At 66.8% G+C, this 113,052-nt stretch carries 101 protein-coding genes, 1 tRNA gene and 1 pseudogene (2 of these 103 only partly in view); 61 read left to right on the top strand and 42 right to left on the bottom strand.

Annotation, left to right across the window (positions count from 1 at the left end; translation table 11 throughout):
• Positions 1–390: the final stretch of a tRNA glutamyl-Q(34) synthetase GluQRS gene (gene gluQRS / locus IPF36_RS03725; RefSeq protein ID WP_135705620.1), read on the top strand. Its footprint begins 516 nt before the window's first position; only the last 390 of its 906 coding nucleotides appear in the window; its start codon lies beyond the left edge, outside the window; it ends in the stop codon at positions 388–390.
• A gap of 51 nt (positions 391–441) precedes the next feature.
• Here the strand turns inward: gluQRS and IPF36_RS03720 are convergent, their stop codons facing one another.
• Complete coding sequence (locus tag IPF36_RS03720) at positions 442–1,938, bottom strand: DEAD/DEAH box helicase (protein WP_195427340.1); 1,497 nt, start codon at positions 1,936–1,938, stop codon at positions 442–444.
• Between the two features lie 266 nt (positions 1,939–2,204).
• Between IPF36_RS03720 and IPF36_RS03715 the strand changes: the two genes are divergently transcribed.
• On the top strand, positions 2,205–2,423 hold the full coding sequence (locus tag IPF36_RS03715; protein ID WP_133093081.1) for a hypothetical protein: 219 nt from the start codon (positions 2,205–2,207) through the stop codon (positions 2,421–2,423).
• Between the two features lie 674 nt (positions 2,424–3,097).
• Here the strand turns inward: IPF36_RS03715 and IPF36_RS03710 are convergent.
• From IPF36_RS03710 to IPF36_RS03685, 6 genes are all read right to left on the bottom strand, one after another.
• Positions 3,098–3,451, bottom strand: coding sequence for a DUF1428 domain-containing protein (locus IPF36_RS03710; RefSeq protein ID WP_029045558.1), 354 nt, complete (start codon positions 3,449–3,451; stop codon positions 3,098–3,100).
• 228 nt (positions 3,452–3,679) lie between these two features.
• Positions 3,680–3,758: transfer RNA gene (locus IPF36_RS03705), tRNA-Ile, on the bottom strand.
• 10 nt (positions 3,759–3,768) lie between these two features.
• Positions 3,769–6,312: an RNA polymerase sigma factor RpoD gene (gene rpoD / locus IPF36_RS03700; RefSeq protein ID WP_133093082.1), complete on the bottom strand. Its 2,544-nt coding sequence runs from the start codon at positions 6,310–6,312 to the stop codon at positions 3,769–3,771.
• A 201-nt stretch (positions 6,313–6,513) separates the two neighbouring features.
• The gene (gene dnaG / locus IPF36_RS03695) at positions 6,514–8,334 is read right to left on the bottom strand and encodes a DNA primase (RefSeq protein ID WP_135705627.1); all 1,821 of its coding nucleotides are present in this window, start codon (positions 8,332–8,334) and stop codon (positions 6,514–6,516) included.
• Positions 8,335–8,535: 201 nt separating this feature from the next.
• Complete coding sequence (locus tag IPF36_RS03690) at positions 8,536–8,985, bottom strand: GatB/YqeY domain-containing protein (RefSeq protein WP_133093084.1); 450 nt, start codon at positions 8,983–8,985, stop codon at positions 8,536–8,538.
• Between the two features lie 256 nt (positions 8,986–9,241).
• On the bottom strand, positions 9,242–10,501 hold the full coding sequence (locus IPF36_RS03685; RefSeq protein WP_135705631.1) for an NAD(P)/FAD-dependent oxidoreductase: 1,260 nt from the start codon (positions 10,499–10,501) through the stop codon (positions 9,242–9,244).
• Positions 10,502–10,657: 156 nt separating this feature from the next.
• On the opposite strand from IPF36_RS03685, the gene tsaD reads away from it, so the two are divergent.
• Positions 10,658–11,692 carry a tRNA (adenosine(37)-N6)-threonylcarbamoyltransferase complex transferase subunit TsaD gene (tsaD, locus tag IPF36_RS03680; RefSeq protein WP_133093086.1) on the top strand — a complete coding sequence of 345 codons (1,035 nt, stop codon included), beginning with the start codon at positions 10,658–10,660 and terminating at the stop codon, positions 11,690–11,692.
• A gap of 66 nt (positions 11,693–11,758) precedes the next feature.
• Here the strand turns inward: tsaD and folE2 are convergent, their stop codons facing one another.
• From folE2 to IPF36_RS03660, 4 genes are all read right to left on the bottom strand, one after another.
• A complete protein-coding gene (folE2, locus tag IPF36_RS03675) occupies positions 11,759–12,562 on the bottom strand; it encodes a GTP cyclohydrolase FolE2 (protein ID WP_135705635.1) in 804 nt (267 codons plus the stop codon).
• A gap of 264 nt (positions 12,563–12,826) precedes the next feature.
• Positions 12,827–14,743 (bottom strand): 1-deoxy-D-xylulose-5-phosphate synthase, encoded by a 1,917-nt coding sequence (gene dxs, locus IPF36_RS03670; protein WP_133093088.1) that lies wholly within the window; start codon positions 14,741–14,743, stop codon positions 12,827–12,829.
• A 43-nt stretch (positions 14,744–14,786) separates the two neighbouring features.
• Positions 14,787–15,671 (bottom strand): polyprenyl synthetase family protein, encoded by an 885-nt coding sequence (locus tag IPF36_RS03665; RefSeq protein ID WP_135705637.1) that lies wholly within the window; start codon positions 15,669–15,671, stop codon positions 14,787–14,789.
• Positions 15,668–15,979, bottom strand: coding sequence for an exodeoxyribonuclease VII small subunit (locus IPF36_RS03660; RefSeq protein WP_133093090.1), 312 nt, complete (start codon positions 15,977–15,979; stop codon positions 15,668–15,670). The genes IPF36_RS03665 and IPF36_RS03660 overlap by 4 nt, the downstream gene beginning before the upstream one ends.
• Before the next feature lie 391 nt (positions 15,980–16,370).
• Between IPF36_RS03660 and IPF36_RS03655 the strand changes: the two genes are divergently transcribed.
• The 3 genes from IPF36_RS03655 to IPF36_RS03645 all read left to right on the top strand — a co-directional run bounded on the left by IPF36_RS03655 (position 16,371) and on the right by IPF36_RS03645 (position 19,468).
• Entirely contained in the window at positions 16,371–17,474 is a 1,104-nt protein-coding gene (locus IPF36_RS03655) for an aromatic ring-hydroxylating dioxygenase subunit alpha (RefSeq protein WP_133093091.1), read from the top strand.
• A gap of 169 nt (positions 17,475–17,643) precedes the next feature.
• Positions 17,644–18,567, top strand: coding sequence for a DMT family transporter (locus IPF36_RS03650; RefSeq protein ID WP_133093092.1), 924 nt, complete (start codon positions 17,644–17,646; stop codon positions 18,565–18,567).
• Positions 18,568–18,610: 43 nt separating this feature from the next.
• Complete coding sequence (locus IPF36_RS03645) at positions 18,611–19,468, top strand: sulfurtransferase (protein ID WP_135705641.1); 858 nt, start codon at positions 18,611–18,613, stop codon at positions 19,466–19,468.
• A gap of 13 nt (positions 19,469–19,481) precedes the next feature.
• On the opposite strand, the gene IPF36_RS03640 is transcribed toward IPF36_RS03645, so the two are convergent.
• The 4 genes from IPF36_RS03640 to polA form a co-directional block, all read right to left on the bottom strand.
• Positions 19,482–20,294, bottom strand: a complete 813-nt coding sequence (locus IPF36_RS03640; RefSeq protein ID WP_218959477.1) for a ZIP family metal transporter — start codon at positions 20,292–20,294, stop codon at positions 19,482–19,484.
• A 193-nt stretch (positions 20,295–20,487) separates the two neighbouring features.
• A complete protein-coding gene (locus IPF36_RS03635) occupies positions 20,488–21,366 on the bottom strand; it encodes a dienelactone hydrolase family protein (protein ID WP_195427339.1) in 879 nt (292 codons plus the stop codon).
• A 109-nt stretch (positions 21,367–21,475) separates the two neighbouring features.
• Positions 21,476–22,801 (bottom strand): NAD(P)/FAD-dependent oxidoreductase, encoded by a 1,326-nt coding sequence (locus IPF36_RS03630; protein WP_135705643.1) that lies wholly within the window; start codon positions 22,799–22,801, stop codon positions 21,476–21,478.
• Between the two features lie 161 nt (positions 22,802–22,962).
• Positions 22,963–25,785, bottom strand: coding sequence for a DNA polymerase I (gene polA, locus IPF36_RS03625; protein ID WP_195427338.1), 2,823 nt, complete (start codon positions 25,783–25,785; stop codon positions 22,963–22,965).
• Between the two features lie 4 nt (positions 25,786–25,789).
• On the opposite strand from polA, the gene IPF36_RS03620 reads away from it, so the two are divergent.
• The 4 genes from IPF36_RS03620 to IPF36_RS03605 all read left to right on the top strand — a co-directional run bounded on the left by IPF36_RS03620 (position 25,790) and on the right by IPF36_RS03605 (position 29,334).
• Entirely contained in the window at positions 25,790–26,737 is a 948-nt protein-coding gene (locus IPF36_RS03620) for a TIGR00730 family Rossman fold protein (protein ID WP_232353319.1), read from the top strand.
• Positions 26,738–26,981: 244 nt separating this feature from the next.
• Complete coding sequence (locus tag IPF36_RS03615) at positions 26,982–27,395, top strand: hypothetical protein (protein ID WP_133097420.1); 414 nt, start codon at positions 26,982–26,984, stop codon at positions 27,393–27,395.
• A gap of 142 nt (positions 27,396–27,537) precedes the next feature.
• Positions 27,538–28,530: a homoserine kinase gene (locus tag IPF36_RS03610; RefSeq protein ID WP_133097419.1), complete on the top strand. Its 993-nt coding sequence runs from the start codon at positions 27,538–27,540 to the stop codon at positions 28,528–28,530.
• Positions 28,531–28,536: 6 nt separating this feature from the next.
• The gene (locus IPF36_RS03605; RefSeq protein WP_133097418.1) at positions 28,537–29,334 is read left to right on the top strand and encodes a BPSS1780 family membrane protein; all 798 of its coding nucleotides are present in this window, start codon (positions 28,537–28,539) and stop codon (positions 29,332–29,334) included.
• Positions 29,335–29,448: 114 nt separating this feature from the next.
• On the opposite strand, the gene IPF36_RS03600 is transcribed toward IPF36_RS03605, so the two are convergent.
• Positions 29,449–30,207, bottom strand: coding sequence for an IclR family transcriptional regulator (locus tag IPF36_RS03600; protein ID WP_195427337.1), 759 nt, complete (start codon positions 30,205–30,207; stop codon positions 29,449–29,451).
• A 178-nt stretch (positions 30,208–30,385) separates the two neighbouring features.
• Here IPF36_RS03600 and IPF36_RS03595 point away from each other — a divergent pair, with 178 nt between their 5' ends.
• The 3 genes from IPF36_RS03595 (at position 30,386) to IPF36_RS03585 (ending at position 34,880) form a co-directional block, all read left to right on the top strand.
• On the top strand, positions 30,386–31,831 hold the full coding sequence (locus tag IPF36_RS03595) for an aldehyde dehydrogenase family protein (protein WP_195427336.1): 1,446 nt from the start codon (positions 30,386–30,388) through the stop codon (positions 31,829–31,831).
• On the top strand, positions 31,828–33,357 hold the full coding sequence (locus IPF36_RS03590) for an acyl--CoA ligase (protein ID WP_135705647.1): 1,530 nt from the start codon (positions 31,828–31,830) through the stop codon (positions 33,355–33,357). The genes IPF36_RS03595 and IPF36_RS03590 overlap by 4 nt, the downstream gene beginning before the upstream one ends.
• A 230-nt stretch (positions 33,358–33,587) precedes the next feature.
• Positions 33,588–34,880, top strand: a complete 1,293-nt coding sequence (locus IPF36_RS03585) for an MFS transporter (RefSeq protein ID WP_135705649.1) — start codon at positions 33,588–33,590, stop codon at positions 34,878–34,880.
• A 34-nt stretch (positions 34,881–34,914) separates the two neighbouring features.
• Here IPF36_RS03585 and IPF36_RS03580 read toward each other — a convergent pair whose 3' ends face one another.
• Positions 34,915–37,263: a UvrD-helicase domain-containing protein gene (locus IPF36_RS03580; protein ID WP_195427335.1), complete on the bottom strand. Its 2,349-nt coding sequence runs from the start codon at positions 37,261–37,263 to the stop codon at positions 34,915–34,917.
• A gap of 265 nt (positions 37,264–37,528) precedes the next feature.
• Here IPF36_RS03580 and IPF36_RS03575 point away from each other — a divergent pair, with 265 nt between their 5' ends.
• Entirely contained in the window at positions 37,529–40,396 is a 2,868-nt protein-coding gene (locus tag IPF36_RS03575; protein WP_133097412.1) for a valine--tRNA ligase, read from the top strand.
• A gap of 122 nt (positions 40,397–40,518) precedes the next feature.
• The gene (gene galU, locus IPF36_RS03570) at positions 40,519–41,409 is read left to right on the top strand and encodes a UTP--glucose-1-phosphate uridylyltransferase GalU (RefSeq protein ID WP_133097411.1); all 891 of its coding nucleotides are present in this window, start codon (positions 40,519–40,521) and stop codon (positions 41,407–41,409) included.
• 70 nt (positions 41,410–41,479) lie between these two features.
• Here galU and IPF36_RS03565 read toward each other — a convergent pair whose 3' ends face one another.
• From IPF36_RS03565 to IPF36_RS03540, 6 genes are all read right to left on the bottom strand, one after another.
• Positions 41,480–41,707 carry a sulfurtransferase TusA family protein gene (locus IPF36_RS03565; protein WP_029045528.1) on the bottom strand — a complete coding sequence of 76 codons (228 nt, stop codon included), beginning with the start codon at positions 41,705–41,707 and terminating at the stop codon, positions 41,480–41,482.
• A gap of 40 nt (positions 41,708–41,747) precedes the next feature.
• Positions 41,748–42,332 carry an NUDIX domain-containing protein gene (locus IPF36_RS03560; RefSeq protein WP_133097410.1) on the bottom strand — a complete coding sequence of 195 codons (585 nt, stop codon included), beginning with the start codon at positions 42,330–42,332 and terminating at the stop codon, positions 41,748–41,750.
• Between the two features lie 62 nt (positions 42,333–42,394).
• The gene (locus IPF36_RS03555; protein WP_135705651.1) at positions 42,395–43,438 is read right to left on the bottom strand and encodes a low specificity L-threonine aldolase; all 1,044 of its coding nucleotides are present in this window, start codon (positions 43,436–43,438) and stop codon (positions 42,395–42,397) included.
• Between the two features lie 22 nt (positions 43,439–43,460).
• Complete coding sequence (locus IPF36_RS03550) at positions 43,461–43,649, bottom strand: 4-oxalocrotonate tautomerase (RefSeq protein WP_029045525.1); 189 nt, start codon at positions 43,647–43,649, stop codon at positions 43,461–43,463.
• A 54-nt stretch (positions 43,650–43,703) separates the two neighbouring features.
• A complete protein-coding gene (locus tag IPF36_RS03545; RefSeq protein ID WP_135705652.1) occupies positions 43,704–44,480 on the bottom strand; it encodes a class II aldolase/adducin family protein in 777 nt (258 codons plus the stop codon).
• A gap of 125 nt (positions 44,481–44,605) precedes the next feature.
• A complete protein-coding gene (locus IPF36_RS03540) occupies positions 44,606–45,880 on the bottom strand; it encodes a YbfB/YjiJ family MFS transporter (RefSeq protein WP_135705653.1) in 1,275 nt (424 codons plus the stop codon).
• 140 nt (positions 45,881–46,020) lie between these two features.
• Here IPF36_RS03540 and IPF36_RS03535 point away from each other — a divergent pair, with 140 nt between their 5' ends.
• The 3 genes from IPF36_RS03535 to IPF36_RS03525 all read left to right on the top strand — a co-directional run bounded on the left by IPF36_RS03535 (position 46,021) and on the right by IPF36_RS03525 (position 49,257).
• Positions 46,021–46,917: a LysR substrate-binding domain-containing protein gene (locus IPF36_RS03535; RefSeq protein WP_135705654.1), complete on the top strand. Its 897-nt coding sequence runs from the start codon at positions 46,021–46,023 to the stop codon at positions 46,915–46,917.
• A gap of 109 nt (positions 46,918–47,026) precedes the next feature.
• Entirely contained in the window at positions 47,027–48,490 is a 1,464-nt protein-coding gene (locus tag IPF36_RS03530) for a nodulation protein NfeD (RefSeq protein ID WP_135705655.1), read from the top strand.
• 2 nt (positions 48,491–48,492) lie between these two features.
• The gene (locus tag IPF36_RS03525; protein WP_133097405.1) at positions 48,493–49,257 is read left to right on the top strand and encodes a slipin family protein; all 765 of its coding nucleotides are present in this window, start codon (positions 48,493–48,495) and stop codon (positions 49,255–49,257) included.
• A gap of 72 nt (positions 49,258–49,329) precedes the next feature.
• On the opposite strand, the gene alaS is transcribed toward IPF36_RS03525, so the two are convergent.
• Positions 49,330–51,954: an alanine--tRNA ligase gene (gene alaS / locus IPF36_RS03520; protein ID WP_135705657.1), complete on the bottom strand. Its 2,625-nt coding sequence runs from the start codon at positions 51,952–51,954 to the stop codon at positions 49,330–49,332.
• Between the two features lie 328 nt (positions 51,955–52,282).
• Between alaS and IPF36_RS03515 the strand changes: the two genes are divergently transcribed.
• The 3 genes from IPF36_RS03515 to IPF36_RS03505 all read left to right on the top strand — a co-directional run bounded on the left by IPF36_RS03515 (position 52,283) and on the right by IPF36_RS03505 (position 55,114).
• Positions 52,283–53,503 carry a CaiB/BaiF CoA-transferase family protein gene (locus IPF36_RS03515; protein WP_195427334.1) on the top strand — a complete coding sequence of 407 codons (1,221 nt, stop codon included), beginning with the start codon at positions 52,283–52,285 and terminating at the stop codon, positions 53,501–53,503.
• Between the two features lie 131 nt (positions 53,504–53,634).
• Positions 53,635–54,090 carry a DUF2214 family protein gene (locus IPF36_RS03510; RefSeq protein ID WP_133097402.1) on the top strand — a complete coding sequence of 152 codons (456 nt, stop codon included), beginning with the start codon at positions 53,635–53,637 and terminating at the stop codon, positions 54,088–54,090.
• Between the two features lie 28 nt (positions 54,091–54,118).
• On the top strand, positions 54,119–55,114 hold the full coding sequence (locus tag IPF36_RS03505) for a tripartite tricarboxylate transporter substrate binding protein (protein ID WP_135705660.1): 996 nt from the start codon (positions 54,119–54,121) through the stop codon (positions 55,112–55,114).
• 114 nt (positions 55,115–55,228) lie between these two features.
• Here IPF36_RS03505 and IPF36_RS03500 read toward each other — a convergent pair whose 3' ends face one another.
• A complete protein-coding gene (locus IPF36_RS03500; RefSeq protein WP_135705661.1) occupies positions 55,229–57,010 on the bottom strand; it encodes a potassium/proton antiporter in 1,782 nt (593 codons plus the stop codon).
• 363 nt (positions 57,011–57,373) lie between these two features.
• On the opposite strand from IPF36_RS03500, the gene IPF36_RS03495 reads away from it, so the two are divergent.
• The 3 genes from IPF36_RS03495 (at position 57,374) to IPF36_RS03485 (ending at position 60,001) form a co-directional block, all read left to right on the top strand.
• Positions 57,374–57,835, top strand: coding sequence for a tripartite tricarboxylate transporter TctB family protein (locus IPF36_RS03495; RefSeq protein WP_029045514.1), 462 nt, complete (start codon positions 57,374–57,376; stop codon positions 57,833–57,835).
• Positions 57,836–57,848: 13 nt separating this feature from the next.
• Complete coding sequence (locus tag IPF36_RS03490; RefSeq protein ID WP_116320835.1) at positions 57,849–59,351, top strand: tripartite tricarboxylate transporter permease; 1,503 nt, start codon at positions 57,849–57,851, stop codon at positions 59,349–59,351.
• Positions 59,352–59,527: 176 nt separating this feature from the next.
• On the top strand, positions 59,528–60,001 hold the full coding sequence (locus tag IPF36_RS03485) for an aminoacyl-tRNA deacylase (RefSeq protein ID WP_135705662.1): 474 nt from the start codon (positions 59,528–59,530) through the stop codon (positions 59,999–60,001).
• A gap of 144 nt (positions 60,002–60,145) precedes the next feature.
• On the opposite strand, the gene katG is transcribed toward IPF36_RS03485, so the two are convergent.
• The gene (gene katG / locus IPF36_RS03480; RefSeq protein WP_135705663.1) at positions 60,146–62,410 is read right to left on the bottom strand and encodes a catalase/peroxidase HPI; all 2,265 of its coding nucleotides are present in this window, start codon (positions 62,408–62,410) and stop codon (positions 60,146–60,148) included.
• Positions 62,411–62,765: 355 nt separating this feature from the next.
• Complete coding sequence (locus IPF36_RS03475) at positions 62,766–63,650, bottom strand: LysR substrate-binding domain-containing protein (protein WP_135705664.1); 885 nt, start codon at positions 63,648–63,650, stop codon at positions 62,766–62,768.
• A 167-nt stretch (positions 63,651–63,817) separates the two neighbouring features.
• Between IPF36_RS03475 and IPF36_RS03470 the strand changes: the two genes are divergently transcribed.
• The 4 genes and pseudogenes from IPF36_RS03470 (at position 63,818) to IPF36_RS03455 (ending at position 68,222) form a co-directional block, all read left to right on the top strand.
• Positions 63,818–64,795 carry a tripartite tricarboxylate transporter substrate binding protein gene (locus IPF36_RS03470; protein ID WP_195427333.1) on the top strand — a complete coding sequence of 326 codons (978 nt, stop codon included), beginning with the start codon at positions 63,818–63,820 and terminating at the stop codon, positions 64,793–64,795.
• A gap of 71 nt (positions 64,796–64,866) precedes the next feature.
• On the top strand, positions 64,867–66,492 hold the full coding sequence (gene ggt / locus IPF36_RS03465; protein ID WP_133097394.1) for a gamma-glutamyltransferase: 1,626 nt from the start codon (positions 64,867–64,869) through the stop codon (positions 66,490–66,492).
• Between the two features lie 191 nt (positions 66,493–66,683).
• Entirely contained in the window at positions 66,684–67,544 is an 861-nt protein-coding gene (locus IPF36_RS03460) for a PhzF family phenazine biosynthesis protein (RefSeq protein WP_195427332.1), read from the top strand.
• Between the two features lie 61 nt (positions 67,545–67,605).
• Positions 67,606–68,222, top strand: a pseudogene (locus IPF36_RS03455) (pyridoxamine 5'-phosphate oxidase family protein).
• On the opposite strand, the gene IPF36_RS03450 reads toward IPF36_RS03455, so the two are convergent.
• Complete coding sequence (locus IPF36_RS03450; RefSeq protein WP_135705668.1) at positions 68,219–69,655, bottom strand: CoA transferase; 1,437 nt, start codon at positions 69,653–69,655, stop codon at positions 68,219–68,221. The pseudogene IPF36_RS03455 and the gene IPF36_RS03450 sit on opposite strands and share 4 nt — an antisense overlap.
• Positions 69,656–69,914: 259 nt before the next feature.
• Between IPF36_RS03450 and IPF36_RS03445 the strand changes: the two genes are divergently transcribed.
• The 7 genes from IPF36_RS03445 (at position 69,915) to IPF36_RS03415 (ending at position 74,496) form a co-directional block, all read left to right on the top strand.
• Positions 69,915–71,672, top strand: coding sequence for a glutamine--tRNA ligase/YqeY domain fusion protein (locus tag IPF36_RS03445; RefSeq protein WP_135705670.1), 1,758 nt, complete (start codon positions 69,915–69,917; stop codon positions 71,670–71,672).
• Complete coding sequence (locus tag IPF36_RS03440; RefSeq protein ID WP_195427331.1) at positions 71,672–71,908, top strand: RNA-binding S4 domain-containing protein; 237 nt, start codon at positions 71,672–71,674, stop codon at positions 71,906–71,908. Before IPF36_RS03445 ends, IPF36_RS03440 begins: the two co-directional genes overlap by 1 nt.
• 70 nt (positions 71,909–71,978) lie before the next feature.
• The gene (locus tag IPF36_RS03435; protein ID WP_133097389.1) at positions 71,979–72,362 is read left to right on the top strand and encodes an MAPEG family protein; all 384 of its coding nucleotides are present in this window, start codon (positions 71,979–71,981) and stop codon (positions 72,360–72,362) included.
• 2 nt (positions 72,363–72,364) lie between these two features.
• Positions 72,365–72,964 (top strand): YceI family protein, encoded by a 600-nt coding sequence (locus IPF36_RS03430; RefSeq protein ID WP_195427330.1) that lies wholly within the window; start codon positions 72,365–72,367, stop codon positions 72,962–72,964.
• A 99-nt stretch (positions 72,965–73,063) separates the two neighbouring features.
• Complete coding sequence (locus tag IPF36_RS03425) at positions 73,064–73,372, top strand: hypothetical protein (RefSeq protein WP_133097388.1); 309 nt, start codon at positions 73,064–73,066, stop codon at positions 73,370–73,372.
• 154 nt (positions 73,373–73,526) lie between these two features.
• The gene (locus tag IPF36_RS03420) at positions 73,527–74,075 is read left to right on the top strand and encodes a YaeQ family protein (RefSeq protein WP_195427359.1); all 549 of its coding nucleotides are present in this window, start codon (positions 73,527–73,529) and stop codon (positions 74,073–74,075) included.
• A gap of 73 nt (positions 74,076–74,148) precedes the next feature.
• Positions 74,149–74,496: an FKBP-type peptidyl-prolyl cis-trans isomerase gene (locus tag IPF36_RS03415; RefSeq protein ID WP_018008195.1), complete on the top strand. Its 348-nt coding sequence runs from the start codon at positions 74,149–74,151 to the stop codon at positions 74,494–74,496.
• A gap of 80 nt (positions 74,497–74,576) precedes the next feature.
• On the opposite strand, the gene IPF36_RS03410 is transcribed toward IPF36_RS03415, so the two are convergent.
• Complete coding sequence (locus IPF36_RS03410; RefSeq protein WP_133097387.1) at positions 74,577–74,897, bottom strand: hypothetical protein; 321 nt, start codon at positions 74,895–74,897, stop codon at positions 74,577–74,579.
• Between the two features lie 267 nt (positions 74,898–75,164).
• On the opposite strand from IPF36_RS03410, the gene IPF36_RS03405 reads away from it, so the two are divergent.
• Both IPF36_RS03405 and IPF36_RS03400 read left to right on the top strand, forming a co-directional pair.
• On the top strand, positions 75,165–75,944 hold the full coding sequence (locus tag IPF36_RS03405; RefSeq protein WP_135705672.1) for a gamma-glutamylcyclotransferase: 780 nt from the start codon (positions 75,165–75,167) through the stop codon (positions 75,942–75,944).
• 17 nt (positions 75,945–75,961) lie between these two features.
• The gene (locus IPF36_RS03400) at positions 75,962–76,759 is read left to right on the top strand and encodes an ankyrin repeat domain-containing protein (RefSeq protein WP_135705673.1); all 798 of its coding nucleotides are present in this window, start codon (positions 75,962–75,964) and stop codon (positions 76,757–76,759) included.
• 64 nt (positions 76,760–76,823) lie between these two features.
• Here the strand turns inward: IPF36_RS03400 and IPF36_RS03395 are convergent, their stop codons facing one another.
• The gene (locus IPF36_RS03395) at positions 76,824–78,539 is read right to left on the bottom strand and encodes a long-chain fatty acid--CoA ligase (protein ID WP_135705674.1); all 1,716 of its coding nucleotides are present in this window, start codon (positions 78,537–78,539) and stop codon (positions 76,824–76,826) included.
• A gap of 199 nt (positions 78,540–78,738) precedes the next feature.
• Here IPF36_RS03395 and trxA point away from each other — a divergent pair, with 199 nt between their 5' ends.
• Complete coding sequence (gene trxA / locus IPF36_RS03390) at positions 78,739–79,584, top strand: thioredoxin (protein WP_133092392.1); 846 nt, start codon at positions 78,739–78,741, stop codon at positions 79,582–79,584.
• A 16-nt stretch (positions 79,585–79,600) separates the two neighbouring features.
• Complete coding sequence (locus IPF36_RS03385) at positions 79,601–79,978, top strand: cupin domain-containing protein (protein WP_133092393.1); 378 nt, start codon at positions 79,601–79,603, stop codon at positions 79,976–79,978.
• A 25-nt stretch (positions 79,979–80,003) separates the two neighbouring features.
• Here IPF36_RS03385 and IPF36_RS03380 read toward each other — a convergent pair whose 3' ends face one another.
• Positions 80,004–80,444, bottom strand: a complete 441-nt coding sequence (locus tag IPF36_RS03380) for a bacteriohemerythrin (protein ID WP_133092394.1) — start codon at positions 80,442–80,444, stop codon at positions 80,004–80,006.
• A gap of 136 nt (positions 80,445–80,580) precedes the next feature.
• Between IPF36_RS03380 and IPF36_RS03375 the strand changes: the two genes are divergently transcribed.
• Positions 80,581–81,159, top strand: coding sequence for an ATP-binding protein (locus tag IPF36_RS03375; RefSeq protein WP_135705675.1), 579 nt, complete (start codon positions 80,581–80,583; stop codon positions 81,157–81,159).
• 30 nt (positions 81,160–81,189) lie between these two features.
• Here the strand turns inward: IPF36_RS03375 and tcdA are convergent, their stop codons facing one another.
• Positions 81,190–82,095 carry a tRNA cyclic N6-threonylcarbamoyladenosine(37) synthase TcdA gene (gene tcdA / locus IPF36_RS03370; protein ID WP_240745892.1) on the bottom strand — a complete coding sequence of 302 codons (906 nt, stop codon included), beginning with the start codon at positions 82,093–82,095 and terminating at the stop codon, positions 81,190–81,192.
• 236 nt (positions 82,096–82,331) lie between these two features.
• Between tcdA and IPF36_RS03365 the strand changes: the two genes are divergently transcribed.
• The 5 genes from IPF36_RS03365 (at position 82,332) to IPF36_RS03345 (ending at position 89,530) form a co-directional block, all read left to right on the top strand.
• Entirely contained in the window at positions 82,332–84,689 is a 2,358-nt protein-coding gene (locus IPF36_RS03365) for an AsmA family protein (RefSeq protein ID WP_135705676.1), read from the top strand.
• Between the two features lie 337 nt (positions 84,690–85,026).
• Positions 85,027–86,217, top strand: coding sequence for an MFS transporter (locus IPF36_RS03360; RefSeq protein WP_195427329.1), 1,191 nt, complete (start codon positions 85,027–85,029; stop codon positions 86,215–86,217).
• 158 nt (positions 86,218–86,375) lie between these two features.
• Positions 86,376–87,014 (top strand): pyridoxamine 5'-phosphate oxidase, encoded by a 639-nt coding sequence (gene pdxH / locus IPF36_RS03355; RefSeq protein WP_133092398.1) that lies wholly within the window; start codon positions 86,376–86,378, stop codon positions 87,012–87,014.
• Positions 87,015–87,226: 212 nt separating this feature from the next.
• Positions 87,227–88,468 carry a cyclopropane-fatty-acyl-phospholipid synthase family protein gene (locus IPF36_RS03350; RefSeq protein ID WP_135705679.1) on the top strand — a complete coding sequence of 414 codons (1,242 nt, stop codon included), beginning with the start codon at positions 87,227–87,229 and terminating at the stop codon, positions 88,466–88,468.
• Positions 88,469–88,495: 27 nt separating this feature from the next.
• Entirely contained in the window at positions 88,496–89,530 is a 1,035-nt protein-coding gene (locus IPF36_RS03345) for a DUF72 domain-containing protein (RefSeq protein WP_135705680.1), read from the top strand.
• 7 nt (positions 89,531–89,537) lie between these two features.
• Here the strand turns inward: IPF36_RS03345 and msrA are convergent, their stop codons facing one another.
• From msrA to IPF36_RS03320, 5 genes are all read right to left on the bottom strand, one after another.
• Positions 89,538–90,080, bottom strand: coding sequence for a peptide-methionine (S)-S-oxide reductase MsrA (gene msrA, locus IPF36_RS03340; RefSeq protein WP_133092401.1), 543 nt, complete (start codon positions 90,078–90,080; stop codon positions 89,538–89,540).
• 109 nt (positions 90,081–90,189) lie between these two features.
• Positions 90,190–91,755: a class I adenylate-forming enzyme family protein gene (locus tag IPF36_RS03335; RefSeq protein ID WP_195427328.1), complete on the bottom strand. Its 1,566-nt coding sequence runs from the start codon at positions 91,753–91,755 to the stop codon at positions 90,190–90,192.
• The gene (locus tag IPF36_RS03330) at positions 91,752–93,005 is read right to left on the bottom strand and encodes an acyl-CoA dehydrogenase family protein (RefSeq protein ID WP_195427327.1); all 1,254 of its coding nucleotides are present in this window, start codon (positions 93,003–93,005) and stop codon (positions 91,752–91,754) included. Before IPF36_RS03330 ends, IPF36_RS03335 begins: the two co-directional genes overlap by 4 nt.
• Positions 93,006–93,085: 80 nt before the next feature.
• Positions 93,086–93,910 carry an alpha/beta fold hydrolase gene (locus IPF36_RS03325; RefSeq protein ID WP_195427326.1) on the bottom strand — a complete coding sequence of 275 codons (825 nt, stop codon included), beginning with the start codon at positions 93,908–93,910 and terminating at the stop codon, positions 93,086–93,088.
• Entirely contained in the window at positions 93,907–94,977 is a 1,071-nt protein-coding gene (locus tag IPF36_RS03320) for a peptidase M29 (protein WP_195427325.1), read from the bottom strand. Before IPF36_RS03320 ends, IPF36_RS03325 begins: the two co-directional genes overlap by 4 nt.
• Positions 94,978–95,131: 154 nt before the next feature.
• Between IPF36_RS03320 and IPF36_RS03315 the strand changes: the two genes are divergently transcribed.
• Positions 95,132–95,692 (top strand): flavin reductase family protein, encoded by a 561-nt coding sequence (locus IPF36_RS03315; RefSeq protein ID WP_195427358.1) that lies wholly within the window; start codon positions 95,132–95,134, stop codon positions 95,690–95,692.
• Positions 95,693–95,709: 17 nt separating this feature from the next.
• Complete coding sequence (locus tag IPF36_RS03310; RefSeq protein WP_133092407.1) at positions 95,710–96,147, top strand: MarR family winged helix-turn-helix transcriptional regulator; 438 nt, start codon at positions 95,710–95,712, stop codon at positions 96,145–96,147.
• Here IPF36_RS03310 and IPF36_RS03305 read toward each other — a convergent pair.
• A complete protein-coding gene (locus tag IPF36_RS03305; RefSeq protein ID WP_133092408.1) occupies positions 96,144–96,629 on the bottom strand; it encodes an Lrp/AsnC family transcriptional regulator in 486 nt (161 codons plus the stop codon). The two genes, IPF36_RS03310 and IPF36_RS03305, sit on opposite strands and share 4 nt — an antisense overlap.
• 147 nt (positions 96,630–96,776) lie before the next feature.
• Here IPF36_RS03305 and kynB point away from each other — a divergent pair, with 147 nt between their 5' ends.
• Genes kynB through kynA form a run of 3 tightly spaced genes read left to right on the top strand, consistent with a single transcriptional unit; the run spans position 96,777 to position 99,619 of the window.
• Positions 96,777–97,427 carry an arylformamidase gene (gene kynB, locus IPF36_RS03300; RefSeq protein WP_195427324.1) on the top strand — a complete coding sequence of 217 codons (651 nt, stop codon included), beginning with the start codon at positions 96,777–96,779 and terminating at the stop codon, positions 97,425–97,427.
• A gap of 36 nt (positions 97,428–97,463) precedes the next feature.
• Positions 97,464–98,720 carry a kynureninase gene (gene kynU / locus IPF36_RS03295; protein WP_195427323.1) on the top strand — a complete coding sequence of 419 codons (1,257 nt, stop codon included), beginning with the start codon at positions 97,464–97,466 and terminating at the stop codon, positions 98,718–98,720.
• A 14-nt stretch (positions 98,721–98,734) separates the two neighbouring features.
• Entirely contained in the window at positions 98,735–99,619 is an 885-nt protein-coding gene (kynA, locus tag IPF36_RS03290) for a tryptophan 2,3-dioxygenase (protein WP_195427322.1), read from the top strand.
• A gap of 105 nt (positions 99,620–99,724) precedes the next feature.
• On the opposite strand, the gene IPF36_RS03285 is transcribed toward kynA, so the two are convergent.
• Complete coding sequence (locus IPF36_RS03285; protein WP_195427321.1) at positions 99,725–100,534, bottom strand: IclR family transcriptional regulator; 810 nt, start codon at positions 100,532–100,534, stop codon at positions 99,725–99,727.
• A 224-nt stretch (positions 100,535–100,758) separates the two neighbouring features.
• On the opposite strand from IPF36_RS03285, the gene IPF36_RS03280 reads away from it, so the two are divergent.
• Positions 100,759–101,952: an acyl-CoA dehydrogenase gene (locus IPF36_RS03280; protein ID WP_063240480.1), complete on the top strand. Its 1,194-nt coding sequence runs from the start codon at positions 100,759–100,761 to the stop codon at positions 101,950–101,952.
• Between the two features lie 165 nt (positions 101,953–102,117).
• On the opposite strand, the gene IPF36_RS03275 is transcribed toward IPF36_RS03280, so the two are convergent.
• On the bottom strand, positions 102,118–102,759 hold the full coding sequence (locus IPF36_RS03275; protein ID WP_195427320.1) for a peroxiredoxin: 642 nt from the start codon (positions 102,757–102,759) through the stop codon (positions 102,118–102,120).
• Positions 102,760–103,010: 251 nt separating this feature from the next.
• On the opposite strand from IPF36_RS03275, the gene IPF36_RS03270 reads away from it, so the two are divergent.
• The 3 genes from IPF36_RS03270 (at position 103,011) to IPF36_RS03260 (ending at position 104,423) form a co-directional block, all read left to right on the top strand.
• Positions 103,011–103,337: a YqjD family protein gene (locus tag IPF36_RS03270; RefSeq protein ID WP_010813729.1), complete on the top strand. Its 327-nt coding sequence runs from the start codon at positions 103,011–103,013 to the stop codon at positions 103,335–103,337.
• A gap of 172 nt (positions 103,338–103,509) precedes the next feature.
• Entirely contained in the window at positions 103,510–103,890 is a 381-nt protein-coding gene (locus IPF36_RS03265) for a phage holin family protein (RefSeq protein ID WP_133092414.1), read from the top strand.
• On the top strand, positions 103,887–104,423 hold the full coding sequence (locus IPF36_RS03260) for a DUF3318 domain-containing protein (RefSeq protein ID WP_133092415.1): 537 nt from the start codon (positions 103,887–103,889) through the stop codon (positions 104,421–104,423). The genes IPF36_RS03265 and IPF36_RS03260 overlap by 4 nt, the downstream gene beginning before the upstream one ends.
• A gap of 15 nt (positions 104,424–104,438) precedes the next feature.
• On the opposite strand, the gene IPF36_RS34510 is transcribed toward IPF36_RS03260, so the two are convergent.
• Both IPF36_RS34510 and IPF36_RS35055 read right to left on the bottom strand, forming a co-directional pair.
• Positions 104,439–104,981, bottom strand: coding sequence for a GGDEF domain-containing phosphodiesterase (locus tag IPF36_RS34510; protein ID WP_255519670.1), 543 nt, complete (start codon positions 104,979–104,981; stop codon positions 104,439–104,441).
• Positions 104,981–106,075: a PAS domain-containing protein gene (locus tag IPF36_RS35055; protein WP_368671106.1), complete on the bottom strand. Its 1,095-nt coding sequence runs from the start codon at positions 106,073–106,075 to the stop codon at positions 104,981–104,983. The genes IPF36_RS34510 and IPF36_RS35055 overlap by 1 nt, the downstream gene beginning before the upstream one ends.
• A 459-nt stretch (positions 106,076–106,534) precedes the next feature.
• Here IPF36_RS35055 and IPF36_RS03250 point away from each other — a divergent pair, with 459 nt between their 5' ends.
• From IPF36_RS03250 to IPF36_RS03220, 7 genes are all read left to right on the top strand, one after another.
• A complete protein-coding gene (locus tag IPF36_RS03250) occupies positions 106,535–107,710 on the top strand; it encodes a site-specific integrase (protein ID WP_195427319.1) in 1,176 nt (391 codons plus the stop codon).
• Positions 107,711–108,113: 403 nt separating this feature from the next.
• The gene (locus IPF36_RS03245) at positions 108,114–108,359 is read left to right on the top strand and encodes a helix-turn-helix domain-containing protein (RefSeq protein WP_195427318.1); all 246 of its coding nucleotides are present in this window, start codon (positions 108,114–108,116) and stop codon (positions 108,357–108,359) included.
• A 257-nt stretch (positions 108,360–108,616) separates the two neighbouring features.
• A complete protein-coding gene (locus tag IPF36_RS03240) occupies positions 108,617–109,597 on the top strand; it encodes a hypothetical protein (RefSeq protein WP_195427317.1) in 981 nt (326 codons plus the stop codon).
• 281 nt (positions 109,598–109,878) lie between these two features.
• Positions 109,879–110,718 carry a hypothetical protein gene (locus IPF36_RS03235; protein WP_195427316.1) on the top strand — a complete coding sequence of 280 codons (840 nt, stop codon included), beginning with the start codon at positions 109,879–109,881 and terminating at the stop codon, positions 110,716–110,718.
• A 311-nt stretch (positions 110,719–111,029) separates the two neighbouring features.
• Entirely contained in the window at positions 111,030–111,839 is an 810-nt protein-coding gene (locus tag IPF36_RS34500; protein ID WP_255519665.1) for a cytochrome c5 family protein, read from the top strand.
• Positions 111,840–112,067: 228 nt separating this feature from the next.
• Positions 112,068–112,283, top strand: coding sequence for a hypothetical protein (locus IPF36_RS03225; protein ID WP_195427315.1), 216 nt, complete (start codon positions 112,068–112,070; stop codon positions 112,281–112,283).
• Between the two features lie 594 nt (positions 112,284–112,877).
• Positions 112,878–113,052 carry the 5' end (the start) of an SHOCT domain-containing protein gene (locus IPF36_RS03220; protein ID WP_195427314.1) on the top strand. Its footprint extends 269 nt past the window's final position, so 175 of the gene's 444 nt are visible here — the first part of the coding sequence; the start codon lies at positions 112,878–112,880; its stop codon lies beyond the right edge, outside the window.

The following is a 113,052-nucleotide window of genomic DNA, read 5'->3' as shown; positions in this document are numbered from 1 at the left end:
GACCTCGAGACCGAGCTGGGGGACTTCGTGCTGCGCCGTGCCGACGGGCTGTGGGCCTACCAGCTGGCGGTGGTGGTGGATGATGGCCTGCAGGGCATCACGCATATCGTGCGTGGCGCCGACCTGCTTGACTCGACGCCGCGGCAGATCCACCTGCAGCACCTGCTGGACCTGCCCACGCCGAGCTACCTGCACGTGCCGGTGGTGGTCAACGAGATCGGGGAAAAGCTGAGCAAGCAGAGCGGCGCGCAGGCGATCGACACCGGCGCTCCTCTGGAGGCGCTGCGCCAGGCCGGCATGAACCTGGGACTGGCGAACCACGAAGGCAATGTGCGGGACTGGCTGGCGCGCGCCACGGAGGACTGGCGCCAGCGAATGGCGGCGGCCTGACCCGCAGGCCGCCTCGGGCGGGTCGCCCAATCAGGACTTAGGACTTAGGATTCAGGACTTGCGCGGCACGCCGCCCAGCAGCGCCGCGACCGGGCGCTTGGGCGCCTGGCGGCCACGGCTCAGCGCGGCGGCGATTTCCTCCGACGGCTTGACCTGCGAGCTGCTTGCGCTGGGCTCGTACGGGCGCGAGAAGAACGGATCGTCGGAAGGGCGGAACACCTGGCGGCTGCCGCTGTGCTCGTGGCGGCGCGGCCGCTCCTCGTCGCCGCTGCCGCGCGCACGGCGCAGGTCGCTGCGCTGGCGGCGGCGCTCTGCCTCGTCCTGGCGCGACTTCTCGCCGGTCGGGTCAAAGCCCTCCAGCTTGCCGCGCGGAATGCTGCGCTTGATCAGCTTCTCGATATCGGACAACAGGCGCTCATCGTTGCCCGGCACGTAGATCGACAGCGCATCGCCGCTGGCGCCGGCACGGCCGGTGCGGCCGATACGGTGCACGTAGTCCTCGGCGCTGAACGGCAGGTCGAAGTTGATCACGCATGGCATGTCGGGGATATCGAGCCCGCGCGCCGCCACGTCGGTGGCGACCAGCGCATCGATGGTGCCGCTCTTGAAGCCGTCCAGCGTCTGCATGCGCTCGGTCTGGGTCTTGTCACCATGGATCGCGGCGGCGTTGATGCCCTCGCGCTCCAGGTGCCGCGCCAGCCGCGAGCAGCCGATCTTGCTGTTGACGAAGACGATGCACTGGCGCGACTGCGACTGCTCGGCGCGCTGCTTGAGCAGGTGCACCACCGCGGCCTGCTTGTGGCCGTCCTCGACCTGGTACACCGCCTGGCGCACGTTCTCGTTGGTCGAGTTGCTGCGCGCCACTTCGATGGTGACCGGCTGCTTCAGGTAGCTGGCGGCCAGCCGCTTGATTTCCGGCGAGAACGTGGCCGAGAACAGCAGCGTCTGGCGCTGTGCCGGCAGCAGGTTGATGATGCGCTGCAGGTCCGGCAGGAAGCCCATGTCGAGCATGCGGTCGGCTTCGTCCAGCACCAGCATCTGCACCTGCGACAGGTTGACCGACTTCTGCTGCACGTGGTCGAGCAGGCGGCCCGGCGTGGCCACCAGGATCTCGACGCCGCGGCGCAGGGCGTCGGTCTGCGGATTCATGTCAACGCCGCCGAACACCACCGTGCTACGCAGGTCGGTGTGCTTGGCGTAGCGGGCGACGTTGTCGTAGACCTGGTCGGCCAGTTCGCGCGTGGGCGTCAGCATCAGCGCGCGCACCGGATGGCGCGCCGGCGAGGCGCTGGCATTGGCCAGCGGCAACAGGCGCTGGATGATCGGCAGCGCGAAGCCGGCGGTCTTGCCGGTGCCGGTCTGCGCGGCGCCCATCACGTCCTTGCCGAGCAGCACGACGGGAATGGCCTGTGCCTGGATCGGCGTGGGCGTGGTGTAGCCCTGGTCGGACAAGGCACGCAGGATGCGCGCGTCCAGGCCAAAGCTTTCGAAGGTCTGCACCGCGGTCTGCCCGGCGGTGGTGGGTTCTGGTGCGGTCGTAGTGGTCATGGGTATCGGTGTCTGGCGGGAGGCGAACCCGGCACAAACGGATACGCGTCTGGAACTCATCTCGCCCTGGCTCTCGGCTGACACCGGGGAGGCGCCGGCGCGGCCATGCCGCTTGCACAGGGCTTGCAGCTTTTGGCCAAGAGAATCAAAGACTTAAATTCTAGCATTTCTGCCGCTAGAGTGACCAGCATGGGGCGGGTGTGCAGGCGCGCCGCGACACTGCGCGGCCCCCGCCGGGGCGATTTCAAGAAACTGTCACATCGGCAATGGATGATGCCGGCGGCACCGTTGACAAGGCGAGCCAGAACCGGCCGCGCGGACGCCACCTTCCGACCACCGAGACCAATATGGACTTCGAGCAATTCCGCCAGACCTGCCAGCAGTTCCTGCGCACTTCGAGCCAGTTCCTAGGCCTGGCCACCGTCCTGCCCTTGCCGGCGCGGCCGGCGAGTCAGCCGGCCCAGCCTGCACAGCAGGCGGCCTGACAGGGAGATCCGTCCACCACCGGCGCGGCGTCCAGGTGACTCGGTCGCCGCGGATGCCGTTGTCCTGGATCATCTTGCCCCACTTCGTGTAGCCGCCGCACATGAGGCCTGCCATGGGTCCAGCTGGCCGCCTGGCAAGGAAAAAGCCCCGGTGCCGGGGAGGGCAGCGGGGCTCAAGTGCTAGCGGGGCAACCTTCCGATTACCCACGCGGTGATCTTGTCCGATCGCGCCAAGGCCCACATCACCCAAATGCGGGTCGTACGGCCGACAACAGAGCGCCGGGCGGCGCGCGCCTGGCGTCACCTGTAAAGCCTGTCAATCATCACTCGCACTCGCCCAGCCAGGAATCGGGGTTTTCTCCGAGCGGGTTTCCGCCAGCTTCCGGTCGCGCCGCGCATGGGGTCTACTGGTATCACATTGATATGGCACAGCCAAGGCGGCACATCGCCGCAGTCAATGGAGCACCAAGACGATTCCAATGACCGGGAGACAGACCATGGTGACGAAAAAAGAAGACGCATTCGTACTGAAGAACCTTCTCGCCCTCGCAGCAGTGGAAACCCTGGGCGGCGCGATCGCCCTGGGCATGGTCTTCCACCTGATCTGAACCGGCATGCCTGGCGCCGGCGCTGCCACGTCGGCGCGGTGCTCGTTACGACGGCGCCCTGCGACCTTACTCGTCGACAATCACCTCGAAGCCGCCGTAGATCATCCGCTGACCGTCGAACGGCATCGGGTCCATCCCTTCCTTCAGGCGCGGGTCTTCCATCGCCGCCTTCATGCCGGTGTCGCGCTTCTCCTTTGACGGCCACACGATCCAGGAGAACACCACCGCTTCATCGTCCTTGCGCTTGACCGCCATGGTGAAGGACGTCACCTTTCCCTCCGGCACGTCATCGCCCCAGCATTCCACCACCTTCAGCGCGCCGTGCTCCTTGAACACCGCTGCGGCCTTCTGCGCCACCTGGCGGTAGGTTTCGCGATTGGCCTGCGGCACGGCCAGCAAGAATCCGTCGATATAGGACATGGATTTGACTCCTCTTCGGGTTGAACGGGTGCGAACGGGTTGCATCCGACTACCTTAGTCCATCGCTACACGGGCCGAGGTTCCTCCAGGGATCGCGCCCTGCACCCCAACGTGTGGTGTGCTGGCCATTGGAAGCGGCGTTGCCACATGCGGGCTTCTGGAAGTCACTGGCGACAAAGCAAAAAAGGGGTTACGGCGCATTCACCGTAACCCCTTCTTTAACAGCATTGGTGGGCCTCCCGTGAGTCGAACACGGCACCAACGGATTATGAGTCCGCTGCTCTAACCAGGCATGAGCTAGAGGCCCTTGGAAGCGTTTAGTTGCCTTCCAGGAAACTCTTCAGCTTGTCGGAGCGGCTCGGGTGGCGCAGCTTGCGCAGGGCCTTGGCCTCGATCTGGCGGATCCGTTCGCGCGTGACGTCGAACTGCTTGCCGACCTCTTCCAGCGTGTGGTCGGTGCTCATTTCGATGCCGAAGCGCATGCGCAGCACCTTGGCTTCGCGCGGCGTCAGCGAGTCCAGCACGTCCTTGACGACGTCGCGCATGGAGCCGTGCAGCGCCGCTTCGGCCGGGGCCAGCGTGTTGGTGTCCTCGATGAAGTCCCCCAGATGGGAGTCGTCGTCGTCACCGATCGGCGTTTCCATGGAGATCGGTTCCTTGGCGATCTTCATGATCTTGCGGATCTTGTCTTCCGGCATCTCCATCTTCTCGGCCAGCGTTGCCGGATCCGGTTCATTGCCGGTTTCCTGCAGGATCTGGCGCGAGATGCGGTTCATCTTGTTGATCGTCTCGATCATGTGCACCGGAATACGAATGGTGCGCGCCTGGTCGGCGATCGAGCGCGTGATGGCCTGGCGGATCCACCACGTGGCATACGTCGAGAACTTGTAGCCGCGGCGGTATTCGAACTTGTCCACCGCCTTCATCAGGCCGATGTTGCCTTCCTGGATCAGGTCGAGGAACTGCAGGCCGCGATTGGTGTACTTCTTGGCGATCGAGATCACCAGGCGCAGGTTGGCCTCGGTCATCTCGCGCTTGGCTTCGCGGGCACGACGCTCGCCCTCGGCCATCTTGCGGTTGACGCCCTTCAGTTCCTTCAGCGGCAGCACCACGCGCGACTGCAGGTCGATCAGCTTCTGCTGCAGCTCATGCACTGCCGGCACGTTGCGCTCGACGATGGCGCTGTAGCCCTTGCCGTCGGCCACCACGGTGTTGATCCACTCGAGGTTGGTCTCGTTGCCCGGGAAACGGGCGACGAATTCCGAGCGCGGCATGCCGCACTTGTCGACCACGATATTCAGGATCGAGCGCTCGAGCTTGCGCACTTCGTCCACCTGGCCGCGCAGCGTGTCGCACAGGCGCTCGACATTGCGGGCGGTGAAGCGGATGCCCATCAGTTCGGCCTGGATGGCTTCCTGGGCCTTGACGTAAGGCTTGGACTTGTAGCCCTCCTTCTCGAAGGCACGGCGCATCTTGTCGAACTGCTCGGCGATCACGCGGAATTTTTCCAGCGCGTTCTGCTTCAGCTCTTCCAGCTGGCGCGCGGAGGCACCGGCGCCGGCGCCGCCTTCGTCGTCGTCTTCCTCGTCGCCTTCCTCGTCGTCGTTCTCGTCGCCTTCCTCCTCGTCTTCGGACGCCGCCGCCGGGGCCGAGGGGGCTTCCGGGGCTTCATCGGCGTTCGGGTCGATCAGGCCGTCGACGAACTCGTCGATCTTGATCTCGTCATTGGCCACGCGCTCGGCGTGGGCCAGGATCTCGGAGATGGTGACCGGGCATGCCGAGATCGCCATCACCATGTCCTTCAGGCCGGCTTCGATGCGCTTGGCGATTTCGATTTCGCCCTCGCGGGTCAGCAGCTCGACCGTGCCCATTTCACGCATGTACATGCGCACCGGGTCGGTGGTGCGGCCGAACTCGGAGTCAACCGTGGACAGGGCCGCCTCGGCCTCTTCCTCGGCTTCTTCCTCGCTGGTGGCGGACGGCGCGTTGTCATTGAGCAGCAGCGTCTCGGCATCCGGCGCCTGTTCGTAGACGGCGATGCCGATGTCGTTCAGCGTTGCGACCAGCGTGTCGATCGTTTCCGAATCGACCATGTCGTCCGGCAGGTGATCGTTGATCTCCGCGTAGGTCAGGTAGCCGCGCGACTTGCCCAGCTTGATCAGCGCCTTGAGCTTCTGGCGACGCAGCTCGAGCTCCTCTTCCGTCCCCTGCTGGGTCGAGGCGAACTCCTTGAGCAGCGCCTTTTCCTTGGCCTTGCGGTCCTTGGCCTTCTGCTTTTCGGTCTTCGGCGCGGCTGCGGGCGTCGCGGCGCGCACGTCGTTCTCGTAAAACTCTTCAGTCACGTCGTCTGTTGTGCTGTCGTCGTGCTGCATCTCGGCCTTGGGCTTGCGGCCGCGCTTTTTCGGCTCCGGCTTGATTGCCGGGGCAGCGGGACGCTCGGATGCAACGGATGCAGGGGTCGCGGTGCGCGCCTTGGATGCCGTCGCGGTGCTGTCCGCCTTGGCGGCCCCGCTCTTGGCGCCGGCTGCTGCCGCTCGCTTGCTCTCGACTTCGGTATTCTGCTGTTTCGCCACGGTGATACTCTTGCCTTTCACTGGTGCAGACACGGCAACCTTGCCGCTCGTACTGGCGCCCTCGCGTGCCGAAGTCGAGGCCTGTGTTTCCTTGGATGTGCGAGTCCTGGCAGGAGTGGTCACGGCGGGCGCTTGCGCGCTACGCACGGACTTGGATGGCGCAGACCGGGCTGGTGTCCTGACTGGCGCGGTCGATGTCTTCGCCGCCGTCGTTTTCGCAGACGCCTTGCCGCTCCCTGATTGGGGAGCCTTCGTTGTAACCTTTTCGGTTGCTTTGGCCTTTGCCATTGGCACGCTCACTTTCACCAGAACTGGGAAGAAAGATTTCGCAATCCAAACCGGCTATTGTAGCACGCCACGGATAGCCAGCTTCCTGTCAGGTGAGGTTTTCACCTGAAAAATCAAGGCTTAAGCTCGGCGGTGCCGGCCTAGTCCCTCATCCAACGCCTGAACCTGCCTCCCGGTTGATAGCCGTCGCGCCGCCGCGCTTCAGCCAAGTTGACGCCGCCGGTGGATCTCGCCCACCAGCCAGCGCATGCGTTGCTTGGCCGCCTCATCGGCGGTCCCTGCCACGACTTCGGCCTGCAGCATGTCGAGTTCGCGCCGCAACGGCTCTGCCAGCAGCTTGGTGATGGCGGCATCGAACTCCTGCGTCGCAGGCGCCTCTTCGATCTCTTCCTTCAGCACGGCGGTGCGCGCAGCCGCGTACAGTTCGGCATATGGCGACTGGGCCAGCCGCTCGCTGAATGCCGCAAAATTCACCTCGCCCTGCAGGCCATCGCATGTCGACACCAGGTGCGTCAGCACTTCGCTCTCTCCGCCTGTGCCGCCCTCGCCATCCAGCAGCAAGGCGCGCGCGTCTTCGTCGAGCCGGGCGGACAGTGCCGGATAGCACATCAGCAACTGGATCACGCGCTGCTCCAGGCCGGTCGGCGCCTGCCGCCTTGCCCGCGGGCGCGGCTTCTCGAAACGGCCCACGCGGGCCGGATCGCTGCGCAAGCCGCAGATGGCCTCGATCTCGGCAGGTGTCGTACCAGTGGCATCGGCAAGTTCGCGCACAATCTGTAGCCGCAGGCCGCCGGCGGGCATCGCCTGTAGCAGCGGCTTGGCCTCGTACTGGGCGCGGGCCCGGCCCTCGGGCTGGCGCAGGTCAAGCTCCTCGGTCACCGACTGCAGCAGGAAGCGCGACAGCGGCATGGCATTGCGCACCTGCGTGGCAAAGGCTTCGGTGCCCTCTTCGCGCACATAGCTGTCGGGATCGTGCTCGGCCGGCAGGAACAGGAAGCGGATGGTCTTGTTGTCGGCCACATGCGGCAGGCAGGCTTCGAGTGCCCTTCGCGCCGCACGGCGGCCGGCGGCATCGCCGTCGAACGAGAACACCACCGCGTCGGTCTGGCGCAGCAACTTCTGCACGTGCACGGGGGTGCACGCCGTGCCGAGGGTAGCGACGGCATTGGCAAAACCGAGCTGGGCCAGTGCCACGACGTCCATATACCCTTCGACCACCAATACGTATCCGGTTTCCCGGATGGCATGGCGCGCCTCGAACAGGCCGTATAGTTCGGTCCCCTTGCTGAACAGCGGGGTTTCAGGCGAGTTCAGGTACTTGGGCTCGCCCTGGCCCATTACGCGGCCGCCGAAGCCGATCACGGCTCCCTTGGTGTTGCGGATGGGGAACATGATCCGGTCGCGAAAGCGGTCATAGCGCCGCGGCTTGCCGTCGGGGTCGCGCTTGTCGCTTTCGATCAGCAGGCCCGATTCGGCCAGCGGCGCGGCGATATTGTCGTCGCGATAGCTGCCGAACACCGCTTCCAGCCCCTGCCAGTCGTCCGGCGCATAGCCCAGGCCGAACTGCGCGGCGATCTCGCCGGTCAGCCCGCGCCCCTTCAGGTACTGGATCGCCTGCGGCGCGGTGCGCAGCTGGCGGCGGTAGAAGTCGGTCGCGCGGGTCATGGCGTCGGACAGCGCCACCGAGCGGGCCTGCTGTTCGGCGCGTTGCCCCGGCGGCAGCCGGTCGCGCTCTTCCGGCACGGTCATGCCGACCGACTGCGCCAGCTCGCGCACCGCCTCCGGGTAGGACTGGCCGGAGTACTCCATCAGGAAACCGATGGCCGAGCCATGGGCGCCGCAGCCGAAGCAGTGGTAGAACTGCTTGGTCGGCGAAACCGTGAACGACGGCGATTTCTCGTTATGGAAGGGGCACAGCCCCATGAAATTCGCGCCGCCCTTCTTCAGCTGCACATACTTGCCCACCACATCGACAATGTCGACACGGTTGAGCAGGTCCTGAATAAAGGATTGCGGAATCACCCGACTGACCGTCCTGAGGCTTGGCCGTCCCGCGACGGGAGGCAATTTCTAGGAATGCGTGACCGGTGCGGCGCCCGGTTGCTATCGGAATATTGTAGTGCAGCGCGCTCAGGCCGCCCGCAATGTTTATCAACTCCGTGCATTTACGCCGAATCCCGACGATCCGGCGTGCATCACGCCTATATCTGATTAAATCAGCACTTACTTCGGAGCCAGCGCTGCCTTGACCAGCGCCGACACGGCCGTCATGTCGGCACGGCCGGCGAGCTTGCCCTTGAGCACGCCCATGACCTTGCCCATGTCCTGCGGGCCGGCAGCCCCGGTGGCGGCGACCGCTTGCTGGACTTCGGCGGCGACTTCGGCCTCGGACAGCGCGGCGGGCATGTAGACCTTCAGCACCTCGACTTCGGCAAGTTCCTTGTCGGCCAGGTCGTTGCGGCCGGCCTGCTGGAACTGGGAGATTGAATCCTTGCGCTGCTTGATCAGCTTCTCAACCACGGCCAGCACGGCGGTATCGTCAAGTTCCGTGCGCTCGTCGACCTCGCGCTGCTTGATCGCGGCCAGAAGCAGGCGGATGGTGCCGAGGCGCTCGGTTTCGCGGGCGCGCATGGCGGTCTTCATATCTTCGCTGATACGGGCTTTGAGGGACATCGTGATCTTCCAGAAAGTGTGCGGACACTCACAGGTGGCGGCGAGAGCCGCCCACTGCAAGGCCCATAACGCAAAAACCCGCCGAAGCGTGGCGCCACAGCGGGTTGGTGCAAGCGCGAGGCCCGGTTCAGAACAGCTTCGATTTTCGGGATAGCGGCTTTACGAAGTTCTGGATTGTAGCACCAAGCCCCGAGCACGGAAGTGGCGCGCAACGGGCACGGAAAAAGCGGGCCCTGAGTACAAACAGGATCGGCGGTCAGGCCACTGACTGTCCCGCGGCAGCGCTGCGGCTGGCCTCCGCCACCGCCTTGCCTGCCGCGACGGCGGACGCCCAGGCCCATTGGAAGTTGTAGCCGCCCAGCCAGCCCGTCACATCGACCACCTCGCCAATGAAGTAGAGCCCCGGCACCTCGCGCGCCATCATCGTGGCCGAGGACAGCGCGCGCGTATCGACGCCGCCGATCGTCACCTCAGCCTTGCGATAGCCTTCGGTGCCCGACGGCACAATGCGCCAGCCGTTGAGCGATGCGCCAAGCTTGCGCAGTCCCTTGTCCGTGACATCGTGCAGCGGCATGGCGGCATCCACGCCAGCGGCGGCGCACCATGCGTCGGCCAGCCGCGCCGGCAGCCGCTGCGCCAGCAGGTTGCCGAGGTGCTTGCGGCTGCCGCCCTTCTGCTCCAGCAGCCAGGCCGCGGCGTCTTCTCCGTCGAACAGGTCGATGGCAATCGGCGTGCCCGGCTTCCAGTAGCTCGAGATCTGCAGCACCGCCGGCCCGGACAACCCGCGGTGCGTCCACAGCAGGTCTTCGCGGAACGCGCCCGCCGTCTTGCCGTTGCCGGTGGCGACATCCACCTCCAGAGACACGCCGGCCAGCGGCGCGAACGGGGTCCAGTCCTTGCCGTCGAAAGTCAGCGGCACCAGCGCCGGCCGGGTTTCGACGATGCCCAGCCCGAACTGGCGCGCGATGCGGTAGCCGAAGTCGGTGGCGCCGATCTTGGGGATCGACAGCCCGCCGGTTGCCACCACCAGGGCGCCGGCGCGGATCGTGCCGGCGGAGGTCAGCAACATGAAGTCATCGCCCTCGCGGCGGACTTCCGCTACCGCACAGCCGGTCTGCCAGCGTACGCGGCCGGTGTCGCATTCCGCGCGCAGCATGGCGATCACGTCCTCGGCGCTGTCATTGCAGAACAGCTGGCCGCGATGTTTCTCATGCCAGGCGATGCCGTGGCGGCGCATCAGGTCGAGGAAGTCCTGCGGGGTATAGCGCGCCAGCGCCGAGCGGCAGAAGTGCGGATTGGACGACAGGTAGTTGGCCGGCCCCGCCTGCAGGTTGGTGAAATTGCAGCGGCCGCCGCCGGAGATGCGGATCTTCTCGGCCAGTTTGGTCGCGTGATCGACCAGCACCACGCTGGCGCCGTTCTGGCCGGCGACGGCGGCGCACATCATGCCGGCCGCGCCCGCGCCCAGCACGGCCACGTCATACCGGCCCGTCCGGGTTCCCGTCGCCCCGCTCATTGCTCGCCTCGCCAATCCATCTGTTGCCACCGCTCAAGAAAAGGCAGATTGTAGCGAAAAGCACGCTGCCCGCCGCTGTGCTACCCTGCGCGCTTCCTGCAACCTGTTGTTTCGACGGCCGTTTCGCCTTTCGCTGCGGCCTTTGGCTTCTTCCTCATGCTTGTCCTCGGCATCGAATCTTCCTGCGACGAAACCGGGCTGGCCCTCTACGACACCGAGGCCGGCCTGCTGGCGCATGCACTGCATTCGCAGATCGCCATGCACCGCGACTATGGTGGCGTAGTCCCCGAACTTGCCTCGCGCGACCATATCCGCCGTGTGCTGCCGCTGCTCGAACAGGTGCTGGCCGATGCCGGCCGCACCCGCCGGGACATCGACGCCATCGCCTTTACCCAGGGGCCGGGTCTTGCCGGCGCGCTGCTGGTCGGCGCCTCGGTCGCCAATGCGCTGGGCTTTGCGCTGAACGTGCCGATGGTCGGCGTGCACCACCTCGAAGGCCACCTGCTGTCGCCGCTGCTGACGCGCGAGCCGCCGCCGTTCCCGTTCGTGGCGCTGCTGGTGTCCGGCGGGCATACCCAGCTGATGGACGTGCGCGGCGTCGGCGATTACACGCTGCTGGGCGAGACGCTGGACGATGCCGCCGGCGAGGCCTTCGACAAGACCGCCAAGCTGCTCGGCCTGGGCTATCCCGGCGGGCCGGAAGTATCACGAATGGCCGAGTTCGGCACGCCCGGCGCGTTCGCGCTGCCCCGGCCGATGCTGCATTCGGGCAATCTCGATTTTTCCTTCGCGGGGCTGAAGACCGCGGTGCTGACGCAAACCCGCAAGCTGTCCAATACCTGCGAGCAGGACCGCGCCAACCTGGCGCGCGCCTTTGTCGATGCGATCGTCGATGTGCTGGCGGCGAAGTCGTTCGCGGCGCTGAAGCAGACCGGCCACAAGCGGCTGGTGGTGGCCGGCGGCGTCGGCGCCAACCGGCAGCTGCGCGAGCGGCTGGACCTGCTCGGCAGGCAGCGCAAGGTCGACGTGTATTACCCGGACCTGGCGTTCTGCACCGATAACGGCGCGATGATTGCATTTGCCGGCGCGATGCGCCTGCAGGCGGCGCCGGAACTGGCGCGGCGCGAGTACGGCTATGGCGTGACGCCGAGGTGGGACCTGGCGGATATCCGGCTGCCGTCCGCGGCCTGACGGTTCCCTCGCCAAAGGAAGAAGCCACCGCGTGCGGTGGCTTCTTCGTTTCAGCAACTTGGGGGATCAGTTCACCCGCTTGTCCCGCTCGATCACCGCATACGCGCTGTGGTTGTGGATCGACTCGAAGTTCTCCGCTTCCAGCACATAGGCCACGATGCGCTCATCCGCATTCAGCCGCATCGCGATATCGCGCACCAGGTCTTCGACGAACTTGGGGTTCTCGTACGCGCGCTCGGTGACGAACTTCTCGTCCGGGCGCTTGAGCAGCCCCCACAGTTCGCACGACGCCTCTTCCTCGGCCATCCGCACCAGCGCTTCCACCGGTAGTTCCGCAGCCAGTTCCACGTCCATCGTGATATGCGAGCGCTGGTTATGCGCGCCGTACTGCGAGATCTTCTTCGAGCACGGGCACAGGCTGGTCACCGGCACCATCGCCTTCAGGAACACGCGCGTCTGGCCGTTGCGCACTTCGCCGGTCAGCGTGACCTCATAGTCCAGCAGCGACTCCACGCCCGACACCGGCGCGATCTTGCTGATGAAGTACGGGAAGGTGACCTCGATGCGGCCCGCCTCGGCTTCCAGCTTTTCCAGCATCTTGCCGAGCAGCAGGCGGAAGCTGGCCAGCTCCAGCGGCGCGCGCTCTTCTTCCAGCAGCGCGACGAAGCGCGACATATGCGTGCCCTTCTGGTCCGCCGGCAGGTGCACGTCGAGGTTGAAGGTACCCACGCTCGGCATGATGCCGGCCGGGGTCTTCAGGGTCACGGGATATCGCACGCCCTTGACACCGACGCGCTGGATGGGGATCTGGCGGGTGTCGAGGCTCGACTGGACGTCGGGCATCACGAAGGCGGGATTGATGTCATTCATCTACGGTTTCCTCCAGGGCTGCACCAGCGTTTGAGCGTTTGAGCGCTTGGCACAGGTCCTTACGGTCGCGGCATTTTCGCAGTCCATCCATGCCGCGCAACGAGTGTGAAACCACGGGACCCGGCACAGGGCGCGCCGACCCGCAGCTGCGAACACAAAAAGGGGGAGTTTAAGGGAATTTGGACGCACTCGTTGCCGAGGGCCAAATCCCCCTGGCCGGCACAGGTAATCCCGGCCAGCCGCCGGGGATCACTCCGGCAGCGGTCAGGCCACGCGCGAAGCGACCGAGACCTTGGGCTGGTCCAGGCCGAAGCGCTGCCGCACCGAGCGCTCGATGCCGGCCGCGTCGAGCCCGCACTGCTGCAGCAGGTAGGCCGGGTCGCCATGGTCGACGAAGCGGTCGGGCAGGCCCAGCACCAGCACCGGGATATCGATGCCGGCTTCGGCCAGCGCCTCAAGCACGGCGCTGCCAGCACCGCCCATCACGCTGCCCTCTTCCACCGTGACCAGGAAGTCGTTCCCGGCGGCCAGGCGCTTGACCAGTTCCACGTCGAGCGGCTTGACGAAGCGCATGTCGGCGACGGTCGCATCCAGCGCCTCGGCGGCGCCCAGGGCCGGATGCAGCATCGAGCCGAAGGCCAGGAAGCCGACGCGCTGGCCGGCGCGCGCAGCGCCTTCGCGGCGCACCACGCCCTTGCCGACCGGTACGCCGGCGAGTTCGGCGGCAATTGCCGCGCCCGGGCCGGTGCCGCGCGGATAGCGCACCGCGGTCGGGCAATCCTGGTGGAACGCCGTGGTCAGCAGCTGGCGGCACTCGTTTTCGTCCGACGGCGTCATCACCATCATGTTGGGGATGCAGCGCAGGTAGGCGATATCGTAGGCACCCGCATGGGTGGCGCCGTCTGCGCCGACCAGGCCGGCGCGGTCCAGCGCGAACACCACCGGCAGGCCTTGCAGCGCCACGTCGTGGATCAGTTGGTCATAGCCGCGCTGCAGGAAGGTGGAGTAGATCGCCACCACTGGCTTCAGGCCCTCGCAGGCCAGGCCGCCGGCGAAGGTCACCGCGTGCTGCTCGGCGATGCCGACGTCGTAGTAGCGGTCCGGGAAGCGCCTCTCGAACTCGACCATGCCCGAGCCTTCGCGCATCGCCGGGGTGATGCCGACCAGCCGCTTGTCGGCGGCGGCCATGTCGCACAGCCAGTCGCCGAACACCTGCGTATACGTCTTGCGCGCCGGCTTGGCGGCCGGGCGGATGCCCTCCGCGGGATTGAACTTGCCCGGGCCGTGGTACAGGATCGGGTCGGCCTCGGCCAGCTTGTAGCCCTGGCCCTTCTTGGTCACGACGTGCAGGAACTGCGGGCCCGCGCCTTCCAGCGCGCGCTCGCGGATGTTCTGCAGCGTCGGCACCAGCGAGTTCAGGTCGTGGCCGTCGATCGGGCCGATGTAGTTGAAGCCGAATTCCTCGAACAGCGTCGCCGGCACCATCATGCCCTTGGCGTGTTCCTCGAAGCGCTTGGCGAATTCCAGCACCGGCGGCGCCACCGACAGCACCTTCTCGATGCCCTTCTTGGTGGCGGCATAGAACTGGCCGCTCAGCAGCCGGGCCAGGTGCCGGTTGAGTGCGCCCACCGGCGGCGAGATCGACATGTCGTTGTCGTTGAGCACCACCACCAGCGGCAGGTCCTTGTACACGCCGGCGTTGTTCAGCGCCTCGAAGGCCATGCCCGCGGTCATGGCGCCGTCGCCTATCACCGCCACCGAGACGCGCTTTTCGCCCAGCGTGCGCGCGCCCAGCGCCATGCCCAGCGCTGCCGAGATCGACGTCGACGAATGCGCGGTGCCGAAGGTGTCGTACTCGCTCTCGCTGCGGCGCGGGAAGCCCGAGATGCCGCCCCACTGGCGCAGCGTGCCCATGCGCTCGCGGCGCCCGGTCAGGATCTTGTGCGGGTAGCTCTGGTGGCCCACGTCCCACACCAGCCGGTCATCGGGGGTGTTGAAGACGTAGTGCAGCGCGATGGTCAGCTCGACCGTGCCGAGGTTCGAAGACAGGTGGCCGCCGGTCTGCGAGACCGACTCCAGCACGTAGGCGCGCAGTTCATCCGCAAGCGTCTGGAGTTCGCGGCGGTCGAGCTTGCGCAGGTCTGCGGGGGCGTCAATCTTCTTGAGGAGTGCGTAGGTCATGATTTCCGTTCGGCCACCGGTTTCTTTCGTCCGGCTCGTCATTTCAGTGTGTGCGCAGCACGATCAGGTCCGCCAGGTCGGCCAGGCGGGCTGCGCGGCTGCCGAAGCCGGCCAGCGCTGCATGCGCCTCGGTGCGCAACGCCCCGGCCAGGTCGCGCGCCGCTGCCAGCCCCATCAGCGACACGTAGGTCGGCTTGTCGTGCGCGGCGTCCTTGCCGGCGGTCTTGCCCAGCGTGGCGGTATCCGCGGTGACGTCCAGAATATCGTCAACCACCTGGAACGCCAATCCCACCGCCGCCGCATACTTGTCCAGCTCGGCCAGCCCGCCGGCGTCGATTTCGCCACACAACGCGCCCATGCGCACGCTGGCGCGCAGCAGCGCACCGGTCTTCATCCGGTGCATGGCCTCGAGCGCGTCGCGCGTCATCGCGCGGCCCACGTTCTGCAGGTCGATCGCCTGGCCGCCGGCCATGCCGGTCGAGCCCGACGCCTGCGCCAGCTCCGCCACCAGCTTCAGCCGTGCCGCGGGTGTCAGAACCTCGGCGCCGGCCAGCACGATGAAGGCCTGGGTCTGCAGCGCGTCGCCCACCAGCAGCGCAGTGGCCTCGTCGTAGGCCTTGTGCACGGTAGGCCGGCCACGGCGCAGGTCATCGTCGTCCATGCACGGCATGTCGTCGTGGACCAGCGAGTAGGCGTGGATCATCTCCAGCGCGCAGGCCGCGGCATCGCAGGCGGCGGGGTCGGCCCCGCTGACCTCGCCGGCAGCGTGCACTAACAGCGGCCGCACGCGCTTGCCGCCGCTCAGTGCAGCATAGCGCATCGCTTCGTGCAGCGTATGCGGCACGGTGTTGGCATCTGGCAACGCTGCTTGCAGTGCGGCTTCGGTACGGGCGCTTTGCCCCTGCATCCACTGGGCGAAATCGGTCATGCCTCGTCCGCCCCCTGCGCGCCATTGATCCCGTTGCCGCCGTTGCCTTCGCCGGCGAGCGGCTTCAGTACCTCGCCCTCCAGCACCCTGACCTGCTGCTCGACGCGCTCCAGCTTCTGCTGGCAGTAGCGCACCAGCTCGGCGCCGCGGCGGTAGGCCGCCAGCGAGGCCTCGAGCGGCAGTTCGCCGCTCTCCATGCTGGCCACCAGGGTCTCGAGTTCGGCCATCGCCGCTTCATAGGAAGCGGGCGGCACGGAGGCCGTGGTGGTGTCTTCGGTCTGGACCGCAGCGGTCGTCGTCTTTGGCATGTAGGGCCCTGAGAATATGGCGCCGGGGGCAAAACCCGGATGATGAAGCCCGGATTTTACGCCAAAGCCGGCGCTTGCCCCATCCTTGAGCATGCTGGAGTGGACGCCAACCGCGTGCCGACGGAGTGCAGCCGGGGCATATGTGACTTGTGCGCTTGGGTCGTCTTTCCGAATGCGGCCGGTACGGCACCCCGATGACGACCCGGGTCGACTTTTTCGCTAAAAAGGCAAAAAAATCAGTCCCTTAACTTTTTGGCTCGGGTACAATCCCCCGTTCGCCGCGAGGGTCTGACGCATCCTCGCCAACCCGCGGCTGTCTTTCCCAAATCGATTCAATTTTCGATGGTTGGGTTGTTCACTGCTTTCACCTGTTCATCTGGGAGTGGGGATAATGTCCAATCTCAGCACCGCGCTTAAGCTGGCGCCGGCTGATACGCAACTGCCCGTCGGCGTCTACTTCGACGAAACGCTGCACCAACAAGAACTGGAACTGCTGTTCAGGCAAGGTCCCGGCTACGTCGGCCACGAACTGATGGTTCCCGAGGTCGGCGACTACCACACGCTCAAGGCCGAGGACGAGGGCCGCATGCTGGTGCGCAATGCCGCCGGCGTGGAACTGATGTCCAACGTGTGCCGCCACCGCCAGGCCATCATGCTCAATGGCCGCGGCAACAAGCAGAACATCGTCTGCCCCCTGCACCGCTGGACCTACGACCTCAAGGGCGAACTGCTCGGCGCGCCGCATTTCGACCAGCAGCCATGCCTGCACCTGAAGCGCTCGCCGCTGCAGAACTGGAACGGCCTGCTGTTCGACGGCAAGCGCGACGTGCGCGCCGACCTGGCCAGGCTGGGCGTGGCGCAGGACCTGAACTTCGACGGCTACATGCTCGACCACGTCGAAGTGCATGACTGTGACTACAACTGGAAGACCTTTATCGAGGTCTACCTGGAGGATTACCACGTCGTGCCGTTCCATCCGGGGCTCGGCAGCTTTGTCTCGTGCGACGACCTGAAGTGGGAGTTCGGCGAATGGCACAGCGTGCAGACCGTGGGCCTGCACGCGGGCCTGAAGCGCCCCGGCAGCCCGACGTACCAGAAATGGCACGACGCGGTGCTGCGCTTCAACAACGGCGTGCTGCCCAAGCACGGCGCGATCTGGCTGACCTACTACCCCAACATCATGGTGGAGTGGTACCCGAACGTGCTGGTGATCTCGACGCTGCACCCGCTGGGCCCGCGCAAGACCCGCAATGTGGTGGAGTTCTACTATCCCGAGGAAATCGCGCTGTTCGAGCGCGAGTTTGTCGAGGCCGAGCGCGCCGCCTATATGGAAACCTGCGTCGAGGACGACGAGATCGCCGAGCGCATGGATGCCGGCCGGCTGGCGCTGCTGAAGCGCGGCACCAGCGAGGTCGGGCCGTACCAGTCCCCGATGGAAGACGGCATGCAGCACTTCCACGAGTGGTATCGCCGCGCCATGTCATACCAGGGCTAGTGCGATAACCGCACGGCTTGCGCCATCACGGACCGCCACGGCGGTCCGTTTTGCTTTAGGGCGCGATGTGCGCTGATAGAATCATTGCTCCGCAATGCCGGCGGCGTCGCCGCCCGCGCCTTTCGCAAGTCCCCCGCAACACCACGCCACTCCACGCTCCGCCCCCGCCATGCAATCGCTCTGGATGCTGTTCGCCGCCTTCTCGTTCTCGTTGATGGGGGTGGGCGTCAAGCTGGCATCCGACCTTTACACCACCGGCGAGATCGTGTTCTACCGCGGGCTGATCAGCGTGGTCATCATGTGGGTGCTGCTGTCGTCGCGCGGCGTGCCGGTGCGCACGCCCTACATGCTGTCGCATATCAAGCGCAGCGTGTTCGGCGTGACCGCGCTGATGCTGTGGTTCACCTCGATCACGCTGCTGCCGCTGGCGACGGCGATGACGCTGAACTACATGTCGCCGGTGTGGATCGCGCTGATCCTCGGCGCCAGCGCCGCCCTGGCCGGCACCGCCGGCAATGCCGACCGGCGCCTGGTGCTGGCGATCCTGCTGTCCTTCGCCGGCGTGATCTGCCTGCTGCAGCCCTCGGTCGGCAAGGACCAGCTCACCGGCGGCCTGGTCGGCCTGATCTCCGGGGTCTTCACCGCGCTGGCCTACGTCGAGGTACGCCAACTCGGCCAGCTGGGCGAGCCCGAGGGCCGCATCGTGTTCTATTTCTCGCTGGTCGGCATGATCGCCGGCCTGGCCTGGATGCTGATTTCCGGCGTCAGCCCGCATACCTGGTATGGCGTTGGCCTGCTGCTGGCCATCGGCATCCTGGCGACGCTGGGCCAGACCGCGATGACGCGCGCCTACAAGCGCGGCAACACCCTTCTGACCGCCAACCTGCAATATGCCGGCATCGTCTTTTCCAGTGTGTGGGGCATGCTGATCTGGTCCGACAAGCTCAACTGGCTGTCGTGGCTGGGCATGGGGCTGATCATTGCCAGCGGCATTGCCACCACGCTGATGCGCGCGCGCCAGGGCACCGACGCCAAGCCGACACCGGCCACGCCGGTCAAGTCGCCCGAGGCGGAAGTGCATCCCGAGGTGTAGCATCCGTTAAGCTTTCGTTCCCTTCGCTCGCTACAGGATTCCCATGCAGAAACCGCTGATTTCCGTCACCGCACTGCAGGCGCTGCTGGCCGGCAACGGCCGCTGCGTCGTGATCGACTGCAGCTTCGACCTGGCCAACCCCGCCGCCGGGCGCGAGGCGTACCACGTCGGCCACCTGCCGGGCGCGTTCTACCTGCACCTGGACAACGAACTGTCGGGCCGCAAGACCGGCAGCAACGGCCGGCACCCCCTGCCCGATGCCGACGACTTCGTCGCGCGGCTGCAGGCGCTGGGCGTGGAAGACGACACCCCGGTAGTGGCTTACGACGCGCAGGGCGGCATGTTCGCCGCGCGGCTGTGGTGGCTGCTGCGCTGGATCGGCCATGACGAGGTCGCGGTGCTGGATGGCGGCAAGGATGCCTGGATCAAGGCAGGCATGCCGCTGGAGCATGAGGCCACCCCGGAGCCGGAGTTTCCCGGCAAGATTTCGCGCCGCGAGTCGCTGGTGCCGACGGTGGACGCCGCCGACCTGCTCGACAACCTCGGCCGCGCCGCGCTGCTGGTGGTCGACGCACGCGCGCCCGACCGCTTCCGCGGCGAGAACGAAACGCTGGATCCGGTCGGCGGCCGTATCCCCGGGGCGGTCAACCGCTTCTTCAAGGACAACCTCGACGCCCAAGGTCGCTTCAAGTCCCCGGAAACGCTGCGCGCCGAGTTTGGCGCGGTGCTGGGCCAGCGCGCGCCCGCTCAGGCGGTGATGCAGTGCGGCTCCGGCGTGACGGCCTGCCACAACCTGCTGGCGCTGGAAGCAGCCGGCCTGGGCGGCGCGGCGCTCTACCCGGGCTCGTGGAGCGAATGGTGCGCTGATCCGGCGCGCCCGGTGGCGACCGGCGCCGCCTGACGCGAGCGGCAGCTCAGTGCGAAGTGGCCACCGGCGCGGCGCTGCCGTGCGCGTGGCCGTGCCGCTCGTGCACGCCGTTGGTGATAAAGACGATCGCCGAAATCCCCGCCGCCACCAGCACTACCTGGATCGCCGACTCGCGCCAGCGCGGCTTGCGCTGCATCTGCGGCATCAGGTCGCTGACGGCGATATAGAGGAAGCTGCTGGCGGCGATCACCAGCACGTAGGGGATCCAGCCGCTCATCTCGTCGAGCAGGAAGTACCCGACCAGGCCGCCGGCGATGGCCGCCACGCTCGACAGCAGGTTGAAGGCGAAGGCGCGCGCCTTGGAGAACCCCGCGTTGAGCAGCACGATGAAGTCGCCCACTTCCTGCGGGATTTCGTGCGCGGCAATGGCCAGCGCGGTGACCACGCCGATATGCGGGTCTGCCAGGAAGGCCGCCGCGATCACGATGCCGTCGGCAAAGTTGTGGAAGGTATCGCCCACCAGGATGGTCAGGCCGCTGCGCCCCGCCTCTTCGCGGTCATGGCCGTGATGGTGGTGGTGCCCGTCGCCCTCGTGGTGGTGCGAGTGGCGCAGCAGCGAGATCTTCTCCAGCAGGAAGAAGCCCAGCAGCCCCGCCAGCAGCGTGCCGAACAGCGCGCGCGGGTCGGCGCCGGACTCGAACGCCTCCGGCAGCGAATGCAGCAGCGCCGTGGCAAGCAGTACGCCCACCGAGAAGCTCACCATGCGCTCGACCACGCGGGACGCCACCGTCAGCGACAGCAGCGCCGCCCCGAAGATGCTGCCCACGCCCGAGATCGTGGCGGCGAGCAGGATATACAAAAGCGTCGAATGGATGATGGGCTCCCAGGTGGCGACGCTGGCGGCCTTTCAGCCATCCAGCAAGCAGCTCCGCCGTTCCGCCCGCATTGCGCCGGGCGGCTAACGCAACAATGTTGCAATAACTCAAAGGCCGCATTGTACGTATCCGCCGGGACTTTGCAATCCTGCTCTCGACCGAGTCACCCCGAACGGATCACGCTACGCCGTGCTGCTTGAACCAGGCCAGCGCCTTCTGCCAGCCGTCCCTGGCGTCCGCTTCGCGGTAACTGGGCCGGTAGTCGGCATGGAAAGCATGGCCGGACTCGGGATAGACCACGAAGCGCGAGCCTTTGGCGGCCCGGTCGGCCGACGCCGCCAGCGCCGCCTTCATCTTCTCCACATGCTCCAGCGGGATGCCGGTGTCCTTGCCGCCGTAGAGTCCGAGCACCGGCGCATGCAGCTGCCCGACAAGGTCGATCGGGTTCTTCGGCTTCAGCGGCGTCGGCTCGGGCGACAGCTGGCCGTACCAGGCCACGGCGGCCTTCAGTTGCCGGCTGTGCGCCGCGAACAGCCAGGTGATGCGGCCGCCCCAGCAAAAGCCGGTGATGCCGAGTCGCGACACGTCGCCGCCATTGGCGCCCGACCAGGCCACCGCGGCGTCGAGGTCGCCCATGACCTGGACGTCCGAGACCTTGGCGATCACCTCGCGCTGAAGTTCCTGGATGGAACCGAAGCTCTGCGGGTCGCCCTGGCGCGCGAACAGTTCGGGCGCGATCGCCAGGTAGCCGAGCTTGGCGAAGCGCCGGCAGATATCGGCGACGTATTCGTGCACGCCGAAGATCTCGCTGACGACCAGCACCACCGGCAGGTTTTTCTTGCCTTCCGGCTGGGCCCGGTAGGCGGGCATGCTGAAGCCGCCGGACGGGATCGTGACCTCGCCCGCGGTCAGGCCGGCGAAATCGGTCTTGATGGCTTGCTGGGCCATCACCGGCAAGGCAGCCGCGGCAAAGGCGGAACCGAGCGCGATCTTGACGAAGCCGCGGCGGTCGAAGGTCTGGCCGGGGACGAGGCTTTCCACTTCGGGTTTGAGCATGCGTGTCTCCAGGAACATGGGTGGCTGGCGCGCCAAAAATCGCCAGCCACCGATTCTAAGCAGACATGACGCTTCGTGCTCATGCCTGCACGATGTTCCCAGTGCTGCCTCAGTGCAGCTTCACCCGCGGGCTGGTCTTGCTGCGCAGCCAGTGCGACACGGTGTCCAGCGCCATGCCGACCGCGCCGTGCAGCGCCATCACGTGCATCCGGTACAGCGAGGTGTACATGACGCGCGCCATCAGTCCTTCGATAAACATCGAGCCGCCGATCAGCCCGCCCATCAGGCTGCCCACCGCGCTGAAGTGCCCCAGCGACACCAGCGAGCCAAAATCCTTGAAAGCGAACGACGGCAGCGGCTTGCCTTCGAGCCGCGCGCACAGCGCCTGGTAGAGGAAGGTCGCCTGCTGGTGCGCCGCCTGCGCGCGCGGCGGCACCGAGGTCTGCTTCTCCGGCCACGGGCAGCTGGCGCAGTCGCCGAAGGCAAAGATGTCGGGATCGCCCTCGCTCTGCAGCGTCGGGCCGACCACGATCTGCCCCTGGCGGCTGGTCGGCAGGCCCAGCGTGGCCAGCACCTGCGGCGCGGTAATGCCCGCGGCCCACACCGTCAGGTCGGCATCGATGGTCTTGCCGCTGGCGGTCAGCACGGCCTGCGGCGTGACCTCGGTCACGCGCTCGCTGGTAAAGACATCGACATCGAGCTTCTTCAGCAGCTTGGCGGTCTCGGCCGAGACGCGCTCCGACAGCGCCGGCAGGATGCGCGGGCCGGCCTCGACCACGTGGATGCGCACGTCGCGGCGCGGGTCGAGGCGGTGCAGGCCATAGGCGCTGAGCACGTGCGCGGTGTTGCGCAGCTCCGCCGACAGTTCGACGCCGGTGGCGCCGGCCCCGATGATGGCCACGTCAACGCGCGGACGGCCGTCCTCGCCGATGCGCCCGCGCCCGTTCTGCGCACGCACGCAGGCGGCGATCAGGCGCTTGCGGAAGCGTTCGGCCTGCGCCACGGTATCGAGCGCGATGGCGTTCTCGGCGGCGCCCGGCACGCCGAAGAAATGCGTGACGCAGCCGATCGCCAGCACCAGCGTGTCATACGGCAACTCGCGCGCGGGCAGCAGCTCGGCGCCGTCCTGGTCATTGCAGGCAGATACGGCGATGGTCTTGCGCGCGCGGTCGATGCCGGTCAGCTCGCCCTGCTGGAACTCGAAATGGTGCCAGCGCGCCTGCGCCGCGTATTCGAGCTGGTGCGTGTTGGGATCCATGCTGCCGGCGGCAACTTCATGCAGCAGCGGTTTCCAGATGTGGGTAGGCAAGCGGTCCACCAGGACCACCTGCGCCGTTCCCTTCCTGCCAAGCTTGTCGCCGAGCCTGGTTACCAGTTCCAGCCCTCCTGCCCCGCCGCCGACGACAACGATGCGGTGCGCCTTTGCTTCTGTCATGGTCTACCCGTGCGTATTGTGAAATCCGTGCCTGAGGCATGGCCACAGTCTGCTGCATTGCAGCATGCATGGCAAGCCGCATAACACGACTCAGCAGTCGCTTCAATCGATACCGCCATGCAAACGCGGGGGAGGGTTGTCAGCTCAACTTCATTGCGCTTTCAGTGCGCTTCTTCCCAGTTGGCGCCGCTGCCCACCTCGGCCACCAGCGGCACGCGCAACTGCGCCACCGTGCACATCAGCTCTGGCAGGCGCGCCTTCACCAGTTCCAGCTCATGCTCGGGCACTTCCAGCACCAGTTCATCGTGCACCTGCATGATCTGGCGCGTCTGCAGCCCGTCGCGCTCCAGCCAGCCCTGTACCGCGATCATCGACAGCTTGATCAGGTCGGCGGCCGTGCCCTGCATCGGCGCATTGATGGCGGCGCGCTCGGCGGCCTGGCGGCGCGGGCCACTGCCGCCGTTGATATCGGGCAGCCACAGCCGGCGGCCGAACACGGTCTCGACATAGCCCTGCTCGCGCGCGGTCTGCCGGGTTTCTTCCATGTAGTGCGCCACGCCGGGGTAGCGCATGAAGTAGCGGTCGATATAGTGCTTGGCCGCGTCGCGTTCGATGCCCAGGTTGCTGGCCAGCCCGAACGCGCTCATGCCATAGATCAGGCCAAAGTTGATGACCTTGGCATAGCGGCGCTGCTCGCTGCCGACCGCGTCGCGCTCCACGCCGAAGATCTCGGCGGCGGTGGCACGATGGATGTCCTCGCCGTTAGCGAAGGCGCGCAGCAGGTTCTCGTCGCCGGAGATATGGGCCATGATGCGCAGCTCGATCTGCGAATAGTCGGCCGACACGATCACGCTGCCCGGCTCGGCGATAAAGGCTTCGCGGATGCGGCGGCCTTCCTCGGTGCGCACCGGGATGTTCTGCAGGTTGGGCTCGGTCGATGCCAGCCGGCCCGTCACCGCGGTGGCCTGCCCGTAGCTGGTGTGCACGCGGCCGGTGCGCGCATTGACCATCCTGGGCAGCTTGTCGGTGTAGGTGGACTTGAGCTTGGCCAGGCCGCGGTAGTCGAGCAGCAGCTTGGGCAGGGGGTAGTCCTCGGCCAGCTTCTGCAGCACCTCTTCGTCGGTCGACGGCGCGCCGCTGGCGGTCTTCTTCACCACCGGCAGCTTCATCTGGTTGAACAGGATCTCGCCGATCTGCTTGGGCGAGCCCAGGTTGAACGGCTGGCCCGCGGCCTCGTACGCGGACTGCTCCAGCGCCAGCATGCGCTGGCCCAGCTCGGCGCTCTGCGCGGCCAGGCGTTCGGCGTCGATCAGCACGCCGTTGCGCTCGATCTTCTGCAGCACCACCGAGACCGGCATCTCGATCTCTTCATACACGCGGCGCAACCCTGCGGCCGCTTCCACCTGCGGAAACATCTTGCGATGCAGGCGCAGCGTCACGTCGGCGTCTTCGGCGGCGTACTCGGTGGCGCGCGCCAGGTCGATCTGGTCGAAGCCGATCTGGCCGGCGCCCTTGCCACACACCTCTTCGTAGGTGATGGTCTTCAGGTTGAGCAGCCGCTCGGCCAGGCTGTCCATGCCGTGGTTGCGGTGCGAGGCCAGCACGTAGCTCTGCAGCATGGTGTCGTGCGCCACGCCGCGCAGCGTCACGCCGTGGTTGGCGAAGACGTGGATGTCGTATTTCAGGTTCTGGCCGAGCTTGGGGCGGCTGGCGTCCTCGAGCCAGGCGCGCATGCGCTCCAGCACGAATTCACGCGAGAGCTGCCCGTGCTCGGGCAGGCCGGCCACGTCCGGGCCGCGGTGCGCCACGGGGATGTAGCAGGCTTCGCCCGGCGTCGCCGACAACGAGATGCCCACCAGCTGCGCCTGCATGGGATCGAGCGAATCGGTCTCGGTATCGATCGCCACCAGCGGCGCGGCCTCGATGCGCCGCATCCAGTCTTCCAGCATGCCCTGCGTGGTGACCGTCTCGTGGCGGATCTCGGTGGGCGCGCTCTCTTCCGTTGCCTGGACCACATTGCCGGTGGCCGCCGCCGGCGCATCGAACAGGCCGCCCTGCGCCGGCGCCGGCGCCGCGGCCGCGCGGGCGCGGGCCTGCGCGCGCGCGTCAGGTAAGCGTTCTCCCGTGGCTTCGCGCAGCCAGGTCTTGAAACCGTAGCGCTGGAAGAATTCGACCAGCTTGTCCTTGTCCTCGCCGGTCTCGCGCAGCGCGTGGAAATCCGCCACCGCCTTGCTCAGGTCGCAGTCGGTCTTGACCGTGACCAGCTTGCGCGCCATTGGCAGCCAGTCGAGCGTATTGCGCAGGTTTTCGCCGACCACGCCCTTCATGCCCGGCGCGGCGGCCATCACGCCGTCGAGCGAGCCATGCTCGGACAGCCATTTGACCGCGGTCTTGGGGCCGACCTTGGGCACGCCGGGGACGTTGTCGACCGCATCGCCGATCAGCGACAGGTAGTCGATGATGCGCTCCGGCGGCACGCCGAACTTGGCCGCCACGCCCGGGGGATCGAGCACTTCGCCGCTCATGGTGTTGACCAGCGTGACCTGGTCGTTGACCAGCTGCGCCAGGTCCTTGTCGCCGGTGGATACAACCGTACGCACGCCCTGCTCGGTGGCCTGGCGCGACAGCGTGCCGATCACGTCGTCGGCCTCGACGCCGTCGACCACCACGATCGGCCAGCCCAGCGCGCGCACGGCCTCGTGGATCGGCTCGATCTGGCGGGCCAGGTCTTCCGGCATGGACGGGCGGTGTTCCTTGTAGGCCGGATACATGTCGTCGCGGAAGGTCTTGCCCTTTGCGTCGAACACGCAGGCGCTATACTCTGCCGGGTAATCGTTGCGCAGCTTGCGCAGCATGTTGATCATGCCGTAGATTGCCCCTGTGGGCAGGCCCTCTCCATTCCTCAGGTCCGGCAGAGCGTGATAAGCGCGATACAGATAGCTCGATCCGTCGACGAGCAAGAGTGTTTTTGGACTATCCGACATTCCCATGGACTCAAAATTGACTGGTGCCGCTGCGGGCGGTGCTTCGACCGCCCCCCTTGCTGATCCGGATGTATCCGATATCTCCGGCGATACCGTACAACCCCCGCCGGAGGCAGCGTCCGAACACGCCGCAGCCGTAGCCGCCGCGGCCGATGCCGCCGCCGCTGGCCATCCGCCTGAAGTGGCCGCAGAAAAAGCCGCCGCCGCCGCGGCGCGTGCCAATCCGCGCAAGATGATCCCCAGCCTGCGTGCGCTGGCCGACGAAGACCGCGCGACCGCGAAGAAGGCGCGCGCATCGTGGCAAATGTTCACGATTATGGCAGAGTTCATCGAGGCGACCGAGTACCTCTCGGAGATCCGCCCGGCCGTGTCGATCTACGGCAGCGCGCGCCTGCGCGAGGATTCGCCCTACTACCAGCGCACCATCGAGATCGCGCGGCTGTTCTCCGATGCCGGCTTCGCCGTCATCTCGGGCGGCGGCCCCGGCATCATGGAAGCGGCCAACAAGGGCGCGCACGCCGGCAAGTCTGCCAGCGTGGGCCTGAACATCGAACTGCCGCACGAGCAGCAGGGCAATCCGTACCAGGACATTGCCATGCGCTTCCGCCACTTCTTCACGCGCAAGGTCACCTTCGTCAAGAACTCCGACGCCTTTATCGTGATGCCGGGCGGCTTCGGCACGCTGGACGAGCTGGCCGAGGTGCTGACGCTGGTGCAGACCGGCAAGTCGCGCTCGGTGCCGGTGGTCATGTTCGGCAGCCGCTTCTGGAAGGGCCTGCTCGACTGGTTCCGCTTCACGCTGCTGCCGATGGGCCTGATCGCCGAGCACGACCTCGACCTGATGAAGATCGTCGACGAGCCGCATGAAGTACTCGAAGCGGTCTACGACTACTACGAGCGCCGTGGCGGCGACAAGCCGATCCCGCCCAAGGAAGAGATGTTCTACCTGTAAGCGCGCCGCCGGGCCTGGGCCCGGCCGGCTTGCGCCGCAAGCCACGCGTCAGGCACTCCTGCCGTTGCGCGGGTGCGCCGCGGGGCACGGCCCGGCCTCCGGGCACGGCAGAATTGCTAGAATGGAACCTGTCCGTTCTGCCAAGCCCGGCGCCGCCGGGTTGCAGCCAACCGCCGCATGCCGCGGCGTCGCCCGCCGCCCCTTATTGCCCTTGGGGCGCCGCGACGCCGCACAGGAGCCCCTGATGACCTCCCGTTCCACCCGGTCGTGCCGTTCTGCCCGGTCCGACGACCCCCTGCCCGCGGGCCTGCGCCTGCTGGCCGCGGCTGCCGCCACATTTGCGCTGGCGGCGCCCGTGCTGGCCCAGGGCAACCAGGAAAGCAGCGCACTGTCGCAGCAGGAACTGAACCAGATCAACAACCAGCCGATCGCGCCGGCAGCCAAGACGCAGCTGAACCAGCCGCGCCAGCCGAGCTTCCAGCTCAACGAGCGCGACGGCACGCAGGTGCGCGAGTACCGCGACAAGGGCCGCGCCACCGATATCCAGGTCAAGTCCGGCTTCGGCACCAAGTACGAGATGAGCAAGCCGGAAGACAGCTCGCCGCGCATCCGCGAGCACGATGTCAACCGCGTACCATCGGTCAACCTGAAATTCTGACCACGCAAGCGCCCTGCCGCAGCGGCGGCGGGACGCTGACCCACGGCCCGGCGTAAGCGGGCCGCGCCGGCCCTCCGGCAGTCATGCCGCGGCGGCGGCCCTGGTTTTGCCGCCGCTTTCCGATTCGCTTCACACAACGAGTATGGCCGTATTCACCACGGTCTCGCAGGACGAGATCGCCAGCTGGCTGCTTGATTTCGACCTTGGCGAAGTGCGCGAACTGCGCGGCATCGCCTCGGGCATCGAGAACAGCAATTTCTTCCTTACCATGGAGCAGGATGGCCAGGCACGCCAGTACGTGCTGACCATCTTCGAGCGCCTGTCGTTCGCGCAGCTGCCCTATTACCTGCACCTGATGGCGCACCTGGCCGAGCGCGGCATCCGCGTGCCGGCGCCGATCCCGGCGCGCGACGGCGAGATCCTGCGCCCGCTCAAGGGCAAGCCCGCCACCATCGTCACGCGCCTGCCCGGCGCCTCGCAGCTGGCGCCGGACGCGCAGCACTGCGCCGAAGTCGGCGACATGCTGGCGCGCATGCACCTGGCCGGCCAGGACTACCCGCGCCGCCAGCCCAACCTGCGCAGCCTGGCCTGGTGGCAGCAGACCGAGCCCGAGATCCTGCCTTTCCTCGACGCCGGCCAGCGTACCCTGCTGCAACAGGAAATCGCGCACCAGGCGGCGTTCTTCGCCAGCGCCGACTACGCCAGCCTGGGCGAAGGCCCGTGCCATTGCGACCTGTTCCGCGACAACGTGCTGTTCGAGGAAGACGGCAGCGGACGCCACCGTCTGGGCGGCTTCTTCGACTTCTATTTCGCCGGCAACGACAAGTGGCTGTTCGACCTGGCGGTCACCGTCAACGACTGGTGCATCGACCTGGCCAGCGGCGAACTCGACCACGCGCGGGCGCAGGCAATGCTGCGCGCTTATCATGCGGTCAGGCCGCTGAGCGACACCGAGGCCGCGCACTGGCAGGACATGCTGCGCGCGGGCGCGCTGCGCTTCTGGGTGTCGCGGCTGTGGGACTTCTACCTGCCGCGCGAGGCCGACATGCTGCAGCCGCACGATCCCACTCATTTCGAACGCATCCTGCGCCGGCGCCTGGACACCAGTCCCGCGCGCCCGCTCCCCTGGATCTGATCCGTCATGCAACTACTGGAAGTTCCTGCCAAGGAAGGCTACGTCTGGTTCCGCCAGGGTATCTGGCTGTTCCGCAAGAATCCGCTGACTTTCCTGATGCTGCTGTTCGTCTACCTGATCGCCGCGCAGCTGGCCATCGTGGTGCCGCTGATCGGCATCATCGCGCTGCTGGTGGTCACGCCGGGCCTGTCGGTCGGCGTAATGACCGCGTGCCGCGACGTGATCCAGAACAAGCGCGTGCTGCCCACCGTGCTGCTGGCGGGCTTTCGCGCCAACGGCAAGGAAGCCACGCGCAACCTGCTGGTTCTGGGCGGCATCTACGCCGGGCTGGTGTTCATGCTGGGGCTGATCGCCGGCGCGGTGGTCGACATGAGCGCGCTGGTGCCGATCGTGCTGAAGGAAGAAGCGCCCTCGGCCGAAGCGGTGCGGCAGCTCTACTACGCAATGATGATCGGCGCGCTGCTGTACACGCCGATCGCGATGATGTTCTGGTTCGCGCCGCTGCTGGCGGCCTGGCACGGGGTACCACCGGTCAAGGCGCTGTTCTTCAGCTGGACCGCGTGCTGGCGCAATCGCGGGGCGTTCTTCACCTATATCGTGCTGTTCGCGATGCTGCTGGTGGCGATCCCGTTTATCCTGGAGGCGGTATTCAGCGCGTTCGGGGCGGAGACGGTGCTGTCGTTCCTGGTGACGCCGTATTCGCTGCTGATGCTGGCGATCTTGTATTGCTCGTTCTATGCGACGTACCGCGGTTGCTTCAACGTGACGCCGCCGGGCGTCGAGCCGACGGCGCCGGCGGTTTGAAACCCAAGCAAGAGCGAGCGGTTTTGGGTGCTCCCAAGCAGCCCGAGCAAGCCTGAGCAAGGTGTTCTCCCTCTCCCGCAAGCGTGAGAGGGGAGCAAACCACCGCAGCGCGGTCTACTCCCCAAACGTCTTCACCATCGCGTCCGCCGCCATGCGCAGGTCGGGCACGAATCCCATCAGCCGGTCCATCGTCATCCGCGCCAGCGGCGCCTGCACCGCGATCGCCGCGCAGGCGCGGCTGCGGTTGCGCATCACCGGCACCGCCACCGCAATCATCCCCTCTAGGTTTTCCTGGTTGTTGATGCCCAGGCGCCGCCGCCGCGTCTCGGCCAGCTCCGCGTGCAGTGCCGCGGCGTCGGTGATGGTACGCGCCGAATGCGCGCGCAGCGGCAGGTTGGCCACCAGGCGTTCGCGCTGCGCGCTCGGCAGAAAGGCCAGCAGCAGCTTCCCGCTGGCGGTGCAATGCAGCGGCACACGCGAGCCCGGCTGCAGGTGCATGCGCAGCGGCCATTGCGTTTCGACCCGGTCCAGATAAACCACGTCGTCGCCCGACAGCATGGTCAGGTTGCAGGTCTCGCCGACCTTGTCGACCAGTTGCTGCAGGATCGCGTGCCGCGCCGCGGCCGGCCCCGCCTGCATCAGCACATTGACCGCGAGCTGGCGCACGCGTGACGAACATTCATAGCCGGGGCTGCCCGCCGTGCGCGACACCAGCCAGGTGCTTTCCAGCTGCTTGAGGATGCGGTGCACGGTCTGCTTGGGCAGTCCGATTTCCTCAACGATGGCGCACAGCGGCATGGGCCCGTCGGCGGCGGACAGGATCTCCAGGATGCGGAAGGCGCGCACCGCGGCGGCGTTCGAGTGATTACTCATGGATGCAATTTAGCGGATTCCGGGACGCGTTGGCGTCCCGAAATCTGCACTACCGGATGCAACCCGCAGCCGTGCTCGCGAAAGCGCACAAATTGGGACGGCATGCCGGTTTGGGTTCACTAGATTCGACTCGGGGCCGCCGCGGCGGACCTACCTGACCCAACCCCGGAGCCGATCCATGAGTGTGCAGATACTGCAGCGCCAGCAGTCCCATTCCACCGATGTGCCCGTGCCGGAAGACCAGGTCGATGCGATCGTGGCGCGCGCCCGGCAGGCGCAGCGCGCGTTCGCGCGTGCCGGCCAGGCCATCGTCGACACCGCCGCGGCCGCCGCCGCGTGGGCCATCATGGAGCCCGCGCGCAACCGCCAACTGGCCGAGCGGGCCGTGGCCGACACCGGCCTTGGCAACGTCGACGACAAGATCCGCAAGAACCATCGCAAGACGCTGGGCCTGCTGCGCGACCTGCACGGACGCAAGACCGTCGGCGTGATCGCGCGTGACGCCGCCACCGGCATCACCGAGATCGCGCGGCCGGTCGGCGTGGTCGCCGCGATCACGCCGTCGACCAACCCCGGGGCAACGCCGGCCAACAAGATTATCAACGCGCTCAAGTGCGGCAACAGCGTGGTGGTCGCGCCCTCTCCCAAGGGACAGGGCACATGCGAGCTGCTGCTGTCGTTCATCCACGCCGAGTTCGCGCGCGCCGGCCTGCCCGCCGACCTGGTGCAGATGCTGCCCGCGCCGGTGTCGAAGGCCTCGACCGCCGAACTGATGCGCCAGGCCGACCTGGTGGTGGCCACCGGCTCGCAGGCGAACGTGCGCATGGCCTACACCTGCGGCACGCCGGCGTTCGGCGTCGGCGCGGGCAACGTGGCCGCCATCGTCGATGCCAGCGCGGCGTTGGGCGATGCGGCCGCAAAGATCGTCCGCTCCAAGACCTTCGACAACGCCACCAGCTGCTCGTCGGAGAACAGCCTGGTGATCCTCGACGCGGTCTACCAGCCCATGCTCGAAGCGCTTGCCGCCGTCGGCGGCGTGCTGCTCAGCGCCGAGGAAAAGGCGCGGCTGCAGGCGCTGATGTGGCGGCACGGCAAGCTCGCCGGCGACATGACCGGCCAGAGCGCGCCGCGCATTGCCGAGCTGGCGGGCCTGGCGCGCGTGCGTGCGCTGCAGCCGACCATGCTGCTGGTGCCTGAGACCGGCGTCGGCAGCGACTATCCCTTCTCCGGCGAAAAGCTCTCGCCGGTGCTCACGCTCTATCGCGCCGCCGATTACAACGCCGCCGTGGCGCGCGTGGCGAGCCTCTACGACTACATGGGCGCGGGCCACTCGGTCGGGCTGCATACGGCCGATCCGCGGCAGGCGCTGCAACTCGGGCAGGAACTGCCGGTGGCGCGCGTGATCGTGAACCAGGCGCACTGTTTCGCCACCGGCGGCAATTTCGACAACGGCCTGCCGTTCTCGCTGTCGATGGGCTGCGGCACCTGGGGCGGCAACAACTTTTCGGACAACCTCGGCTGGCGGCAATACCTCAACATCACCCGCATCGCCGAACCGATCGCCGAATGCGTGCCCGACGAGCGCGAGCTGCTGGGCGACTACTTCGCGAGGGTCGGCCAATGAACGCGCGCATCCGCCCCGAAGTGCTCGACACCGTGGCCACGCTGCTGGCCGCCCGTGCCGCGCAAGCTTCCGACAAGGCCTACCTGCTGTCTCCCGACAGCGGCCGCGCGCTCAGCTTCGGCGACCTGGCCGCCGACGCGGATGCGCTCGGCCGCCGCTACGCCGAGGCCGGCCTCGGCAGCGGCCAGACGGTGTCGGTGTACCTGCCCAACGGCGAGCAGACCGCGCGGCTGCTGCTCGGCACCATGGCCTGCGGGCTGGTGGCCAATCCGATCAACCTGCTGTGCCAGCCCGCGCAGCTGCGCTACATCCTCGGGCACGCGGACACGCGGCTGGTCTTCACTTCCTCCGAAGGCGAAGCCGCGATCCGCACGGCGCTGGCCGAAGCCGGCGTGGAAGTGCCAGTGGTGGTCACCGCGCCCGACGACACCGCCCTGCCCGCGCTGCCGGTAGTGCAGCCCGGTGCCGCTCCGCTTCCGCCACCGCAGCCGCATCACCCGGCGCTGCTGATGTACACGTCCGGCACCACGGGCACACCCAAGGGCGTGTTGCTGACCCACCGCAACCTCGCCGCCAACGGCGCCAGCGTCAGCCGCGAGCATGCGCTCGGCGCGGGCGATCGCGTGCTGGCCACGCTGCCGCTGTATCACATCAATGGGCTGGTGGTGACCGCGATCGCGCCGCTGGCACATGGCGGCTCAGTGGTGATGCCGATGCGCTTCTCGGCCAGTGCGTTCTGGCACGACATTGCCCGCCACGGCTGCACCTGGCTCAACGTGGTTCCGACCATCATCGCCTACCTGCTCAACGATCCCGATGGCCGTGCGCCGGCCGGCGTGCGCTTCTGCCGCTCCGCTTCCGCCGCGTTGCCGCCGGAGCACCACCGCGCGTTCGAGCAGCGCTTCGGCATCGGCGTGATCGAGACCATGGGCATGACCGAGACCGCGGCGCCGGCGTTCAGCAATCCGCTCGATCCGCAGCAGCGGCGCATCGGCAGCATCGGCCGGCCCTCCGGCACGCAGGCTCGCGTGCTGGGGCACGACGGGCGACCGCTGCCCGACGGCGAGATCGGCGAGATCGTGCTGCAAGGCGAGAGCGTGATGGCGGGCTACTACAAGGCGCCCGAGGTCACGCGCGAAGCCTTCACGCCCGACGGTTGGCTGCGCACCGGCGACCTCGGCTACCGCGATGCGGAGGGCTACTTCTACATCACCGGCCGCGCCAAGGAACTGATCATCAAGGGCGGCGAGAACATCGCCCCGCGCGAGATCGACGAAGCGCTGCTGCGCCATCCGGGCGTGCTGGAAGCGGCGGCGGTGGGCGTGCCCGACCCGGCCTACGGGCAGGAGATCGTCGCCTTCATCGTCAGGCGCGAAGCCGTGGCCTGCGACGACGCGGCGCTGCGCGCGCACTGCCTGCGCGAGCTGGGCCGCTACAAGACGCCCCGGGAATTCCGCTTCATCGCGGAATTGCCGCGCGGGCCCTCCGGCAAGGTGCAGCGGCTGAAGCTGCTGGACCCTGCATGAGCTGACACCCCATCCCTTCCCCCAACTTTCGCCAAGGAGCCCGCTCACCCCGCTACCACGACATCCGGAGACACGCACAGAGACACACAGCTGTTTGCTCAAGGACGGGGCAGCGCAGCCAGGACTTATCGCTGGCGCGCTCCGGCGAGCCGCAAGCGCATGGCAATGGACCACGCGCCGGCCGCCGCCCCGTCAACGCCACGCGCGCCCGCCGCGCATAGGAGGTGGTTATGCAGCAACGCATCAAGACCCGGCACATGATCCTCGGCGTCATGTGTTTGATGTACTTCATCGCCTATATCGACCGCGTCAACATCTCGGTTGCCGCCCCGCTGATCCGCGAGGAGATGGGGCTGACGTCCTCGCAGCTGGGGCTGGTGTTCTCGGCCTTTGCCTATCCCTATGCCGCCATGCAGATCCTGGGCGGCTGGATGTCCGACAAGTTCGGGCCCAAAAAGGTGCTGATCGTGCTGTCGCTGATCTGGGGCGTGGCCACGGTGCTGACCGGCTTTGCCGGCAGCGTGATGATGCTGGTGGCGCTGCGCTTCGTGCTGGGCATCGGCGAAGGCGGCGCGTTTCCGACCGCCACGCGCGCTTTCACCTACTGGATGCCGGTGGCCGAACGCGGCTTCGCGCAAGGCATTACGCACAGCTTCGCGCGGCTGGGCGGTGCGATCACGCCGCCGATCGTGCTGGCCATCGTCGCCGCGGCGGGATGGCGCGAGGCCTTCGTCGTGCTGGGTGCGGTGAGCCTGGGCTGGACCGTGCTGTACGCGCTGACGTTCAAGGACTCGCCCGACAAGCACAAGCGGGTCACGCCGGAAGAACTGCAGGAGATCGGCTACCGGCGCGGCGATTCGCAGCAGGCGGCCAAGGCACCCACGCCGTGGCGCCGGCTGTTCCGCCGCATGTGGCTGGTGACCTTCGTCGACTTCTGCTACGGCTGGTCGCTGTGGGTCTACCTGACCTGGCTGCCGTCGTACCTGAAGGAAGCGCGCGGCTTCGACCTGAAGCAGCTGGCGCTGTTCACCGCGCTGCCGCTGATGGCGGGGGTGGTCGGCGACACCCTCGGCGGCGTGCTGTCGGACCGCATCTACCGGCGCACCGGCAACCTGCGCCTGGCGCGCGGCGCGATCCTGTTCGTCGGGCTGGCCGGCTCGCTGATGTTCATCGCGCCGATGACCTTCACGGCCGATGCCGTCAACGCGGTGATCCTGCTGTCGCTGTCGTTCTTCTTCCTGGAGCTGACCAATGCCGTGCTGTGGAGCCTGCCGCTGGACATTGCCGGCAAGTACGCCGGCACCGCCGGCGGCATGATGAACACCGGCTTCGGGCTGGCCGGCATGGTGTCGCCGGTGGTGTTCGGCTACCTGATCGAGCGGACCGGCAGCTATGACCTGCCGTTCATGATCTCGGGGGCGTTGCTGGGCGTTGGCGCGGTGGCGTCGCTGTTCATCAATCCGTTGCTGACCGTGGACACTCCCGACCCGAAGGCCGGCGAAGTGCGGCACGCCCTGTCCTGAGCCCGGTGAGCGGCGGCGGGAAGGCCGGCGCCGCTCAGTCGATCGCGTCCAGCTTCGCCACCGACAGCGCCAGCCACTTGGCGCCGTGGCGCTTGAACTTGATATTGGCGCGGGCGTCGTTGCCTTCGCCCTCCAGCGCGGTGATCACGCCTTCGCCAAACTTGTTGTGGAACACCGACTGGCCCACGCGCAAGCCGGTGCCCGCCTCGCGCTTGGCGTCGGCATAGCCGTTGCCCTTGTCCATGCCGCCGGTCGGGCGCGTGCCGGTGTAGGGAACATCCTCCGGCTTGCGGAACCAGTCGCGGCCCCAGGCATTGTCGCGTTCCTGGCGGCGTACGCCGCCGTAGCCCTGCACCGCGGGCGTCAGCCACTTGAGCGCTTCCTCGGGCAGTTCCTCGAAGAAGCGCGAGCGCACGTGGTACTTGGTCTGGCCATGCAGCACGCGGCTCTGCGCGAACGACAGGAACAGGCGCTCGCGCGCGCGCGTGATCGCCACGTACATCAGGCGGCGTTCTTCTTCCAGCCCGTCGGGGTCCATCATGCTGTTCTCGTGCGGGAACAGCCCTTCTTCCAGCCCGGTGATGAAGACCACATCGAACTCCAGCCCCTTGGCCGCGTGCACCGTCATCATCTGCACCGCGTCCTGGCCGGCCTGGGCCTGGTTGTCGCCGGCCTCCAGCGAGGCATGCGTCAGGAACGCGACCAGCGGTGTCATCACCACCGGCAGCGCCTCGGGGTCGAGCACCTGCTGGGACTGGTCGCCGTCGGCCAGCACCGGCATGGCGGGCGCACGATCCGCGGGAATCACCGCAGCGAGCGCATCCAGCCCGTAGCCCTCTTCCACCACGAAGGCCTGCGCGGCAGTCACCAGTTCCTGCAAGTTCTCGATGCGGTCCTGGCCTTCCTTCTCGCCCTGGTAGTGGGTAATCAGGCCGCTGGTGTTGATCATGTACTCGACGGTCTCGGCCAGCGTCATGCGGCGGGTGTCGTCGCGCATTTTGTCGATCAGGCGCGTGAACGCGGCAAGCTTGCTGCCGGCCGCGCCGGGCACGTAGGCCACGGCCTCGGACAGCGCGCAATCGTACTGCCGCGCCATGTCCTGCAGCACCTCGAGCGAACGCGCGCCGATGCCGCGCGCCGGGAAGTTGACCACGCGGCCGAAGGCGGCATCGTTGCGCGGATTTTCCAGCAGCTGCATATACGCCAGCGCGTGCTTGATTTCGGCGCGCTCGAAGAAGCGCAGGCCGCCATAGACGCGGTACGGGATGCCGGCGGAGAACAGCGCGTGTTCGATCACGCGCGACTGGGCGTTGCTGCGGTACAGGATGGCAATCTCGGCGCGGCTGGCGCCCTGCGCGATCTGGTCGCGGATTTCCTCGATGATCCAGCCCGCTTCCTGGCCGTCGGTGCCGGCCTGGTACACGCGCACCGGCTCGCCATGGCCGGCGTCGGTGCGCAGGTTCTTGCCCAGGCGGCGCGCGTTGTGCGAGATCAGGTGGTTGGCAGAATCCAGGATATGCCCGTGCGAGCGGTAGTTCTGCTCCAGCTTGATCAGCCGGCGCACGCGGAACTCATGCTCGAAGTCGCGCATATTGCCGACGTTGGCACCGCGGAAGGCGTAGATGCTCTGGTCGTCGTCGCCCACGGCAAAGACCGCGGCCGGGTTCTGCGTGCCGTGGCCGGCCAGCAGCTTGAGCCACTGGTACTGCAGCACGTTGGTGTCCTGGAACTCGTCGATCAGCACATGGCGGAAGCGGTGCTGGTAGTGCTGGCGGATCGCGTCGTTATAGCGCAGCAGTTCGTAGCAGCGCAGCAGCAGCTCGGCAAAGTCGACCACGCCCTCGCGCTGGCACTGCATGTCGTAGGCGGCGTAGAGGTCGACGAAGCGCTTGTTGAAGTCGTCGTTGGCCTCGACGTCGGCCGGGCGCAGGCCCTGCTCCTTGGCGTTGTTGATGAAGTACTGCAGGTTCTTGGCCGGGTACTTCTCGTCGTCGACGTTGAGCGACTTAAGCAGCCGCTTGAGCGCCGAAAGCTGGTCCTGGCTGTCCAGGATGGCAAAGGTCTGCGGCAAGCCGGCGTCGCGGAAATGCGCGCGCAGCATGCGGTTGCACAGGCCGTGGAAGGTGCCGATCCACATGCCGCGGGTGTTGATCGGCAGCATCGACTGCAGCCGCGTCTGCATTTCCTTCGAGGCCTTGTTGGTGAAGGTCACCGCCAGGATGCCCGCCGGCGAGACCCGGCCGTTCTGCAGCAGCCAGGCGATGCGCGTGGTCAGCACGCGGGTCTTGCCGCTGCCCGCGCCCGCCAGGATCAGCGCCGGCTCGTCAGGCAGTGTGACGGCGGCAAGTTGTTCGGCATTGAGGTTGGCGAGCAGGTCGGACATCGGAGGGGCCTTGTGGAATGGCGCCAATTATACCGGTCGGCCCTGTCCGATCCGTCACATCCGAGCGGCGAAAACTGCCCTGCATGCAGGCGCGCACCTGCCTTAGCCAGCCTTTCCCGCCCGGGGCCGCTGTCCGCAAAATAGGCAGCGACCGGCCCGCCCCCGTATAATTTGGGGTTTCACTGGCGCAAGGCCGCCAGGCGCAGGCCGCCGCACCCCGCTACAGCCCTGCGACGCATCCAGACGCCAACCTCGACATCCCAGCATGACCGCCCAAGACCAATCGCTTGCCAAGAGCTTCGAACCCGCCGCCATCGAGGCGAAATGGGCCCCCGAGTGGGAGAGCCGCGGCATCGCCAAGCCGACCTTCGACCCTGCCCGCCCGGACTTCGCGATCCAACTGCCGCCGCCGAATGTGACCGGCACGCTGCACATGGGCCATGCCTTCAACCAGACCATCATGGACGGCCTGGCGCGCCACGCGCGCATGCTGGGCGCCAACACGCTGTGGGTGCCGGGCACCGACCACGCCGGCATTGCCACCCAGATCGTGGTGGAACGCCAGCTCGAGGGCGAGGGCGTGTCGCGCCATGACCTCGGCCGCGAGAAGTTCACCGAGAAGGTGTGGGCCTGGAAGGAAGAGTCGGGCTCGACCATCACCCGCCAGGTGCGCCGCATGGGTGCGTCGATCGACTGGAGCCGCGAGTACTTCACCATGTCGCCGGAGATGTCGAAGGCGGTGACCGAAGCGTTCGTGCGCCTGTACGAGCAGGGCCTGATCTACCGCGGCAAGCGCCTGGTCAACTGGGATCCGGTGCTGGGCACCGCCGTGTCGGACCTGGAAGTCGACAGCGTCGAGGAAGAAGGCTCGCTGTGGCATATCCGCTATCCGCTGGTCGAGGCTGACGCCAAGCGCGGCCTGACCCACCTGACCGTGGCCACCACGCGTCCGGAAACCATGCTGGGCGACGTGGCCGTGATGGTCCACCCGGAAGACGAGCGCTACGCGCACCTGATCGGCAAATCGGTGCACCTGCCGCTGACCGGCCGCCAGATTCCGGTGATCGCCGACGAATACGTCGACCGCGAGTTCGGCACCGGCGTGGTCAAGGTGACCCCGGGCCACGACTTCAATGACTATGCCGTCGGCCAGCGCCACAACCTGCCGCAGCTGTCGATCCTGACGCTGGAAGCAAAGGTCGTTGCCGACGCGCCGGCCGCCTACGCCGGCCTGGACCGCTTCGACGCGCGCAAGGCTATCGTCGAGGACCTCGACAAGCGAGGCCTGCTGGAAGAGGTCAAGAAGCACAAGCTGATGACCCCGCGCAGCGAGCGCACCGGCAGCGCGATCGAGCCGATGCTGACCGACCAGTGGTTCGTCGCCATGAGCAAGCCGGCGCCGGAAGGCACCTTCAACCCGGGCCGCTCGATCGCCGAGGTGGCGCTCGAAGCCGTACAGAGCGGCGAGATCAAGCTGGTGCCGGAAAACTGGATCAGCACCTACAACCAGTGGCTGGGCAACATCCAGGACTGGTGCATTTCGCGCCAGCTGTGGTGGGGCCACCAGATCCCGGCGTGGTACGACGATGCCGGCAACTGCTTCGTCGGCCGCACCGAAGAGGAAGCGCTCGCCAAGGCCCGCGCCGCCGGCAGCACCGGCGCGCTGCGCCGCGAGGAAGACGTGCTCGACACCTGGTTCTCGTCGGCGCTGGTGCCCTTCTCCTCGCTGGGCTGGCCGGCGGAAACCCCGGAGATGAAGCACTTCCTGCCGTCGTCGGTGCTGGTCACCGGCTACGACATCATCTTCTTCTGGGTGGCGCGCATGGTCATGATGACCAAGCACTTCGTCGGCAAGGTGCCCTTCCATACCGTCTACGTGCACGGCCTGGTGCGCGATTCGGAAGGCAAGAAGATGAGCAAGTCCGAGGGCAACACGCTCGACCCGGTGGACCTGATCGACGGCATCGACCTCGACACGCTGCTGAAGAAGCGCACCACCGGCCTGCGCCGCCCCAAGGACGCGCCCAAGATCGAGAAGAAGACGAAGAAGGAATTCCCCGAGGGCATTCCCGCCTTCGGCGCCGATGCGCTGCGCTTTACCTTCGCCTCGCTGGCGACGCTGGGCCGCAACATCAATTTCGACACCGGCCGCTGCGAGGGCTACCGCAACTTCTGCAACAAGCTGTGGAACGCGACCCGCTTCGTGCTGATGAACACCGAAGGCCATGACTGCGGCATGGGCCCGTGCAACAATGACTGCGGCCCGGACGGCTACCTGCACTTCTCGCAGGCCGACCGCTGGATCGTGTCGCTGCTGCAGCGCGTGGAAGCCGAGGTCGAGAAGGGCTTTGCCGAGTACCGCTTCGACAATATCGCCAACGCGATCTACAAGTTCGTCTGGGACGAGTACTGCGACTGGTACCTGGAATTGGCCAAGGTGCAGATCCAGACCGGCACCGAAGCCCAGCAGCGCGCCACCCGCCGCACGCTGCTGCGCGTGCTCGAGACCGTGCTGCGCCTGGCGCACCCCATCATTCCCTTCATCACCGAAGAGCTGTGGCAGAAGGTGGCCCCGCTTGCCGGCCGCGCCAAGGGCGACGGCAGCGAGACCATCTCGCTGCAGTCCTACCCGCTGCCGGCTGTCGCCAAGATCGACGAGGACGCCGAGCAATGGGTGGCGCGCCTGAAGGAAGTGGTCGATGCCTGCCGCAACCTGCGTGGCGAAATGAGCATCTCGCCGGCGCAGCGCATCCCGCTCTATGCCGAAGGCGACAGCGAATTCCTGAAGGCGGCCAGCGCACATATTCAGGCGCTGGCGAAACTTTCCGAGGTGCGCGTCTTCGAAGACGAGAGCACCCTGCAGGCCGAAGGCGCAGGTGCGCCGGTAGCCATTGCCGGCGGCAACCACCTGCTGCTGAAGATCGAAATCGACGTCGCCGCCGAGCGCGCGCGCCTGTCGAAAGAGGTCGAACGCATCGCTGCAGAGATCGGCAAGTGCCGCGGCAAGCTCTCCAATGAAAGCTTTGTCGCCAAGGCGCCGCCCGCCGTGGTGGCGCAAGAGACGCAACGACTCGCTGATTTCGAGCAAACGCTGGCCAAGCTGCAGGGTCAGCTGCAACGGCTGCCGGCCTGACCGGCAGCCGATGACGCCCCTGCCAGTCTGGTTTCCGTCCAGCGGCGTCGGACGGAACCGGACAGACGGCGCCGGTAATGGCTGGCAGGGTTATGAACCAGCATCTGAGAGGTACACCTGATATGGAAAATCGCGTCACCAAGGCCGTCTTCCCGGTCGCAGGCCTGGGCACCCGCTTCCTGCCAGCCACCAAGGCCAGCCCGAAGGAAATGCTTCCGGTAGTGGACAAGCCGCTGATCCAGTACGCCGTGGAAGAAGCCATGGCCGCCGGCATTACCGAGATGATTTTCGTCACCGGCCGCTCCAAGCGCGCCATCGAGGACCATTTCGACAAGGCCTTCGAGCTGGAAGTCGAGCTGGAAGCCAAGAACAAGCAGGCGCTGCTGGACGTGGTGCGCTCGATCAAGCCCGCCAACGTGGAGTGCTACTACGTGCGCCAGCCCGAGGCGCTGGGCCTGGGCCACGCGGTGCTGTGCGCCGCCAAGCTGGTCGGCGACACCCCGTTCGCGATCATGCTGGCCGACGACCTGATCGACGGCAACCCGCCGGTGATGAAGCAGATGGTGGATACCTTCAACCACTACAACTGCTCGGTGCTGGGCGTCGAGGAAATCTCGCCGGAGCAGAGCCGCTCCTACGGCGTGATCGATGGCCGCGAGTGGGATGAAGGCGTGATCAAGGTATCGGGCATCGTGGAAAAGCCTGCCCCGGAAGACGCCCCGTCGAACCTGGGCGTGGTCGGCCGCTACATCCTGACGCCGCGCATCTTCGACCACCTGCGCGAGCTGAAGCCTGGCGCCGGCGGCGAGTTCCAGCTGACCGACGCGATCCAGTCGCTGCTGGGCCAGGAGCAGGTGCTGGCCTACCGATACCAGGGGCGCCGCTATGACTGCGGCAGCAAGCTGGGCTACCTGAAGGCGACGGTCGAGTTTGCGCTGAAGCACCCGGAAGTCGGCGCCGAATTCAGCGCCTATCTGGAATCGCGCGAGCACCTGACGCGGCCGAACAGCTGAACGTTCGCCTCGTTCACCAAATGAAAAAGCCGCTTGAAGCGGCTTTTTCTTTGTCTCTCTTCGAGATCGATCAGCGGCGGCGCATGTAGAACACGAACACCTTGTCGACTTCCGAATGCGACAGCAGCTCGTTGCCGGTCTGCTTGGCGAAGGCCTGGAAATCGCGCGTCGCGCCGGGATCGGTCGCCAGCACTTTCAGCACTTCGCCGCTGGCCATGTCGGCCAGCGCCTTCTTGGTGCGCAGGATCGGCAGCGGGCAGTTCAGGCCGCGCGCATCCACTTCTTTCTGGAACTCCATTCGTCTCTTCCTTCGGGTTCTGAGGCTATTCGGGGGACTCTCACCAGCGATATTGTAGCGAAGCCCCGACCTGGCTGAAGTCATGCGGGCGGCGCGGGTCCGGAATATCCGCGCCGGTCTGCCGGTCGAAGAAGCGCACCGGGTAACCGCGCGCGGCCAGCCAGTCGGCCACGGCGAAGCCGGTACCTGCCGACCACACGCGCACGTCCTCGGGCGCCACCAGCTTGTATTCGGCCAGTTCCTCGGACAGCTGGACGGTGCCGGTCGCCTTGACGTGGTAGGCGATGATCAGCTCGTTCTTGCGCATGAACTCGTAGACGCCGATCAGCGAGACCGACTCGGTATCGAGGTTGGTCTCTTCCTTCAGCTCGCGCGCCACGCCCAGCTCGGGCGGCTCGTCGCGCTCCAGGAACCCCGTCACCAGCGCAAACATCTTCTCCGGCCAGGCGGCGTTGCGCGCCAGCAGCAGCTTGTCCTGGTACTCCACCACCGCCGCCAGCACCGGCAGCGGGTTGTTCCAGTGCACGAAGCCGCATTCATGCTGCACGCAGGCATGGCGTTCGCGCCCGGACAGCGGCAGCACCTCGAGCGGCGCGCCGCACTGCGGGCAGAATCGGTATTGCATTGGGGGGCTCCTGTAGGTGTCTCGTTATCAGAATGATCGCGCCGCCTCGTTCAAGCACCTGCTCAGGCACCCCTTGAGGCGCCACATGCCGCGCGCATGTCGGCGGCGAGCGCCTCCACCGTCTGCGGCTGCAGGTCCCACGAACACATGAAGCGGCAGCCGCCGGCGCCGATGAAGGTATAGAAGCGCCAGCCCCTGGCGCGCAGCGCCTCGATCGCCGGCAGCGGCAGCTCGGCGAAGACGGCGTTGGACTGCGTCGGGAACATGATGCGCACGCCGGGGATGTCGGCAATGCGCTGCTGCAGCAGTTGCGCCATGGCGTTGGCATGGCGCGCGTTGGCCAGCCACACATCGTTCTCGAGCAGCCCCAGCCATGGCGCCGAGATAAACCGCATCTTCGACGCCAGCTGCCCGGCCTGCTTGACGCGATAGGCAAAATCCTCGGCCAGGCGGCGGTCGAAGAATACCACCGCCTCGCCCACCGGCAAGCCGTTCTTGGTGCCGCCGAAGCACAGCACGTCGACGCCGGCGCGCCAGGTGATCTCGGACGGATGCACGCCCAGCGACGCCACCGCATTGGCAAAGCGCGCGCCGTCCATATGCACGCGCAGCTGCCGGCGCTTGGCGATGGCCGCGATCGCGCGCACCTCTTCCACGCTGTACACCGTGCCGACCTCGGTCGACTGCGTCAGCGACACCACCTTGGGCTTGGGGTAGTGGATGTCCGAGCGGCGCGTGACCAGCGCCTCGATCGCATCGGGCGTGAGCTTGCCGTCCTCGCCCGGCGCGGTCAGCAGCTTGGAGCCGTTGGAGAAAAACTCCGGGCCGCCGCACTCATCGGTCTCGATATGCGCCAGTTCGTGGCAGATCACCGAGTGGTACGACTGGCACAGCGCCGACAGCGCCAGCGAGTTGGCCGCCGTGCCGTTGAACACGAAGAACACTTCGCAATCGGTCTGGAACAGGTCGCGGATGCGGTCGCAGACCTTCTGCGTCCAGGTGTCGTCGCCATAGGCCTGCTCGTGGCCGCTGGCATTGGCTTCCAGGAAATACTTGAGCGATTCCGGGCAGAAGCCGGCGTAGTTGTCGGAGGCGAAGTGCTGCATGGTGTCCAGGCCGTTCAGTGCCTTACTTCTTGTCGGCCCACAGCTCGCCGCCGGTGGCCCAGTTCTCGCGCTTGACGTCGGTGATGATGATGTCGACGGCCGAGGCCGAGCAGCCCAGCGTCTCGCAGGTGACGCGCGTCACTTCCTCGACGAACTTGCGCTTCTGATCGATGGTACGGCCTTCAAACATTTCGACGTGGAAAGTCGGCATGCAATGCTCCTTGTGATGATTGGTGTTCTAGGTAGTCGCCACGGGACGTGGCAATCAGTCCCGGTAGGAAGGATCGATTCTATCGAGTTTGCGCAGCAGCGCGGGCCACTCCATCACGCCCTCGATGGCGCCGTTGTCGAACAGTTGCCCGGAGGTCTTGTGGGCGACGCCGTGATCCGGCTGCACCAGCGCGCCGCCCGCCTGCGCAGCGATCTGGATCTCGCAGGCCTTGATCAGCGTCGCCATCAGCACATAGGCCTCGGCCACGGTGCGGCCCACGGTCAGCGTGCCGTGGTTGCGCAGCAGCATGGCGGGGTGCTCGCCCAACGAAGCGGTCAGCCGCCCGCCTTCGGCCGGGCTGAAGGCCAGCCCTTCGTAGTCGTGATAAGCGATGCGGCCGTAAAAGCGCATCGCGTGCTGCGACAGCGGCAGCAGGCCGGCTGCCTGCGCCGACACCGCGATGCCGGCGGTGTTATGCAGGTGCATCACGCACATCGCGTCGGGCCGGGCCGCGTGCACGGCGGCGTGCAGCGCGAAGCCGGTGACGTTGACCGGGTGGACAGTCTCGCCGACGACCTCGCCGCGGCCATTGATCTTGACCAGGTCGCTGGCGCGGATCTCGTCGAAGGCAAAGCCGAACGGGTTGATCAGGAAATGGTCCGGCTCGCCGGGCACGGTGGCCGAGATATGGGTGTAGATCAGGTCATCCCAGCCCTCGCGCGCGGCCAGCCGGTAGGCGGCGGCAAGGTCGAGGCGCACGCGCTGCTCTTCGGCGGAGACAGGCTGCGGGGAGGCGCCCGCGGCACGCGCGGGCTGCAAGGCAAAAGACATGGGGCTCGCTCCTGCGCCGCCCGGTCTCGCGTGCCGGGGTCGGCCCCGGCCTTGTGCTGCGGCGCAGGCGCGGCAGCCGCGATGCGTGGCGCGTCAGGCGGCAAAGGCGATACTGTAGCGCACCTTCACGATCCGCTCCGTGCGGGCGCCAGCGGCCAGGCGCGGCGCATCCAGGCGAACACCAGCGCACCCACCAGCAGCGACGCCGCCGCGCAGGCCAGCGAGCTGGCGAAGCCGCCAGTGCGCGCCACCAGCGCGGTTGCCAGTGGCGGTCCGGCGATCTGGCCGAGGCCGTACGACGCGGTCATCAACCCCATCAGCCGCGGCGCGTGCGGGCCCCACAGGCGCCGGGCCTCGCGCATGGCGAAGGCGACCAGCGCGGTGAACGGCAGGCCGGCCAGCAGGCTGCTCAGCGCAAACCCCGCCACCGTCGGCCACAGCACCGCAATCGCGACGCCCAGCGCCTGCATGCCGTAGGAAATCGTCAGCAGCTTGCGGCTGTCGTGCGCCATGCTCACCCGCGTCGCCAGCACGGCGCCGACCGCTACGCCGGCGCCGAAGATCGGCCAGAACAGGTCGGCCCAGACCGTGCCCGGCAGCGCCTCGCGCGCGATCACAGGCAGGAAGGTGGCGGTGATGATGTAGCCGAAGCCGGCCAGGCCGTAGGCCAGCGTCAGGGTCCAGGTCTGGGCGTCGAGCCGCGCGGCGGCGCCGGCCGGCTGCGCGGCGCCAGTGGCGCGCGCCTGGCCGGCGTCCGCGGCGATCGGCGGCGCCACGAAAATGCGCCACACCAGAGCCACAAGCACCGCGGCCAAGACGGTGAAGGCCAGCCAGCCATGGTCGGCATGCCAGCCCGCGCCGACCATGCCGGAGGCGCCCAGGCCCGTGGCGACGATGCCAAGCCCCGGCCCACAGAAGATCAGCCCGCCCAGTTGCGGCTTGCCCAGTTCGGCCAGCCGCTGCAGGCACCAGCCGGCGGTATAGACCAGCACCACCGCGCTGGCCACGCCGGCGGCGAAGCGCCACAGCGACCACGCCGGCATGCCCCCCGGCAGCGCCATGCCCAGCGTCAGCAGCACCGTCGCCACCAGGCCCCAGCGCACCATGCGCAGGGCGTCGGGGCGGATAAACATGCACAGCGCGGCACCGAGGAAATAACCGATGTAGTTGACCGTCGCCAGCCAGCCGCCCTGATGCAGGTCGACGATGCGGTCGTGCAGCATCATCGGCAGCAAGGGCGTAAAGGCGAAACGGCCGATTCCCATCACCACCGCCAGCGACACCAGGCCGGCCATCGCCACCGCCACCGGACCGGCGTGACGCAACGGCGCGGCCGGTATCGAAGTGGTGGGGCTGGCGGCGGCGACCTGGTCGGGATCGAGGCTGTGGAGCTTGGACATGGCTCTGGCTGTGGGCGCAGCGGTTGCATTGCAGTCCCTGTATGCTACGCTGTGAATGCCATCCCGAAAAATGAATTATCCAGATGTAATGCATCATTAGTCGAGATGGATTTCGGATTCCCGTTCCGGAGACCATGGCCATGGACCTTGCCGAGCTTGAAATCTTCCGTGCCGTCGTCGAAGCCGGCGGCATCACCCGTGCGGCCGAGCGGCTGCACCGGGTGCAATCCAACGTGACCACTCGCATCCGCCAGCTGGAGCAGTCGCTCGGGGTCGAGCTGTTCGTGCGCGATGGCCGGCGCATGGTGCTGACGCCGGCGGGACAGACCCTGTTCGACTACGCCTGCCGCATCCTGCAGCTGACCGAGGAAGCGCGCCAGGCGGTGCTGCCGGCACGTCCCAGCGGCCGCCTGCGCATCGCCTCGATGGAAAGCACCGCGGCCAGCCGCTTGCCCAATGTGCTGGCGGCGTACCACCAGGCGTGGCCCGAGGTCCAGCTGGAACTGGTGACGCTGGCGACGCGGCAGGCGCTTGATGCGCTGGCGCGCTTCGAGGTCGATTGCGCCTTTGTCGCCGAGCCGCTTTCCGAGCCGGGGCTGGCGGCCGTTCCCGCCTTCGAGGAGGAGCTGGTGGTAATCGCGCGTGCCGGGCATCGCCCGATCCGCTCCTCCGCCGACCTGGAAGTGCCGACGCTGCTGGCGTTCGAGTCCGGGTGCAACTACCGCGCGCGCGTCGAGGCCTGGTATGCCGGCGGCGACTCGGCCCCGCCGCCACGCGTACTGGAGCTGGGCTCCTACCATGCCATCGTCGCCTGCGCGGCGGCCGGCATCGGCGCCGCGATCGTGCCGCGATCGGTGCTGGCCCTGTACCGGGACCTGCCCGCCATCAGCCAGCACGGCCTGGGGCCTGCGGGCCGCGTGCGCACCATGCTGGCCTGGCATCCGGCCATGGCGGGCGCCGCGCTGCATGCGCTGGTCGATATGCTGCGCAAGCACGCACCCGGACCGCAAGGCGAGGCCGAGCTCGTCGCAGCCTGAGCGCCCTCGCGGCGACCGGCTGTCGGCACATTGCCGCCATGCAAGATGTGCCCGGTGGCCTACACTGAAAGTGGCGCCACCCCGGCACCCTGCGTGCCCCGCCCTTGCGATGAAACCTGCCACCGCGTTTATGCGGGCGATTCGGCTGCTGGCCGGCCTGGTGCTGGCATGCAGCGCTGCACTGGCCGTCAGCTTCGCCAACCTGCATGCGCGCGCCGCACCCGCCTCCGCGCCTGCCGCCACGGCCACCCCGCCGGTCTACGTGATCCCGCTCAAAGGCGCGGTCAGCCCGGCGAGCGCCAGCTTTATCCTGCGCGGCATTGCGCGCGCCCGCGAAGGCGGTGCGCAGCTGGTGGTGCTGGAAATGGACACGCCGGGCGGGCTCGATGCCTCGATGCGCGAGATCATCCAGGCAATCCTGGCGTCACCGGTGCCGGTGGCCAGCTATGTCTATCCGGGCGGCGCACGCGCGGCCAGCGCGGGCACCTACATCCTCTACGCCAGCCATGTCGCGGCCATGGCGCCGGGCACCAACCTGGGCGCGGCCAGCCCGGTGCAGATCGGCATCGGCGGGCCGCAGAAGCCGGACGCCCTGCCGGGCTCAACGCCGGCCTCGGCGCCGTCAAGCGAACCTGCCGCGGCAGACACCATGGCGCGCAAGCAGATGCACGATGCCTCGGCCTATATCCGCGGCCTGGCCCAGCTGCGCGGGCGCAATGTCGAATGGGCCGAGCGCGCCGTGCGCGAAGCCGTCAGCCTGTCGGCCGACGAAGCCCTGGCGCAGAAGGTGATCGACGTGGTCGCGCCCGACCTGCCCGCACTGCTGCGCCAGGTCGAAGGCCGCAAGCTGGTCACCGCGGGCGGCAAAACCAGCGAACTGCGCACGCGCGATGCCCCGGTGGTGACGCTGGAACCTGACTGGCGCAACCGCTTCCTGGCCGTCATCACCGAGCCCAGCGTGGCGCTGATGCTGATGATGATCGGCATCTACGCGCTGATTTTCGAGTTCTCCACGCCAGGCATGGTGGTGCCCGGCATCGTTGGCGCGATCTGCCTGCTGCTGGCGCTGTTCGCGCTGCATATGCTGCCGGTCAACTATGCCGGGCTGGCGCTGGTGGTGCTCGGCATCGGCTGCATGGTCGCCGAGCTGTTCCTGCCGACCTTCGGCGCGCTGGGCGTGGGCGGCATCATTGCCTTTGCCTTCGGCGCGGTGATGCTGATCGACACCGACGTGCCGGGTTTCGGCGTGCCGCTGCCGATGGTGGCGGCGCTGTCGGCGATGTCGGCGTTCTTTGTATTCGGCATGTCGGCGCTGCTGCTGCGCTCGCGCAGGCGGCCGGTGGTCAGCGGCGCCGACACGCTGGTCGGCAGCCGCGGCGAACTGCTCGACGACGTGCCTGACGCACCCGGCCAGGAAGGCTGGGCCTCGGTGCGCGGCGAACGCTGGCGCGTGCGCAGCGCGAGTCCGCTGGCGCGCGGCACGCCGGTGGTGGTGACCGCGCGGCACGGGCTGGTGCTCGAAGTGGTCGCCGCGCCCTCTGCTGCTCAACCGACTCCAAAAAAGGGAGCGTGAACATGGCATTCGGATTCAGCTTCGGCGGATTGATCTTCCTGGTGGCGCTGCTCATCATCACGTCGTTCCGCGTGCTGCGCGAGTACGAGCGCGGCGTGGTCTTCATGCTTGGGCGCTTCTGGAAGGTGAAGGGTCCGGGCCTGGTGCTGATCATTCCCGCCGTGCAGCAGATGGTGCGGGTGGACCTGCGCACGGTGGTGATGGACGTGCCGCCGCAGGACGTGATCTCGCACGACAACGTGTCGGTCAAGGTGAACGCGGTTGTGTATTTCCGCGTGGTCGATCCTGAGCTGGCGATTATCCAGGTAGCGAACTTCCTCGAGGCCACCAGCCAGCTCGCGCAGACCACGCTGCGAGCGGTGCTCGGCAAGCATGAACTGGACGAGATGCTGGCCGAACGGGAAAAGCTCAACCTCGATATCCAGAAGGTGCTGGACGCGCAGACCGATGCGTGGGGGATCAAGGTCTCGAACGTCGAGATCAAGCACGTCGACCTGAACGAGTCGATGGTGCGCGCGATTGCGCGGCAGGCCGAGGCCGAGCGCGAGCGGCGCGCCAAGGTGATCCACGCCGAGGGCGAGCTGCAGGCATCCGAGAAGCTGCTGGAAGCGGCGCAGATGCTGGCGCGGCAGCCGCAGGCGATGCAGCTGCGCTATATGCAGACGCTGACGCAGATCGCCGGGGACAAGAGTTCGACGATCGTGTTTCCGTTGCCGATGGATTTATTGACGACGCTGCGGAGTGCCATGGGCAACACCGAGAAGTAGGAAAGCAGAAGGGGCGCCACTGGCGCCCCTTCTTCATCTGCTTGCGAATCGGCTTGCGGAATGGTCAGGCCATCAGACCTTGGCCGCCACCCACTCGCTGACACCCGCCAGCGCCTGCGGCAGCTTGGCCGGCTCGGTGCCACCAGCCTGCGCCATGTCCGGACGGCCGCCGCCCTTGCCACCCACCTGCTGGGCGACAAAGTTGACCAGCTCGCCGGCCTTGACCTTGCCGGTGGCATCGGCGGTGACGCCGGCGATCAGGCTGACCTTGCCGTCGGCCACGGCCGCCAGCACGATCGCCGCGCTCTGCAGCTTGTCCTTGAGCTTGTCCATGGTCTCGCGCAGCGTCTTCACGTCGGCGCCGTCGAGCTGGGCAGCCAGCACCTTCAGGCCCTTCACGTCGATGGCCTGCGCCGCCAGCTCGTCGCCCTGCGAAGCCGCCAGCTTGCTCTTCAGGCGCTCCAGCTCCTTCTCCAGCGCGCGCACCTGGTCCTGCACCTGGCCAATGCGCGGCACGAGTTCCGACGGCTGCGCCTTCAGCACGGCAGCGGCTTCGTTGAGCCTGGCATCCAGGTTCTGCAGGTAGTGCAGCGCGTTGTCGCCGGTGATCGCTTCCACGCGGCGGATGCCGGCAGCGACGCCGCCTTCCACCACGATCTTGAACAGGCCGATATCGCCGGTGCGATGCACGTGGGTGCCGCCGCACAGTTCCTTCGAGGTGCCGATCGACAGCACGCGCACGTCGTCGGCGTACTTCTCGCCGAACAGCGCCATCGCGCCGCTCTTGACGGCATCGTCGAACGGCATGATCTCGGCGTGCGTATCGTCGTTGCGCAGGATCTCGGCGTTGACGATCTCTTCCACCTTGCGGATCTGCTCTTCGGTCAGCGCGGCGTTGTGCGAGAAGTCGAAGCGGGTCTTGTCCGCATCCACCAGCGAGCCCTTCTGCTGCACGTGCGTGCCCAGCACTTCGCGCAGGGCCTTGTGCATCAGGTGGGTGGCCGAGTGGTTGCGCACGGTGCGCGCGCGGCGCAGCGCGTCGACCTGCGCCGAGACGGCGTCGCCCACCTTCAGCGCGCCGCCTGCCAGCGTGCCCTGGTGGCCGAACACGTCGGCCTGGACCTTGGTGGTGTCGGCGACAGCAAATACAGCGTTGCCAGCCTTCAGCACGCCCTGGTCGCCGGCCTGGCCGCCGGACTCGGCGTAGAACGGGGTGTTATCGAGCACCACCACGCCGGTCTGGCCCGGCTGCATGGTGTCGACCGAGGCGCCATCCACATACAGCGCGGTGACCAACGCCCGCGGCAGTTCCAGCTTTTCGTAGCCATGGAACACGGTCTTGTCGCCCGTGTACTCCAGGCCGGCAGCCATCTTGAACTTGCCGGCGGCGCGCGCCTGCTCGCGCTGGCGGCTCATCGCGGCATCGAACGCGGCCTCGTCCACGGCGATTTCCTGCTCGCGGCACACGTCCTGCGTCAGGTCCAGCGGAAAGCCGAAGGTGTCGTGCAGCTTGAAGGCCAGTTCGCCGTCCAGCGTCTTGCCGCCCTTGAGCTTCAGCTCGGCCAGCGCGGCGTCCAGGATCGACATGCCGTTCTCGATGGTCTCGAAGAAGCGCTCTTCCTCGGCCTTCAGCACTTCGGTCACGCGCGACTGGGCTTCGGCCAGTTCCGGATAGGCCTCGCCCATCTGCGCGACCAGGTCCGGCACCAGCTTGTGGAAGAACGGGGTCTTCTGGCCCAGCTTGTAGCCGTGGCGGATGGCGCGGCGCACGATGCGGCGCAGCACGTAGCCGCGGCCTTCGTTGCCCGGGATCACGCCGTCGACGATCAGGAACGAGCACGCGCGGATATGGTCGGCGATGACCTTCAGCGAGTTCTGGTTCAGGTTGTCGATATGGGTCTCGCGCGCGGCGGCCTTGATCAGTGCCTGGAACAGGTCGATCTCATAGTTGCTGTGCACGTGCTGCAGCACCGCGGCGATGCGCTCCAGGCCCATGCCGGTATCCACGCACGGCTTGGGCAGCGGCGTCATGTTGCCCTGCTCGTCGCGGTTGAACTGCATGAACACCAGGTTCCAGATCTCGATGTAGCGGTCGCCGTCTTCCTCCGGCGATCCCGGCGGGCCGCCCCACACCTCCGGGCCGTGGTCGTAGAAGATTTCCGAGCACGGGCCGCACGGGCCGGTGTCGGCCATCTGCCAGAAGTTGTCCGAGGCGTAGCGCGCGCCCTTGTTGTCGCCGATGCGCACGATGCGCTCGGTCGGCACGCCCACTTCCTTGGCCCAGATGTCGTATGCCTCGTCGTCTTCCGCGTAGACTGTCACCCACAGCTTTTCGGCCGGCAGCTGGTAGGTCCTGGTCAGCAGTTCCCACGCGTACAGGATGGCATCGCGCTTGAAGTAGTCGCCAAACGAGAAGTTGCCCAGCATCTCGAAGAACGTATGGTGGCGGGCGGTGTAGCCCACGTTCTCCAGGTCGTTGTGCTTGCCGCCGGCGCGCACCGAACGCTGCGACGAGGTCGCGCGGGTGTACGGCCGCTTGTCGGTGCCCAGGAACACGTCCTTGAACTGCACCATGCCGGAGTTGGTGAACAGCAGCGTCGGGTCGTTCGCCGGCACCAGGCTGGACGAGCGGACCACGGTATGGCCCTTCGATTCGAAGAACTGCAGGAACTTGCTGCGAATGTCTGAGACTTTCATGGGATGGCGGACGCTGCTGCGGCTGGGCCGGGCGCGACGAGTCAGTTTTGGATTTGCAAACCGTTGATTATACGGGCAAGCCAGCCCCAAAAGGGCATGGCGGGGGCATGGCGGGGGCATGGCAGGCAGACCAGGCACCGCGCCCCGGGACCGGCCGGCTATCGCCCAAATCAAATACCACGGAGAGCCGATTGCATCACTTTATGGCTTGCCTCGCCGGGCCCGGGTGATACAGTGCAGGCACCCCGCGCCGGCCATTGCGCGCCGCGGCGCCGGCAGCCGGTTTTCCGATCCTTCCCCGCATCACCTCAGAATTTCTTCTACCGCCATGGGAGCCTTAAGCCATCTCCGCGTCCTCGACCTGACCCGCGTCCTCGCCGGTCCCTGGTGCGCCCAGAACCTTGCCGACTTCGGCGCCGATGTGATCAAGATCGAGCGCCCCGGCGCCGGCGACGACACCCGCACCTGGGGCCCGCCCTGGCTCAAGGACGAAGACGGCCGCGACACCGCCGAGGCCGCCTACTACCTGGCCGCCAACCGCAACAAGCGCTCGGTCACCTGCGACATCAGCACGCCCGAGGGCCAGCAGATCGTGCGCGACCTCGCCGCGCAGAGCGACGTGGTGCTGGAGAACTACAAGGTCGGCCAGTTGAAGAAATATGGCCTGGACTACGACTCCCTGAAGCAGGTCAAGCCCGACCTGATCTACTGCTCTGTCACCGGCTTCGGCCAGACCGGCCCGTACGCCGCGCGCCCCGGCTATGACTTCATCATCCAGGGCATGGGCGGCTTCATGAGCCTGACCGGCGAGCGCGACGACCTGCCCGGCGGCGGCCCGCAGAAGGCCGGCGTGGCGATTTCCGACCTGATGACGGGCCAGTACGCCACCATCGCGGTGCTGGCGGCACTCGCCCACCGCGACCGCACCGGCGAGGGCCAGTACATCGACATGGCGCTGCTCGACGTGCAGGTGGCCATGCTCGCCAACATGAACACCAACTACCTGGCCAGCGGCGAGGCGCCGCGCCGCTGGGGCAATGCGCACCCCAACATCGTCCCCTACCAGACCTTCCAGGCCGCCGACGGCTGGATCATCGTCGCGGTGGGCAACGACGGGCAGTTCCGCAAGTTCGTCACCGACGGCGGCCGGCCAGAGCTGGCCGACGACCCGCGCTTTGCCAAAAACCCGCAGCGCGTGGCCAACCGCGACGTGCTGGCGCCGATCCTGGCCGAGATGGTGCGCCCGCGCACCCGCGCGCAGTGGATCCGCGACCTGGAAGCCGCGGGCGTGCCGTGCGGCCCGATCAACACGCTCGACGACGTGTTCGAGGACGACCAGGTCAAGGCGCGCGGCCTGCGCGTGGACCTGCCCCACCCCAGCGCGGGCGAGGTCAAGCTGGTCGGCAGCCCGATCAAGATGAGCGTGACGCCACCGCAGGCGCTGCGCCACCCGCCGCTGCTGGGCGAGCACACCGACACGGTGCTGGGCGAGACCCTGGGCTACAGCGCCGGGCAGATCGCCGCACTTCGCGCAAAAGGTGTGCTGTAAGATTCTCCTCCTGACCGCGGCAGGCCAGGCCTGCCCTGCCGCAGGTGCTTTCCGGAAGTTCAGTTCCCACTGAAGTACTTTCCACGGGCCCGCGCCCCCCGCGCGGGCCTGCGCAAAGCAAAGGAGAACCCATGCTGACCGACGCCATCCTGGCCTTCCTGCATTTCCTTGCGATCTTTGTCCTGATCACGCTGATGGCCGCCGAGGCCGTGGCACTGCGCCCGGACCTGACCCCGGCCACCGTGCGGCGCCTGTCGCTGTATGACCTGTTCTATTTCCTGTCGGCGATGCTGGCGCTGGGGACCGGCCTGCTGCGCCTGTTCTACGGCGCCAAGGGCGTCGACTTCTACCTGCACAATCCGTGGTTCCACGCCAAGATGGGCGTGTTCGTGCTGATCGCGCTGTGCTCGCTGCCGCCGACCTTTGCCATCGCGCGCTGGCGCAAGCAGGCGCGCAGGCTGCCCGATTACGTGCCGCCGCCGTCCGAGATCAAGGCGGCGCGGCGCTGGGTCATGATCGAATCGCACCTGGTGATCCTGCTGCCGCTGTGCGCCGTGATGATGGCGCGCGGCATCGGGGCCCGCTAAGAATCCCAATCCCTCTGTCATCCGCAACATGCTGAAGAAACTGTTTGCCGCCGCGCTGACCGCGGCGCTGATGCCCGCCGCCGCCGCCGCGGCCACCACCGCCTACCCCGCCAAGCCCGTCCGCTTCGTGGTGCCCTATCCCGCCGGCGGCCCGCTCGACACCGTGGCGCGCGCCATCGGCGACAAGCTGCGCGACAGCCTGGGCCAGCCCGTGGTGGTGGAGAACAAGCCGGGCGCCGGCGGCAACCTGGGCGCGGACTACGTCGCCAAGCAGCCGGCCGACGGCTACACCATCGTCATGGGCGCGGTGGCCACGCATGCCATCAACCCGACGCTGTTCAGCAAGATGCCGTACGACCCGGTCAAGGACTTCGCGCCGATCACGCTGGTCGCCGACGTGCCCAACGTGCTGGTGATGCACCCCGGCAAGGCCGCCGACCTGCACATCAACAACGTGCGCGACCTGGTCGCCTACGCGCGCAAGAACCCGGGCAAGCTGGACTACGCCTCGGGTGGCAACGGCAGCGCCGGGCACCTGTCGGGCGAGCTGTTCAAGAGCATGGCGAAGATCAGCATGGTCCATATCCCCTACAACGGCGCGTCGCCCGCGCAGCTGTCGGTGCTGTCGGGCCAGACCGACCTGATCTTCGACAACCTGGCTTCGGCATCGGCCAATATCAAGGCGGGCAAGCTCAAGGCCTTCGCCGTGACCACCGCCAGCCGCGCGGCGGCGTTCCCCGAACTGCCGACCATTGCCGAGGCCGGCAAGGGGCTGGGGCTGGAAGGCTTCGATATCTCGACGTGGTTCGGCGTGTTCGCTCCGGCCAATACGCCGCGAGAAATCGTGGACAAGCTGAACCACGAGATCGTAGCGATCCTGAAGACGGACGACATGAAGGCGCGCCTGGCCCGGATCGGCGCACAGCCGGCGCCGACCACGCCCGAGCAGTTTGGGGCGTTGGTGCAGAAGGAACTGAAGAAGTATGCGCAGATCGTCAAGGTGTCGGGGGCGAAGGTGGACTGAAGTCCAAACCATCGCAGGACCAACGGCTTTGGGTGCTCCCAAGCCGCGCGAGCTAGCCCAAGCAAGGTGTTCTCCCTCTCCCGCAGGCGGGAGGGGGGAGCAAACCAACGCAAATCAAGCGCGCTCGCGGCCCGCTTCCTCCCTGCGCCGCCTCACCCACAGCTTCCCGCCGGAATCCCCCTCCAGCCGCGGCAGCAGCAATCCCACCTGCAGGATCTTCGCCCCCTCCATCCGCGTCACCGTCAGTGGCACCCCCGCGATCTCGACGCTGTCGCCCTCCACCGGCGGCGAGGTGAACACCCGCAGCATCGCCGCTTCCAGCGATAACGCTTCTTCCTCCGGCGTCAGCGCGCGCGTGCCGTAAATGGCCGCCACGTCGCCCAACGGCGCATCGCCGGACAGCAGGAAATCGTGCGAGACCTCCTCCCAGGTGGGCGCGCGCCCAGGGCTCTGGAACAACAGCGAGAGCCTCGGCAGCGTTGTCGCCGGTGCCAGCACGCTAACCGCATCGCCAGCGCGCAGTACGGTCTGATTCGGTTCGGCCAGCGCGTCGTCGCGCGCCACCGTCAGCAGGCGGCTGCGCGGCGGCAGTTCGAGCTGGTCGGCGCGCACGTTTTCCACCGGCGCGTTGGGCCCCACGCAGAACTGCATCACCTCCAGGATCGGCGCGCGCGTGCCGCGCAGCCGCGAACGCGCCACCGGCTCCGGATAGCCGGGCCGGCGCACGCGCGCCAGCCGCGCCGCGACCGATACGGTGGTGCCCTGGAACAGCAGGCTGGCCAGCACCACGGCAAAGGCGATGCGGAACAGCAAGCCGGCCTCGGGCGCCTGGCGCAGCAGCGGGAACAGCGCCAGCACGATCGGCACCGCGCCGCGCAGGCCCATCCACGCGATAAAGCCCTTCTCGCGCGCATTGAAGCGGAACGGCAGCAGCGCCACCCACACCGCCACCGGGCGCGCCACCAGCATCAGGAACGCGGCGACCGCCACCGCGGGCCCGGCCACTTCCAGGATCCGATGCGGCGCCACCAGCAGGCCCAGCAGCAGGAACATTGCCGACTGCGCCAGCCAGGCCATGCCGTCCATCGCGCGCATGACGTCGGCGGTGACCGCGCGCTCGCGGTTGCCGATCAGCATGCCGGTCAGGTACACCGCCAGGAAGCCGCTGCCGCCGGCGGTCTGCACCAGCGCGAACACCATGGCCCCGCCTGCGCACAGCAGGATCGCCTGCAGGCCTTCGGCCACGTGGATGCGCTCCAGCACACGGGCCAGGCAGTATCCCAGCGCCAGCCCAAGCACACCGCCCACGCCGAACTGCACCAGCAGGCTCATCACCAACCCCAGCGGCGTCAGCCCGCCGGGTGCGGTGACCCATTCGATCAGCGTCAGGGTCAGGAAAATCGCCATCGGGTCGTTGATGCCCGACTCGATCTCCAGCACGCTCGCGACCCGGTCCTTGAGGCGGATGCCGCTGCTGTGAAGCATCGAGAAAACCGCCGCCGCATCGGTCGAGCCGACGATGGCGCCGAGCAGCAGCCCGAGCCGCCAGTCGATACCGAGCAGCCACGCCGCGAACACGCCCACCAGCCCGGCTGTCACCAGCACGCCCACGGTCGCCAGCGACAGCGACGGCTTGAGCGCAACCCGGAAGGTGGCGAAGCGCGTGCGCAGGCCGCCGTCGAGCAGGATCACCGCCAGCGCCAGGTTGCCGACCAGGAAGCTGAGCCAGGTGTCGTTGAAGCGGATGCCGCCGGGTCCGTCCACGCCGGCCAGCATGCCGACTGCCAGGAACACCAGCAGGAACGGCACGCCGAAGCGTGCCGAGAACGCTCCCAGCACGATGCCCAGCGACATCACGATGCCACCGATCAGGATGACGTGGTCGATGCTCTCCAAGCTGCTCCTTGCGTCACGTATGGGTCCTTGCCGGAACCTTTCAAACCTTACAGGGCTTTCAGGCCGGCGCCCCCGGAGACTGCAGTACAGATGCCCGGGATGATAGCGCAGCGCCTCTCGCCGCCCCACCCGCCAGCCCGCGTCCAGACTGGCTTTGCGGACCGGCCAGGCGCCTTTTAAGCGCCATCTCACTAGGGGATACCCGAACCATGACCCTGTTTGCAGACATCTGAAAGGTAGCTGAAAGGTCGCCCCCTTAACTTCCACCCTGCCCGCAGGAGGGCCCTTCGTTGCAGACCGCATTGATGCAGGGCAACAAAGGGTCAACCGCAGATTTCAAGCGTCTTTTCGAGGAGATTCACTTTGCGCATACGTAGCCAAAAGGACTTCGCCTCCGGCCTGATGTTCATCCTGGTCGGATTCGGCTTTTCCTGGGTCGCACGCGGCTATTCCATGGGAACCGCCGCAAAAATGGGACCCGGATACTTCCCGTTCTGGCTCGGCATCGTGCTTGCCCTGCTGGGCGTGCTGGTGCTGTGGGGCTCGCTGTCTTCCAAGGCTGAGGAAGACCAGCTGGCCCGCTGGGATATCAAGACGCTGCTGTGGATTCTGGGCTCGGTGGTGCTGTTCGGCCTGCTGCTCAAGCCGCTGGGCATGGTGCTGTCGGTGCTGGTGCTGGTGCTGGTGTCGTCGATGGCCAGCCACGAATTCAGCTGGAAGGGTGCCATCCTGAACGCCATCATCCTGGTGCTGATCAGCCTGGGCGCGTTCGTGTACGGCATCAACCTGCAGATGCCGGTGTGGCCGGCTTTCCTGGCAAGCTAAGGAGGCCGCCAACATGGAACTACTCACTAACCTGGGCCTGGGCTTCTCCACCGCCCTGACCTTCCAGAACCTGGCGTACGCCTTCCTGGGCTGCGTGCTGGGCACCCTGATCGGCGTGCTGCCGGGCCTGGGGCCGCTGGCCACCATCGCCATGCTGCTGCCGGTGACCTACACGCTGCCGCCGGTGGCCGCGCTGATCATGCTGGCCGGCATCTACTACGGCGCCCAGTACGGCGGCTCGACCACGGCCATCCTGGTGAACCTGCCGGGTGAATCGTCCTCGGTGGTGACAACCATCGACGGCTACCAGATGGCAAGACGAGGGCGAGCGGGGGTGGCGCTTGCCACCGCCGGCCTGGGCTCGTTCTTCGCCGGCTGCGTGGCCACCATGATCCTGGCCGCGTTCGCCGCGCCGCTGTCGGAACTGGCCTTCAAGTTCGGCCCCGCCGAGTACTTCTCGCTGATGGTGCTGGGCCTGATCGGCGCCGTGGTGCTGGCCTCGGGCTCGCTGGTCAAGGCGATCGCCATGATCGTTCTGGGCCTGCTGCTGGGCCTGGTGGGTACCGACGTGAACTCGGGCGCAGCGCGCTTCTCGTTCGACGTGCCGGAACTGACCGACGGCCTGAACTTCGTCTCGGTGGCAATGGGTATCTTCGGCTTTGCTGAAATCATCGCCAACCTGGAGCAGAAGGAGCAGCGCGAGACCTTCACCGACCACATCACCAACCTGTTCCCGACCAAGGAAGACTTCAAGCGCATGATTCCGGCCGTGCTGCGCGGCACGGCGCTGGGCTCAGCGCTGGGCATCCTGCCGGGCGGCGGTGCCTCGCTGGCTTCGTTCGCGGCGTACTCGCTGGAGAAGAAGACCTCCAAGTACCCGCAGGAATTCGGCAAGGGCGCGATCGAAGGCGTGGCCGGTCCGGAATCGGCCAACAACGCGGCTTCGCAGACCTCCTTCATCCCGCTGCTGACGCTGGGCATTCCGCCCAACGCAGTGATGGCACTGATGGTGGGTGCGATGACCATCCACAACATCCAGCCCGGCCCGCAGGTGATGACCAGCAACCCGGCGCTGTTCTGGGGCCTGATCGCCTCGATGTGGATCGGCAACCTGATGCTGATCGTGCTGAACCTGCCGCTGATCGGCATCTGGGTGAAGCTGCTGAAGGTGCCTTACCGCTACCTGTACCCGGCCATCCTGACGTTCTGCTGCATCGGCGTGTACTCGGTCCAGAACACCACGTTCGATGTGTTCCAGACCGCGGCTTTCGGCGTGATCGGCTACCTGTTCATCAAGCTGCGCTGCGAACCCGCTCCGCTGCTGCTCGGCTTCGTGCTGGGGCCGATGATGGAAGAAAACTTCCGCCGCTCGCTGCTGCTGTCGCGTGGTGACTTCAGCGTGTTCGTGACGCGTCCGCTGTCGATGGGCCTGCTGATCGCCGCGGCGGTGCTGGTGGTGATCGTGGCGCTGCCGTCGATCAAGGCCAAGCGCGAAGAAGCGTTCCAGGAAGAATAAGCAGGACTTGCCGCCGGCCTGCGGGCCGGCTCGCAATGCAACACTGGGGGCACCGCGAGGTGCCTTTTTTTGTTGCCGGGAATTGACGCGGTGACACGCCTCCACCAGGCCCGCAGCGACCTATAGTATTAGCACCCGGACAACTGTCGCGATGAGCGCGTCGGAGGTTTGAGATCATGACCATGGCTAATACGCTGGCGAAATGCCTGAGCACCAAGCACAGCCAGTTCGACACCGTTCGGCACCCCTACAGCCTGAGCAGCATGGCCACTGCACACGCTGCACACATTCCCGGAGACCGCCTGGCCAAGACCGTCCTGCTGGAAGACGACAGCGGCTATGTCGCCGCGGTGATTCCTTCCACGCACCATTTGAAACTTGCCGAGATCCGCGAGCAGACCGGACGCAACCTGTCGCTGGCGCACGAGGATGGCGTGCGCGAAGTCTTCAGGGACTGCGACCACGGCGCGATCCCGCCGGTCGGCATGGCGTATGGCACGCAGACCTGGCTGGACGACAGCCTGCTGACGCACGCCGACGTCTATTTCGAAGCGGGCGACCACCAGGAACTGGTGCACATGAGCACCGACCAGTTCATGGAACTGATGGCCGATGCAAAGCGCGGGCACTTCGCGCACAGGATGATGTAGGGCAAAGCCATACGTCAGCAATCTGGCGGCCGGCGCGTGCCGGCCGTTTTTTTGCGCGCCGCTGTTGGTGACGACGCGCATGCCCGGCCCCCGGCACGGCATGACACCGTGACGGGGGCCGAGCTGCCGCTCAAACGGCAGGCGTCAATCCAGCAGGTCGAAGCGGTCGAGGTTCATCACCTTGGCCCAGGCCGCGACGAAATCCCTGACGAATTTTTCCTGCGCATCCTCGCTGGCATAGACCTCGCTGAGCGCGCGCAACTGCGAGTTCGAGCCGAACACCAGGTCGACACGCGTGCCGGTCCACTTCTTGTCGCCGGTCTTGCGGTCGCGCCCTTCGAACAACTCGCGCTCGTCCGACAGCGGCTTCCATTCCAGACGCATGTCGAGCAGGTTGCGGAAGAAGTCGTTGGTCAGCGTTTCCGGGCGGTCAGTCAGGACGCCATGCGCATCGGATCCGGTATGCACGTTCAGCACGCGCAGGCCGCCGATCAGCACCGTCATCTCGGGCACGGTCAGCGTCAGCAGCTGCGCCTTGTCGACCAGCAGGTGCTCCGGCGGGATGCTGTATTTCGCCTTGACGAAGTTGCGGAACCCGTCCGCCTTCGGCTCGAGCGCGGCCATTACATCCACGTCGGTCTGTTCCTGCGACGCATCGGTGCGGCCCGGCGAGAACGGCACGGTGACCTTGTGCCCCGCCTTCTGCGCCGCCTGCTCGATGGCCGCGCCGCCGGCCAGCACGATCAGGTCGGCCAGCGAGATCTTCTTGCCGCCGGATTGCGCGCCATTGAATTCGGCCTGGATCCCTTCGAGGACCTTGAGCACCTTGCCCAGTTGTCCGGGCTCATTCACGGCCCAGTCCTTCTGCGGCGCCAGCCGGATGCGCGCACCATTGGCGCCGCCCCGCTTGTCCGAACCGCGGAAGCTCGATGCCGACGCCCACGCGGTCTGCACCAGTTGCGACAGCGGCAGGCCCGAAGCCAGCACCTTCTGCTTGAGCGCGGCGACATCCTGGTCGTTGACCAGCGGATGGTCAACCTTCGGCACCGGGTCCTGCCAGAGCAGATCTTCCTGCGGGACTTCCGGGCCCAGGTAACGCGCGCGCGGACCCATGTCGCGATGGGTCAGCTTGAACCACGCGCGGGCGAAGGCGTCGGCAAGCTGGTCGGGATGCTCCAGGAAGCGCCGCGAGATCTTCTCGTACTCGGGGTCGAAGCGCAGCGACAGGTCGGTGGTCAGCATCGTCGGCCGCAGCTTCTTGGACGGATCGTACGCATGCGGGATGGTCTCGCCGCCATTCTTGGCCACCCACTGGTTGGCGCCGGCAGGGCTCTTGGTCAGTTCCCAGTCATGGCCGAACAGGTTTTCCAGGTAGCTGTTGCCCCATTGCGTCGGCGTCTTGCTCCAGGTCACCTCCAGCCCGCTGGTGATGGTATCGGCGCCCCTGCCGGTGCGGAAGCTGCTCGACCAGCCCAGGCCCTGGAGCTCGAGATCCGCGCCTTCCGGTTCAGCGCCGACGTTGTCCGCCGGTCCGGCACCGTGCGTCTTGCCGAAGGCATGCCCGCCGGCGATCAGCGCAACGGTTTCCTCGTCGTTCATGGCCATGCGCGCGAAAGTCTCGCGGATATCGTGCGCCGCGGCAAGCGGGTCCGGGTTGCCTTCCGGCCCTTCCGGGTTCACGTAGATCAGGCCCATCTGCACGGCTGCCAGCGGGTTTTCCAGGTGGCGGCCGTGGTCGGTGCGGCTGGCCTCGGCGCCATGCATGTCCTCGTCGGCAACCAGCACGCCGGCGTCGTCGTACTTACCCGCGGCACCCTTGCCGTAGCGGAGGTCGCCGCCGAGCCAGGTCTTTTCGTCGCCCCAGTACACGTCGCCGTCAGGCTCCCAGGTATCTTCGCGGCCACCGCCGAAACCGAAGGTCTTGAAGCCCATGGTCTCCAGCGCGACGTTGCCGGTCAGCACCAGCAGGTCGGCCCACGAGATGTTCTGGCCGTACTTCTGCTTGATCGGCCATAGCAGCCGGCGCGCCTTGTCCAGGCTGACGTTGTCCGGCCAGCTGTTGAGCGGCGCGAAACGCTGCTGGCCGCGCCCTGCGCCGCCCCGGCCGTCGCCGATGCGATAGGTGCCGGCGGCGTGCCAGGCCATGCGGATGAACAGCGGGCCATAGTGGCCGAAGTCCGCCGGCCACCAGTCCTGCGAGTCGGTCATCAGCGCCGCCAGGTCCTTCTTCACCGCGGCCAGGTCCAGGTCCTTGAACGCTTTACGGTAGTTGAAGTCCGGGCCCAGCGGGTTGGACTTGCCGGAATGCTGGCTGAGCAGGTCCAGCCGCAATTGCTTTGGCCACCACTCGCGATTGGTCGTACCGCCGCCGGCGGTATGCGTGAAGGGACACTTTGCTTCGTTAGACATACGTTCTCTCCTTAGGGGGACGTACTGCATACGCCTGCCGCGATGGCGTCAGCGGTCGCTCGATTGCTGTTATTGCCCGAATAGCTGTCTGACTTCGAAGATTCCCGCTCCGGCACGACTCGCCGGACGTTCTTGCAACGCAAGCCGGCTGGTTGCCGCCGGTGCGCGGACGCGCGCGGGCGCGCACCGGCGTGACGATCGGGGCGCGCGCAGGGCGAAGCCGCGCTGTCTGACTTCCGCAGCGGCTGTCCGCAACCAAAATATATGCACAGCTCGGCCCGAGGAGAATGCGATTCTGTCTATCTGGCCGATAGACCGCGCTTATGGCGCCATGGCGACCGGCTTCTGGTGCCACTCAGGCGCCAAACAGTTCGCTGCATGCCGCCCGCACCGCCGCCGTTACCTGCCCGCGCCCGTGGTCGCGCCGCTCGAGCATGCCGATGTGGCGCATGACCGGCTCGCCGTTGACCAGCAGAGGCAGGATGCGCAGCGCCTCGTCGTCGTGCCAGCGCGCGCGCCGCAGCAGCGGCACTACGGTCACGCCCACCTCCTGGCGCACCAGCTCGACCAGCGCCTCGATGGCGTTCAGCTCGAGGAACTCGTTGACCTTCAGGTGCGCGCGGCGCAGCGCGCGCTCGACCAGCACGCCGGTGCGCTGGCTGCGGTCGAAGCGCAGGTAAGGATTCCCGGCAAGCGCCTCGCGCGCATCGCGGCCGGGGCTGCCGCGTGCGGCGATCGCCACCAGCGGCTCCTGGTACAGCGGCGTCCAGCGCAGCGTGCCGGGAATCCGCGTGGCGCCTTCCACCAGGATCGCCGCGTCGAGCTCGCCGGCCTCGACCTGTGCCGCCAGCTCGATCGACTTGGCGCCGACCAGGCGCACGTCGAGCGCCGGGTAGGTGCGCTTCATGCGGGCCACCGCGTGCGACAGGCCGCCCATCACCGACACCACCGCGCCCACGGCCACGGCACCGGCCATGGCCTGGTCCGATGCCAGCGGCAGCCGCATCTCTTCGTACAGGGCGAGCAGGCGCCGCGCCTGCGGCAACAGCGCGCGGCCATCGGCATTGAGCACCGCGACGCGGCCGTTGCGGTCGAACAATTCACGCCGCAGTTCGCTTTCGAGCGCGCGCATCTGCAGGCTGACAGCGGCCTGGGTCAGGGCCACCTGGCCGGCGGCTGCGGCAAAGGAGCCCTGGTCGGCTACGGAAACGAAGGTACGAAGGAATCGGATAGTGCTCATCGGTGCCCGTGCGCGATGCTGCAAAGCTGCGTCGATACTTAAATTTTCCTTGTGACATTGGAAAGAAATATTAGCTTTCTTTGTGACCGGCGGCACGGAATAATTAAGCGGGCTCATCAATCCTTGCCCGCTGTATGCCCGCCCCAAGCCTGACTCCGGAGACAAGCATGAAATCCTGGCTGCGCCTCGCCGGCATCGCCGCTGCCTGTGGCATGTGCCTGGCCACGACGCCCGCACTGGCCGACAACTATCCCGGCAAGCCGATCCGCCTGATCGTGCCCTTCCCGGCAAGCGGCGCGACCGACCTGCTGGCGCGCGCCATCGCCCAGAAGGTAGGCACCGACATCGGCCAGCAGATCGTGGTGGACAACCGCCCGGGCGCCGGCGGCGCGATCGGTTCCGACATGGCGGCCAAGGCCGCGCCGGACGGCTACACGCTGCTGATCGCGACCACCAGCACGCACTCGATCGGCCCGTACATCAACACCCGCCTGCCGTACAACACCGAGACCGACTTCACCCCCATCGGCCAGGTGGCGATCGCCACCAACGTGCTGGTGGTGCCGAACAGCCTGCCGGTGAAGAACGTGCGCGAACTGGTCGACTACGCCAAGAAGCATCCCGGCGAACTCAACTACGCCTCCAGCGGCAATGGCACCGTGGTGCACCTGACCGCCGAGGCGTTCAAGGCGCAGGCCGGCGTGTTCATCACCCATATCCCCTACCGCGGCACCGCGCTGGCCGTGCCCGACCTGATCTCGGGCAAAGTGCAGGTGCTGTTCGACAGCATCGTCTCGGGGCTGCCGCATGTGAAGGACGGCAAGCTCAAGGCGCTGGCGGTGACCAGCGCCAGGCGCTCGCCGCTGGCACCGGAGATCCCCACGGCCAGCGAGTCGGGGCTGCCCGGCTTTGAGTCGGATACGTGGTTCGGCATCTACGGGCCCAAGGGGATGCCGGCGGACATCGTCAATCGCCTGAATGCCGAGTTCAACAACGCCATCCAGTCGCCCGAGGTCAGGGAACGACTGGGCAAGCTGGGCGCCGAGCCGGTCGGCGGCACGCCGGCGCAGTTTGCCGCCATGGTGAAGAAGGACAGCGCCCGCTGGGGCAAGCTGATCAGGGATCGCAAGATCACGGCAGAATAACGGCACCGCGAGTGCCAACGCTGCCGGCGCCCACCACGGCCCGGCCGCTTCCTGAAACGACAGACAAAGCCATGCAGAACTTCAACTGGACCAACCCCTACCCCTCCGTGCGCATCCCGCTGTTTGCGCGCAACGTGGTGTCCACCTCGCACCCGCTGGCTGCGCAGGCCGGCCTGCGCATGCTGCTCAAGGGCGGCAATGCCGTCGATGCGGCCATCGCCGCGGCGGCCGCGATCACCATCGTCGAGCCGGTATCGTGCGGCCTGGGCAGCGATGCCTTCGCCATCCTGTGGGACGGCAAGGAGCTGCATGGCCTGAACTCCTCCGGCGTGGCCCCGGCCGCCTGGAACCCGGAGTACTTCAGGAACAAGTACGGCACCGACGCCAACGGCCTGGCCAACCGCCCGATCCGCGGCTGGGACTCGGTCACCGTGCCCGGCGTGATCGCCGGCTGGGCGGCGATGCACGAGCGCTTCGGCAAGCTGCCGTTCGCCGACCTGATGGAGCCGGCGATCGAGATCGCCGAGCGTGGCTACGCCGTGCCGCCCGTGGTGGCGCACAAGTGGGCCGCCGCTGTGCCCGAGCTGAAGGACCAGCCGGGCTACGCCGAGACCTTCATGCCCAATGGCCGCGCGCCGCTGGTCGGCGAGAAGTTCACCATGAAGGCTGCCGCCGAGACGCTGCGCAAGATTGGCGAGACCCGCGGCCGCGCCTACTACGAAGGCGAGATCGCCGAGAAGATCGCCGCCTTCAGCAAGCAGTGCGGCGGCGCGATGACGCTTGACGACCTGCGCAACTATCGCCCCGACTGGGTCAAGCCGATCAGCAAGGCCTACCGCGGCTACGAACTGCACGAGATCCCGCCCAACGGCCAGGGCATTGCCGCGCTGGTGGCGCTGGGCATCCTCAGCCAGTTCGACATGGCCTCGATCCCGGTCGACTCCGTCGATTCGCAGCACCTGCAGATCGAAGCGATGAAGCTGGCCTTCGCCGACCTGTACCGCTACGTGGCCGACCCGCGCAGCATGGAAGTCACGCCGGAACAGATGCTGGATGACGCGTACCTGAAATCGCGCGCCAGGCTGATCGACATGCAGCGCGCCACGCATTTCAACTTCGGCATGCCCAAGGTGGGCGGCACCATCTACCTGACCGCCGCCGACGAGAGCGGCATGATGGTCTCGTTCATCCAGTCGAACTACATGGGCTTCGGCTCTGGCGTGGTGGTGCCGGGCACCGGCATCAGCCTGCAGAACCGCGGCGTGGGCTTCTCGATGGATCCCAGGTCCGCCAACGCCGTGGCCGGCGGCAAGCGCCCGTTCCACACCATCATCCCGGCCTTCCTGACGAAAAACGGCCATCCGGTGATGAGCTTCGGCGTGATGGGCGGCGACATGCAGCCGCAGGGCCACCTGCAGACGGTGGTGCGCATGCTGGACTACAACCAGCAGCCGCAGGCCGCATGCTGCGCGCCCCGCTGGAAGGTCAACCGCGATTTCACGCTGGACGTGGAAGGCACCATGGACCCGGCCACGGTCGCAGGGCTGAAGGCGCGCGGGCACCAGTTGAAGTCGGTGGAAGACCCGTACATGGACTTTGGCTCGGGCCAGTTTATCTGGCGCCTGTCGGACGATCCGGAGCAAGGGTACGTGGCCGCCAGCGACAGCCGGCGCGACGGGCAGGCGGTGGGGTTCTGAGCCACCAACGAAGCCAACGGTTTTGGGTGCACCCAAGCCGCCCGAGCTAGCCTAAGCAAGGTGTTCTCCCTCTCCCGCACGCGGGAGAGGGGAGCAAACCCCGCAACTGGCCCGCCCACAACCCCGCCAACTGTGCATGGCGCACCGACTCCGCCTCCGTACACTGCTCGGATGCTTCCGGAGCCCGCACCATGCCCACCTACGCCTTCCGCCTGCTCAACGTCTTCGCCGAATCTACCTTCGGCGGCAATCCCCTGTGCGTGTTCGAAGACGCGCGCGGCCTGGACGAGGCCACCATGCAGGCGCTTGCGCTGCAGTTCAACCTGTCGGAAACCACCTTTATTCTGCCGTCGGACAATGCCAGCGCGCGTGTGCGCATCTTCACGCCCGGCCATGAGATGCGTTTCGCCGGTCACCCCACGCTGGGCACCGCGCACGTGGTGCGCGAATTGGCCGGCACCGGCGACACGCTGACGCTCGAGTTCCTCGCCGGCGTGGTCCCGGTGACGGCGCAGGGCGATGTGTGGACTTTCACCGCACCGCACAGCGGCATGCCGAAGACCGCCCCGGCCGGCCTGCCCGATGCCGGGATGGCAAGCCTGCTCGGCCTGCAGGAGAGCGACCTGCTGGTGTCGCCGATGTGGGTCGACACCGGCGCCGACCAGTTGCTGGTGGCCGTGAACAGCACCGATGCCGTGGGACGCGCCAATCCCGACAGCGCGCGGCTCGACATCTGGCCGCAGAGCAGCCTGGGCCGCAAGACCGCGTACGTGTTCGCCTTCGATCCCGAACAGCCTGGCCGCGTGCTGTCGCGCTATTTCTTCGCCAAGCAGGGCGGCGGCGTGGCCGAGGATCCGGGCACGGGCTCGGCCTGCGCCAACCTCGGTGGCTGGCTGCTCGCCACCAGCCGCGCGCTGCCGGCGGAATACATCATCGACCAGGGCGAGGCCGTCGGCCGCCCGTGCCGGCTGCGCTTGTCGGTCGGCACGGACGGCGCGATCCGCGTGGGCGGCCGCGTGCTGGAGATTGGCCGCGGCACCGTGACACTCTGACCGCCCTGCGCAGCGCCGCCGGCTGCGCTACATTGTCGCTTGCCCCGCCAACCGCCCCGCCATGACCTCGCACGCCATCACCTCCCTGGCCGAACTGGAAGCGCTCTACGCCCAGCCCGCGGCACCTTCGCTGTCCAAGGAAGTTGACTACCTGCACCCGCATACCGCGCCTTTATCGAGGCCGCACCGTTCTGCCTGCTGTCGACCGTCGCCGACGACTGGGCCGAATGCTCGCCGCGCGGCGACATGCCCGGTTTCGTGCAGGTGCTGGACGAGCGCACGCTGCTGCTGCCCGACCGGCGCGGCAACAACCGCATCGACAGCCTGCGCAATATCGTGGCCGATCCGCGCGTCGGCCTGCTGTTCGTAATCCCCGGCGTCAACGAGACCATCCGTGTCAACGGCACCGCGCAGATCAGCGTCGACCCGGCGTTGATCGCGCGCTGCGTGGTCGACGGCAAGGCACCGACCACGGTGCTCGTGATCACGGTGCAGTCGGTGTTCTTCCAGTGCGCCCGCGCGCTGATCCGCTCGCGCCTGTGGTCCGCGGACGCGCAGGTCGCACGGCAGACGCTGCCGAGCAACGGCAAGATCCTGGCCACGCTGAGCGAGAACGCCATCGACGGCGCCGCCTATGACCGCGAGCTGCCCGAACGGCAGCGTAATACTCTGTACTAGCGCGGCAGCCACTCCGGCGCGTGCGTGCCGAGCGGCTCGGACGGCAGCGTCCAGCGCGCCGGCGTCCCGGACAGCAGCGCCGCGTGGCGCACCACGGTCAGCATGCCGAAGCCGGACGGCACCGCTTCGAGCAGGTCGGCGACATCGTCGATCTTCTGCTCGGGCGCCTTCAGCCCCTGCGGCACCCGCCCCAGCCCGCGCAGCCACTGCCCCACCTGGGCCAGCGACACGCGCACGTGCCAGCTGCCGCCTTCCAGCGCGCGCCGGTGCAGCGCGGCCATCGCGCCGAATGCCAGCAGGTAGCCCGCGGCATGATCCAGCACCTGCGCCGGCAATGGCCGCGGCGTGTCGCTGCCGGCCGCTTCGGCCTCGGCGTGGTTGAAGCCGGTGGCGGTCTGCACCAGCGAATCGAAGCCGCGCTTGTGCGCCCACGGCCCCACGTGGCCATACGCGCTCAGCGACACGTAGACGATGCCCGGCCGCGCCCGCGCCGCGGCTTCCGCGCCCACGCCCAGCTCGGCCAGGCCGCCGGGCCGGTAGCCCTGCACCATCACGTCGGCACCGTGGAGCAGCTTGTGCAGCGTGCGCTTGTCATCAGGGTCGCGCAGGTCGAGCTGGCAGCTGCGCTTGCCGCGGCCGGTGTCGATCACCAGCGGCGCGATCGACGGCAGGTGCGCGGAGGTTACCAGCAGCACGTCCGCGCCATGCGCGGCCAGCGTGCGCCCGGCGACCGGGCCGGCGATGATGCGGGTGAAGTCGAGCACGCGCACCCCCGACAGCGGCCGCGCATCGGCAGACGTTGGCGCCGGCCATGGCTGTGGCGGCGCATCGCCGATGCGCTCGAGCGTCACCGGCGGCAGGCCGCGCAGCGCCGCGGCCTGCGGATGGCGGTCCCATTCGTCGAAGCTGCGCAGCGCAGCGACCACCAGGCCGGCGTCGGACGCGGCGGTTTCGAACGTTTCGGCTTCCCACTTTTCCAGCGCCGCCTGCACCGCCGCCTTGTCATAGGCGCAGCCCAGCAGGCGCAGCACGCCATCGCGGTGATGCGGGAAATTGGTGTGCAGCCGGACCCAGCGGCCGTCGCCGCAGCGGTAGGTGCCGGCAATCTTGTCCCACAGCTCCGGCGCGGGACCGCCGTCGACGCGCAGGTAGCGCTCGCTGCGGAACTCGGTGATCGCGTGGCGCATGTCGACGCTGACGTCCTGCCAGCGGCCGCTGCGGCCCTGCCACAGCGTGGCGGCGGCCAGCGCCGACGCGGCCAGGCTGGCCTGCGCCGCGGTCCCCACGGCAAAGCTTGAAGGCAGCACCGGCTCGGCGCCGTCCAGGCGCAGATGGGCCAGCGCCTCCGCGGGCAGGCCGGCATCGCGCCACAGCGCGGCAACGACATCGTGGGGCATGGGCGGCACTTGTGCCGCATCGGTGTGGGCGTTCATGGGCGTTCCTGCTGCGGTGAAGGACTGGCGGCCGTGGCCGGCCGGCACGGGTCTCCATGCTACTCCGACGCGTCACTTTCGGTGCGGCCAACCGGCGCCGGCAACCGACAAACCATAAATGAGCCGATGCTCACCGCGTGCGGCGCCGCCGGCACGGTAAAATCCCGGTATTGGCATTCCGCCACGCAATCTGACGACCCGACCGGCCACCGTATCGATCCAACCCGTCGATCCATCCGGCCGGCCAACCGGCGCCACCATGAGCCACGACAACAAGCCTACCGACAGCACCCCAGCCGCCTCCAACTTCCTGCGGAGCATCATCGACCAGGACCTCGCCGCCGGCACCTATGCCGGCCGCCAGGACAAGCAAGGCGAGCCGCTGCCGACCGTCATCACCCGCTTTCCGCCGGAGCCCAACGGCTATCTGCATATCGGCCATGCCAAGAGCATCTGCCTGAACTTCGGGCTGGCGCGCGACTATGGCGGCCGCTGCCACCTGCGCTTCGACGACACCAACCCGGTCAAGGAAGACACCGAATACGTCGATTCGATCATCGACGCCGTGCACTGGCTCGGCTTCTCCTGGGACAGCGAAGGCAAGGACGGCCAGAAGCAGCCGCACCTGTACTACGCCAGCGACTACTTCGACCAGCTCTACGCCTTTGCCGAGACGCTGATCGAGCGCGGCGCCGCCTACGTGGACAGCCAGTCGGCCGAACAGATCGCCGCCAGCCGCGGCAACTTCTCCGAGCCGGGCAAGCCCTCGCCCTACCGCGACCGCACCGTCGAGGAAAACCTGCAGCTGTTCCGCGACATGCGCGCCGACAAGTACGGCGACGGCGAGCACGTGCTGCGCGCCAAGATCGACATGACCGCGCCCAACATCGTGATGCGCGACCCGGTGCTCTACCGCATCCGCCACGCGCATCACCACCGCACGGGCGACAAGTGGTGCATCTATCCGATGTACGACTTCACCCACTGCATCTCGGACGCGCTGGAGAATATCTCGCACTCGCTGTGCACGCTGGAGTTCGAGAACAACCGCCCGCTGTATGACTGGGTGCTGGAGCACCTGCGTGACGCCGGCGTGTTCCGCGACCCGCTGCCGCACCAGTATGAGTTCGCGCGCCTGAACCTGACCTACGCCATCACCAGCAAGCGCAGGCTCAAGCAGCTGGTCGACGAGAACCGTGTCGACGGCTGGGACGACCCGCGCATGCCCACGCTGGTCGGCGTGCGCCGCCGCGGCTATACGCCGGAATCGATCCAGCTGTTCTGCGACCGCGTCGGCGTGGCCAAGGCCGACAGCTGGATCGACATGAGCACGCTCGAAGGCGCGGTGCGCGACGACCTGGACGGCCGGGCCGCGCGCGGCGTGGCCGTGCTGGACCCGCTCAAGCTGGTCATCGACAACTACCCCGAAGGCCAGAGCGAGGAATGCTCGGCCCCGGTCCATCCGAAGAAGCCGGAACTGGGCAAGCGCGTGTTCCCGCTGTCGCGCGAACTGTGGATCGAGCGCGAGGACTTCAACGAGACCCCGCCCAAGGGCTATTTCCGCCTGTTCCCGGGCAACAAGGTGCGCCTGAAATACGGTTACGTGGTCGAGTGCACCGGCGTGGACAAGGACGCCGACGGCAACGTCGTCGCCGTGCATGCCAACTACCTGCCCGATACCAAGAGCGGCACGCCGGGCGCCGACAGCGTCAAGGTCAAGGGCGTGATCCACTGGGTCAGCGCCGCGCACGGCTACGAGGCCGAGGTGCGCCTGTATGACCGCCTGTTCAACGACCCCAACCCGGACGCCGGCGGCAAGAACTTCCTGGACGCGCTCAATCCCGATTCCAAGAAGGTGGTCACAGCCTACCTGGAGCCGGGCCTGCGCGAGGCGCAGCCGGAAGACCGGTTCCAGTTCGAGCGCCACGGCTACTTCGTTGCCGACCGCAATGATTCTCAGCCGGGCAAGCCGGTCTTCAACCGCATCGTCGGGTTGAAGGACAGCTGGGGCAAGTGATGGGCAAGGCAACTCCGGTGCAGACCATCACCTTCCCGCTCGAGGGCGAGTTCATCGCCCTTAACGACCTGCTCAAGCTGGCTGGCGTGTGCGACAGCGGCGGCGCCGGCAAGGCGCTGGTCGCCTCCGGCGAAGTCTCGGTGGACGGCGCGCCCGAATCGCGCAAGACTGCGAAGATTCGCGCCGGGCAGGTGGTGGGCCTGGCGGGCATCGAGATCCGCGTGGTCGCCGCCTGACCGCGCTACCGGCCGCAGCGGCCGCCCCGGCTGCTGCGGCTGCGGCCCTGCAACGGAAAGGACCGAAACCATGCCGATCGCGTTCTGGTGCGTTTTGCTGGCCGGCGTGCTGCCGCTCGCCACGGTAGCCATCGCCAAGGCCAGCGCGCCCGGCTTCGACAACCATGACCCGCGCGGCTGGCTCGACAAGCAGACCGGGCGCGCGCGGCGCGCCGACCTGGCGCACCGCAACCATTTCGAGGCCTTCCCCTTCTTTGCCGCGGCGGTGCTCACCGCCAGCTTCCTGCAAGCGCCGCAGGCGCGCATCGACGAACTGTCGATGGTCTTCATCCTCACCCGCATCCTCTACACCGTGTGCTACCTGACCGACCGGGCCACGCTGCGCACGCTATGCTGGACCATCGGGTACCTGTCGGTGGTGGGGATTTTCCTGCTGCCGGTGTTCGTGCACTAGCCATGTCGGCAGCCGTTCGCCTGCTGGCAGCCGTTGCGATCGCCATGCTGTGCAGCGCCGGCGCCGGCGCTGCACCGGTGGAATACACGCTCGACCCGGTCCACACCACCGTCTATTTCGGCGCCAGCCATTTCGAGCGCAGCTCGGTGCGCGGGCGCTTCGGCAAGATCGACGGCCGCATCGTCTATGATGCCGACAGCGGTGCAGGCGCGGTCGACGTGACCGTCGACCTGGCCTCGGTCGACACCGGCAACCGCACGCTCGACGGCGTGCTGCGCTCGGCACAGTTCTTCGATATCGCGCAGTTTCCCGTGGCGCGGCTGCGTGCCGATCGCTTTATCAGCGACGGCGGCCGGCTTGTGGCGGTCGAGGGCGAGTTGAGCCTGCACGGCGTCACCCACCCGGTGCGGCTGCAGGCCGAGCGCTTCCGCTGCGGCGAGGTCACGATGTTCGGCGTGGCGCGGCAGGTGTGCGGCGGCGACTTCCGCGCCGAAGTCCCGCGCAGTGCCTTCGGCATGACCCGCTTCCTGCCCGATGCGGGCGACATCGTGACGCTTCAGGTGGCGATAGAGGCATCGCCGGCGGCCAGCCCCGCGCGCTAGCCCAACGCGTCACCTCCGGCGCAGTTTTCTCTTGTAGAATCAGCGCTTTGCTCAATCCCTGCCACGCCGCCGCGTGTGCGGCAACGCGAGACAGAGACCATGTTCGAGATCCATTCCGGCGACATCGTCGCAGCCGCCCTGGCCGCCGCTGGCGCCTGCCTGCTGTGCAGCATTCCGGGCGAATTCCTGCGCCGCTTCCCGCTGTGGGCGGTGCGCACCTACGGCCGCGGCGCCCTGCTGATGCCGTTCCTGGCGATGATGGTCGGCACCTGGCTGTTCCGCCTCGGTGTGGCCGGCCAGCTCGATACCGATGCCGGCCAGGCGCTGGTGGTGGCAGCCGGCTTCCTGGCCACGCTGCTGCTGTCGGCGCTGCTGCGCTTCTACCTGAAGGAATACCGCAAGCGCTGAGGTCGTTCCCCAGCCGCGTCCCTGGCCGGCCATTTGTGCCGGCTGGCCCACCTTGCCCTGCCCACGCGCATACGGCGGCGCCGCCGAATCGCGTATGATGCGGCCTTTCGCGTACCGCGCCACCGCGCCCGGACGCAGCCGCACACCTCACTTCATGGCGCTCAAGTCCACCATCTTCAAAGCCGAGCTGGCCGTCTCCGACATGGACCGGCCCTACTACGGCAGCCACAGCCTCACCATCGCCCAGCATCCGTCCGAGAATGACGCGCGCATGATGGTGCGCGTGCTCGCCTTCGCCTGCGAAGCCACCGAGTCGCTGGCCTTCACCCGCGGCCTGGATGAGCCCGACGAGCCCGACCTGTGGGACAAGCGCCTGACCGGCGATATCGCCCACTGGGTCGAGCTGGGCCAGCCCGACGAAGCGCGCCTGAAGCGCGCCGCCGCCCGCGCCGAGCGCGTGACCGTGTACACCTACAGCGGCGCCAGCGCGCGCGAGTGGTGGAAGGGCATGGCGGGCAAGGCCGGCAAGCTGCGCAACGTCACCGTCTACAATGTCCCGACAGAAGCGGTCGACGCGCTCGCCGCGCTGGCGCAGCGCGCGATGCGCCTGTCGGTGACGATCCAGGACGGCGATATCTGGGTCGCCGACGACGACCGCAACGTGCAACTGCGACTGGACGTGCTGCAGCGCGCCCAGGATTGAACGAGGCGGCCACCGCCGCGCTCCCGATTCACCTCGACTGGTCCCTGCCAGTTTTCATCGGAAGGAAATCACCATGCAAACCACGCCCTCTGGCCTGCAATACGAAGACACCACCGTCGGCTCTGGCGCCGAAGCCACCGCCGGCAAGCACGTCACCGTGCACTACACCGGCTGGCTGTACGAGAACGGCCAGGCCGGCCGCAAGTTCGATTCGAGCAAGGACCGCAATGACCCGTTCGTGTTCCCGCTGGGCGCCGGCCACGTGATCCGCGGCTGGGACGAAGGCGTGCAGGGCATGAAGGTCGGCGGCGTGCGCCGCCTGGTGATCCCGGCCGACCTCGGCTACGGTGCGCGCGGCGCTGGCGGCGTGATTCCGCCGAACGCGACGCTGCTGTTTGAAGTGGAACTGCTGGCGGTCTGATCGCCGCCACGTCGCTCCCGCGCGGGCGGGAGCGACAAAACGGGCGCGCGCCGCGCGCCTCGTTAGCGGACTCAGCGGACTCAGAAACCGATGGCGGCATTGCCGACATCGACGCGGACCTTGTCGCGGTCCAGCAGACGCGCCGCATGGCGCGCATAGTCCTGCGCCCAGGCAGGATCGCCGGAGAAGCGCGCTTCTCCGGAAAACTTGGCGACGTTCAGGATCTTGTCGATCACCAGCACCTTGCCGACCGGGCTCGACGCCTGGCAATCGAGTTCGGTGTACTCCCGGTCGAACCAGCGCCACGCCGCATCCTCGCCGACCGCGGCCAGCTCGTCCGCGCCGATCGTGAAGTCATACTCCTTGCCGCTGCCGAACACCACCGTAAGCGTACGCGCCATCGCAGGTTCCTCCTGGTCGGATTGAGGCTCCCATTGTAAAGACTGCCCGCCACCGCGGGCCAGCAAAACGCTCCGGGCTGACGGCGGACAAGCGTGCGCGTGCATGCATCGATCCGGCATCACGCCGGGTAGCAAGGCCGCCACGCGGCCGCGACCGTTGTCCAGCGCCCACAACGCTGCCGCCGGCTCAGGCATTTCCGGGAAAAACTGGCAGTTATGTCATTTTCCCCACCTGCCCGGGACGCAGCTTTGATTTATGCTTGCAGCATGGCCATTACGCGACAGGACCTCGAATCCGACCGGCTGCGCACCTCGCTGTGCAGTACGCCGGTCGCGTCCTCGCTGTTGCCCGAGCACGTGCTGGAGCAGTCCCTCTGCGACGCGCTGGCATGCAAGCCCGAAGACCCCGCGCTCGGCGGCGATGTCTGGGTGTTCGGCTATGGCTCCCTGATCTGGAACCCGATGGTGGTGCACACCGAGCGCCGGCGCGCGACCGTGCATGGCTACCACCGCGGCTTCTACCTCTACTCCCGCATCAACCGCGGCACCTGGGACAATCCGGGGCTGGTACTGGGCCTGGATCGCGGTGGCTGCTGCCACGGCATGGTGTTCCGCATCCCCAGCCACGTGGTCGAGCAGGAATTCCGCGTGCTGTGGCGCCGCGAGATGCTGACCGGCGCGTACCACCCGCGCTGGCTGCGCATCCGCACCGGCGCCGATGGCGATCAGGGCCCCGGGCAACGCGCCCTGGCCTTCGTCATGAACCGCACGCACGAGTCCTACGCCGGCCGGCTGCCGGACACCAGCGTGGTCGAGCGGCTTCGCCACGCCGCCGGACTGTACGGCCCGGCGCGCGAATACCTGCAGCAAACCCTGCTGGGGCTGGCCACCAACGGCGTCGATGACCCCTATCTGGGGCGGCTGTGGCGCCAGCTCCAGGCGGACGATGCGGCCGATGCCGAAAGCGCCGCCGCCCAGGCTGGCGCGGCCGGCACCCGCACGGACGACGTCCCGCCCTTGCCGGACCGGCCTCGCGAAACCGTCTGAGCCGAGGAGTTCCCGCCATGACGCGCCCCGCCGCCCGCAGCCGCAGACAGGTACTCAACGAGATGCTGGGCCTGATGGGCTTGCTGGTGGGGGGCAGCCTGCTGGCGGCGCAGGGCGGCCAGACCCTGGCGGCACGGCCCGGGGCCGGCGGCGCCAGCCAGCCCGGCGCCGCGCAGCCGCGCGGCACGGCGCGCGCACCGCTGCGCAGCGACGGCCTGAGCGCACTCGACCGCAATTTGATCACCGCCGCCAGCATCGGCGACCAGGACATGGTGGCGCGCCTGCTGGCCGCGGGCGCCACCGCGCGCGCTGCCGACGAACGCGGGCGCAGCGCGCTGCTGGCCGCCGTGCAGAGCCGCCACGTCGAAGTCGCGCGGATGCTGATGCTGGCCGGCGCGGACGTGAACCACAAGGACGCCGACGCCAACAGCCCGTTCCTGCTGGCCGCCACCAGTGGCCAGGCCGAGATCGTCCGGCTGGCGCTGGCGCATGGCGCGGACCTGGCCAGCACCGACCGCTACGACGGCACCGCACTGATCGGCGCGAGCCAGCAGGGCCATGTGGAAGTGGTGAAGCTGCTGCTGAAAGCGGGCATTGCCGTCGACCACGTCAACAACCTGGGCTGGACGGCTCTGCTTGAAGCGGTGGTGCTGGGCGATGGCAGCACGCGCTACGAGGAAACAGTGCAGTTGCTGCTGGATGCCGGCGCCGACGCCAACCTGGCCGACCGCGAAGGCGTGACGCCGACCCGCCATGCCCGCGAGCGGGGATACAAGACGATGGTGAAGATGCTGATGCGAGTGCGGGGGCATTGAGCCTCGCCCCGTGGCGGTTCGCCAGCAATGGGAACCCGCCCCGGGCATAGGCTGGCGGCGCAGATCAGGCCGCCGCGGGCTTCTGCTCTGCCACGGCTCGCGCGTTCTCGCTCTCCTGCAGTTGCCGCCACATCACCTTGCCGGTCCCCGACTTGGGCAGCGCGTCCACGAACTCCACCACCCGCGGATACTTGTACGCGGCCATGTTCTCCTTGGCCCAATCGATGATCTCGTCCGGCGTGGTCTTGCCCTTGGCATGGGCGCGCAGCACCACCACCGCCTTGACGGTCTCGCCGCGGTACGGGTCGCGGGTGCCGATGATGCAGGCCTCCTGCACGTCGGGATGCTTGTACAGCAGGTTCTCCACCTCGGCCGGCCATACCTTGAAGCCCGACGCGTTGATCATGCGCTTGAGGCGGTCGGTGATGAAGTAGTAGCCCTCCTCGTCCATGCGCCCGAGGTCGCCGGTGCGGAAGAAGGTCTTGCCCTCGAACTCGATGAAGGACTCGCGCGTGGCGTCTTCCTTGCCCCAGTAGCCCTTGAACACCTGCGGGCCGCTGACGATGATCTCGCCGATCTCGTTGGGCGGCAGTTCCCTGAGCGTGACCGGGTCGATCACGCGGGCGTCGGTGTTGAAGGTCGGCACGCCCAGGCACTGCAGCTTGGGCCGGTCCGACGGGTTGCTGTGCGTCGGCGCCATGGTCTCGGACAGGCCGTAGCCTTCCAGGTAGTGCAGCCCGAACTGCTCGCGCAGGCGCTCGGCCACGGCCTGCGGCATGGCCGCGCCGCCGCCGCCGATATAGCGCAGGCTCGACAGGTCGAACTGCGCCAGGTTGGGGCTGGCCAGGAAGTCGATCACCATGGTCGGGATATTGGTCCAGTGCGTGACCTGGTAGCGCGAGATCAGGCGGCCGGCCACCTCGCGGTCCCAGCGCGGCAGCATCACCACGGTGGCGCCGCTGTAGATCGGGCCGTTCATGCCGTACTGCATGCCGGTGACGTGGAACAGCGGCAGCACCGACAGGATCACCGACTCGGCGCCCGAACCCGACCAGGTCGCGCCGCCGACAATGTTGTGCATGACCGAGCGGTGCGTATGGATGCAGCCCTTGGGAAAGCCGGTGGTGCCGGAGGTGTACGGCATCACCGCCATGTCGTCGGGCCCGGCAGTATGCGGCCCCGGCTGCAGGCCTGCGGCCAGCGCCTCGGCCCATGCGGTCGCGCCGGCGGGCAGCGCGTGCGGCGTGGTCAGCCACGCGGGCGGCGCGTCTTCGGGGTGCTCGTGCGTGGGCGGCAGCGCGTCGGCGTACTGCGTCACCAGCAGGTGCTGCAGGCGCTCGGCCGGCGCCAGTTCCGCCACGGCCTGGTCCACGCCGGCGGCCAGGTCGGCGGTGCAGATCGCCACGCGCGCCTGCGCATCGGTGACGTAGTGCTTGAACTCCTCGGCGCGGTTCATCGGGTTGACCGGCACCACCACGGCGTCAGCGCGCAGGATCGCGTAGTAGCTGATGATGAACTGCGGGCAGTTCTGCATGTACAGCAGCACCCGCTCGCCCTTCTTCACACCCGCCTTCTGCTGCAGCCATCCGGCCAGCGCGGTGGCCTGCGCTTCCAGTTCGCGGAAGGTGATGGCGTTGCCGAAATAGCGGATCGCCGCCTTGTCGGCATAGCGCAGCGCGGACACTTCCAGGTTGTACCAGAGCGACGTCTCGGGCAGCACGATGGCGGTCGGCAGGCGCCTTGGCCAGAACTGGAAATGCGGGCGAGCTGGGTTCTGCATGAAACGTCTCCTGTGCGTCGGTCTTCGGACCGGGTCTGTCGGTATGGTCAAGGACTATAACTGAACGATCGTTCTATTTTCAACCGGTGACTTTCCCGGACGCCGGCGAGCGGCTACGGCCGAACACAACGGGCAGCCGTTGTATTTGGCGCCTTCGCCCTCACAATAGAGGGATCTCCGCCTCTTTCCAGGATTGTTCATGAGCGACGTCAACCTGCAGAATTTCGAGACCGAAGTGATCGACGCCTCGCACCAGGCGCCGGTGCTGGTCGATTTCTGGGCGCCCTGGTGCGGCCCCTGCCGCACGCTGGGCCCGATGCTGGAACGGCTGGAGGCAGAAGCCGAAGGCAGCTGGAAACTGGTCAAGGTCAATGTCGACGAGAACCAGGAGCTGGCCGCGCATTTCGGCGTGCGCAGCATCCCCCATGTGGTGGCGATCGCCGACGGCCAGGCCGTGGACCAGTTCACCGGCGTGCTGCCGGAATCGGGGCTGCGCGAGTTCCTGGGCCGGCTGGCGCCGGGCCAGGCCAGGTCGCCGCTGGCCGAGGCGCAGGAACTGGCCGCCGCCGGCAACCGCGACGGCGCCGAGACCCTGTTCGCCGACGCGATTGCCGCGGACCCGGAATCCGACGCCCCGCGGCTGGCCTATATCGGCTTCCTGCTGGACGGCAACGCCGTCGACCGGGCCAGGGCGGAATTCGCGGCGCTCTCGCCGCGCGCCGAGCATGAAGATGGCTACGGCGCCCTGCGCACGCGCATCGAAGCCATGGAAAACGCCGCCGGCCTGCCCGATGAGGCCACCCTCACCGGCCGCATCGCCGCCGATCCGCGCGACCTGGCGGCCCGGCTGGACCTGGCGCGGCTGATGATCGCGCGCCAGCAATACGAGCCGGCGCTGGAGCAGCTGCTGGCGATCGTGCGCACCGACCGCGGCTTCGAGGACGATATCGGCCGCAAGACCATGCTGTCGGTATTCGAGATGCTGGCCGACCGGCCCGAAGTGGTGTCGCGCTGGCGCCGCCAGCTGAGCACGTCGCTGAACTGAGCGGGAGCCAGGCGCCATGTCCACGCCCCGCCTGATCGATTTCAGGACCGAACCCGCCCCGACCCACGACCGCCCGCGGCCCGACCGCCTGGTGTCGGGCAACCCCGACCGCACCACCTGGACGCACTACAGCGCCGAACACGGCGATTTCGATTGCGGTATCTGGGCCTGCGAGCCCGGCGCGTGGCGCATCGCCTTCCCGGCGGGCAAGGAAGAGTTCTTCCATGTGATCAGCGGCCGCATCCGCATCAGCGACGAGTCCGGCCAGGCCAGCGAGTTCGGCCCGGGCGACGCCTGTGTGATCCCGGCGGGCTTCACCGGCCTGTTCCAGGTGCTGGAGCCGGTGCGCAAGTATTTCGTGGTGATCGACCGCGACGCGGCGCGGCCTGCCTGACCTGGCTTCGGCCGGCTTCGGGGATTCAGGCCGCCTCAGCCGGCCCTTCCACCAGCGTGAAGCCGTTCTCGCGCATATGCTCGACCATCATCGTGTCCATCGACTTGACGTGATGGTCGAACCAGCCTGACAGCTCGGACACCAGCCGGCGGCCCAGCCCGAATTCGCCGTCGGTCCGGACCTTGTCGCGCACGGCGACGGCCACGGCCAGCACCTGCTTGTGCTCGCCCGCGTGGCAATGGCGCGGGCCGAAACCCATCGCCTCCATCCACTGTTCTTCCTGCGCGAAATGGTGGCGCGTATGGTCGATCCACTCGTCCATCGCGGCCAGGAAGCCGGCATCGTCGGCACTGGCCACCGCGGCCAGCAATTGCACGAACTCGGCGTGGGTGGCATCGGTGACCGGTTCGCCGAGATGGAGGTCTTCGGGCAGGCCGGCGGAGGAAAGCTGGTCTTTGGCGTCCATGGGGAGCGGCGGCAATCGTGGGGAAATCGTGTGGGAAACGGCAAGGATACCGAATCGCCGCGGCCCGCATCTGATCTTGCGCAAGCCGGGCGGGTATGCTGTGGGGTATGCGCCCCGCCCGCCACCTTTATCGCACATGCCACGACTGATCTTCTTCTGCGGCCATGCCGGCACCGGCAAGACCAGCCTTGCCCACCGCCTGATCGGCCCGCTGATGCAGGCCACCGGCGAGCCCTTCTGCCTGCTCGACAAGGACACGCTGTACGGCCGCTACAGCGCCGCTGCCATGGCCGCGATCACCGGCGACCCCAACGACCGCGACAGCCCGGCCTACCTCGACAACCTGCGCGACCCCGAATACCAGGGCCTGCTCGATACCGCGCGGGAAAACCTGGCGCTGGGCATCAGCGTACTGGTGATCGGCCCGCTGTCGCGCGAGATTCGCGCCCACCTGCTGAACGATCCGGAATGGCTGCAGGTGCCGCAAGGAACCACCGTCCGCATCGTCTGGGTGCACCTGCCGGAAGACGAAGCGCACGCGCGCATCATCCGGCGCGGCAACCCTAACGACGCCTACAAGCTGCAGCACTGGGACGCGTACCGCACGCGGCGCTTCATGCCGGCCGCGGACGAATATCCCGAACTGATCTTCTTCGACAACCTGGCGCCGGGCGAGGCCGAGGTCGACGGCCTGCTGCGCGCGTTGAGCGCCTGAACGTTGTGCGGCGGCTGACGCTGTGCGGCCTTAGCCGCGCACGATCGCGCCGATCGCCGCCGACGCCGCCACGAAGCCGAACACGGCCGTCACCGCCACCGACGAGCCGAAGCCCGCGCAGGCCAGCCCCTGCGGCCCGCTCGCAACCGGATGGCCGGCGTGCCCATCGTGCGGCGGCGCCTCGTCGATCTCGCAGGCCTGCTGCTCAGGCTCCGGATACTGCAGCGGCTCGTCGGAATAGACCGCGGCAATGCCGAACTTCTTCTTGGGGTCGCGCGTGAAACCCCACTGCTTGCGCAGCCCCGCGCGCACCTTGGACAGCAGCGGGTCCTGGATCGTGCGCGCCAGGTCGTCGATGCGCACGCGCGTGGGATCGAGCTGGCCGCCGGCGCCGCCGCAGGTGATCACCGGCACGCCCTGGCGCCGCGCCCAGCCGAGCATTTCAGTCTTGACGCGCACGGCGTCGATGGCGTCGATCACGTAGTCATAGCCGGCGCCGAGCAGCACGGGCACGTTGTCGGTGGTGACGAAGTCGTCGACCTGCGTCACCCGGCAGCGCGGGTTGATGGCGACGATGCGCTCGGCCATGGCCTCGACCTTGGCGCGCCCGTAGGCATCGCCCAGCGCGTGGACCTGCCGGTTGGTGTTGGACAGCGCGATATGGTCGAGGTCGATCAGCGTGATGCGGCCGACCGCGTTGCGCGCCAGCGCCTCGGCGGCCCAGCTGCCCACGCCGCCGATGCCGACCACGCACACATGGGCCGCCTCAAGCCGTGCCAGCCCGGCAGCGCCATACAGCCGCGCGACGCCGCCGAAGCGGCGGTGGTAGTCGTCGTCGGCCGGGCTTTCGTGGGTCAGCGGCTCGGGCAGGCCAGGCAGATGACCGGGGAGGTCTCCGGAAAGCTCGCCAGGCAAGGGGTGTGCGGCATCGTTCATGCTGAGGGCTCGGAGTGGGGACGAGGCGGCCGCGGCCGGGGCCGCGCCGGCAGAAAAAACCGGCATTATCCGGCGGCGATGTCAGCCAATCCCCGACAAAGACGGAAAGCGCGCAACTATACAATAGACCTGCAGTGGTCCGTTCGCCGCCCTACGCAAGGCCCGGCAAGCCCCCACCAGGCCTTTCGGGCCGGCCGGTACCAGCGGACCTGCCCCGCCATAGAGGAGCCCCCCTCATGCCCATGCGCCGCAAGGTCGTCCTGTGGAGTGTGCTGACACCGATCGCGCTGATCGCGCTGCTGGTCATCCTGTTCCTGACCTTCGACTGGAACCGCGTCAAACCCTGGCTCAACGACAAGGTTTCCGAGGCCATCGGCCGTCCCTTTGCCATCAACGGCGACCTTACCGTGACCTGGCGCCGCGGCGAGGGCGAGACCGGCTGGCATACGCTGGTGCCGTGGCCGCGGTTGTCGGCTCGAGACATCACCATCGCCAATACCGACTGGGCCAGCCAGCCCCACCTCGCCACCGTGCGCGAACTGATCTTCGTACTGCGCCCGATCCCGCTGCTGGCGCACCAGATCGCCGTGCCCACCATCGTCGTCGACAGCCCCGCGGTCTGGCTGGAGCGGCTGGCCGATTCGCGCAACAACTGGACGCTCGAGTTCGGCCCCAAGAAAGGCCCGTCAAAATGGGAGCTGGATATTGGCGAAGTAGTGCTGGCGCGCGGCAACCTGGCGCTGGCCGACCAGTTCAAGAAGATCGAGTTGCAGGCCCAGCTCGACACCATCGGCGACAACCCGCTCTATGACAAGGCGCGCGACGGCGCGCTGGTCGGGCCGCAGGCTTCCGCCGTGCCGCCCGGGCCGCCCGCCAGCGGTGCGGCGGCATCCGCGCCGTCGGCAACGTCCCCGCCGTCCGCCTCGGCGCCGTCTGCATCGGGTCCGCCCGCCTCGGCCACCGCCGGCAACGACCGCTACGGCTTGCGCTGGAAAGCCACCGGCCGCTACAACGATGCCACCATCAATGCCAGCGGCAAGGCAGGCACCGTGCTGAGCCTGCGCAATACCGATGTGCCGTTCCCGTTCCTGGCCGATGTGCGCGTGGGCACCACGCGCGCGCTCATCGAAGGCACCGTGACCAATCCCGCCCACCTGGCCGCGGTCGACGTCCACCTGACGCTGGCCGGCGACAGCATGGCCAAGCTATATGCGCTCACCGGCGTGGTGCTGCCGTCGACCCCACCCTATGAAACCCGCGGCCGGCTGATGGCCACGCTGCGCAAGGAAGGCTCGATCTACGAGTACCAGAAGTTCACCGGCCGTGTCGGCGGCAGCGACCTGTCCGGCACGCTGACCTTCACCAAGCGCGAGCCGCGCCCGCTGCTGGCCGGCACCCTGCAGTCGAACCAGCTGCGCTTCGTCGACCTGGCGCCGCTGATCGGCGCCGACGCCAAGCCCGGGCAACCGGCCAAGGACAGCCCGGTGCGGCAGCCGCCCGACAAGGCCCTGCCGGTGGCGCCGTTCCGTACCGAGCGCTGGGACAAGATCGATGCCGACGTGCACTTCACTGGCAAGCGCATCATCCGCGACGCGGACCTGCCCATCACCAACCTGGTCACTCACCTGAAGCTGCAGGATGGCGTGCTGCTGCTCGATCCGCTCAACTTCGGCGTGGCCGGCGGCAACCTCGTGTCGAACGTGCGCCTGGACGGCAAGCGCGAGCCAATGGGCGCGATGGTCGACATGACCGCGCGCCACATGAAGCTCAAGCAGCTGTTTCCCACCATCGACCTGATGCGCGCCAGCATCGGCGAACTCAATGGCAGCGCCAGGCTGTCCGCCACCGGCAATTCGGTCGGGACACTGCTGGGAACATCCAACGGCGAGGCCAAGCTGCTGGTAGAGAACGGCACCGTCAGCAAGTTCATCCTGGAAGCGATCGGCCTGAACGTGGGCAGCCTGGTGATCAACAAGCTGTTCGGCGACCGGCCGGTGCAGATCAACTGCGGCGTCAGTGACTTTGCCTTTACCAATGGCATCGCACGCGCGCGCACCTTCGTGCTCGATACCGACGATGCCGTCATCGTGACCACCGGCGGCATCGACCTGCGCAGCGAGCGGCTGGCGCTGACGATCCATCCGGACTCCAAGGGCCTGCGCATCTTTTCCCTGCGCTCGCCGCTGTACGTGGGCGGAACCATGAAGAAGCCGACCGTCAGCCCCGACATCGGCGTGCTGGCGCTGCGCGCCGGCGGGGCGCTGTCGCTCGCCCTGGTGGCGCCGGTCGCCACCGCGGTACTGCCGCTGGTGGACCTGTCGCCCGGCGGCGACAGCAGCAAGTGCGCCACACTGCTGGCCGACCTGCGCAAGCGCCCGCTCGCGCCGCCTCCCGGCAAGACCTATAAGGATCCAAAGGCCGGCGGTACCGCGGGCATGACCGCAGGCAAGCCGATCCCGCCGGAAACGCCCGGCACCGCCGCACAGGCCGAGGCGCAGGCCGGCCGCCCTGCACACCGGTCGCCCCCGCCAGAGCGCGAAGCGCGCAAGCCATTGCGCCCGGACAACGACGCGGCGCTATACAAGGGCGGCTGAGCCAATGGACACCCCGGCGCCTTGCCGGGAATGTCGCCGCGTGGCGACATGTCTGCAGTTGTCTGAAGCGAAACAGCAACACTTCCGCCGGCTGCGACATCCCGTCGCAGATTGCCGTTGTAACTCGCCCACATGCGGCGCATAATTAAACGGCCATTTACAAGAAGTTTAAGCATGGCAAGCATCGGATGCGAGGCGGGTTCGCCCGTTCGCATTCTTCGGAAGGCGCGGCTGCGGCCGCCCTTTGTTTCCGCTTGTTTTCGTTTTTTGTTGTCCGCCTCGGCACGGCCGCCGGCCGCCCACGAGCGCGGCCCCACGACGCCACTCGCCCGCCCCCATGTCGCTGCCGCACACCGCCGTCCCGCCGATCACCTGGCTGATCGCGCTGACGGTGTGCAACCACGTGGCATTCAACGCCAGCCGCGTGGTGGTGTCGCTCTTCGCGATTTCCCTCAAGGCTTCCACAGTCACGCTCGGCGTGCTGATGTCGCTGTATGCGCTGCTGCCGATGCTGCTCGCGATCCGCGCCGGCAAGCGCATCGACGAGATCGGTCCACGCAAGCCGATGACCGCCGGCTCGCTGATGCTAGTGGCCGGCACGCTGCTGCCGGCGCTGTGGCATGAACTGGATGCGCTGTACCTGTCGTGCGCGCTGATCGGCGTGGGCTTCATGCTGGTCCAGGTGGCAATGCAGTTGCTGATCGGCCAGGTCTCGACCAACGAGACGCGGCTGCGCAATTACACCTGGCACGCGCTCGGGCTGTCGGTGTCGGGCACGCTGGGGCCGGTGGTGATGGGCTACGTCATCGAGCATGCCGGATTCCGCCCCGCTTTTGCCGTGCTGGTCGGGGTGGCGCTGGTCGGCCAGGCCGGCCTGCAGTGGGTGCGCCCGCGGCTGCCGGCGCAGGGCGGCAATGCCGGCCGCATCGCCATCGAGGACGGCAGCCGCCGCTCCACGCTGGACCTGCTGCAGTATCCCGAGCTGCGCGCCGTCTTTGTCGCCAGCGCGGTGCTGTCGGCGGCCTGGGACCTGCATGCCTTCCTGATCCCGATCCAGGGCTCGCGCATCGGGCTGTCGCCGTCGTCGATCGGCTGGGTGCTGGGCGCCTTCGCCATTGCCACGCTGATTATCCGCGTGGCGATGCCGGTGGTGTCGCGCCGCCTGTCGGAGTGGAAGATCATCCGCACCGCGCTGCTGGTGGGCGCTCTGGCCTACCTGGCCTACCCGTTCGTCACGCATTTCTGGCTGATGTGCGGGCTGGCCTTCGTGCTCGGGCTGGCGCTGGGCAGCGCGCAGCCCAATGTCATGAACATCCTGCACACGGTGTCGCCGCACGGGCGCGCGGGCGAGGCGCTGGGCCTGCGCTCCGCGGTGCTCAATACCAGCCAGGTAGTGTGGCCGCTGACCTTCGGCGTGGTCGGCACGGCGCTTGGCATGCTGCCAATCTTCCTGTCGATGGCCGGAGCCATGGGCGTGGCCGGTTACTACTCGCGGCGCCAGGGACGCCGGGCGCTGCCGCCGGCTTGAGCCCCGGCGCGCGCCCTGTCCGCTGTGACGCCGCCCGCACGCCTTGCCGGCGCGCAAATGCGGCCCGCGAAGCATTCGCTATACTCGAATCAGCCGGACCTGCGCCCTCGCCCCCGGGGCCCGCCGCGCATCCCGACCGATTCTCCGATGATTGCGACATGACTCAACTCGCCGACCTCCGCCGTACCTATGTCCTGGGCTCGCTGTCCGAAACCGACGTGGCCCCCGACCCGATGAGCCAGTTCAAGCGCTGGTTCGACGAGGCGGTCACGGCCAAGCTGCCCGAACCCAATGCCATGACGCTGGCCACTGTCGGCGCCGATGGCCAGCCTTCCGCGCGCATCGTGCTGCTCAAGGGCATCGACGACCGTGGCTTCACCTTCTTCACCAACTACGAGAGCCGCAAGGGGCTGGACCTGGCGGCAAACCCGCGCGCCGCGCTGCTGTTCCACTGGGTACAGCTGGAGCGCCAGGTGCGCGTGGAAGGCATCGTCGAAAAAGTTGCCGACGACGAGAGCGACGCCTATTTCGCCTCGCGCCCCCTCGGCTCGCGCGTGGGCGCGTGGGCTTCCGAACAAAGCCGCGAAGTGCCCGGCCGCGACGTGCTTGAGCAGCGCGAGCTGGAATACCGCAGCAAGTTCGGCGACAACCCGCCGCGCCCGCCGCACTGGGGCGGCTACAGGCTGGTGCCGACCGCGATGGAATTCTGGCAGGGGCGCCCTTCGCGCCTGCATGACCGCATCGCCTATCGCGTCCAGCCGGGCGGTGCCTGGCAGATCGTGCGCCTTTCGCCCTGACGCGCTGGCCACGGAGGTCCGGACGGGTCTGTCCCGGGGGCTTCCCGAGGGTGCGCTGCACTGCCCGCGGAATTCGACTAAAGTGGGACTGGCGTCGCTTGGTGATTTTTACGCAAGCGCTCGCGACGGACTCGGGTCAAGGCTCGGGGCAGTACCTGCCTTGTCCGGAGGACCGGTCGAGCGCGTGCCGCAACCATCGGGAGGTAAAGCGCATGTTTTTCAAGCAAGCCCTGGAAAAGCAACTCGACAACTGGATCGCCGACCTGCGTGACAATGCCAACCTGCCGGTCTGCTTGCGCCTGTGGAATGGCACCGAATATGCCCTGGGCCATTTCGACAAGCCGCAGGTCACGCTGACCGTGCGCGAGGCCGCGGCACTGCCGCTGCTGCTGACGCCAAGCCTGGACAACCTGGGCGAGGCCTACGTGCAGGGCAAGATCGACTTTGACGGCCGGCTGGCCGACATCATCAAGGTCGGCTATGGCATGTCGGCGGCTGCCACGCGGCGCGCCGGCGGCGCGCTGGCCCGGGTGGCGCAGCATTTCTCGCACACCAGGCAGGAAGACCGGGAATCGATCCAGTACCACTACGACGTTTCCAACGACTTCTACAAGCTCTGGCTCGATCCCAACATGGTGTATTCGTGCGCCTATTTCGAGAACGGCGACGAGGACCTTGCCACCGCGCAGCTGAAGAAGATCGACCATATCCTGACCAAGATCCGGCTGCAGCCCGGGCAGACGCTGCTGGACATCGGCTGCGGCTGGGGTGCGCTGGTGCTGCGCGCCGCGCAGAAGTACGGGGCGCGCTGCGTGGGCATCACGCTGTCGCAGAACCAGTTTGACCTGGCCGCCGAGCGCGTCAGGGCGGCAGGACTGTCCGACCGCATCGAGATCCGGCTGCAGGATTACCGCGACACCACCGGCACCTTCGACCGTATCACCAGCGTCGGCATGTTCGAGCACGTGGGCAAGGACAACCTGCCTGGATATTTCCGCCGCATGCGCGAACTGCTGGCCGATGACGGCTACGCGATGAACCACGGCATCACCTCGCCCGATCCCGACAACGGCCAGACGCCGATGGACGGCGCCGAGTTCATGGACCGCTACGTGTTCCCGCAAGGAGAACTGCCGCACATCGGGCTGGTGCTGAAGACGCTGGAGCAAGGCGGCCTGGAGGCGATCGACGTGGAACTGCTGCGCCGCCACTACGCGCAGACTTTGCGCCACTGGGCCGATAATTTCGAGGCAAAGGGCGAAACCATCCGCGATATGGTCGGCGAGAAGAAGTACCGCATCTGGCGCGTGTACCTGGCCGGCTGCTCGCATGCCTTCGAGACCGACAAGATGTCGATCTACCAGGTGGTCTGCCACAAGGCCGGGATGTCGTCGGGCACGGTGCCTTGGTCGCGCCGCTATATTTATGAGCAGCCCATCGGGCGCAACGACTGAACGATACCGAACCCGAAACCGAAGCGATTGACTGAAGACCTCTTTGGCGGGCTGCCCGTGCCCGCCCCGCAACAAGCTCCCGCCCCTCCCGCAAAGTCCGTCCGTGCCCAGGGCGTGCAACCCGCGCCGATGGACGAGGCACTGCGCGCGCTGTCGGCGCGCCTGCCCGCCAGCCTTTACTTCGGCACCTCGTCGTGGGCATACCCCGGCTGGAACCAGCTGGTCTACGACGGCGAGTACGGCGACAGCATGCTGTCGCGCAAGGGACTGGCCGCATACTCGCGCCATCCGCTGCTGCGCGCGGCGGGGATCGATCGCGGCTTCTACGGGCCGATCCCGCTGGCCGACTACCTTTCCTACGCGGCGCAAGTGCCGGACGGCTTCCGCTTCGTGGTCAAGGCGCCAGCCAGCGTCTGCGACGCCTGGCTGCGCGGCTCGGACGGCGCCGGCCGGCTCGCCAACGCGGCGTTCCTGGACGCGGAGATCGCGGTGCGCGACTTCATCGCCCCGGCGAGCGCCGGCCTCGGCGGCAAATGCGGGCCGCTGCTGTTCCAGCTGTCGCCGATGGGCAGCCTGGCGGACAGCGGCGTATTCCTGGAGCGGCTCGACGCGTTCCTGGGCGCGCTGCCGCCGCTGGACCCGTCCATCACGCCGCATGCCTGCTATGCCGTCGAGCTGCGCGACCCGGCGCTGCTGACGCCGCGCTATATCAAGCTGCTGCGCCGCCACGGCGCGCGCTTCTGCCTGTCGGCGCGCGACCGCCTGCCGGCGGTGCCGCGCCAGGCCGCAGCGCAGGCCTTGATGGATGAAGCCGGCCCCGGGCCGCTGCTGCTGCGCTGGATGCTGCATGCGGGCAGGCCCTACGCGTATGCCGAGAAGCTGTACGCGCCCTTCGACCGCATCGTCGACGACGATCCCGGCACGCGCGATGCCATCGCCGACGTCGTGGCGGGCACCCTGCGCGCCGGCCAGCTCGCCATCGTCATCGTCAGCAACAATGCCGAAGGCTGCGCGCCGCTGAGCATCGTGCGGCTGGCCGAGGCCATCGCCGCACGGCTGTAAGCGTCCGCTACACCCGCAGCTTGGCGGCGAACTGCTTGCGGAACTTGGCCAGCTTGGGCGAGATCACGAAGGCGCAGTAGCCCTGGCTCGGGTGGTCCTGGAAGTAGTTCTGGTGGCCCTCTTCCGCGCGCCAGTACGGCTGCTCGGGCTCGACCTGGGTGACGATCGGGGCATCGAAGACCTTGGCCGTGGCCAGTTCACGCATTACGTACTCGGCGACGGCGCGCTGCGCTTCCGAGTGCGTGAAAATGACCGAGCGGTATTGCGGCCCGACGTCGTTGCCCTGCCGGTCCGGCGTGGTCGGGTCGTGGATGGCAAAGAAGATCTCGACGATCTCGCGGAAAGTGATCACGGACGGGTCGAAAGTGACGCGCACCACTTCGGCGTGGCCGGTATCGCCCTCGCACACCTGCTGGTAGGTCGGATGATCCACATGGCCGCCGGTATAGCCCGACTCCACCGCGACTACCCCCTTGACCTGCTGGTAGACCGCCTCCAGGCACCAGAAGCACCCGCCCCCCAGCGTGGCCGTATCAAATCGTTGTTCCATGTGCGCCGCTCCCTTGGCTGGTCTATGTCTATGGTTGTCCGGTGTCACGGACCTCAAGCATAAGCGCAGACGGGCGTGCGCGCATCGGCCATGCGGCTGGACTGCCGTGTCAGCCGGCGTGGTCGCCTTGGCGTTGCGATTCCAGCAGCGCCCGCAACTGGGGCTTCATCACCTTGCCCAGCGCGCTGCGCGGCAGGTCGTCTAGCAGCACCACCTCGCGCGGCAGCTTGAAGCGGGCGATACGGGCGGCCAGCGCCTCGCGCACCGGCGCCGGGGCCAGCGGCGCGCGGTCGGCGCCCGGCGCCGGCACGATCACCGCCACCGGCACCTCGCCCCAGCGCGCGTCGGCCACCCCCACCACTGCGCACTCCTGCACGCCGGGCAGGCCGAGCAGCACATTCTCGATCTCGGCCGGATAGATGTTCTCGCCGCCGGAAATGATCATGTCCTTGCTGCGGCCGACCACCTCGATGCAGCCGTCGGCATCGCGGTGGGCCAGGTCGCCGGAGCGGAACCAGCCGCCGGGCAGGCCATCGGCGGGCTGGTTCCAGTATCCGGCCATGACGTTGGCGCCGCGCACCCACAATTCGCCGACTTCGCCCTGCGCTACCTCGGCGCCGCAGGGACCATCCGCGCCAGCCAGCCGCACCGTCACCTCCGGCACCGGCCAGCCGGCATAGCCGGGCCGCGCCATCGCGTCTTCCAGCTTCAGCACCACCGACACCGGTCCGGTCTCGGTCGCGCCATAGACCTGGCCGAGCGGCACGCCGCGCGCGTGGAACGCGTCGATATACGACCGTGGGATGGTCGAGGAGCCGGCCATCACCCCGCGCAGCGGCGACAGGTCGGCGCCGTCCCAGCCGGGATGCTCCAGCACCGCGCGCAGCGTGGCCGGCACCATCAGCGCCAGGCTCGGGCGCGCTTGCGCGACCGACGCCAGCCACGCGCCGGGCGCGAAACGGTCATGCAGCGTCACCTGCGCACCGGCCAGCAGCGCCGGCAGCGTCTGGATGCACAGGCCGCCGACATGGAAGGCCGGCAGTACCGACAGCACGTGATCGTCCGGCGTCATGCCGTGCGCCCACCAGCTGGCGCGCGCATTGGCCAGCAGCCCGGCCTGCGTATGCACCGCGCCCTTGGGCTTGCCGGTAGTGCCCGAGGTGTAGGCCAGCAGCAGCGGCGCGTCGCCGGCAACGTGCGGGAAGCTGGCGACGGCCGGCGCCGGGTGATCGATGATGCGTTCCAGATGCGCCAGCCGGCACTGGCTGGCGCCGGCCTCCGGCGCCAGCGCGGCATGCGCGTCATCGTGGAACAGCAGCGCCAGCTGCGCATGGCCGGCGATGGCATGCAGCTCGGCCGCGGCGAGCCGGTAGTTCAGCGGCACGAACATCGCTCCGACCCGCGCGCAGGCGAACAGCAGCACCAGCTGCAATTCATGGTTCAGGCACAGCGTGCCGACCCGGTCGCCGGGGCGGATGGCCCATGTCGCCGCCAGGTGGGCGCTGGCGCGCTCCACGCGGCGCCACAGCTCGCCGTAGCTGAAGGTGCGGCCGAGGTAATGCAGTGCGGGCCGCTGCGGCGCCGCCTCGGCATGCGCCCACAGCATGGCCGGCAGCGCGCCGAGTCCGGCGGCACCGGGACGGGAGGGGCCAGGGCCAGGGCGGGCGCCGCTCATTCGTCGCGCTCGCCGGATTCGTACAGCGTTTCGCGGCCCATGCGGTCCAGGATCAGTTCGGCGGTCCAGGGCAGCATCAGCGCGCCGCAGCGCGAATCGCGGTACAGGCGCTCCAGCGGCAGGTCCTTGAGCATCGACTGCCCGCCGCAGGTTCGGATCGCCAGCCGTGCGATATCGTTGGCGCCTTCCATCACGGTGTAGTGCGCGGCGTAGAGGCGCAGGCGCTCGTCCTTGGAAGGGTTCGGCTTCGCTTCATGGATCACGCGCCAGAAGATCGAGCGCATGCTCTCCAGCTGGATGCGCATCTGCGCCACCGCGATCTGCTTGGTCGGGTACATGCGGCGCTTGACCGGCGGCTGGCCCGGCACCTCGCCACGCAGGTACTGCACGGTGAAGTCGTAGGCGGCCTGCGCCACGCCGAGGTAGGTCGGCGACAGCGTGAAGAACATGGCCGGCCAGGTCTGCGCGGCGCGGTAGTAGACCCCGCGCGGCATCAGCTGCTCCTGGTCTGGCACGAACACGTCCTTGAGCAGCAGCGTGCGCGAGACCGTGCCGCGCATGCCCATCGGATCCCATTCGCCGGTGACGGTGAGGCCGTCGGCCTTGCCCGGCACGGCGATATAGAGGGTATCGCGCATGTCGGGATGCTGGTCGCCGCGGTCCTCGGTGCAGAGAATGCCGTAGTAGTCGGCCGCGCCCGACAGCGAGGCGAAGATCTTGCGGCCATTCAGCACCCAGCCGCCTTCGACCTTGCGCGCGGTGGTGCCGAACGGCGCCTTGCCGGCGGCCGCCGCCGAGCCTTCGGAGAACGGCTGCGCGTAGACCGCGCCGTCGCGCACCACGCGTGCGAAATGCAGCGCGCGGCGGGCCTCGTGCTCGGCGCGCTGTCCGGGCGTCATCTCGATGCCATCGGACAGCGTGCCGGTCCACATGGTCGAGCAGATATGCATGTTGTACGTCAGCGCCGTGGCGCCGCAGAAGCGGCCGATCTCGGCGCCCACCATGCAATAGGTGGCAAAGTCCGCGCCCTCGCCGCCGAAGGCTTCCGGCACGCACAGGGCCAGCAGCCCGGCTTCGCGCAGGTCGTCGTAGTTGGCGAACGGAAAGCTGGCCTCGCGGTCCCAGGTGCCAGCGCGCGCGGCAAAGCGTTCGCGGCCCAGGCGGTTGGCCAGCGCCAGCAGGCGCGCCTGGCGCGGGGTGAAATCCGCCGTACCAACGGCAGGAATGAAGTCGAGCTGGCCGGAAGGCATGTCGCGGTCTCCTTGGCGCGGGCCGATATGGACCTGCGCCGTTGATCTGGTTTTCAGGGACTTCGGGACCGGCGCGCGTTTCAGCGCACCGGGAAATGCCGCTGGAGGAAAGCGAGTACGGGCGCGTTGAAGGCCGCCGGCCGCTCCATGCAGGCCAGGTGGCCGACATCGGGCAGGCAGAGGTACTCGGCACCGGGGATGCGCTGCGCCATGCGCTGCATCACCTCGGGCGAGGCATTGGTGTCGTGCTGGCCGGCCAGCGCCAGCACCGGCACGGCGATGTGCGGCAGCGCGTCGCGCTGGTTGAAGCGCACCAGCGCCCCCAGCGCGGCGCGGTAGGCGGGTGCGGGCACGGCGGCCATCACGCTCGTGGCGAAGGCCACCGCGGGCGCGTCGGCGTCCGGCGCCACCATCGTGCGCACCAGCCCCGCCGCCATCTCGGCCATGCTCTTGCCGGCGTCCAGCGGCGCGGTGCGCGCGGCGATGAACTCGCGCTGCCACGGCCCGTCGCCCTTGCCGAATGCGGGCGACGTGCCGGACAGCACCATGCCGTCGACCAGCGCCGGCGTGGCGGCATACGCCTGCTGCGCCACCATGCCGCCCATGCTGTGGCCGAGCAGCACCACGCGCCGGCCGGCATCGCGCTCGGCCTGCAGCAGCGGCGCCAGCGCGCCGGCCAGGCCGTCGAAATCGTAGGGGTCGATCATGGCGCTGTCGCCATAGCCGGGCATGTCCCACGCCAGCGCGCGGTAGCCCGCCTGCGCCAGCGCCTCGCCCTGCGCCGGCCACGCGGCCTTGCCGCCGCCGATCCCGTGCAGCATCACGACAGCGACCGGGCCCTCGCCGTCACCCCATTCCAGCGTGGCGATGCCGTTGGCGTGCCTGCGGAGGTTGGGAGCGCTCATGCCTGCATCTCCACGAGCTGGCCTGCCTCCACCTCATTGCGGCCGTCGAGCGAGACCGTGCAGTTGCGCAGCGGCAGGTCGAAATGGCCCAGCGTATGGCGGCCCGCCACCTCGTTGGCGCCCGTGGAGAACAGGAAGTTGCCGCCGAACGCGCGCAGTTCGGTGCCGTTACAGTCGCGCTTGTCGTAGAAGGCCAGCGCATCCCAGCGCGCCGTCCGGTTCAGGCCCCAGCCGACGTGCGAGACCGCGTACGCGTCGCGCGTGCCTTCGCGGTCGGCCCATGCCTGGTAATAGCCGCGCATCATGTCGGCGTCGACGCCCTGCCCTTCGACGGCGACGATGTAGTCGTCCTCGATATGGCAGACCACGGTGTCGCGCAGGTAGGTCTTGAAGGTCAGGTTGACATCGCCCGGCGCCAGCACCAGCGTGCCGTTGACCTGGCGGCTGGCCGGAAACGCCAGGCACAGGCCGCCCGGCCAGTGCGAGACCTGCCCCGGCTTGTTGCAAAAGCCCCAGACGCCGCCCACGCGAGCGTCGGCCAGGCCGATGCGCAGCTCGGTGCCGGCGGCCGAATGCACGCGCATTTCTTTCGCGCCGCGCAGGCGCTTCATCGCGGCGCGCACCGTGCCTTCCAGCGCCGGGTCAGGCTGGCAGCGCTCCAGGATCTCGGGATGTTCGTTGCTGACCATCAGCATGCGCGGCACCACGCCGTCGGCGCCGCGCAGGATCAGCGGCAACTCGGGGGCATGCAACAGGCCTTCGACGGTGCAGTCGAGCACCAGGTGGCAGCGGGACAGTGCGGCCACGACCGGGGCGAGGTGTTGCAGGGCATCGCTGGCGCCGGTCGAGCGTACCGGCGCCGGCGCACTGAGCGCCGGTGTCGGCACCTGGATCCGGACGGGCGTGGCGCCCAGCGACTGCACCGCCAGCTCGGCCAAGGCCACGTTGACAGGGCGGGATTGCGACTCCGTTACAATTCCAACAACTTCCGCGCCCTGCAGGGCACAGAGTTCCAGGGTGCGCCGGAATGCCGCCAGCCATCGGTGTTCGATCTGCTCGATGAGCATGTCTTGTCTCCTGCGTGTTTTCTTGGCGGCATGCGCCGCGCTGTTTTTTGTATCCTGGCCGGCACCCGCTGCAGGGCGGCGTGTCGGCGGACTTGGTTGAAGTCCCTGGCGCGAATAATATATATGAAATTTCATGAACTCCAGTGGAGCCCCAATGGGCGTGCCTGAGGCCCAGCCACGGATCGCCAACGTCGCCGCCGCACCGGACTTCGATGCGCAGCATTTCCGCCGCACGCTGTCGCAGTTCGCGACCGGCGTGACGGTGATCACCACCCGCGCCAGCGCCGAATCGGTCGCGGCCGGCGCGCCGCCGTTCATCGGCATCACCGCCAGTTCGTTCAACTCGGTGTCGCTGGATCCGCCGCTGGTGCTGTGGAGCATGGCCACGCGCGCCAACAGCCTGCCGATGTTCCGCGACGGCACCCACTACATCATCAATGTGCTGTCAGCGTCGCAACTGGACTTGTGCCAGCGCTTCGCCACGCTGAAGGGCGACCGTTTCGCGGGCGTCGACTACCGGCTGTCGGCCACCGGCCTGCCGATCCTGGCCAATGCGCTGGCGTGGTTCGAATGCCATAACCGCAGCCGCTACGACGAGGGCGACCATGTGATCTTCGTCGGCGAGGTCGAGCGCTGCGGCGTGCTCGAAGGCCCCGATGGCCCGCTGGTGTTCCAGGGCGGCCAGTTCTCCACCACCAGTCCGCTCGAACCCTGAGCGCCTGCGGCTCCATCATGGCGGACCAGCCTTTCGTCGACGGCTACCTGGCCTACCTGCTGGCCCGCGCCAGCCATCTGATTTCCGGCGAATTCCACCGCGAGGTCGAAGCCCGCGGCCTGTCTGTGCCGGAATGGCGCGTGCTGGCGACGCTGGCCGACCGCGCCGACTGCACCATCGGCGCGCTGGCCGAAATCACGCTGACCAAGCAGCCCACGCTGACCAAGCTGGTCGACCGCATGGCCGCCGAGGGGCTGGTCAAGCGCACCGCCGGCACCACCGACCGCCGCCATGCGCTGATCTCGATCACGCCGCGCGGGCTGGCGCTGGCCAGGCCGCTGCTGGAACGCGCCGCCCAGCATGAGCACGCGGTGCTGAACGATTTCGGCCCCGAGCAAGGGGCGCAGCTCAAGGAAACGCTGCGCCAGCTGATCGCGCTGCACACGCAGCGCTAGGCGTCTTCCCCTGCCGCCTTCAGGATCGCCAGCGGCGAGCTGTCGGTCTTGATCCGCTGCAGCACGATGTTCGAGCGGATATCCATCACGCCCTTGGTGCGGTACAGCCGGTTCACGATGAAATCCGAGTAGTGCTTCAGGTTGCGCGCCTGCACGCGCAGGATGTAGTTGCTGTCGCCGGTGATGATGTACGCCGACAGCACTTCGGGCCAGGACTGGACCGCGGCGATAAAGGTGTCGTGCCAGCCCTCCACGTCATGGCGCATCGACACCTGCACGATGGCCTCCAGCTCCAGCCCGAGCTGCTCGGCATCGAACCAGGCGCGGTAGCCGCCGATCACTCCTGACTCTTCCAGCAACCGTACGCGACGCAGGCATGCCGAAGGCGACAGCGCCACCCGGTCGGCCAGGTCCTGGTTGCTGATGCGGCCGTTCTCCTGCAGGCACGCGAGAATGCGCAGATCGATGGGATCGAGGGTCATTCGAATTTCCTGCGATGAATATGTAGATATTCGAATTTTATGCGAAAGATGACGTGCCGGACCGCTCATTTCGCAAGCCTCTTCCCGGGGAATTTGTCTAATATGCCGACATCGAGGCAGACAAAGACGGCATCGCCGCCCCATTCCATGACCGCCCCCAGACAAGACCCACGCCGGCTGTGGGACATCAGCCCGCCGCTGTCCCCGGCCACCCCGGTGTGGCCCGGCGACACACCGTTCCAGCAAGCGCCCGCGTGGCAGATGGACGAACACTGCCCGGTGAATGTCGGCCGCATCACGCTGTCGCCACACACCGGGGCCCACGCCGACGCGCCGCTGCACTATGCGGCCGACGGCGCGCCGATCGGCGACGTGCCGCTGACGCCGTACCTCGGCACCTGCCGGGTGATCCACTGCATCGGCGCATCGCCGGTGGTGGAACCGCGCCATGTCGAGCACGCGCTGCGGGACCTGCCGCCGCGCGTGCTGCTGCGCACCTACCGGCAGGCGCCACTGGCGCAATGGGACCCCGCTTTCTGCGCTGTCGCCGCCGAGACCATCGCGCTGCTCGCATCGCATGGCGTGCAGCTGGTCGGCATCGACACGCCTTCGCTCGACCCGCAGGAATCCAAGACCATGGACGCGCACAACGCCGTGCGCCGGCATGGACTGGCAATCCTGGAAGGCATCGTGCTGGATGACGTCGACGAAGGCGACTACGAGCTGATCGCGCTGCCGCTGCGCTTTGCCGGGCTCGATGCCAGCCCGGTGCGCGCCGTGCTGCGCAGCCTGGATTGAACACATCAAAACTTCACGCATACCCACCATCAAGACATGACGACCATTGACCGCGAGCACTGTCTACGGCTCGACCAGCAAGACCCGCTGCGCCCCTTGCGCGACCAGTTCGCCCTGCCCGAGGGCGTGATCTACCTCGACGGCAACTCGCTCGGTGCCCGCCCGCGCGCCGCCGCCGCGCGCGCCGCCCAGGTGGTGGCCGAGGAATGGGGCGATGGCCTGATCCGCAGCTGGAACACCGCCGGCTGGTTCGAACTGCCGCAGCGGCTGGGCAACAAGCTCGCCCCGCTGGTCGGCGCCGGCGAGGACGAAGTGGTGGTGACCGACACTACCTCGATCAACCTGTTCAAGGTGCTGGCCGCCGCGCTGCGCGTGCAGCAGACGCGCGATCCGGCGCGCAAGGTGATCGTCTCGGAATCCAGCAACTTCCCGACCGACCTCTATATCGCCCAGGGCCTGGCCGACCTGCTCCAGCAGGGTTACTCGCTGCGCCTGGTCGACTCGCCGGCCGAGATCGACGCCGCCGTCGGCGCCGACACCGCGGTACTGATGCTGACGCACGTCAACTACAAGAGCGGCGAGATGCTCGACATGGCCGCGCTGACCGAACTGGCCCATGCCCGCGGCGCGCTGACCGTCTGGGACCTGTGCCACTCCGCCGGCGCCGTGCCGGTCAACCTGAAGGCGTCCGGCGCCGACTACGCCATCGGCTGCACCTACAAGTACCTGAACGGCGGCCCGGGCTCGCCCGCGTTCGTGTGGGTCGCGCCGGCGCTGCGCGATGCGTTCTGGCAACCGCTGTCGGGCTGGTGGGGCCATGCCGCGCCGTTCGCGATGGAACCGCAATATCGCCCGGTGGACGGCGTGCGCCGTTTCCTGTGCGGCACGCAGCCGGTCACGTCCCTGGCGATGGTCGAGTGCGGGCTGGACATCTATGCCCAGACCAGCATGCAAGTGCTGCGCGCCAAGTCGCTGCTCCTGACCGATCTCTTTATCGAGCTCGTGGAAGCACGCTGCGGCCAGCATCCGCTGACGCTGGTCACGCCGCGCGAGCATGCGCGCCGCGGCAGCCAGGTGAGCTGGGAACATCCGGAAGGCTATGCCGTGGTCCAGGCGCTCATCGAGCGCGGCGTCATCGGCGACTACCGAGAGCCGCGCATCGCCCGCTTCGGCTTTACGCCGCTGTACACCAGCTTCACCGAAGTCTGGGATGCAGTGGAAATCCTGCGCGATGTGCTGGATAGCGGCACGTATCGCGATGCGCGCTTTCAGGTGCGCGGCCAGGTGACCTGATCGGGAGTTACATCATGAGTGAAATCAAGGGATGCCCGTTCTCGGGCGCGGCGAGCGCATCGCAAACGGCATCGCAGCGCGACGGCTGGCATGGCGCGCAGATGGATTTCGCCAAGGACATGAGCTATGGCGATTATCTGGGCCTGGACCAGATCCTGAGCGCGCAGCACCCGCTGTCGCCGGACCACAACGAAATGCTGTTTATCGTGCAGCACCAGACCACCGAGCTGTGGATGAAGCTGATGCTGCATGAGCTGCGCGCGGCGCGGGAATCGGTCAAGGCCGACAGCCTGCCGCCGGCATTCAAGATGCTGACGCGCGTGTCGCGCATCATGGACCAGCTGGTGCAGGCTTGGAACGTGCTGGCGACGATGACGCCGCCGGAGTATTCGGCGATGCGGCCTTACCTGGGGATGTCCTCCGGATTCCAGTCGTACCAGTATCGGGAAATCGAATTCATCCTCGGCAACAAGAATGCGGCCATGCTGAAGCCGCATGCGCATCGGGCCGAGCATCTGGCGCTGGTTGAGACCGCGTTGAAGACGCCCTCTCTTTATGACGAAGCCATCCGCCTGATGGCGCGGCGCGGGTTTGCGATCGATGCGGAATGCGTCGAGCGCGACTGGACGCAGCCCGCTGGCTACAACGCTTCGGTCGAGGCGGCCTGGCTTGAGGTTTATCGCAATCCTTCCGCGCACTGGGAGCTGTATGAACTTGGCGAAAAGTTCGTCGACCTGGAGGATTCGTTCCGGCAATGGCGGTTCCGGCATGTGACGACGGTTGAACGCGTAATCGGGTTCAAGCGTGGCACGGGCGGCACCGAGGGCGTCAGCTATTTGCGGAAGATGCTGGATGTGGTGTTGTTTCCGGAACTGTGGAGGTTGAGGACGGATCTTTGAAGCCCCTCCCTGCTCGCCCGTTTGCTCCCCTCTCCCGCTTTCGGGAGGGGGGCCGAGGGTGAGGGCCGGCGCCACCATGAAGTAGAGCCAGTCGTTCGACCGCCCTCAAACCCCATCTGACAACCTCCCAGCCAGCGCCACCAGCGCCGGCGCCAGCGTCCGGTGGAAAACCTCTTCCTCCACGGCCCCATAAGAAGCGCTGCAACTCAGCATGTGCAGATCCTTCTCCCCAACGGGCCGAAACGCCACCGCGCAGGCATGAATCGCCGGATGCCAATCCCGGAATGACGACGCATACCCGCGCTGCTGCGCATCAGCCAACGCCACCCGCGTCGCCGCCTCCTGCTGCTTCCACTGCTCTGGAAACGCCTGGCTGAACTCAGCCAGCACCCGATCCCGCCGCGCCGCAGGCAGCGCCGCCAGATATGCCCGTCCCATCGAACTGGACACCAGCGACAGCCGCGACCCCACCCCAAGCCCCAGCATCACGCCGGCGTCGTTACGGATCGACTCGAGGTAGATCACCTCCATCCGCTCACGCTTTCCGAGCGACACCGACACGCCGTACGACTGCGCGAACGCCAGCATATGCGGCCGCGCCAGCGCCACCACGTCTGATGCCGACAAGTACGCGTACCCCAGCGCCAGCACCCCGGCATCGAGCGCGTACTTGCCCAGGCTGTCGTCATAGCGCAGGTAACCCAACTGCACCAGGGTGCCGGCCAGGCGGCTGACCGTGGCCTTGGGAAACCCGGTGCGGCGTACGAAATCCTGGTTGCCAAGCATCGCTTCGCCAGTACGGAAGCAGCGCAGCAGCTCCAGCCCGCGCGCCAACGCGGTGACGAAATTGGGATCGCTCTCACGCACCGGCGTGTCCGGCGTCGGTGCGTCGTTCGAAAGTGACGGACTGTTCAAGATGTGCTCCTCTCTGTTCGGCGGTTGTCCGCTCATCGCACAAGGGATCGGTGGCTTGGGGTTTTGCCGGTTGCACGGCAAACCCATTGCGATATACTAATTCAACGGAACACAGTTCCGCAATGCGGAACCAAAAATCCTCCGCACGAACCCCACCGAACCCGATACTCCGGAAGCACCGCGCCAGTCGCCCCGCTTCCACCGCGCCACCGAAGGAGACCTGCATGGCTGCCAACGCCGAATTCCACTGGGCCGATCCCCTGCTGCTCGACCAGCAACTGACCGCCGACGAACGCGCCGTGCGTGACGCCTCCGCGGCGTACTGCCAGGACAAGCTGATGCCGCGCGTGCTGCAGTCGTTCCGCAACGAGAAGACCGACGTCGAGATCTTCCGCGAGATGGGCGAACTGGGCCTGCTCGGCCCGACCATCCCCGAGCAATACGGTGGCCCCGGCCTGAACTACGTCAGCTACGGCCTGATCGCCCGTGAAGTCGAGCGCGTCGATTCGGGCTACCGCTCGATGATGAGCGTGCAGTCGTCGCTGGTGATGGTGCCGATCTATGAATTCGGCACCGAAGCGCAGAAGCAGAAGTACCTGCCCAAGCTGGCCACCGGCGAGTGGATCGGCTGCTTTGGCCTGACCGAGCCGAACCACGGCTCCGACCCGGGCTCGATGGTCACCCGCGCCAAGAAGGTCGACGGCGGCTATGAGCTGACCGGCGCCAAGATGTGGATCACCAACTCGCCGATCGCCGACGTATTTGTGGTCTGGGCCAAGCTGCAAGGCGAAGACGGCAAGGAAGACATCCGCGGCTTTATCCTGGAGAAGGGCTGGAAGGGCCTGTCGGCACCGGCCATCCATGGCAAGGTCGGCCTGCGCACCTCGATCACCGGCGAAATCGTGCTGGACCAGGTGTTCGTGCCGGAAGAGAACATCATGCCGGGCGTAAAGGGCCTGAAGGGTCCGTTCACCTGCCTGAACTCGGCCCGCTACGGCATCGCCTGGGGCGCGCTGGGCGCCGCCGAATTCTGCTGGCATACCGCCCGCCAGTACACGCTGGACCGCAAGCAGTTCGGCCGTCCGCTGGCCCAGACGCAACTGGTCCAGAAGAAGCTGGCCGACATGCAGACCGAGATCACGCTGGGCCTGCAAGGCTGCCTGCGCCTGGGCCGCATGAAGGACGAAGGCACCGCCGCGGTGGAAATCACCTCGATCATGAAGCGCAACTCGTGCGGCAAGTCGCTGGACATCGCCCGCGTGGCGCGCGACATGCTGGGCGGCAACGGCATCTCGGACGAGTTCGGCGTGATCCGCCACGTGGTGAACCTGGAAGTGGTCAACACCTATGAAGGCACGCACGACATCCACGCGCTGATCCTGGGCCGCGCCCAGACCGGCCTCCAGGCGTTCTTCTGAAGCCGGAACCAGGCCCTTACGGACAGGATCTCCCGGAATGAAAAAGGCCCGGCTGCAAAGCCGGGCCAAGCACACTACCAAGGAGACGACGAGGCTGCCCCCGTCGATAAAACACCTGTCCTGGACGCCGGCCCCGCAACATGCGGGGCCGCGTTCATTGGATCGTCATGCCTTGCCGGGTTGCGGCGTCAGCCGCAGGTATGGCCGCACGGCCGTATAGCCCTTCGGGAATTTCTCGCGGATCACGGCCTCGTCCTTCAGCGAGGGCACGATCACCACATCGTCGCCGTCCTGCCAGTTGCCGGGCGTGGCCACGCTATGGTTGTCGGTCAGCTGCAGCGAATCGATGACGCGCAGGATCTCGTTGAAGTTGCGCCCCGTGCTGGCCGGGTAGGTGATGATCAGGCGCACCTTCTTCTTCGGATCGATGATGAACAGCGAACGCACCGTCAGGGTCTCATTGGCGTTCGGATGGATCATGTCGTACAGCTGCGAAACCTTGCGGTCGCCGTCGGCCAGGATCGGGAAATTGACCGTGGTCGACTGGGTCTCGTTGATGTCGCGGATCCAGCCGTGGTGCGATTCCACGCCATCGACCGACAGCGCGATCGCCTTGACGCCGCGGCGCGCAAATTCGTCCTTCAGCTTTGCCGTCAGGCCCAGTTCGGTGGTGCACACCGGCGTGTAGTCGGCCGGGTGCGAGAACAGCACGCCCCAGCCGTCGCCGAGCCACTCATGGAAGCGGATGCGGCCTTCGCTCGAATCCTGCTCGAAGTCCGGGGCGATATCGCCGAGACGCAATGCCATGTTCAGATCTCCTGATTTCGAAGTGGAACCAGAGTATCCCGATTGATATCCAACCCAAACGAATATAAAGTCACTACAAAATCACTCGTAGTCATATAGACATTTTCTGACAGTCTTTTCGCGCGCTTTCGGGCATGCTGGCAATGGCCCCGCCGATACCGGCGTCGAGGCACGTGGCCTTGAAACCACCGCCGCCCGCCACATATGCTAAGTATCAGACAGACAATGCCGTTAGCCTCGGAGCGTAGAAAATGTCAGAATCCGCACAAACCGAACCAACCGCCCGCAAACAGGAGAAACTGATGAGCGATGTCAAGACCGTACTGTCCGACGCCGAGGAGCTGCTGAAGCAAGCCGCTTCGACCACCGGCGAAAAAGCCGCCGAACTGCGCGAGCGCGGCATGGGTCTGCTCAAGCAAGCCAAAGAAAAGGCCCAGGACCTGCAGGATGCCGTCGTGACCAAGAGCAAGGCAGCCGCTCGCGCCACCGACGACTACGTGCACGACCACCCGTGGCGCGCCGTGGGCGTGGCGGCCGGCGTGGGCCTGCTGATCGGTCTGCTGCTGAACCGCAAGTAAGCGGCTGAAGTCCCGGTGCGGCCCCAGGCGCCGCACCAGAGCGGCAACCCGCGCGAGGCACGGGTTGCCAGTGGCCCGGGGGCCCGCACAGCGGCGCCCGGCCCCGTCCGCAGAAAGGCACGCCCGGCCAGGCCGGCGTGCCGCTTTCACGCCGGAGCCGCCGAGCGAATCCATGAGCGAACCCACCCCCTCTCCCAAACTGCTGGAATCCGTGCGCAATCTCCTCAACTCGGTGGTTGCGATGGTCCAGACCCGCCTGGAGCTTGCCAGCGTCGAATTCGCCGAGGAACGCACGCGCCTGATGAAGGTCGCACTGCTGGCCTGCTTCGGGCTGGTGTTCTTCGGCATCGCGCTGGTCACCTTTACCGCGCTCGTCGCCATCCTGTTCTGGAACAGCTACGGCTGGCAGGCGCTGGGCGTGCTGGTGGTCGTCTACCTGCTGCTGTGCGCCGGCTGCCTGGCGTACGCGCGCAACCTGGTGCGCAACGCCCCGCCGATGTTCGAGGCCACGCTCGCCGAAATCGACAAAGACCGGGAGATCCTGCGCCGATGACCACCCTGGAACCCGACGAAGGCGCGACCGAGCGCAACCGCCGCGAGCACGCGCGGCCCGTCCGCTTCACGCAGGAAGTCCGTTTGCCGCTCGACGTGCGCAAGGAGTTGCTGCTCACGCGCGCGGCGCTGGAACGCCACGACTGCTTGCAGGCACTGCACCAGGTACGCGGCGGCGCGCGCCGGCTGGGCAGCATTGCCAGCTGGCTGCCGCGTATCGCGCGGCCCGGCTCGTGGATGAAGGTTGCGGGCATCACCAAGGAATATCCGCTGCTGAGCACCGCCGTCACGCTGGCGCTGCCGCTGCTGCGGCGCACGCCGGTGCTGCGCTGGACCTGGAAGCTGTCCAAGGTCGGCCTGGCGGCCGGCGCGGCGTACTGGGCCTACAACACCTGGCGTGAGGCCAAGCAGCAGGCCATCCCTCCTGCCACCGCACCTACCCCCGCACCTGCCTCCGTGCCGGACACCGGCGCGGCCGCCACGCCGGGCGCGCCTCCCACCGACACCGGCTTCCGCGACCCGCTCGTTCCCTGAACCTCGCGTTTGCGCTCAGGCCGTCCGCGCCGCCGCGGACGGCTCCATCGCGGCCAGGCCGGATGGGGCGAACGGCTGCGGCGGGCCGATATGGAATCCCTGCACCAGGTCAACGCCGAGCTCGCGCAACCGCCCCAGCATGGCCTCGCTCTCGACGAATTCGGCGATGGTCTTCTTGCCCATGGCATGGCCGATGCGCTGGATCACCTCCACCATCACCAGGTTGACCGGGTCGGCCAGCATCTCGCGCACGAAGCTGCCGTCGATCTTCAGGTACGCCGCCGGCAAGTGTTTGAGGTACGCGAACGACGACATGCCTGCGCCGAAATCGTCCAATGCGAAACTGCAGCCGAGCTGCTGCAACTGCTGGATGAATGATCCCGCCTGCGCGAGGTTGGCGATCGCCGCCGTTTCCGTGATCTCGAAGCAGATGGCCAGCGTATCGCTGCGGCGCAGCTGGCTGCCCATGACCTCGGCCATCTGGCGGATCAGCTCGTCGCCGGCCGCGTGGCCGCAGGTGTCGTTGACCACCTTGAACTGGTCGAGGTCCAGGTACATCAGCGTATGGGAGACGCCTTGCGCATGCGCGACTGCACGCGGCCCCATACGTCGGTGGTCACCACCGCGTCGCCGATTGCCTGCAGCGTGACCTGGGCCCGCTCCTTTTCCGCAAACAACTGCGCCTCGTAGCGCTTGTTGTCCGAGATATCCGTCAGCGAGCCTGCCATGCGCGCGCGCCGCCGCGCGGCGGGGCGCACCAGCCGGCCGCGTGCGAGCACCCACAGGTAGTCGCCGTCGCGCTTGCGCAGCCGGAACTCGGCGTCATACGGCTCGCCGCTGCGCAGGTGCCGCGCAAGCTTGGCTTCGAAGGCTTCCAGGTCCGACGGATGCAGCAGGCCGAGCACGGTCTCGCGCGCATGCGGCAGCTCGCTGGCGCCGTAGCCCAGCATCTGCGCGCATCGCGCGGAAAAATACAGCTCGCCGCTGCCGAGATGCCAGTCCCACAGGCCGTCGTTGCTGCCCTCCACCGCCAGTTGCAGCTGCTCCTCGCGCTGGGACAGCGCCTCGCGCAGCCGCCGCTCGCGCCGCAGCGGCCCGTGCGACCGCAGGATCGCCGACATCAGCAGCAAGGTCGCCACCACCGCGCTGCCGGTGGTCAGCAGCCGCGTCACCCGGCGCGACGCCTGCCCAAGGTGTTCCGAAAAGGCCCGTTCCAGCGGGGTCAGCCGCGAATCGATCTGGGCGATCCGGCGCAGCACGGGCGCCACGCAATCGTCGTCGCAGCCCGGCCGTTCGACCAGCCGGCGCAGTGCCAGCGCCTGCTCGTGCAACGCGGCGATCTCCTCGTCGCCGGCGGCCCACACGCGAATCGCGGCATCAACCTCGTGGATATGGCGGAAATTGCGGTACAGCCGGACCCTCCGCGGGATATCGTCCGGGTGGTTGCCGCCGGCGAGCAGTCCTTCGCGCACGCGCTCGAGATCCGGCTTGCCGCGGTCGAGTTCCAGCCGGGCGCGCTGGTCCCCCAGCGGGATGGCAATGGCAGCGAGATAGAAAGCGAAATCTTCGGGGTTGCGGTCCTCGCCATAGCGCAGCAGATGCGAACGGCCAGATGATGCGCAGCACGTGTGCGCTGGCCGGTAACGACTCACCCGCTTGCCGCATATCGAATCCTGCCGGGTGCTGGCCCGGCTTGGTTCATCCTGTGTCCCCGCCGCTCATTGTCGTGTGGATAAGACAACAAGTCTCTAACTCGATCTGGTTAAACCAATGGTGTCGCCGGGTTTTTGCGCTGGGCTCTGCGCACCGACGGCTGCGGCGGCATGGCGAGCTGGAGGATGCGTTTTGCGCCCCGAAAACGACAAAGGCCTACGCAATGCGCAGGCCTTTGTGGTCATCGAATGCTGGTGGGTCGTGCGTGACTCGAACACGCGACCAACGGATTAAAAGTCCTTCAGTCCTTGCCCCCACCGAGATTTCTCACCTTTCATGAATTTTCATAAGTACATACAAATCAATGACTTATACTGTAAATGTACTTGCCAAACATTCCCCAACTTGGACCGAAGTTTCTCAAATTCCTTACCCGGACCTTACCCAGGAGAGGCAAAATGAAGCTGCATTTCACCAAGAAAGCGCTCGAAGCACTCCCCACACCGGCACCTGGCAGGGGCCGCGCCGAGTATCAGGACGACGAAATCAAGGGACTCGTGCTCCGCGTAACTGAGGCGGGGGAGAAGACCTTCTCGGCTGTGCGCTGGAGCAAGGCGACTCAGAAAACCATCCGCCTCACGCTGGGCCCCTATCCGGATGTCTCCATCGAAAAAGCCAGAAAGCGCGCCCGTGAAGTCAATGAAATGATCGCCGCCGGGACCGACCCGACGGAAGAGCAACGCCGGAAGCGCCGCGAGTTGACACTGGACCAGTTGTTCGAGATTTATCTGGAGCAGTGGGCGCGGCAGCGGAAGAAAACCGCGCGAGAGGACGAGCGAGACTACGCGAATCACCTCGCCCCTTGCTTTGGCAGAAAGCGGCTGGGCGAGATCCGGCGGTCGGAGATCTCAAGATTGCACAGCGAGATCGGCAAGGAGCAGCCGCGCACCGCCAACAAGATTTTGGCCCTACTATCGACCGTGTTCGGGCGAGCCATTGAATGGGGCTACGCGGAAGTCAATCCGGTACACGGGCTGAAACGATACCAAGAAAAGAAGCGAGATCGCTTTCTCCAAAGAGGTGAATTGCCGCGCTTTTTCGAAGCATTGGCCGCGCTTCCCAATGCTACCGCGCGAGACTTCTTTTTGATGTGCCTGTTCACCGGCGCGCGTCGCAACAATGTGCTGGCGATGCGATGGGAAGACATCGAACTTGATGAGGCCGCGTGGCGGATCCCTGAGACGAAAAATGGGACGCCGCAAATCGTCGTGCTGCATTCAGTCGCGGTCGAGTTGCTCAGACAACGCCAGGCCATGCCCCACAGTCCCTGGGTGTTTCCGTCTACGACAAGTCAATCCGGGCATTTCGAGGAACCGAAGAAGGCCTGGGCACAGGTATTGAAGAATGCACAACTGACGGACGTCCGGATTCACGATTTGCGCCGGACACTGGGAAGCTATCAGGCGATTGCCGGGGCGAGTTTGGCCGTGATCGGAAAATCGCTCAACCACAAATCCATTCAAGCAACACAAATCTATGCGCGCCTGGACATGGATCCGGTTCGAGACAGCGTGCAGCGTGCGGTGGATAACATACTTGCATATGCCAAAAGGAGCGAGGCCTCAGGAGATTAAGGTATGGCGTGCGTGAAATTGCGCAAGGATGACATGCCACCGAGCATATTGGTGGAAAAACAGACCGCAATCGATTGCGCTTCTTCACCTTCCTGACCGGATGCAAGCCAGGATGTTATTCGCTGTTGCATCCTACATTTCCATGCTCTAAAATTAATATTGTCTTCCCGCCGCCTCCTTGTCTAGGAGGCAATGCAATGGAGTGCTTTGGGAATACAAGGCATAGGTTTGTGAAAAAGCACAATTATATGCCGACGTATTTTTCGGGTCTGTGAATTCAGACCTCTCGGCTACGCAATATAGCCAACGAGCACTCCGGAGCAAGTCTGAATTTGTACCCCCATTTTTCCAGACTGTCCGGACCAACTACTTGCGAAATATCATTTGGTTCTGGAGCATCCTTATGTCAATCACTCTCACCCGACAGTCTGACAGCGCCGTCGCACCCATCGGCACACCTCTCCCCGGGGGAGATCGCAGGCTAACAACGCAGGAAGCAGCGGAAATATTGGGTATCAAGCCACACGCTCTTGATGTCTGGCGTTGCACGGATCGCTACTCGTTGCCCTACTACCGTATAGGAAGGCGCATTTACTACAAGCTCTCCGACGTCATGAGCTTTCTGGAAAGATGCCGACGAGAAAGATAGAGCCCTTTCGATAACATCCTCGGCACGAAACAGGCTCCGCCCCAACGACAACTCAGGAAATCCAGTCGACGGGACGGCTTGCCGCAGAAGCTGCGGAATCGGCATTGGTCGTCTCGCCTGAGACATTCGCACGGCTTTGCATCAATGGACAGTGGCGGAATCTTGCATGCCGTGTCCAAATGCAATTTTTGAGAATTAAATTTCAGTTGGGACGGTCACGAAGCCAAACTGCTGAACTCATAGTTTAAGGAAACAAGATGAATTCGACGTGTTCGAATCCAGCCGAGTCGGAAGCCAGTGGACATACCATCTCTAATGCATCTGATGCATTCACTCCGCACTTGTCAGTGGTGTACTCCGCCCCGGAGGGCTGTGCTCAAACAAGCAAGCCTGGCCCCGCGAGCGGTAGCTCGCATGCATTGAATGCAGGTTTCACGCCCGCAATCCAGAAATCCAAGTTCGCTAAGGCGAGGCTTAGTAACCCGGAATATGCTGCACGCTATCAAACGTGCTGGCAGGACGCCCATGCTCTGTCGAAGACCCAACTCCAAGCAAGATACCCTCACGAATACAATTCGCTGCGAGGTTGCAGGGAGAGAGCAAAACGTACACACATCAAATTCGATCCCAAGCTGAAAGACATTCGAGACTGGCTCATCCACCTCGGACCTCGCCCTGCAGCCGGATGGACGGTGGACCGCATCAGCCCTTCCAAGGGATACGAATGCAACAACGTGCGTTGGGCGACAAAGATCCAGCAAACCCAAAATCGGAAGGTAACCAAGTGGCACATGGTGGAGGGGAAAAGAATGACCACCAAGGAAATGGCACGTCATCTGGGTATTCGCTATGACACACTCTATAAACGACTGAAACGCGGTTGGACGGTCGATCGTCTGCTGGAACACGAAAGAAAAGCAACTGGCTTGAGCGGCTGGAAATTTCCGATCGAGCTAGCCGATCTGCTCGAGCCGATGTATCAGCGACGCACAGCGTACGCTCAACCACGTCTCCGTTGGTTTATTGCATATTTGGAAAAGAAAATGACAGAATTTCCGTTTCAGGAAGATAAAATTGACTTCATATTCAACTTACTAGAACAAGCGCAGCAAGATTTGGATAAAATATTGACGGATGAATATTCGCAGAGTAATGCCGAAATTGAGCAGATAATTGCACGAATGACCCCCCCAAAAATTATCGACGGGAGTCAATCGCCTGACTCGCCCGACAAATAAATCGTCTCTTTTTGGCGCAATGGCAATTTGATGGGAGAACTGCTACGAGGCGCTCTGCGCGATTGGTGCCGACCGGACTGACATCCCCCGTGACTGATGCACCGGTGGTTGCGCGCACGGCCAGCTTTTATCGTGGAGTTCTCGGGCAAGTGCAAGATCACTTGCAGTAACGACCGCCGCCTTCTCCGGGAACTCCGCCACATAACAGTCTCAGCACGAAACTATGAACTCAGCGACACATCTCCGCAATCAATTGCGCCAGCAGGAAACGGAGTTGCCAAATGACGACCGCACAACAGACGACGGCCAACCTGCAGAACAGCCAAAAGAGTACAGGGCCGAAATCGCCGCAGGGTAAGGCCAAGGCCAGCGCTAATGCCACCAAGCACGGCATCCTGAGCACTCGGCTGTTCCTCGATGATGAGAACCCACACGAATTCCACCTCCTGTTGGACGACTTGCAAGTGTCCTTGCATCCCGTGGGCGGCCTTGAGCTAGCCCTGACAGAGAGAATTGCAGTTTCACTGTGGCGGCAGCGCCGGCTTGTTCGCGCTGAAACGGCTGCCATAGAGCTTGGCCGTCGCCTCGATGCAAAGGCCAACCGCCAGCAAATTGAGTTCGCGCTTGGCATGACATACCCGAACCAGGTCAGCGACGAAGACCTGACGCTGTCAAAAGAGGTCAGCGGCGACTATTTGGCGTCCTGCTCGAACATGGTCAAGGAATCTCTGCACCTCGATCGGCACGCCCTCGCAGCCAACGACCTCGGCCATCTTGAGCAAATCGCCCCGACTCTGCATCAGGCACTGCTTTGCGAGGCCGAGGAAGCGGGCACCCCTCCCCCGAAGTTCGTTCAGGCCTATAAGGGTGGATTGCGCGGGTGGACCGATGACGTGGTGAACGGTTGCCGAGCGGAAGTCGCTGCCATTCGTCGGAGCGCCGTTATTGCTGAGGTGGCAGGACTCGTGCAATCCAGCCATTCCGCACCCATCCAGCAAGAACTAATCTGCAAGTACCAAACCGCGCTCGACAATGAGCTATATCGGGCCATCCGCGCTCTGCGCGAGATGCAGGAGTGGCGGCTCAAGACGCTCGACAACGCCGCTACAGCGGTCGAGTAGTCCGCAAGAGCCTAGTGCTCATTGGGTTCGTTTTGGGAACCCGAGAAAGCCATCCTGATGGAGCTCAGAAGGAGTGGCGGTAGCGCCATCGATTGCGATGCCAGAGCGGCTCTCGGCCTGCCCTCACTTTGTCAAGCTACTAGCGCAATCAATCGCGTAGCCAGTAGGGGCGCGGGTGGCTCATCGTCCATAAGGATGATTGCGGGTCATATGCCCCGTTTCCCACAATGACGTGTAGAGCACGGCTAAGGGCCGGTGCAAATTCAATGAGTTGATTGAAGCATGCGTATGACTTGCCGAGAGGGGTCGCAATGATCAGGGTCGCATTTATCGTCTCAGCCGCACTGTTCCTGCTATCGGCATGTGGCGACCGCTCCCAGCCCGCGTCACCGCAGGCTGATGCGGGAGCATATAGTAAAAGTGTAGCAGCACCAGAAATCAATAAAGTCAGTGTTGAACAACAGCGGATTCACGCGATTGAAAAATACTTAACCGATGCGCTGCTCAAGGACTTCAAGGATCCCGATAGCGCAAAGTTTCGTCAATTGGCAACCTATCGCCGCTACATCATATTGAAGAACGGGGAACAATCAACGATAGGCTATACGCTGTGCGGCGAAGTGAACGCCAAGAATGCCATGGGCGGCTATGTCGGCTATCGAAGATTCTGGGCTTACACTTCGGCAAGTGGCGTTCTGTCACCGGACACAGCTGATCGACCGATTTCGGTCGTTGATAATCTGGATTTTCCGGAACCAGGGTTTTCCAAAGATTGCCGTGACGAGTCGTGGACCGAAGATGAATATCGTGAGCTCGTCCAAAAAAGGAAAGCCAAAGAGGCCGAACGAGAAGCACGACTTTCGCAAGTCACGCCCAAAGACCCTAACACCGGGCGGCACGTATATGAGCAAGTTTGCGCCGCCTGCCATGCTTCGGGAGTGGCAGGTGCGCCAAAGTTCGGTGACAAACCAGACTGGGCGCACCGGCTCAGCGCAGGCTCTGATGCACTCCACGCGGCGGCACTTCGTGGAAAAGGCGTGATGCCCCCGAAAGGCGGCTACGCAGGCCCTGACGCAGATGTGATAGCGGCAAGCGATTACATGCTCGGCGCCGCGAAGTAGCTGCTTTCATCGTGCCCAAGTTTCACACGAAAGCCACCGCAATCAATTGCGCCGCCATCCGACCGTGTCTTGGCCCTGGATGACGGGCGCATCCGCCATCCATCGCACGCGCCAACATGCCCAATGGCGGCTAACCCGTCTTCAACGAGATCGCGGGCAGCGCTACCCATGATCCAACTTCCTTGGTCCTGCTCGGCTACCGGCGGGGATCGCTACTCGGAGCAAGCTATGATTACCAAGGACGAGAAGTACCCCAACCTCGATCCGCGCAAGTTCTTTAACGACTCGCTGGACGACCATATCCAACCCTCGGAAGACGAGATGAACGAGTTGGTCTACCGCATGGGCAACACGCTGCCGGCTGGCGATGACTACGACGAGTTCGTTGTCTGGCTCAAGATGAACCACCCGGGTGAAGACCCGGACAAGTGGCTCCGCAATTAATTGCTCTCTGCCCGAGCGCGGTGCACCGACTCTGGGAGGACATCATGACGATCAGATTTGAGTTGAGTACAACGGGCGCGGTAAGGGCAGCGGTAAATGCTGAGGGAACTGGGCGCTAGGCGGGATACGGAGATGGCCCTAGCCGTTAACAAAAGTGTTGAACCCTTGACGAAATCGCCCCAGCATCCGTCCGCCTCAAGAACGGCCGTTCATTTAATCTTCGCATTCGGGATGCCAAGGTAAACGCTACGTAGGATACAACTGCGGACTATGTCACTTGTCGAGCGCGCGGAGCTGTTCGCGCGGCGAACGACTTTGCAGGCACGAGTCGGTACACAAATCAGCAACGTCGAAGCGACAACCAAAAGTAAACCCTTCGCGCAACTTATACGATATCGGGCACCCGCAGCAACCGGTCGAACCAGGCTTGTCGGCATGGAAAAGGCGCCGCGAAGCCGCGCAAACGAAACAGCCATCCCTACCAAAGTGGGGGAATCCGCCATTGAGCACCTCGGTGAGAATCATTTCAGCCATGCGGATCGGTACACTATGACCGCCCGTCCTCCATGATCAATGACCACATAGGGAGAAAACATGTCCACGAAAGGAGAATTGCTCTACCACCCGATTAACGGCACCACCGAGGAGACCTGGGATGGCTTTTCATGGCCTGCATTCCTCTTCGGAATTATCTGGCTGGCCATAAAGCAGCTCTGGGTTCACTTCATTGCGTGCCTAGTTCTTCTTTTCGTTACGGCAGGGTTCGCTG

This window comes from Cupriavidus sp. IK-TO18, from assembly GCF_015549295.1.
Lineage (GTDB): Bacteria > Pseudomonadota > Gammaproteobacteria > Burkholderiales > Burkholderiaceae > Cupriavidus > Cupriavidus oxalaticus_A.
This window is presented reverse-complemented; position numbering and strand designations above follow the sequence as displayed.

Bases quoted from the DNA above. Each gene is read 5' to 3' on its own strand.
- IPF36_RS03550 (WP_029045525.1), bottom strand. From the start codon at position 43,649: ATGCCGACTTTCCACGTCGAAATGTTTGAAGGCCGTACCATCGATCAG.
- IPF36_RS03265 (WP_133092414.1), top strand. From the start codon at position 103,510: ATGAGCGAACCCACCCCCTCTCCCAAACTGCTGGAATCCGTGCGCAAT.
- IPF36_RS03320 (WP_195427325.1), bottom strand. From the start codon at position 94,977: ATGCTCATCGAGCAGATCGAACACCGATGGCTGGCGGCATTCCGGCGC.
- IPF36_RS03505 (WP_135705660.1), top strand. From the start codon at position 54,119: ATGCTGAAGAAACTGTTTGCCGCCGCGCTGACCGCGGCGCTGATGCCC.
- rpoD (WP_133093082.1), bottom strand. From the start codon at position 6,312: ATGGCAAAGGCCAAAGCAACCGAAAAGGTTACAACGAAGGCTCCCCAA.
- kynU (WP_195427323.1), top strand. From the start codon at position 97,464: ATGACGACCATTGACCGCGAGCACTGTCTACGGCTCGACCAGCAAGAC.
- IPF36_RS34510 (WP_255519670.1), bottom strand. From the start codon at position 104,981: ATGTACCTGGACCTCGACCAGTTCAAGGTGGTCAACGACACCTGCGGC.
- IPF36_RS03365 (WP_135705676.1), top strand. From the start codon at position 82,332: ATGCCCATGCGCCGCAAGGTCGTCCTGTGGAGTGTGCTGACACCGATC.
- IPF36_RS03605 (WP_133097418.1), top strand. From the start codon at position 28,537: ATGCAACTACTGGAAGTTCCTGCCAAGGAAGGCTACGTCTGGTTCCGC.
- IPF36_RS03415 (WP_018008195.1), top strand. From the start codon at position 74,149: ATGCAAACCACGCCCTCTGGCCTGCAATACGAAGACACCACCGTCGGC.
- IPF36_RS03405 (WP_135705672.1), top strand. From the start codon at position 75,165: ATGGCCATTACGCGACAGGACCTCGAATCCGACCGGCTGCGCACCTCG.
- ggt (WP_133097394.1), top strand. From the start codon at position 64,867: ATGCAGAACTTCAACTGGACCAACCCCTACCCCTCCGTGCGCATCCCG.
- IPF36_RS03325 (WP_195427326.1), bottom strand. From the start codon at position 93,910: ATGAGCGCTCCCAACCTCCGCAGGCACGCCAACGGCATCGCCACGCTG.
- IPF36_RS03585 (WP_135705649.1), top strand. From the start codon at position 33,588: ATGCAGCAACGCATCAAGACCCGGCACATGATCCTCGGCGTCATGTGT.
- IPF36_RS03515 (WP_195427334.1), top strand. From the start codon at position 52,283: ATGGGAGCCTTAAGCCATCTCCGCGTCCTCGACCTGACCCGCGTCCTC.
- msrA (WP_133092401.1), bottom strand. From the start codon at position 90,080: ATGGAACAACGATTTGATACGGCCACGCTGGGGGGCGGGTGCTTCTGG.
- IPF36_RS03375 (WP_135705675.1), top strand. From the start codon at position 80,581: ATGCCACGACTGATCTTCTTCTGCGGCCATGCCGGCACCGGCAAGACC.
- IPF36_RS03440 (WP_195427331.1), top strand. From the start codon at position 71,672: ATGGGCAAGGCAACTCCGGTGCAGACCATCACCTTCCCGCTCGAGGGC.
- IPF36_RS03545 (WP_135705652.1), bottom strand. From the start codon at position 44,480: ATGTCTTTTGCCTTGCAGCCCGCGCGTGCCGCGGGCGCCTCCCCGCAG.
- katG (WP_135705663.1), bottom strand. From the start codon at position 62,410: ATGTCTAACGAAGCAAAGTGTCCCTTCACGCATACCGCCGGCGGCGGT.
- IPF36_RS03635 (WP_195427339.1), bottom strand. From the start codon at position 21,366: ATGCTCAAACCCGAAGTGGAAAGCCTCGTCCCCGGCCAGACCTTCGAC.
- IPF36_RS03575 (WP_133097412.1), top strand. From the start codon at position 37,529: ATGACCGCCCAAGACCAATCGCTTGCCAAGAGCTTCGAACCCGCCGCC.
- IPF36_RS03665 (WP_135705637.1), bottom strand. From the start codon at position 15,671: ATGACCGATTTCGCCCAGTGGATGCAGGGGCAAAGCGCCCGTACCGAA.
- IPF36_RS03590 (WP_135705647.1), top strand. From the start codon at position 31,828: ATGAACGCGCGCATCCGCCCCGAAGTGCTCGACACCGTGGCCACGCTG.
- IPF36_RS03565 (WP_029045528.1), bottom strand. From the start codon at position 41,707: ATGGAGTTCCAGAAAGAAGTGGATGCGCGCGGCCTGAACTGCCCGCTG.
- IPF36_RS03420 (WP_195427359.1), top strand. From the start codon at position 73,527: ATGGCGCTCAAGTCCACCATCTTCAAAGCCGAGCTGGCCGTCTCCGAC.
- folE2 (WP_135705635.1), bottom strand. From the start codon at position 12,562: ATGAATGACATCAATCCCGCCTTCGTGATGCCCGACGTCCAGTCGAGC.
- IPF36_RS03445 (WP_135705670.1), top strand. From the start codon at position 69,915: ATGAGCCACGACAACAAGCCTACCGACAGCACCCCAGCCGCCTCCAAC.
- tsaD (WP_133093086.1), top strand. From the start codon at position 10,658: ATGCTTGTCCTCGGCATCGAATCTTCCTGCGACGAAACCGGGCTGGCC.
- IPF36_RS03435 (WP_133097389.1), top strand. From the start codon at position 71,979: ATGCCGATCGCGTTCTGGTGCGTTTTGCTGGCCGGCGTGCTGCCGCTC.
- IPF36_RS03250 (WP_195427319.1), top strand. From the start codon at position 106,535: ATGAAGCTGCATTTCACCAAGAAAGCGCTCGAAGCACTCCCCACACCG.
- IPF36_RS03335 (WP_195427328.1), bottom strand. From the start codon at position 91,755: ATGAGCGGCGCCCGCCCTGGCCCTGGCCCCTCCCGTCCCGGTGCCGCC.
- IPF36_RS03280 (WP_063240480.1), top strand. From the start codon at position 100,759: ATGGCTGCCAACGCCGAATTCCACTGGGCCGATCCCCTGCTGCTCGAC.
- IPF36_RS03395 (WP_135705674.1), bottom strand. From the start codon at position 78,539: ATGCAGAACCCAGCTCGCCCGCATTTCCAGTTCTGGCCAAGGCGCCTG.
- IPF36_RS03475 (WP_135705664.1), bottom strand. From the start codon at position 63,650: ATGAGCACTATCCGATTCCTTCGTACCTTCGTTTCCGTAGCCGACCAG.
- kynA (WP_195427322.1), top strand. From the start codon at position 98,735: ATGAGTGAAATCAAGGGATGCCCGTTCTCGGGCGCGGCGAGCGCATCG.
- IPF36_RS03235 (WP_195427316.1), top strand. From the start codon at position 109,879: ATGACGACCGCACAACAGACGACGGCCAACCTGCAGAACAGCCAAAAG.
- kynB (WP_195427324.1), top strand. From the start codon at position 96,777: ATGACCGCCCCCAGACAAGACCCACGCCGGCTGTGGGACATCAGCCCG.
- IPF36_RS03225 (WP_195427315.1), top strand. From the start codon at position 112,068: ATGATTACCAAGGACGAGAAGTACCCCAACCTCGATCCGCGCAAGTTC.
- IPF36_RS03690 (WP_133093084.1), bottom strand. From the start codon at position 8,985: ATGTCCCTCAAAGCCCGTATCAGCGAAGATATGAAGACCGCCATGCGC.
- IPF36_RS03630 (WP_135705643.1), bottom strand. From the start codon at position 22,801: ATGACAGAAGCAAAGGCGCACCGCATCGTTGTCGTCGGCGGCGGGGCA.
- IPF36_RS03710 (WP_029045558.1), bottom strand. From the start codon at position 3,451: ATGTCCTATATCGACGGATTCTTGCTGGCCGTGCCGCAGGCCAATCGC.
- IPF36_RS03470 (WP_195427333.1), top strand. From the start codon at position 63,818: ATGAAATCCTGGCTGCGCCTCGCCGGCATCGCCGCTGCCTGTGGCATG.
- IPF36_RS03360 (WP_195427329.1), top strand. From the start codon at position 85,027: ATGTCGCTGCCGCACACCGCCGTCCCGCCGATCACCTGGCTGATCGCG.
- IPF36_RS03595 (WP_195427336.1), top strand. From the start codon at position 30,386: ATGAGTGTGCAGATACTGCAGCGCCAGCAGTCCCATTCCACCGATGTG.
- IPF36_RS03310 (WP_133092407.1), top strand. From the start codon at position 95,710: ATGGCGGACCAGCCTTTCGTCGACGGCTACCTGGCCTACCTGCTGGCC.
- IPF36_RS03620 (WP_232353319.1), top strand. From the start codon at position 25,790: ATGGACTCAAAATTGACTGGTGCCGCTGCGGGCGGTGCTTCGACCGCC.
- IPF36_RS03240 (WP_195427317.1), top strand. From the start codon at position 108,617: ATGAATTCGACGTGTTCGAATCCAGCCGAGTCGGAAGCCAGTGGACAT.
- IPF36_RS03715 (WP_133093081.1), top strand. From the start codon at position 2,205: ATGGATGATGCCGGCGGCACCGTTGACAAGGCGAGCCAGAACCGGCCG.
- IPF36_RS03540 (WP_135705653.1), bottom strand. From the start codon at position 45,880: ATGTCCAAGCTCCACAGCCTCGATCCCGACCAGGTCGCCGCCGCCAGC.
- IPF36_RS03555 (WP_135705651.1), bottom strand. From the start codon at position 43,438: ATGCAGCACTTCGCCTCCGACAACTACGCCGGCTTCTGCCCGGAATCG.
- IPF36_RS03485 (WP_135705662.1), top strand. From the start codon at position 59,528: ATGACCATGGCTAATACGCTGGCGAAATGCCTGAGCACCAAGCACAGC.
- IPF36_RS03330 (WP_195427327.1), bottom strand. From the start codon at position 93,005: ATGCCTTCCGGCCAGCTCGACTTCATTCCTGCCGTTGGTACGGCGGAT.
- IPF36_RS03410 (WP_133097387.1), bottom strand. From the start codon at position 74,897: ATGGCGCGTACGCTTACGGTGGTGTTCGGCAGCGGCAAGGAGTATGAC.
- IPF36_RS03305 (WP_133092408.1), bottom strand. From the start codon at position 96,629: ATGACCCTCGATCCCATCGATCTGCGCATTCTCGCGTGCCTGCAGGAG.
- IPF36_RS03450 (WP_135705668.1), bottom strand. From the start codon at position 69,655: ATGAACGCCCACACCGATGCGGCACAAGTGCCGCCCATGCCCCACGAT.
- IPF36_RS03260 (WP_133092415.1), top strand. From the start codon at position 103,887: ATGACCACCCTGGAACCCGACGAAGGCGCGACCGAGCGCAACCGCCGC.
- trxA (WP_133092392.1), top strand. From the start codon at position 78,739: ATGAGCGACGTCAACCTGCAGAATTTCGAGACCGAAGTGATCGACGCC.
- IPF36_RS03245 (WP_195427318.1), top strand. From the start codon at position 108,114: ATGTCAATCACTCTCACCCGACAGTCTGACAGCGCCGTCGCACCCATC.
- IPF36_RS03490 (WP_116320835.1), top strand. From the start codon at position 57,849: ATGGAACTACTCACTAACCTGGGCCTGGGCTTCTCCACCGCCCTGACC.
- IPF36_RS03610 (WP_133097419.1), top strand. From the start codon at position 27,538: ATGGCCGTATTCACCACGGTCTCGCAGGACGAGATCGCCAGCTGGCTG.
- IPF36_RS03720 (WP_195427340.1), bottom strand. From the start codon at position 1,938: ATGACCACTACGACCGCACCAGAACCCACCACCGCCGGGCAGACCGCG.
- IPF36_RS03275 (WP_195427320.1), bottom strand. From the start codon at position 102,759: ATGGCATTGCGTCTCGGCGATATCGCCCCGGACTTCGAGCAGGATTCG.
- IPF36_RS03460 (WP_195427332.1), top strand. From the start codon at position 66,684: ATGCCCACCTACGCCTTCCGCCTGCTCAACGTCTTCGCCGAATCTACC.
- IPF36_RS03315 (WP_195427358.1), top strand. From the start codon at position 95,132: ATGGGCGTGCCTGAGGCCCAGCCACGGATCGCCAACGTCGCCGCCGCA.
- IPF36_RS03380 (WP_133092394.1), bottom strand. From the start codon at position 80,444: ATGGACGCCAAAGACCAGCTTTCCTCCGCCGGCCTGCCCGAAGACCTC.
- pdxH (WP_133092398.1), top strand. From the start codon at position 86,376: ATGACTCAACTCGCCGACCTCCGCCGTACCTATGTCCTGGGCTCGCTG.
- IPF36_RS34500 (WP_255519665.1), top strand. From the start codon at position 111,030: ATGATCAGGGTCGCATTTATCGTCTCAGCCGCACTGTTCCTGCTATCG.
- IPF36_RS03655 (WP_133093091.1), top strand. From the start codon at position 16,371: ATGTCCAATCTCAGCACCGCGCTTAAGCTGGCGCCGGCTGATACGCAA.
- IPF36_RS03580 (WP_195427335.1), bottom strand. From the start codon at position 37,263: ATGTCCGACCTGCTCGCCAACCTCAATGCCGAACAACTTGCCGCCGTC.
- IPF36_RS03425 (WP_133097388.1), top strand. From the start codon at position 73,064: ATGTTCGAGATCCATTCCGGCGACATCGTCGCAGCCGCCCTGGCCGCC.
- tcdA (WP_240745892.1), bottom strand. From the start codon at position 82,095: ATGAACGATGCCGCACACCCCTTGCCTGGCGAGCTTTCCGGAGACCTC.
- IPF36_RS03430 (WP_195427330.1), top strand. From the start codon at position 72,365: ATGTCGGCAGCCGTTCGCCTGCTGGCAGCCGTTGCGATCGCCATGCTG.
- polA (WP_195427338.1), bottom strand. From the start codon at position 25,785: ATGTCGGATAGTCCAAAAACACTCTTGCTCGTCGACGGATCGAGCTAT.
- IPF36_RS03645 (WP_135705641.1), top strand. From the start codon at position 18,611: ATGCAGAAACCGCTGATTTCCGTCACCGCACTGCAGGCGCTGCTGGCC.
- IPF36_RS03650 (WP_133093092.1), top strand. From the start codon at position 17,644: ATGCAATCGCTCTGGATGCTGTTCGCCGCCTTCTCGTTCTCGTTGATG.
- IPF36_RS03530 (WP_135705655.1), top strand. From the start codon at position 47,027: ATGAAACCTGCCACCGCGTTTATGCGGGCGATTCGGCTGCTGGCCGGC.
- IPF36_RS03400 (WP_135705673.1), top strand. From the start codon at position 75,962: ATGACGCGCCCCGCCGCCCGCAGCCGCAGACAGGTACTCAACGAGATG.
- IPF36_RS03615 (WP_133097420.1), top strand. From the start codon at position 26,982: ATGACCTCCCGTTCCACCCGGTCGTGCCGTTCTGCCCGGTCCGACGAC.
- IPF36_RS03660 (WP_133093090.1), bottom strand. From the start codon at position 15,979: ATGCCAAAGACGACGACCGCTGCGGTCCAGACCGAAGACACCACCACG.
- IPF36_RS03270 (WP_010813729.1), top strand. From the start codon at position 103,011: ATGTCAGAATCCGCACAAACCGAACCAACCGCCCGCAAACAGGAGAAA.
- IPF36_RS03510 (WP_133097402.1), top strand. From the start codon at position 53,635: ATGCTGACCGACGCCATCCTGGCCTTCCTGCATTTCCTTGCGATCTTT.
- IPF36_RS03350 (WP_135705679.1), top strand. From the start codon at position 87,227: ATGTTTTTCAAGCAAGCCCTGGAAAAGCAACTCGACAACTGGATCGCC.
- IPF36_RS03385 (WP_133092393.1), top strand. From the start codon at position 79,601: ATGTCCACGCCCCGCCTGATCGATTTCAGGACCGAACCCGCCCCGACC.
- IPF36_RS03560 (WP_133097410.1), bottom strand. From the start codon at position 42,332: ATGCAATACCGATTCTGCCCGCAGTGCGGCGCGCCGCTCGAGGTGCTG.
- galU (WP_133097411.1), top strand. From the start codon at position 40,519: ATGGAAAATCGCGTCACCAAGGCCGTCTTCCCGGTCGCAGGCCTGGGC.
- dxs (WP_133093088.1), bottom strand. From the start codon at position 14,743: ATGACCTACGCACTCCTCAAGAAGATTGACGCCCCCGCAGACCTGCGC.
- IPF36_RS03685 (WP_135705631.1), bottom strand. From the start codon at position 10,501: ATGAGCGGGGCGACGGGAACCCGGACGGGCCGGTATGACGTGGCCGTG.
- alaS (WP_135705657.1), bottom strand. From the start codon at position 51,954: ATGAAAGTCTCAGACATTCGCAGCAAGTTCCTGCAGTTCTTCGAATCG.
- IPF36_RS03525 (WP_133097405.1), top strand. From the start codon at position 48,493: ATGGCATTCGGATTCAGCTTCGGCGGATTGATCTTCCTGGTGGCGCTG.
- IPF36_RS03535 (WP_135705654.1), top strand. From the start codon at position 46,021: ATGGACCTTGCCGAGCTTGAAATCTTCCGTGCCGTCGTCGAAGCCGGC.
- IPF36_RS03600 (WP_195427337.1), bottom strand. From the start codon at position 30,207: ATGAGTAATCACTCGAACGCCGCCGCGGTGCGCGCCTTCCGCATCCTG.